This is a genomic window from Streptomyces sp. NBC_01314, from assembly GCF_041435215.1.
In the GTDB taxonomy this organism is placed as follows: Bacteria; Actinomycetota; Actinomycetes; order Streptomycetales; family Streptomycetaceae; genus Streptomyces.
This window is the reverse complement of record NZ_CP108394.1, coordinates 6,719,845-6,835,187: the sequence shown is the minus strand read 5'-3', so window position 1 is coordinate 6,835,187 and position 115,343 is coordinate 6,719,845. Positions and strand designations below refer to the sequence as shown.

Annotated in this window: 96 protein-coding genes, 1 tRNA gene, 1 pseudogene and 1 riboswitch (2 of these 99 only partly in view); of the genes and pseudogenes, 44 read left to right on the top strand and 54 right to left on the bottom strand. The window is 70.3% G+C overall.

What is annotated here, in order from left to right; all coding sequences use genetic code 11:
- A protein-coding gene (locus tag OG622_RS30305) for a sugar phosphate nucleotidyltransferase (RefSeq protein ID WP_371579792.1) crosses the window boundary here: on the bottom strand, positions 1–873 show its 5' portion. 210 nt of this gene lie to the left of the window's left edge; only the first 873 of its 1,083 coding nucleotides appear in the window; its start codon is at positions 871–873; its stop codon lies beyond the left edge, outside the window.
- A 263-nt stretch (positions 874–1,136) separates the two neighbouring features.
- On the bottom strand, positions 1,137–2,597 hold the full coding sequence (locus OG622_RS30300; protein ID WP_371584269.1) for a peptidoglycan recognition protein: 1,461 nt from the start codon (positions 2,595–2,597) through the stop codon (positions 1,137–1,139).
- 120 nt (positions 2,598–2,717) lie between these two features.
- Here OG622_RS30300 and OG622_RS30295 point away from each other — a divergent pair, with 120 nt between their 5' ends.
- From OG622_RS30295 to OG622_RS30280, 4 genes are all read left to right on the top strand, one after another.
- A complete protein-coding gene (locus tag OG622_RS30295; protein ID WP_371579791.1) occupies positions 2,718–3,473 on the top strand; it encodes a TIGR03089 family protein in 756 nt (251 codons plus the stop codon).
- 268 nt (positions 3,474–3,741) lie between these two features.
- Positions 3,742–4,938 carry an LCP family protein gene (locus tag OG622_RS30290; RefSeq protein ID WP_371579790.1) on the top strand — a complete coding sequence of 399 codons (1,197 nt, stop codon included), beginning with the start codon at positions 3,742–3,744 and terminating at the stop codon, positions 4,936–4,938.
- A gap of 244 nt (positions 4,939–5,182) precedes the next feature.
- A complete protein-coding gene (locus tag OG622_RS30285) occupies positions 5,183–6,934 on the top strand; it encodes an LCP family protein (RefSeq protein ID WP_371579789.1) in 1,752 nt (583 codons plus the stop codon).
- 274 nt (positions 6,935–7,208) lie between these two features.
- Positions 7,209–8,900 (top strand): LCP family protein, encoded by a 1,692-nt coding sequence (locus tag OG622_RS30280; protein ID WP_371579788.1) that lies wholly within the window; start codon positions 7,209–7,211, stop codon positions 8,898–8,900.
- A gap of 111 nt (positions 8,901–9,011) precedes the next feature.
- Here the strand turns inward: OG622_RS30280 and OG622_RS30275 are convergent, their stop codons facing one another.
- Complete coding sequence (locus OG622_RS30275; protein WP_371579787.1) at positions 9,012–10,040, bottom strand: glycosyltransferase family 2 protein; 1,029 nt, start codon at positions 10,038–10,040, stop codon at positions 9,012–9,014.
- 214 nt (positions 10,041–10,254) lie between these two features.
- Here OG622_RS30275 and OG622_RS30270 point away from each other — a divergent pair, with 214 nt between their 5' ends.
- Together OG622_RS30270 and OG622_RS30265 are read left to right on the top strand one after the other, a co-directional pair.
- Positions 10,255–11,616, top strand: coding sequence for an LCP family protein (locus OG622_RS30270; RefSeq protein WP_371579786.1), 1,362 nt, complete (start codon positions 10,255–10,257; stop codon positions 11,614–11,616).
- Positions 11,617–11,745: 129 nt separating this feature from the next.
- Positions 11,746–13,053, top strand: a complete 1,308-nt coding sequence (locus OG622_RS30265; RefSeq protein WP_371579785.1) for an LCP family protein — start codon at positions 11,746–11,748, stop codon at positions 13,051–13,053.
- A 69-nt stretch (positions 13,054–13,122) separates the two neighbouring features.
- On the opposite strand, the gene OG622_RS30260 is transcribed toward OG622_RS30265, so the two are convergent.
- Positions 13,123–13,488 carry a four-helix bundle copper-binding protein gene (locus tag OG622_RS30260; RefSeq protein WP_371579784.1) on the bottom strand — a complete coding sequence of 122 codons (366 nt, stop codon included), beginning with the start codon at positions 13,486–13,488 and terminating at the stop codon, positions 13,123–13,125.
- A gap of 173 nt (positions 13,489–13,661) precedes the next feature.
- On the bottom strand, positions 13,662–14,819 hold the full coding sequence (locus OG622_RS30255; RefSeq protein WP_371579783.1) for an acyl-CoA dehydrogenase: 1,158 nt from the start codon (positions 14,817–14,819) through the stop codon (positions 13,662–13,664).
- A gap of 208 nt (positions 14,820–15,027) precedes the next feature.
- On the opposite strand from OG622_RS30255, the gene OG622_RS30250 reads away from it, so the two are divergent.
- Positions 15,028–16,371 carry a UDP-glucose/GDP-mannose dehydrogenase family protein gene (locus tag OG622_RS30250; RefSeq protein ID WP_371579782.1) on the top strand — a complete coding sequence of 448 codons (1,344 nt, stop codon included), beginning with the start codon at positions 15,028–15,030 and terminating at the stop codon, positions 16,369–16,371.
- A gap of 187 nt (positions 16,372–16,558) precedes the next feature.
- Here the strand turns inward: OG622_RS30250 and OG622_RS30245 are convergent, their stop codons facing one another.
- Positions 16,559–17,065, bottom strand: coding sequence for a CGNR zinc finger domain-containing protein (locus OG622_RS30245; RefSeq protein WP_371579781.1), 507 nt, complete (start codon positions 17,063–17,065; stop codon positions 16,559–16,561).
- Between the two features lie 106 nt (positions 17,066–17,171).
- On the opposite strand from OG622_RS30245, the gene OG622_RS30240 reads away from it, so the two are divergent.
- The gene (locus OG622_RS30240; protein ID WP_371579780.1) at positions 17,172–17,534 is read left to right on the top strand and encodes a VOC family protein; all 363 of its coding nucleotides are present in this window, start codon (positions 17,172–17,174) and stop codon (positions 17,532–17,534) included.
- A gap of 107 nt (positions 17,535–17,641) precedes the next feature.
- On the opposite strand, the gene OG622_RS30235 is transcribed toward OG622_RS30240, so the two are convergent.
- The 4 genes from OG622_RS30235 to OG622_RS30220 form a co-directional block, all read right to left on the bottom strand.
- Positions 17,642–18,862 carry a dipeptidase gene (locus tag OG622_RS30235; protein WP_371579779.1) on the bottom strand — a complete coding sequence of 407 codons (1,221 nt, stop codon included), beginning with the start codon at positions 18,860–18,862 and terminating at the stop codon, positions 17,642–17,644.
- Between the two features lie 156 nt (positions 18,863–19,018).
- Entirely contained in the window at positions 19,019–20,206 is a 1,188-nt protein-coding gene (locus OG622_RS30230) for a dipeptidase (RefSeq protein WP_371584268.1), read from the bottom strand.
- Between the two features lie 46 nt (positions 20,207–20,252).
- Positions 20,253–20,777 (bottom strand): 5-(carboxyamino)imidazole ribonucleotide mutase, encoded by a 525-nt coding sequence (gene purE, locus OG622_RS30225; protein ID WP_078935645.1) that lies wholly within the window; start codon positions 20,775–20,777, stop codon positions 20,253–20,255.
- Positions 20,774–21,925: a 5-(carboxyamino)imidazole ribonucleotide synthase gene (locus OG622_RS30220; protein ID WP_371579778.1), complete on the bottom strand. Its 1,152-nt coding sequence runs from the start codon at positions 21,923–21,925 to the stop codon at positions 20,774–20,776. The genes purE and OG622_RS30220 overlap by 4 nt, the downstream gene beginning before the upstream one ends.
- Positions 21,926–22,187: 262 nt before the next feature.
- Between OG622_RS30220 and OG622_RS30215 the strand changes: the two genes are divergently transcribed.
- Positions 22,188–22,730, top strand: a complete 543-nt coding sequence (locus OG622_RS30215) for a GtrA family protein (RefSeq protein WP_371579777.1) — start codon at positions 22,188–22,190, stop codon at positions 22,728–22,730.
- 156 nt (positions 22,731–22,886) lie between these two features.
- Here OG622_RS30215 and OG622_RS30210 read toward each other — a convergent pair whose 3' ends face one another.
- The 6 genes from OG622_RS30210 to OG622_RS30185 all read right to left on the bottom strand — a co-directional run bounded on the left by OG622_RS30210 (position 22,887) and on the right by OG622_RS30185 (position 29,021).
- Positions 22,887–24,155, bottom strand: a complete 1,269-nt coding sequence (locus OG622_RS30210; protein WP_371579776.1) for an ATP-binding protein — start codon at positions 24,153–24,155, stop codon at positions 22,887–22,889.
- Between the two features lie 240 nt (positions 24,156–24,395).
- A complete protein-coding gene (locus OG622_RS30205) occupies positions 24,396–25,073 on the bottom strand; it encodes a response regulator transcription factor (protein ID WP_037693067.1) in 678 nt (225 codons plus the stop codon).
- A 449-nt stretch (positions 25,074–25,522) separates the two neighbouring features.
- Positions 25,523–26,596, bottom strand: coding sequence for a hypothetical protein (locus tag OG622_RS30200; protein ID WP_371579775.1), 1,074 nt, complete (start codon positions 26,594–26,596; stop codon positions 25,523–25,525).
- A gap of 166 nt (positions 26,597–26,762) precedes the next feature.
- A complete protein-coding gene (locus OG622_RS30195; protein ID WP_371579774.1) occupies positions 26,763–27,503 on the bottom strand; it encodes an LPXTG cell wall anchor domain-containing protein in 741 nt (246 codons plus the stop codon).
- Positions 27,504–27,711: 208 nt separating this feature from the next.
- Positions 27,712–28,227, bottom strand: coding sequence for an ATP-binding protein (locus OG622_RS30190; protein WP_371579773.1), 516 nt, complete (start codon positions 28,225–28,227; stop codon positions 27,712–27,714).
- 425 nt (positions 28,228–28,652) lie between these two features.
- Positions 28,653–29,021 carry an STAS domain-containing protein gene (locus OG622_RS30185; RefSeq protein WP_371579772.1) on the bottom strand — a complete coding sequence of 123 codons (369 nt, stop codon included), beginning with the start codon at positions 29,019–29,021 and terminating at the stop codon, positions 28,653–28,655.
- 235 nt (positions 29,022–29,256) lie between these two features.
- Here OG622_RS30185 and OG622_RS30180 point away from each other — a divergent pair, with 235 nt between their 5' ends.
- Positions 29,257–30,171, top strand: a complete 915-nt coding sequence (locus tag OG622_RS30180) for an RNA polymerase sigma factor SigF (RefSeq protein ID WP_371579771.1) — start codon at positions 29,257–29,259, stop codon at positions 30,169–30,171.
- A 247-nt stretch (positions 30,172–30,418) separates the two neighbouring features.
- Positions 30,419–32,554, top strand: coding sequence for a ricin-type beta-trefoil lectin domain protein (locus tag OG622_RS30175; RefSeq protein ID WP_371579770.1), 2,136 nt, complete (start codon positions 30,419–30,421; stop codon positions 32,552–32,554).
- A 6-nt stretch (positions 32,555–32,560) separates the two neighbouring features.
- On the opposite strand, the gene hutI is transcribed toward OG622_RS30175, so the two are convergent.
- The 4 genes from hutI to hutU form a co-directional block, all read right to left on the bottom strand.
- A complete protein-coding gene (hutI, locus tag OG622_RS30170; protein WP_371579769.1) occupies positions 32,561–33,868 on the bottom strand; it encodes an imidazolonepropionase in 1,308 nt (435 codons plus the stop codon).
- A complete protein-coding gene (locus OG622_RS30165; RefSeq protein ID WP_371579768.1) occupies positions 33,865–35,220 on the bottom strand; it encodes a formimidoylglutamate deiminase in 1,356 nt (451 codons plus the stop codon). The genes hutI and OG622_RS30165 overlap by 4 nt, the downstream gene beginning before the upstream one ends.
- The gene (locus tag OG622_RS30160) at positions 35,217–36,422 is read right to left on the bottom strand and encodes an allantoate amidohydrolase (RefSeq protein WP_371584267.1); all 1,206 of its coding nucleotides are present in this window, start codon (positions 36,420–36,422) and stop codon (positions 35,217–35,219) included. The genes OG622_RS30165 and OG622_RS30160 overlap by 4 nt, the downstream gene beginning before the upstream one ends.
- A gap of 68 nt (positions 36,423–36,490) precedes the next feature.
- On the bottom strand, positions 36,491–38,155 hold the full coding sequence (gene hutU / locus OG622_RS30155; RefSeq protein WP_371579767.1) for a urocanate hydratase: 1,665 nt from the start codon (positions 38,153–38,155) through the stop codon (positions 36,491–36,493).
- A gap of 242 nt (positions 38,156–38,397) precedes the next feature.
- Between hutU and OG622_RS30150 the strand changes: the two genes are divergently transcribed.
- From OG622_RS30150 to OG622_RS30125, 6 genes are all read left to right on the top strand, one after another.
- Positions 38,398–39,744, top strand: coding sequence for a diaminopimelate decarboxylase (locus OG622_RS30150; RefSeq protein ID WP_371584266.1), 1,347 nt, complete (start codon positions 38,398–38,400; stop codon positions 39,742–39,744).
- A 384-nt stretch (positions 39,745–40,128) separates the two neighbouring features.
- Positions 40,129–40,527 (top strand): hypothetical protein, encoded by a 399-nt coding sequence (locus OG622_RS30145; RefSeq protein WP_037692967.1) that lies wholly within the window; start codon positions 40,129–40,131, stop codon positions 40,525–40,527.
- Positions 40,524–41,507, top strand: a complete 984-nt coding sequence (locus OG622_RS30140) for a hypothetical protein (RefSeq protein WP_371579766.1) — start codon at positions 40,524–40,526, stop codon at positions 41,505–41,507. The genes OG622_RS30145 and OG622_RS30140 overlap by 4 nt, the downstream gene beginning before the upstream one ends.
- A gap of 37 nt (positions 41,508–41,544) precedes the next feature.
- Positions 41,545–42,147: a roadblock/LC7 domain-containing protein gene (locus OG622_RS30135; RefSeq protein ID WP_371579765.1), complete on the top strand. Its 603-nt coding sequence runs from the start codon at positions 41,545–41,547 to the stop codon at positions 42,145–42,147.
- A 16-nt stretch (positions 42,148–42,163) separates the two neighbouring features.
- Positions 42,164–42,538: a hypothetical protein gene (locus tag OG622_RS30130; RefSeq protein ID WP_046709337.1), complete on the top strand. Its 375-nt coding sequence runs from the start codon at positions 42,164–42,166 to the stop codon at positions 42,536–42,538.
- A 177-nt stretch (positions 42,539–42,715) separates the two neighbouring features.
- Positions 42,716–43,435 (top strand): lipoprotein, encoded by a 720-nt coding sequence (locus tag OG622_RS30125; RefSeq protein WP_371579764.1) that lies wholly within the window; start codon positions 42,716–42,718, stop codon positions 43,433–43,435.
- A 61-nt stretch (positions 43,436–43,496) separates the two neighbouring features.
- Here the strand turns inward: OG622_RS30125 and OG622_RS30120 are convergent, their stop codons facing one another.
- The 5 genes from OG622_RS30120 to OG622_RS30100 all read right to left on the bottom strand — a co-directional run bounded on the left by OG622_RS30120 (position 43,497) and on the right by OG622_RS30100 (position 49,096).
- The gene (locus OG622_RS30120) at positions 43,497–44,066 is read right to left on the bottom strand and encodes a hypothetical protein (protein WP_371579763.1); all 570 of its coding nucleotides are present in this window, start codon (positions 44,064–44,066) and stop codon (positions 43,497–43,499) included.
- Positions 44,067–44,190: 124 nt separating this feature from the next.
- Positions 44,191–45,051, bottom strand: coding sequence for a MurR/RpiR family transcriptional regulator (locus OG622_RS30115; protein ID WP_371579762.1), 861 nt, complete (start codon positions 45,049–45,051; stop codon positions 44,191–44,193).
- On the bottom strand, positions 45,048–46,667 hold the full coding sequence (locus tag OG622_RS30110; protein WP_371579761.1) for an aromatic amino acid ammonia-lyase: 1,620 nt from the start codon (positions 46,665–46,667) through the stop codon (positions 45,048–45,050). The genes OG622_RS30115 and OG622_RS30110 overlap by 4 nt, the downstream gene beginning before the upstream one ends.
- 419 nt (positions 46,668–47,086) lie before the next feature.
- The gene (locus OG622_RS30105; protein ID WP_371579760.1) at positions 47,087–47,437 is read right to left on the bottom strand and encodes a DoxX family protein; all 351 of its coding nucleotides are present in this window, start codon (positions 47,435–47,437) and stop codon (positions 47,087–47,089) included.
- A gap of 141 nt (positions 47,438–47,578) precedes the next feature.
- Positions 47,579–49,096: a carboxylesterase/lipase family protein gene (locus tag OG622_RS30100; protein WP_371579759.1), complete on the bottom strand. Its 1,518-nt coding sequence runs from the start codon at positions 49,094–49,096 to the stop codon at positions 47,579–47,581.
- On the opposite strand from OG622_RS30100, the gene OG622_RS30095 reads away from it, so the two are divergent.
- Positions 49,095–49,226, top strand: a complete 132-nt coding sequence (locus OG622_RS30095; protein WP_371579758.1) for a hypothetical protein — start codon at positions 49,095–49,097, stop codon at positions 49,224–49,226. The two genes, OG622_RS30100 and OG622_RS30095, sit on opposite strands and share 2 nt — an antisense overlap.
- Positions 49,227–49,422: 196 nt before the next feature.
- On the opposite strand, the gene OG622_RS30090 is transcribed toward OG622_RS30095, so the two are convergent.
- The 3 genes from OG622_RS30090 to OG622_RS30080 all read right to left on the bottom strand — a co-directional run bounded on the left by OG622_RS30090 (position 49,423) and on the right by OG622_RS30080 (position 52,161).
- Positions 49,423–50,010: a TetR/AcrR family transcriptional regulator gene (locus OG622_RS30090; protein ID WP_371579757.1), complete on the bottom strand. Its 588-nt coding sequence runs from the start codon at positions 50,008–50,010 to the stop codon at positions 49,423–49,425.
- Between the two features lie 61 nt (positions 50,011–50,071).
- A complete protein-coding gene (locus OG622_RS30085) occupies positions 50,072–51,157 on the bottom strand; it encodes an SMP-30/gluconolactonase/LRE family protein (RefSeq protein ID WP_371579756.1) in 1,086 nt (361 codons plus the stop codon).
- A gap of 188 nt (positions 51,158–51,345) precedes the next feature.
- Positions 51,346–52,161, bottom strand: a complete 816-nt coding sequence (locus OG622_RS30080) for an oxidoreductase (protein ID WP_371579755.1) — start codon at positions 52,159–52,161, stop codon at positions 51,346–51,348.
- A gap of 576 nt (positions 52,162–52,737) precedes the next feature.
- Between OG622_RS30080 and OG622_RS30075 the strand changes: the two genes are divergently transcribed.
- Positions 52,738–55,509: a helix-turn-helix transcriptional regulator gene (locus tag OG622_RS30075; RefSeq protein WP_371579754.1), complete on the top strand. Its 2,772-nt coding sequence runs from the start codon at positions 52,738–52,740 to the stop codon at positions 55,507–55,509.
- A gap of 295 nt (positions 55,510–55,804) precedes the next feature.
- On the opposite strand, the gene OG622_RS30070 is transcribed toward OG622_RS30075, so the two are convergent.
- The 4 genes from OG622_RS30070 to OG622_RS30055 all read right to left on the bottom strand — a co-directional run bounded on the left by OG622_RS30070 (position 55,805) and on the right by OG622_RS30055 (position 61,045).
- Positions 55,805–56,725 (bottom strand): alpha/beta hydrolase, encoded by a 921-nt coding sequence (locus OG622_RS30070; RefSeq protein ID WP_371579753.1) that lies wholly within the window; start codon positions 56,723–56,725, stop codon positions 55,805–55,807.
- Positions 56,726–57,155: 430 nt separating this feature from the next.
- Positions 57,156–58,112 (bottom strand): alpha/beta hydrolase, encoded by a 957-nt coding sequence (locus OG622_RS30065; protein WP_371579752.1) that lies wholly within the window; start codon positions 58,110–58,112, stop codon positions 57,156–57,158.
- Positions 58,113–58,211: 99 nt separating this feature from the next.
- Positions 58,212–59,198: an NADPH:quinone reductase gene (locus OG622_RS30060; RefSeq protein WP_371579751.1), complete on the bottom strand. Its 987-nt coding sequence runs from the start codon at positions 59,196–59,198 to the stop codon at positions 58,212–58,214.
- Positions 59,199–59,242: 44 nt separating this feature from the next.
- Positions 59,243–61,045 (bottom strand): CocE/NonD family hydrolase, encoded by a 1,803-nt coding sequence (locus OG622_RS30055; protein WP_371579750.1) that lies wholly within the window; start codon positions 61,043–61,045, stop codon positions 59,243–59,245.
- Between the two features lie 722 nt (positions 61,046–61,767).
- Between OG622_RS30055 and OG622_RS30050 the strand changes: the two genes are divergently transcribed.
- The 3 genes from OG622_RS30050 (at position 61,768) to OG622_RS30040 (ending at position 65,278) form a co-directional block, all read left to right on the top strand.
- The gene (locus OG622_RS30050) at positions 61,768–62,949 is read left to right on the top strand and encodes an FAD-dependent monooxygenase (RefSeq protein WP_371579749.1); all 1,182 of its coding nucleotides are present in this window, start codon (positions 61,768–61,770) and stop codon (positions 62,947–62,949) included.
- A 58-nt stretch (positions 62,950–63,007) separates the two neighbouring features.
- Entirely contained in the window at positions 63,008–63,436 is a 429-nt protein-coding gene (locus tag OG622_RS30045) for a hypothetical protein (RefSeq protein WP_371579748.1), read from the top strand.
- 93 nt (positions 63,437–63,529) lie between these two features.
- A complete protein-coding gene (locus tag OG622_RS30040) occupies positions 63,530–65,278 on the top strand; it encodes a helix-turn-helix domain-containing protein (RefSeq protein ID WP_371579747.1) in 1,749 nt (582 codons plus the stop codon).
- 267 nt (positions 65,279–65,545) lie between these two features.
- Here OG622_RS30040 and OG622_RS30035 read toward each other — a convergent pair whose 3' ends face one another.
- Entirely contained in the window at positions 65,546–66,091 is a 546-nt protein-coding gene (locus OG622_RS30035) for a MarR family winged helix-turn-helix transcriptional regulator (protein WP_371579746.1), read from the bottom strand.
- A 322-nt stretch (positions 66,092–66,413) separates the two neighbouring features.
- On the opposite strand from OG622_RS30035, the gene OG622_RS30030 reads away from it, so the two are divergent.
- From OG622_RS30030 to OG622_RS29965, 14 genes are all read left to right on the top strand, one after another.
- Positions 66,414–66,917: a flavin reductase family protein gene (locus OG622_RS30030; RefSeq protein ID WP_371579745.1), complete on the top strand. Its 504-nt coding sequence runs from the start codon at positions 66,414–66,416 to the stop codon at positions 66,915–66,917.
- Between the two features lie 62 nt (positions 66,918–66,979).
- On the top strand, positions 66,980–68,446 hold the full coding sequence (hpaB, locus tag OG622_RS30025; RefSeq protein WP_371579744.1) for a 4-hydroxyphenylacetate 3-monooxygenase, oxygenase component: 1,467 nt from the start codon (positions 66,980–66,982) through the stop codon (positions 68,444–68,446).
- A complete protein-coding gene (locus tag OG622_RS30020) occupies positions 68,446–69,891 on the top strand; it encodes a fumarylacetoacetate hydrolase family protein (protein WP_371579743.1) in 1,446 nt (481 codons plus the stop codon). The genes hpaB and OG622_RS30020 overlap by 1 nt, the downstream gene beginning before the upstream one ends.
- Positions 69,888–70,820 (top strand): 4-hydroxy-tetrahydrodipicolinate synthase, encoded by a 933-nt coding sequence (dapA, locus tag OG622_RS30015; protein ID WP_371579742.1) that lies wholly within the window; start codon positions 69,888–69,890, stop codon positions 70,818–70,820. The genes OG622_RS30020 and dapA overlap by 4 nt, the downstream gene beginning before the upstream one ends.
- Positions 70,817–72,325: a 5-carboxymethyl-2-hydroxymuconate semialdehyde dehydrogenase gene (gene hpaE / locus OG622_RS30010; RefSeq protein WP_371579741.1), complete on the top strand. Its 1,509-nt coding sequence runs from the start codon at positions 70,817–70,819 to the stop codon at positions 72,323–72,325. The genes dapA and hpaE overlap by 4 nt, the downstream gene beginning before the upstream one ends.
- Positions 72,322–73,326 carry a 3,4-dihydroxyphenylacetate 2,3-dioxygenase gene (gene hpaD / locus OG622_RS30005; RefSeq protein ID WP_371579740.1) on the top strand — a complete coding sequence of 335 codons (1,005 nt, stop codon included), beginning with the start codon at positions 72,322–72,324 and terminating at the stop codon, positions 73,324–73,326. Before hpaE ends, hpaD begins: the two co-directional genes overlap by 4 nt.
- A gap of 194 nt (positions 73,327–73,520) precedes the next feature.
- Positions 73,521–74,477, top strand: coding sequence for a helix-turn-helix domain-containing protein (locus OG622_RS30000; RefSeq protein WP_371579739.1), 957 nt, complete (start codon positions 73,521–73,523; stop codon positions 74,475–74,477).
- A gap of 515 nt (positions 74,478–74,992) precedes the next feature.
- The gene (locus OG622_RS29995; protein WP_371579738.1) at positions 74,993–76,525 is read left to right on the top strand and encodes a GMC family oxidoreductase; all 1,533 of its coding nucleotides are present in this window, start codon (positions 74,993–74,995) and stop codon (positions 76,523–76,525) included.
- Entirely contained in the window at positions 76,522–77,958 is a 1,437-nt protein-coding gene (locus tag OG622_RS29990) for an aldehyde dehydrogenase (RefSeq protein ID WP_371579737.1), read from the top strand. Before OG622_RS29995 ends, OG622_RS29990 begins: the two co-directional genes overlap by 4 nt.
- A gap of 350 nt (positions 77,959–78,308) precedes the next feature.
- Positions 78,309–79,265: an NADP-dependent oxidoreductase gene (locus OG622_RS29985; protein ID WP_371584265.1), complete on the top strand. Its 957-nt coding sequence runs from the start codon at positions 78,309–78,311 to the stop codon at positions 79,263–79,265.
- A 296-nt stretch (positions 79,266–79,561) separates the two neighbouring features.
- Positions 79,562–79,861, top strand: a complete 300-nt coding sequence (locus OG622_RS29980) for a hypothetical protein (protein WP_371579736.1) — start codon at positions 79,562–79,564, stop codon at positions 79,859–79,861.
- Between the two features lie 157 nt (positions 79,862–80,018).
- Positions 80,019–80,276 carry a hypothetical protein gene (locus OG622_RS29975; RefSeq protein ID WP_371579734.1) on the top strand — a complete coding sequence of 86 codons (258 nt, stop codon included), beginning with the start codon at positions 80,019–80,021 and terminating at the stop codon, positions 80,274–80,276.
- 419 nt (positions 80,277–80,695) lie between these two features.
- A complete protein-coding gene (locus tag OG622_RS29970; RefSeq protein ID WP_371579733.1) occupies positions 80,696–81,511 on the top strand; it encodes an oxidoreductase in 816 nt (271 codons plus the stop codon).
- 524 nt (positions 81,512–82,035) lie between these two features.
- Positions 82,036–82,485: a hypothetical protein gene (locus OG622_RS29965; RefSeq protein WP_371579732.1), complete on the top strand. Its 450-nt coding sequence runs from the start codon at positions 82,036–82,038 to the stop codon at positions 82,483–82,485.
- 499 nt (positions 82,486–82,984) lie between these two features.
- On the opposite strand, the gene OG622_RS29960 is transcribed toward OG622_RS29965, so the two are convergent.
- A complete protein-coding gene (locus tag OG622_RS29960) occupies positions 82,985–84,379 on the bottom strand; it encodes a cystathionine beta-synthase (RefSeq protein ID WP_371579731.1) in 1,395 nt (464 codons plus the stop codon).
- Between the two features lie 159 nt (positions 84,380–84,538).
- On the opposite strand from OG622_RS29960, the gene OG622_RS29955 reads away from it, so the two are divergent.
- The 3 genes from OG622_RS29955 (at position 84,539) to OG622_RS29945 (ending at position 88,259) form a co-directional block, all read left to right on the top strand.
- The gene (locus tag OG622_RS29955) at positions 84,539–85,627 is read left to right on the top strand and encodes an SGNH/GDSL hydrolase family protein (protein WP_371579730.1); all 1,089 of its coding nucleotides are present in this window, start codon (positions 84,539–84,541) and stop codon (positions 85,625–85,627) included.
- 328 nt (positions 85,628–85,955) lie between these two features.
- Positions 85,956–87,173 (top strand): acetyl-CoA C-acetyltransferase, encoded by a 1,218-nt coding sequence (locus OG622_RS29950; protein ID WP_371579729.1) that lies wholly within the window; start codon positions 85,956–85,958, stop codon positions 87,171–87,173.
- Between the two features lie 303 nt (positions 87,174–87,476).
- Positions 87,477–88,259: a hypothetical protein gene (locus OG622_RS29945; protein WP_371584264.1), complete on the top strand. Its 783-nt coding sequence runs from the start codon at positions 87,477–87,479 to the stop codon at positions 88,257–88,259.
- Positions 88,260–88,389: 130 nt separating this feature from the next.
- Here the strand turns inward: OG622_RS29945 and OG622_RS29940 are convergent, their stop codons facing one another.
- Positions 88,390–88,701, bottom strand: a complete 312-nt coding sequence (locus OG622_RS29940; protein WP_371579728.1) for a hypothetical protein — start codon at positions 88,699–88,701, stop codon at positions 88,390–88,392.
- A gap of 104 nt (positions 88,702–88,805) precedes the next feature.
- On the opposite strand from OG622_RS29940, the gene OG622_RS29935 reads away from it, so the two are divergent.
- Positions 88,806–89,036, top strand: coding sequence for a DUF4287 domain-containing protein (locus OG622_RS29935; protein ID WP_371579727.1), 231 nt, complete (start codon positions 88,806–88,808; stop codon positions 89,034–89,036).
- 94 nt (positions 89,037–89,130) lie between these two features.
- On the opposite strand, the gene OG622_RS29930 is transcribed toward OG622_RS29935, so the two are convergent.
- Positions 89,131–90,012, bottom strand: a complete 882-nt coding sequence (locus OG622_RS29930) for a Bax inhibitor-1/YccA family protein (protein ID WP_371579726.1) — start codon at positions 90,010–90,012, stop codon at positions 89,131–89,133.
- 381 nt (positions 90,013–90,393) lie between these two features.
- Positions 90,394–90,476, bottom strand: a tRNA-Leu gene (locus OG622_RS29925).
- A 489-nt stretch (positions 90,477–90,965) separates the two neighbouring features.
- On the opposite strand from OG622_RS29925, the gene OG622_RS29920 reads away from it, so the two are divergent.
- Together OG622_RS29920 and OG622_RS29915 are read left to right on the top strand one after the other, a co-directional pair.
- A complete protein-coding gene (locus OG622_RS29920) occupies positions 90,966–91,736 on the top strand; it encodes an ABC transporter ATP-binding protein (RefSeq protein WP_371579725.1) in 771 nt (256 codons plus the stop codon).
- Positions 91,737–91,846: 110 nt separating this feature from the next.
- Positions 91,847–94,387: an ABC transporter permease gene (locus OG622_RS29915; RefSeq protein ID WP_371579724.1), complete on the top strand. Its 2,541-nt coding sequence runs from the start codon at positions 91,847–91,849 to the stop codon at positions 94,385–94,387.
- 107 nt (positions 94,388–94,494) lie between these two features.
- On the opposite strand, the gene OG622_RS29910 is transcribed toward OG622_RS29915, so the two are convergent.
- The 15 genes from OG622_RS29910 to OG622_RS29840 all read right to left on the bottom strand — a co-directional run bounded on the left by OG622_RS29910 (position 94,495) and on the right by OG622_RS29840 (position 113,335).
- A complete protein-coding gene (locus tag OG622_RS29910; protein WP_371579723.1) occupies positions 94,495–95,796 on the bottom strand; it encodes a class I SAM-dependent methyltransferase in 1,302 nt (433 codons plus the stop codon).
- A 389-nt stretch (positions 95,797–96,185) separates the two neighbouring features.
- Complete coding sequence (locus tag OG622_RS29905) at positions 96,186–97,571, bottom strand: NAD(P)/FAD-dependent oxidoreductase (RefSeq protein WP_371579722.1); 1,386 nt, start codon at positions 97,569–97,571, stop codon at positions 96,186–96,188.
- Between the two features lie 493 nt (positions 97,572–98,064).
- The gene (locus OG622_RS29900) at positions 98,065–99,030 is read right to left on the bottom strand and encodes an exopolyphosphatase (protein WP_371579721.1); all 966 of its coding nucleotides are present in this window, start codon (positions 99,028–99,030) and stop codon (positions 98,065–98,067) included.
- Complete coding sequence (locus tag OG622_RS29895; RefSeq protein WP_371579720.1) at positions 99,027–99,569, bottom strand: DUF501 domain-containing protein; 543 nt, start codon at positions 99,567–99,569, stop codon at positions 99,027–99,029. The genes OG622_RS29900 and OG622_RS29895 overlap by 4 nt, the downstream gene beginning before the upstream one ends.
- 57 nt (positions 99,570–99,626) lie before the next feature.
- Positions 99,627–100,109, bottom strand: a complete 483-nt coding sequence (locus tag OG622_RS29890) for a septum formation initiator family protein (RefSeq protein ID WP_371579719.1) — start codon at positions 100,107–100,109, stop codon at positions 99,627–99,629.
- 121 nt (positions 100,110–100,230) lie between these two features.
- A complete protein-coding gene (gene eno, locus OG622_RS29885; protein WP_371584263.1) occupies positions 100,231–101,511 on the bottom strand; it encodes a phosphopyruvate hydratase in 1,281 nt (426 codons plus the stop codon).
- A 436-nt stretch (positions 101,512–101,947) separates the two neighbouring features.
- On the bottom strand, positions 101,948–102,655 hold the full coding sequence (locus tag OG622_RS29880; protein WP_371579718.1) for a transglycosylase family protein: 708 nt from the start codon (positions 102,653–102,655) through the stop codon (positions 101,948–101,950).
- A 4-nt stretch (positions 102,656–102,659) separates the two neighbouring features.
- Positions 102,660–102,859: riboswitch (cyclic di-AMP (ydaO/yuaA leader) on the bottom strand.
- Positions 102,860–103,041: 182 nt separating this feature from the next.
- The gene (locus OG622_RS29875; protein WP_371584262.1) at positions 103,042–104,091 is read right to left on the bottom strand and encodes a transglycosylase family protein; all 1,050 of its coding nucleotides are present in this window, start codon (positions 104,089–104,091) and stop codon (positions 103,042–103,044) included.
- Between the two features lie 194 nt (positions 104,092–104,285).
- Entirely contained in the window at positions 104,286–105,593 is a 1,308-nt protein-coding gene (locus OG622_RS29870) for a cytochrome P450 (RefSeq protein ID WP_371579717.1), read from the bottom strand.
- Positions 105,594–105,679: 86 nt separating this feature from the next.
- Entirely contained in the window at positions 105,680–106,795 is a 1,116-nt protein-coding gene (locus OG622_RS29865; protein ID WP_371579716.1) for a nucleoside triphosphate pyrophosphohydrolase, read from the bottom strand.
- 227 nt (positions 106,796–107,022) lie between these two features.
- Positions 107,023–107,694, bottom strand: coding sequence for a SurA N-terminal domain-containing protein (locus OG622_RS29860; protein WP_371579715.1), 672 nt, complete (start codon positions 107,692–107,694; stop codon positions 107,023–107,025).
- Between the two features lie 198 nt (positions 107,695–107,892).
- Positions 107,893–108,783 (bottom strand): glycoside hydrolase domain-containing protein, encoded by an 891-nt coding sequence (locus OG622_RS29855; RefSeq protein ID WP_371579714.1) that lies wholly within the window; start codon positions 108,781–108,783, stop codon positions 107,893–107,895.
- A 144-nt stretch (positions 108,784–108,927) separates the two neighbouring features.
- Positions 108,928–110,421 (bottom strand): protein kinase, encoded by a 1,494-nt coding sequence (locus tag OG622_RS29850; RefSeq protein ID WP_371584261.1) that lies wholly within the window; start codon positions 110,419–110,421, stop codon positions 108,928–108,930.
- Positions 110,422–110,465: 44 nt separating this feature from the next.
- Entirely contained in the window at positions 110,466–111,074 is a 609-nt protein-coding gene (locus tag OG622_RS29845; protein WP_371579713.1) for a hypothetical protein, read from the bottom strand.
- A gap of 233 nt (positions 111,075–111,307) precedes the next feature.
- Positions 111,308–113,335: an N-6 DNA methylase gene (locus tag OG622_RS29840; RefSeq protein WP_371579712.1), complete on the bottom strand. Its 2,028-nt coding sequence runs from the start codon at positions 113,333–113,335 to the stop codon at positions 111,308–111,310.
- Positions 113,336–113,546: 211 nt separating this feature from the next.
- Between OG622_RS29840 and OG622_RS29835 the strand changes: the two genes are divergently transcribed.
- Positions 113,547–113,933, top strand: a complete 387-nt coding sequence (locus tag OG622_RS29835) for a hypothetical protein (RefSeq protein ID WP_371579710.1) — start codon at positions 113,547–113,549, stop codon at positions 113,931–113,933.
- A 76-nt stretch (positions 113,934–114,009) separates the two neighbouring features.
- Entirely contained in the window at positions 114,010–114,747 is a 738-nt protein-coding gene (locus tag OG622_RS29830; RefSeq protein ID WP_371579709.1) for a hypothetical protein, read from the top strand.
- Positions 114,748–114,780: 33 nt separating this feature from the next.
- On the opposite strand, the pseudogene OG622_RS29825 reads toward OG622_RS29830, so the two are convergent.
- Both OG622_RS29825 and OG622_RS29820 read right to left on the bottom strand, forming a co-directional pair.
- Positions 114,781–115,041 (bottom strand): annotated as a pseudogene (locus OG622_RS29825) (DUF1524 domain-containing protein); the annotation flags it as partial.
- A 97-nt stretch (positions 115,042–115,138) separates the two neighbouring features.
- Positions 115,139–115,343: the final stretch of a DUF6183 family protein gene (locus OG622_RS29820; RefSeq protein ID WP_371579708.1), read on the bottom strand. The gene runs 860 nt beyond the window's last position; 205 of the gene's 1,065 nt are visible here — the last part of the coding sequence; its start codon lies beyond the right edge, outside the window; it ends in the stop codon at positions 115,139–115,141.

The window sequence follows — 115,343 nt, the reverse complement described above, 5'->3', positions numbered from 1 at the left end:
GACCGTGCTGCCGAAGACGCGGGCGCCCTCGCCGACGAACGCGCCCTCGCCCACCACCGTGCCGCCGGTCAGCTTGGCGTCGCCCGCGACCCGGGCGGTGGGCAGGACGAGGCGGTCGCCGCAGCGGCCGGGGACGGCGGGGGACGGGGCACGGCCCAGGACGAGGTCCGCCGAGCCGCGGACGAAGGCCGCGGGGGTGCCGAGGTCCAGCCAGTACGTCGAGTCGACCATCCCTTGCAGATGGGCGCCCGCGGACAGCAGGTCCGGGAACGTCTCCCGTTCCACCGAGACCGGGCGGCCCGCCGGGATCGTGTCGATGACCGAGCGGCGGAAGACGTACGCCCCCGCGTTGATCTGGTCGGTGACGATCTCCTCGGGCGTCTGGGGCTTCTCCAGGAAGGCCAGGACGCGGCCCGTCTCGTCGGTGGGGACGAGGCCGTAGGCGCGCGGGTCGGTCACCTGGGTCAGATGGAGGGAGACATCCGCGCCGGTCGTCCCGTGGGTGGCGACCAGGCGGCGGATGTCCAGGCCGGTGAGGATGTCGCCGTTGAAGACGAGGACCGGGTCCTCGGGGCCGCAGTGGAGGTGCGAGGCGGCGTTGCGGATCGCGCCGCCCGTGCCCAGGGGCTCCTCCTCCGTGACGTACTCGAGGTGCAGGCCGAGGGCGGAGCCGTCGCCGAAGTGGGGTTCGAAGACCTCGGCCAGATAGGAGGTGGCGAGAACTATGTGGTCGACCCCCGCCGCTCTGGCTCTCGCCAACTGGTGTGTGAGGAAGGGGACTCCGGCCGCCGGGACCATGGGCTTCGGAGTGTGCACCGTGAGCGGACGCAGCCGGGTGCCTCTGCCGCCGACCAGGAGGATCGCTTCTGTCACCTGTCGTCTCTGCTTCCTGCCGGGACCGGCCGAACTGTCATTCGACCGGCCAGTGTATGCAGACCGTTCCATGGCGCCTTGGCGGCCGTGCGGATGACCGTCCACGTGCGGTGAGGCACGTCGACGGTGGAGTCGGCCGAGGGTGCGGCGGGCGCGCCCTCGGCCTGTGTTGTCTGTGCTGTGCTGCCTGGCGTGACCTCCGGCCGGTCACTGGTTCTGGCCGGGTCTCGTACCCCGGTTCCCCCCGTCACCCTGTCGCCGCGCTATCGGCCTTGATAGCGGGCGGACTGCGTGCGGGTCGTGCCGAGCTTTCCGTAAAGGCGCCCCCCCGGGCACTCGGTCGCGAACCCGTCCCGGTGACCGGAGATCACATGCAGTCGCACCTTCTTACCTTTTGCGTAGAGATTGCCACCACCCGAAGTGAGGTACGTCTTCCCCTTGGGGTTCGCCCCGTAAAGACCGAGTTTCCAGGCTGTTAGTTGCGCGATGCCCGCGACCGCGACCGCGGGCGGCTTGGTGGTGCCGAAGCTGCCGATCACCGCGATGCCCATGCTGTTGGTGTTGAAACCGAGGGTGTGGGCGCCCATGACGGCCTTCGCGACACCACCCGCGCGGCCTTCGTAGATGTTTCCGCACTTGTCGACGAGGAAGTTGTAGCCGATGTCCCGCCAGCCGCTGCTCACGACGTGGTAGCGGTAGATACTGCGGATGACGGAAGGGGCTTGCGCGCACTTGTAGTTGTTGCCCGACGCCGTGTGGTGGACGAAGGCCGCGCTGACCCGGTTGGTGTAGCGGAAGTCGCGCTCGCGCAGCTTCTCGTCGGCGCCCCAGCCCGCCCGCGTGACGATGCGCGGACGCGGTCCGATGTACGGCTTCACCCCGGGCATCACATTCGCCAGCCGCTCTTCCGTCTTCTTGCGCGACAGCGCGGGGATCGCGGTGGCGCCGAGCGGCGCGAGGTCGGCGTTGACGGCGGAGGCGGCGGCGGACTCGGCGGTCAGCGTGCCCAGCCGCGGGGCGTCCACGGGGGTGCCGACGGGCGGGCGGTCGGCCGCGTGCACGGCGCCCGTCCCGACGCCCGGTCCCGACGCGCCCTCCGGTACGCCCAGGCCGGGGTCGACCAGCTCCAGACGTAGACCGTCCGGAAGCATCTGGACGCCCCGAGCGGTCGTACGGCCCTGGGTCTCGGCGCGTACGCGCACCTCGACGCCGTCCGAGTCTCCGACCCACAACGGGGCCGTGGAGCCGCGCACACGGCCCGAGGAGCGCTCGGCGGTGTCCGGGTCGGCGGCGTGCTCGTGGTTGTGCGTCTCGACGTCCTGCCAGCCGGACCAGCGGGCGGTGTCCCTCGCACGGGCACGGACCTGGACGCGGCCCTGGAGTTCGGTGTCCGGGTTGTCCCAGACGACACCGACCAGGGAGAAGGACCGTACGTCCCGCTTCCCGAGGCCCTGCGCGGCGGCGGCCGGACCGAGGTTCCGGTCGGCCCCCAGGGGGACGAGGGGGAGTGACTGGGTGCTGCCGGGCGCGGGCGCGAGCGCGAGCGGAGCGGTCAGGGCCGGGGTTCGCGCCCGGGCCAGGGTTGTCGTGGAGGACGAGTCCGTCGGGGTCGCCGTGGATGCCGTCGCCGGGAGTGCCGCCGGGAGGGCGAGTGCCGCCGCGCAGGTGACGCCGATCGAGGACGCGAGGAATCGTGATCTACGCATGCGTCCGATCCTGGACATACTCATACATATCTGTCCATCGCGGAATTGACGGACTGTCGGCTCCGTTCCGCCGAACCGGTGGCGATTCCGGTCCGCCCCAGGACCGCGGGCGAGCGGTCCCCGCGTACGCTTACGCGGGTGAACGCCACCGACCGCACCCCTGCCGACCTGCTGCGATCCGCGCTGGCCGCGGATCCCGCGCGCCCCCTGGTGACCTTCTACGACGATGCCACGGGCGAGCGGGTCGAATTGTCCGTGGCCACCTTCGCCAATTGGGTGGCAAAGACCGCGAACCTCCTTCAGGGCGAGTTGTCGGCGGAGCCCGGTGACCGGGTCGCGCTGCTGCTGCCGGCGCACTGGCAGACGGCGGTGTGGCTGCTGGCGTGTTCGTCGGTGGGGGTCGTCGCCGACGTCGCCGGGGATCCGGGGGCGGCCGACATCGTGGTGAGCGGGCCGGACACGCTGGACGCGGCTCGGGCCTGCTCCGGGGAGCGGATCGCTCTCGCGTTGCGGCCGCTCGGGGGGCGCTTCCCTCAGGCCCCTCCGGGATTCGCCGACTACGCCGTCGAGGTGCCGTCGCAGGGGGATCGGTTCGTGGCGTACGCGCCGGTGGATCCCGAGGAGGCGGCGCTGGTCGTGGCCGGGCGGGAGTTCAGCGGGGCGGAGGTCGTGGAGCGGGCCCGGGCGGAGGCGGGTGACCTCGGGCTGACGGGTCCTGGGTCCCGCTTGTTGTCGGGGTTGCCCTACGGCACGTGGGAGGGGTTGGCCGCGGGGTTGTACGGGCCGCTCGCCACCGGAGGGTCCGTGGTGCTGTGTCGGCATCTTGGGCAGCTGGGTGAGGACGCGCTCGCGAAGCGGATCGAGAGTGAGCGGGTTACCTCGACCGCGCGGTGACGCCGTGGGGGTGAAGTCGTACGGGTGAGGTCGTAGAGCGGCTGCGGGTGCGTCGTGGTTGCTCGCGCCCACGCGGCGGAGCCGCATGTGCCACAGCCCCGCGCCCCTGGAAAGAAGCAGGTCGGCCGCCCCTGAGCCCCGTGGAACAGCGCCCACAGGGCAGCACCCCACCCCCCGTTCGGCCTAGCCCCGGCCGCCCCCGCACCCCCTCCCGCGCCATCGTCGTAAGAGCAACGACTCGCTCGTACGCCGTGAGGGGTGGCCGGAAGTGGACGACGTCGGAGGCAGGGCGCCTGGGCTGGGGCCCGGTGTGGGTGGTTCACCCACCGGGCTCGGGCCCAGACGTCGGCGTCGGCGGCGGTGGGTGCGATGGGTGGGGGGCGGGGCGGTGCTGATGGTCGTGGGGGCCCTGGGGGTGGGGTGGGCGGCGTACCAGAAGCTGGACGGGAACATCACGTCGGACCGGACGGCCGCGGACGAGCTGGCACGGTTCGAGAAGGAGCGGCCGACGGCGCTGGTGCGGGGCGCGCAGAACATCCTCGTGATCGGGTCGGACTCGCGGTCGGGGGACGACAACGGCGAGTACGGGCGGGATTCGGGCACGGAGCGGTCGGACACGACGATCCTGCTGCATCTCGCGGCGGACCGGCGGAGCGCGACCGCGGTGTCGCTGCCACGGGATCTGATGGTGGATGTGCCGAGCTGCCGGCGGGCGGACGGACGTCGCACCAAACCGGTGTTCACCATGTTCAACTACGCGTTCCAGAGCGGCGGTTCGGCCTGCACCATTCGGACGGTCGAGCGGATGACCGATATCCGGATCGACCACCACGTCGTCGTGGACTTCAGCGGCTTCAAGGAGATGGTCGACGCCGTCGACGGGGTAGAGGTCTGTCTCACCGAGCCCATTCACGACAAGCAGGCCAGACTGCGGCTGCCCGCGGGCAAGGTGAGGCTCGACGGCGAGCAGGCGCTGGGGTACGTGCGGGCCCGTAAGTCGCTGGGGGACGGCAGCGACACGGAACGGATGGACCGGCAGCAGCGATTCCTCGCGGCGCTGGCCACCAAGGTGCGCAGCAATGACGTACTGCTGAATCCGGTGAAGCTGTATCCGGTACTGGACGCGGCCACGTCATCACTCACCACGGATCCGGGACTGGCGAGTCTGCGCGGGCTCTACGACCTTGTGCGCGGTCTGCGCACGCTTCCCATGGAAAAGGTGCAATTCCTGACCGTTCCCCGGAAGTCATATGCGTATGACACCAATCGTGATGAGCTCGTCGAACCGGCAGCACGGAGCCTTTTCGCCCGACTGCGCACCGACGCACCCCTGGCGGTCGCGCGGGAACTGCCCGACGGGGCGCGGGAAGGGCATGCGGAAGGGCTTTCGGGAAGCCTCTCCGGGACACCGGATCCGATGCCGACTTTTCGCGGCAGTACGGCCGCGGAGGAGGGCTGCGAGTGACCTCGAAGGGGTTCCGCAGGTAAAGCGTGCGTCAACACAAGGAACAAATGCTTTAGGAAATGGGCAGATTGCCCAGTTGTAGGGACGTGCAATTTGTCACCGCCGTCGCTTCGCGCCTGATCGGGCGGCTAGTGTGAGCGATCCGGTGCGTCAGACCTTCTCGGTCGCGCACCACTTGCATCGAGACCCGAGCGTCCTTTGAGGGGGAAGGCGCCGCGTGGCCCCGACGGAGGAATCAGAAACCGTGGACGCGCAAGGCCGTGGGCGGGCGGACGACATCGACCCCGCAGACCAGTGGGTACTCAACCCGAGCACCGGTGAATACGAACTGCGACTGGGTCCTTCCGCACCGCAGTCAGCGGTGCCGAGGCCGCGTCGGGCCGCGCCCGCCGCGGCGGGGGCCAGGGCGACGGCGAGCGCGTCCGCGCGTTCCGCCTCGGCGGCCACGGACACCCGGGAGATCCCCGACACGCTGCCGGGACCCCGGCGTCGGCGGGGCACACCCGAGGAGGACCCGCTGCCGGGCCGCCGGAGCGGCCGGGGCAGGACCAAGCAGAAGAAGAAGTCCACGGGCAAGCGGATCCTGGTGTGGACGGGCGGCACGCTGGCCTTCCTGCTGGTCGGGATAAGCGCCGCGGGCTACCTCTACGTGCAGCACCTCAACGACAACATCCAGAAGATCTCGGACGACGGCGCGGGCACCGGCGGCTTCAGCAAGGACCGGGCGATCAACCTGCTGGTGATCGGCACGGACAAGCGCACCGGCGCGGGCAACGAGAGTTACGGCGACAAGGAAAGCGTCGGCCACGCCGACACCACGATCCTGCTGCACGTCTCCAAGGACCGCACGAACGCGACCGCGATGAGCATCCCCCGCGACATGATCGTGGACGTCCCGGACTGCCTGACGACGCAGGAAGACGGCTCCAAGGAGAACATCCGGGGTACGCAGAACGTTCGGTTCAACACAAGCCTCGGTCAGGACGGTCGTACCCCGAGCTGCACGATGCGTACCGTGGAAGAACTGACCGGGATCAAGCCCGACCATTTCATGGTGGCCGACTTCAACGCGGTGAAGACGCTCTCCACGGCCATCGGCGGTGTCGAGGTCTGTCTGGCGAAGGACATCAAGGACTCCAAGTCCAAGCTGGACCTCAGCGCGGGCAAGCACACCATCGAGGGCGAGGAGGCGCTGGCATTCCTGCGCACCCGCTACAGCGTGGGCCTCGGCAGCGACCTGAGCCGCATCGAGCTGCAGCAGCAGTTCCTCAGCTCGATGATCCGCCAGATGAAGTCCAAGGACACGCTCACCGACCCGACGAAGGTGTTGTCGCTTGCTGAGGCGGCCACTGACGCCCTGTCCGTCGACTCCCACATCACCGACATCAAGAAGCTGGCCTCGCTCGGCCAGGAGGTCGGCAAGGTCAAGACGAAGAACATCACCTTCACCACCGTCCCGGTCGTCGACAACACCGACGGCGCGACCGTGCTGCCCATGCCGCAGAAGGCGGAGCAGCTGTTCTCGACGATCCGGAACGACATCTCGCTCACCGAGGTGAAGAAGCAGAAGAAGGAGAAGGAGGCCGCGAAGCTCAAGGGCACGCGCGCCGACGCCTCCGAGGTCCGGGTCAGCGTCTACAACGGCGGTGCCGAGTCCGGCAGCGCACAGGCCACTCTTAACTGGCTGCAGAATGATGTCGGCGTGACCAAGTCGAGCCAGCTCGGCAACGCCGACAAGACGTTGTCGAAGACCACCCTCGCGTACGACCCCGGCCAGGCGGACCAGGCGCGCAAGCTGGCCGACCTCATGGGTCTGTCCGCGTCCGCGCTGAAACCCGGCAAGGGCAACAGCGAGACCAACGCGCAGGGACTGCCCTCGATGGTGCTGACCCTCGGCAAGGACTTCGAGGGAGCCGGGGTGCCGCTGAGCGCGACGTCGGCGGCGGACCTGGACGTCGAGAAGAACACCGCGGACAAGGAAAAGTGCGCCAGTTGATGACCTGACGGGGTCGTGGCGCGTCTTACCGGACGCGAGTACAGCTGAACGGTGATCACCGGGCGGGCGCGGGGACGCGCCCGCCCGGTCGGTTCTGAATGTCGTCGAAATGCCGTAGGGCGGCGGTGCCGCCGTACCGACCCGTGTCCGCATGTCATCCGGTCGGAACCTATGACGCGTTCAACAGAACATGAGTACATCCGAGTTGGGGTCTCGACAGTCCAACAGGAGGCGGGGACGGTCCCGCCACGGCAGGGTGGGGAGGGGCAGGGAGATGGTACGCAGTGACGTGCGCGGGGACGGGGGGCGGCCGCGCGTGGAGGAACCCGGCGCGCAGGACGGGGACCTGGCAGCGCAGGACGGCTCGGACGGCTCGGACGGCAAGGACGACGACGCGGATGTCAAAGTCCCCGAGCAGCGCCGAGGGAGCCGCCGGAACGGTGGCGGCAGCGGCGGCGGGCGGGGGCGCGCGAAAACCGCCGCGAGACCCCGGCGCAGACGGGTGCTGCGCTGGTCCGCGACGGTCCTGGCGGTCGTGATACTCGGCACCGCGGGTGCCGGTTATCTCTACTACCAGCACCTCAACGGCAACATCAAGAAGGAGAAGCTGAACCTCGGCGACACGAAGGTCGCCGAGCCGACGCCGAACGCGGCCGGGCAGACCCCGCTGAACATCCTGATCATCGGCTCGGACGCGCGGGACAGCGCGGAGAACCAGAAGCTCGGCGGCGCCAAGGAGAACTTCAACGGCCCGCCGCTGGCCGATGTCCAGATGCTGCTGCACCTGTCCGCCGACCGCAGCAACATGTCGGTCGTCAGCATGCCCCGCGACACCCTGCTCGACATCCCCAAGTGCACCGACCCGGACAGCGGCGAGGTGTACCGGGCGCTCACCTACACGATGACCAACCAGTCGCTGGAGCGCGGCGGCCCCGGCTGCACGGTCGCCACCTGGGAGAAGCTGACCGGGATCAGCATCGACCACTTCATGATGGTCGACTTCTCCGGTGTGGTGTCGATGGCCGACGCGATCGGCGGTGTGCCGGTGTGCGTGGACGCCAACATCTACTCGCACACCAGCGAGGGCAAGGGCTCGGGGCTGAAGCTGGAAAAGGGCACCACGTTCATCAAGGGCAAGCAGGCCCTGCAGTGGCTGCGCACCCGGTACGGCTTCGAGGACGGCAGCGACATCGCACGGGCCAAGGCGCAGCACCAGTACATGAACGCGATGGTCCGCGAGCTGCGCGAGAACGCCACGATCACCAACCCGAACAAGCTGCGCAAGCTCGCCGAGGAGGCCACGGACGCGCTCACCGTCGACGAGGGCCTCGGCGATGTGGCGAAACTCCTCGACCTCGGCACGGAGTTGCGCAAGGTCGAGCCGGCCCGGATCACGATGGCGACGATGCCGTTCACCTACGTCGGCGCGCGCGTCGTGCCCAAGGAGGGCGACGCGGAGAAGCTGTTCCGGCTGGTGCGCGACGACATCGCGCTGGACGGCAAGGACAAGAAGAAGACCACCACCGAGGACGCGACCACCGAGGACCCGGCGGCGGCGAAGGACGAGATCGGCGTGCTGGTGAAGAACGGCACCATGACCTCCACCCTCGCCCCCGTCGGCGGCCGTGCGCACACGGTGTCCCAGCTGCTCGTCGAGGAGGGCTTCGCCAAGGCCACGTCCGACGCGACCACCGCGGTCGTCCAGGAGAAGACGGTCGTGCGCTACCCGAGCGCCGAACTGGAGGGCGACGCCCAGGCGGTCGCCAAGGCCCTCGGAATCCCGCTCGGCCAGGTCGAGAAGTCCACCGACGTCAGCGGCGTCACACTCGTCGTCGGCGCCGACTGGCGTGAGGGCAGCACGTACAAGGCCGAGAAGGAGGACGACACGACTCCGGAGTCGGCGGACACCCTGAACGGCGCGAAGACGGACGCCTGCATGGAGGTCAACCCCGGCTTCACCTGGTAGCCGTCGTGCACCAGTCGTCGTAGACCGGTCGTCTCGTCGTGGACCGGTCGTCGTACACGCCTCGGGCCCCTCTCGCGATCGAGAGGGGCCCGAGGCGTACGTCCTTGGCGCTCAGCTCTCGGTGAGCACCGCCGGGCGGCGGGAGGCGATGACCTTCTTGGCCAGCGACCTGGGGCTGGTGAGGAAGCCGAAGCCCCAGGACATGTGCATGGTGGCGAGGGCGACGGGGATCTGGAGGCGGGCCTTGAGCGGCAGCCCCTTGCCCGCCGGCAGCGAGCCCGCGACGATCGCCGCGAGATAGCCGCCGGGGATCACGTAGCCCAGCGGGGTGAGCAGGCCGCCCACCAGGACGCCGGCCACGATCGCGCACACCGCGGCGGGCGGGGCGAGATAGCGCAGGTTGATGGAGCCCTCGTGGTAGCGGGCGACGACGTGCCGCCAGCGCCCGTAGTCCTTGTACTGCTTGGCGAGCGCCCGCACGCTGGGCCGCGGCCGGTAGGACACCCGCAGCTCGGGCGAGAACCAGATGAGGCCGCCCGCCTCACGGATCCGGAAGTTCAGCTCCCAGTCCTGGGCGCGGATGAACTCCACGTTGTAACCGTCCTGCCGCTCCAGCGCCTCGCGCCGGAAGACGCCCAGGTAGACCGTCTCGGCCGGACCGGCCTGCCCGCCCGTGTGGAAGGCGGCGTTGCCGACGCCGATCTTCGAGGTCATGGCGGCGGCGACCGCGTGCTCCCAGTCGTTCTCGCCCTCGGCGTGCATGATGCCGCCGACGTTCTGCGCGCCGGTCTCCTCCAGGAGCCGTACGGCGGTGGCGATGTAGTCGGGCGAAAGGATGCCGTGGCCGTCGACGCGGACCACGATCGGGTGGCGGGAGGCCTTGATCGCGGCGTTGAGCGCGGCGGGCGTACGACCGGTGGGGTTCGGGACGGTATGGACGCGCGGGTCTTCGGCCACGAGCGCGGCGGCGATCTCGTCCGTGCGGTCCGTGGACGGACCGAGGGAGATCACGACCTCCATCTCGCCGGCGTACTCCTGCGCGAGGATCGCTTGGACGGCTCCGCGCAGATGCCGCTCCTCGTCGAGGACGGGCATGATCACAGACACGGCGGGGAGCTGCACGTCGGGCTTGGCGTTCATAGAGGGCTCACGTTACCGCGAACGGGGGACACGAACGCGCGCCGCCCGGTCGCGCGGACGGGCCACGGATCCCGGGGCCCTACGGTGCTCACGGTTCCCTGACTTCCCCTGACCGGTCTCGCGGAGGTGTCCCCCCGTGTCCACACCGCCCCGCCACCCAGCCCACCCGCAGCGGCCCCGCCCTCCCGTACCTCCCCGGCGTCGGAGCTGGCCCATGCGGGTGGTGACCACGCTCTCCGTGGTGGTGCTGGCCGCCGCGGGCATCGGGCACGCGGTGGTGACCCGCCTGGACAACGAGATCGCCCGGGTCGACGCCTTCAAGGACATGAAGAACCGCCCCGAGGCGGGCCACGGCATGAACGTCCTGCTGGTCGGCACCGACGGCCGCGACCGGATCAGCGAGCAGGAGCGGCGGAAGTACCGGCTGGGCGGTGCCCCCTGCCACTGCACGGACACGATGATGATCGTGCACATCTCGGAGGACCGCGAGCGCGCGAGCATCGTGAGCCTGCCGCGCGACTCGTACGCCGAGACGCCCGGGCACACCGACCGCGCCACCGGCAGGACGCACAAGGGCCACCCCCTCAAGCTGAACGCGGCCTACGCGGAGGGCGGACCGCAGCTCACGGTGCGCACGGTCGAGCACATGACCAGGGTGAAGATCGACCACTACGTCGAGGTCGACTTCACCAGCTTCATGCGGACCGTGGACGTCCTCGGCGGCGTCAAGATCTGCACCACCCGCCCCCTCAAGGACTCCTACACCGGCCTCGACCTCACCACCGGCACCCACGAGCTGGACGGCGGCCAGGCCCTCCAGTACGTGCGCTCCCGGCACGCCGACGGCTCCTCCGACCTCGGCCGCATGAAACGCCAGCAGCGCTTCATGGCGTCCCTGATGTCCCAGGCCACATCCTCGGGTGTGCTGCTCAACCCGATGAAGTTCCGCGACATCACACAGGCCGTCCTCGGGTCCGTACGCGCCGACAAGGAGTTCGGCACCGGCGAGCTGATCGACCTCGGACGCGCGATGCGGAACCTCACCCCCGCCTCCTCCGAGTTCACCACCGTGCCCATCGGACGCATGGGGTACGCCGTGAAGGGCATCGGCTCGACCCTCAAGTGGGACGACGCCAAGTCCGCCCGCCTCTTCGAGGCCCTGCGCGACGACCGCCCCCTCGCCCCCTACAAGACGCGCGGTAGGTACGCCCCCGTCGACGTCGCCCCCCAGCAGATCCGCGTCCAGGTCGAGAACGGCACGGCCGTGCCCGGCCTCGGCAAGAAGGTGGACCGCCAGCTGGCCGCCACCGGATTCCGCACCACGAAGACCCCGGTGAACGCCCCGCGGCAGGACGTCCACCGCACGGTCGTCGTCTACGACCCCCGCTGGGACCGTTCCGCCCGCTCCCTGTCGACCGCCCTCCCGGGCTCGGAACTACGCCCGGTCCGCGCCCAGGGCCCCACGCTCAGGGTGATCGCCGGCACGGACTTCGATCAGGTCCGCAGGGTACGCGCGGAGAACCCCGAGCAGGGCGAGTCGGGAGTGGTGAGGGGCGACCAGGTCTCGTGCTCATGAGATCAGCGTTCGTCCGAGGCGCCCGGTCCCCTACAAAACCGTGTAATTTGTGTCGGCTTCGCAACAGCCCTGCCTTTGTTTTTCATCGACCCTTGTAAAGGGCACAGCCCTACCCGGCACACTGGGCGCATGAACGATTGGCCCGAGGGATGGTCCGGCAACAACCGCGGCGGCGGCTACGGCCACGGCGACGCGAGCGCACAGCCCGACGGGGCGCGCGTGATGCGCCCGGTCCGTCGCGGCCAGTCGGCACCCCCTCAGGGAGGCGTGCCCCAGCAGCCGTCGTACGGCGACTCGTACGCCGACGGCTACGGCAACAGCAACAGCAACAGCAACGGACCCGACCAGTACGGCGGCGGGTACAACAATGACTACAACACCGGCCAGGTCTACGGCTCCGGTGGCACCGGCGGTCCGGGCGGCCACGGCGGCGGCCGTGGTGAGCGCCCCGCGCCGAACTGGCGGCGCCGTATCAAGGTGACGGCGATCACGGTCACCGTGGTGGTTCTCGCGACGACGATCGGCACGTACTTCTGGGCCGACTCCAAGCTGAACCGCGAGGTCGACCTCTCGAAGGTCATCGACCGGCCGGACACGGGCGAGGGCACCAACTACCTGATCGTCGGCTCCGACAGCCGTGAGGGCCTTTCCGACGACCAGAAGAAGGAGCTCCACACCGGGTCCGCCGACGGCAAGCGCACGGACTCGATGATGATCCTGCACACCGGATCGAACGGCCCGACGCTGGTCTCGCTGCCCCGTGACTCGAACGTCGAGATACCGACGTTCGTCGGCTCCGAGTCCGGCAAGACCTTCAAGGGCACCGGCCGTCAGGTGAAGCTGAACGCGGCGTACGCGGAGGACGGGCCCGAGCTGCTGGTCCGCACCGTCGAGGCCAACACGGGTCTGCACATCGACCACTACGTGGAGATCGGCTTCGCGGGCTTCGCGAACATCGTCGACGCGGTCGGCGGCGTGGAGATCGACATCCCCAAGGGCGGCCTGAAGGACACCAAGTCCGGCGCGAACTTCGAGGCGGGCAAGCAGACTCTGAACGGCGAGCAGTCCCTCGCCTTCGTCCGCACCCGCTACGCCCTCGCGCGCAGCGACCTGGACCGTACGAAGAACCAGCAGAAGTTCCTCGCGGCCCTGGCCAGCCAGACGGCGACGCCGAGCACGGTGCTGAACCCGTTCAAGCTGTACCCGACGATGAGCGCGGGTCTGGACACCCTGATCGTCGACGAGGACATGAGCCTGTTCGACCTGGCCGACATGTTCTGGGCGATGAAGGGCGTGACGGGCGGCGACGGCAAGTCCATGAACATGCCGATCTCGGGCAACGCCGACAACGGCAACCTCCAGTGGGACACCACGAAGGTGAAGCAGCTGGTGGAGCAGTTGAAGAACGACGAGACGGTGACGGTGTCGGGCAACTGACCCCGTCGGACCAGGAGACCGAGGGGCATCCCGTGACGGGGTGTCCCTCGGTCTTTTGGTCGTGCGGGATCAGGCGGTCGCGCCCGCCATCGTCCGGCACATCTCCGAGCAGCGGCGACACGCCTCGGCACAGCGCGTCATCTGCTGATCGTCCGGCATGGACATACACGCCTCGGCGCACATGTCACAGGCGCGGGCGCACATCGCGCACATCTCGGCGGACAGCGGCGAGCGGCGCATCATCATGTCCGCGCATATACGGGTCATCTCGGCGCAGTCCATCAGGGCGCGCATGATCTGCATCTGGGCCTGGCCGCCGGCCTGCATGCAGGAGCTCATGGTCTCCTCGCACATGCTGTGGCACGTCATGCAGGCATTGACGCAGTCCTGCATCTCCTTGCTCATCGCGGTCATGGATCCGGCGTGCTGAGTCATGGCTCCTCCTGGGGGGGTGAAGCGGGGTCCGGGGCGAACCCCGTGCACTTCCGTCCTACGCCTCCCCGCACCCGCCCGCCATCGGGCGGACGGAAACAATCCGCCCCATACGTCCCGTACGGCAACAGCCCCCGACGGGTGCCGGGGGCTGTGTACGGATTGCGCCGAAGAGGTTACGGCAGGTTGCGGGCCATGACGATGCGCTGGACCTGGTTCGTGCCTTCGTATATCTGTGTGATCTTCGCGTCGCGCATCATGCGCTCGACCGGGTAGTCGCGGGTGTAGCCGTAGCCGCCGAGGAGCTGGACGGCGTCCGTGGTGACCTCCATGGCGACGTCGGAGGCGAAGCACTTGGCGGCGGCGCCCTGGAAGGTGAGGTCCTTGTCGCCGCGCTCGGACTTCGCCGCCGCCTGGTACGTCAGCGCGCGGGCGGCCTCGATCTTCATGGCCATGTCGGCGAGCATGAACTGGATGCCCTGGAAGTCGGCGATCGGCTTGCCGAACTGCTTGCGCTCCTGGACATAGCCCTTGGCGTAGTCGAGGGCGCCCTGGGCGACGCCGAGGGCCTGGGCGGCGATGGTGATACGGGTGTGGTCCAGGGTCGCCATCGCCGTGGCGAAGCCGGTGCCCTCCTCGCCGATCATGCGGTCGGCGGGGATGCGGACGTTGTCGAGGTAGACCTCGCGGGTCGGGGAGCCCTTGATGCCGAGCTTCTTCTCCGGGGCGCCGAAGGAGACGCCCTCGTCGGACTTCTCGACGACGAAGGCGGAGATGCCCTTGGAGCGCTTCTCCGGGTCCGTGACGGCCATGACCGTGTAGTAGTCGGAGACGCCCGCGTTGGTGATCCAGCGCTTCACGCCGTTGAGGATGAAGTGGTCGCCGTCGCGGACCGCGCGGGTCTTCATGCCTGCCGCGTCGGAGCCGGCGTCCGGCTCGGAGAGGCAGTACGAGAACATCGCGTCGCCCTTGGCGAGCGGGCCCAGGTACTTCTTCTTCAGCTCCTCGGAGCCGGAGAGGATCACGGGCAGCGAGCCGAGCTTGTTGACGGCCGGGATCAGGGAGGACGACACGCAGGCGCGGGCCACCTCCTCGATCACGATGACCGTGGCGAGCGCGTCGGCGCCGGCGCCGCCGTACTCCTCGGGGACGTGCACGGCGTGCAGGTCGTTGGCGACCAGCGCGTCCAGCGCCTCCTGCGGGAAACGGGCCTCCTCGTCCACGACGGCGGCGAAGGGCGCGATCTTCGCCTCGGAGAGGGAACGGATCGCGTCACGGAGCATGTCGTGCTCCTCGGACGGGCGGTACAGGTCGAAATCAGCCGATCCGGCCAAGGTCTCTCACGCTCCTGACGCTAACTACCGTTAAGTAACTCAAATTTTAGAGGTCCGCCCACGCGAGTGATACGTGAGTTTGACGACAGGCCGCCCGTCCCCGTCGGAATCTGCCCGGTGAAGGGCCCGGACACGCCCCGACTATGCTCGTGCAGCGCACAGGACCAGAGCGCGTGTGACACCCCACGGCCGGACATCAGGAGCACCCATGGCCCTCAAGATCACCGTGATCGGCACCGGCTATCTCGGCGCGACACACGCCGCGGCCATGGCCGAACTGGGGTTCGAGGTGCTCGGGCTCGACGTCGTCGAAGAGAAGATCGACATGCTCCGGCGGGGCGAGGTCCCGATGTACGAGCCGGGCCTGGAGGAGCTGCTGCGCAAGCACGTCGCCGGGATCGAGGGGTCCAGCGGGCGGCTGCGCTTCACGACCGACTACGCCGAGGTCGCGGCCTTCGGCGACATCCACTTCATCTGTGTGAACACCCCGCAGCGGCACGGCGAGTACGCCTGCGACATGTCGTACGTCGACGCGGCCTTCGCCTCGCTCGCCCCGCATCTGACGGGCCCCGCCCTCGTCGTCGGCAAATCGACCGTGCCGGTCGGGTCCGCCGACCGGCTCGCCGCCTATCTCGCCGAGCACGCGCCCGCAGGGGCGGACGCCGAGCTGGCCTGGAACCCGGAGTTCCTGCGCGAGGGCTTCGCCGTGAACGACACGCTCCACCCGGACCGGATCGTGGTGGGCGTACGGAGCGAGAAGGCCGAGAAGCTGCTGCGCGAGGTGTACCTGACGCCGATGACCGAGGGCTCCCCGTTGGTCGTCACCGACTTCCCCACCGCCGAGCTGGTGAAGACCGCCGCGAACTCCTTCCTCGCCACCAAGATCTCCTTCATCAACGCCATGGCCGAGGTGTGCGAGGCCGCCGGGGGCGATGTCGCCAAGCTGGCGGAGGCCATCGGGCACGACGACCGGATCGGCAGGAAGTTCCTGCGCGCCGGCATCGGGTTCGGTGGCGGCTGTCTGCCGAAGGACATCCGGGCGTTCATGGCCCGCGCCGGCGAGCTGGGCGCCGACCAGGCGCTGACGTTCCTGCGCGAGATCGACTCCATCAACATGCGCCAGCGCGGTCAGATGGTGGAGCTGGCCCGGCAGGCGCTGGGCGGCGGCTCCTTCCTGGGCAAGCGGGTCGCCGTGCTCGGCGCCACCTTCAAGCCCGACTCCGACGACGTACGCGACTCCCCCGCCCTCAACGTGGCCGGGCAGATCCACCTCCAGGGCGGCCAGGTCACCGTCTACGACCCCAAGGGCATGGACAACGCCCGGCGGGTCTTCCCGACGCTCGGATACGCCGACTCCGCGATCGCGGCCGTGCGGAACGCCGACATAGTGCTGCACCTGACGGAGTGGCGCGAGTTCCGCGAGCTGGACCCGGCGGCGCTGGGCGAGGTCGCCTCGACCCGGCTCGTGCTGGACGGCCGCAACGCGCTGGACCCCGAGCTGTGGCGACGGGCGGGGTGGACGTACCGGGCCATGGGACGGCCGACGGCGTAGGGCCGACACCGGCCGGCGCCATGAGGCGGCGGAGGGCGCGTAGAACCAAGGCCGGGGCGTGGCTCCAGGTCCCCGTCGAGCCGGACGCGGGGCGAACGGGTGACGCCGTTCCGGCCGAGGCTCAGTCGGCCGGAACGGCGTCTTCCCACATTCTCCACCGTTCGGGCGGTCGGCGGGAGCGAAGCGCCTACTTCGCTCGGTAGCGGCGCATCTTCGCGCGGGCTCCGCACACCTGCATCGAGCACCAGCGGCCCCGTCCGGCCGGGCTGCGGTCGTAGTACGCCCAGTGGCAGTCGGGGGCCTCGCAGGCCTTGAGGCGTTGCCAGGTGCCCGCCGCGAGGGCCTCGGCGACGGCCGCGGCCACGCGGGAGACGAGGGGGGCCGGGTCGGCGGCGGGGCGCAGGGTCGCGGAGCCGTCCCCGGCGGAGATCTCGACGATCAGGGGTGCGGCGGCCAGGAACTCGCCGAGCGGGGTCACCGCGCGGTGCGGTGCGTGGCCGGCGTGGGCCAGCAGGGTCACCCGGAGGGACTCCCGCAGGTCGCGTACGGCCGTGATGTCCTCCTCGGCCGTCAGGTCCAGTCGGGCACGGCCTTCCGGAGTGTCCAGGGCGTCGGCACCCGTCTCCAGGTCCAGCGTGTTCACCAGGCTCTCGACGAGGGCCAGGCCGCCGGGGGCGGACGCTCTCTCACTCATGCCGCCGACGTTACCTCTTATGGGGATGCATGAGGTAACCGTTACTGGTTACTCTGCTTTATAGGTAACCGAAGTCACGCGAGCAGGAACGAGCAAGGAGAAGGCCATGGCCATCGCCAAGCTGGATGTCGTCGTTCTGGACTGTCCCGACCCGGCCGCGCTCGCCGGGTTCTACGCCGAGGTGATCGGCGGGAAGGTCAGCGGGGAGGGGGACTGGGTGGACCTGGAGGTACCGGGCGGGGGCGCGCGGCTGGCCTTCCAGGAGGCGCCGGGGTTCGTGGCGCCTCAGTGGCCCTCGGCGGAGCGGTCGCAGCAGTTCCATCTCGATCTGAACGTGGCGGACATGGACGCCGCGGAGAAGGCGGTGCTGGCGCTCGGGGCGACGGTGCTGGACGCGGCGGATCGTGAGCGCGGTTTCCGGGTGTACGCGGATCCCGCGGGGCATCCGTTCTGTCTGTGCCGGAGCTGAGTGCCCCGTAGGGGGTGGGGGCGTGAGTGTGTTCGACGGCTGCGGGTCCGTCGTGGTTCCTCGCGCAGTTCCCCGCGCCCCTGAAAACAGGGGCACGGGGCGGCGGGCTATCCGTCCAGCTCCGCGATCCTCGCCGTCGAGGCCTCTCGGCGGTCCCGCGCCGCCCGCGCCGTGAAGTCGGCCGTGCGGAGGACTCGTTGGACGTTGCCCCAGGTGAGGAGGGCGAGGTCGGGTTCGGACCAGCCTCGGTGCATGAGTTCGGCGACGAGGTGGGGGTAACAGGAGGCGTCGTTGAGGTCCTGGGGGTGGGCGGCACCGGAGTCGTAGGTGCCGGAGAGGCCGACACACTCGGGGCCGGCGATCGCGCGGACGTGGTCGAGGTGGTCGGCGACGTCGCGGACGGACGGGCCGGTCTGCTCGGCGGTGAGCGGCACCATGCACAGGCCCCGGGCCTCGCCCAGCGCGGCGAGGAGGTCGTCGGGGAGGTTGGCGGGGTGGGACCGTAGGGCGCCGGCCGCCGAGCGGGTGCACACGACCGGGGCGCGGGAGAGGGCGAGCGCCCGGCGGACGGTCGGCTCGGAGGCGCCGGAGAGGTCGGCGAGGACGCCGATGCGGTTCATCTCGCGGACCACCTCCTCGCCGAACCTGCTCAGCCCGGACTCGCCCGCCCAGGACGCGCCGGCGAGGGTGAGGGCCTTCAGGCCGAGCGCGTGCAGGGCGCGCAGGATGCCGAGGGAGTCGCCGATCGCCGGGGCTCCGGCGGGGCCGAGCAGCACGGCGACGCGGCCGCAGTTGCGGGCGTCGGTGGTCTCTCCCGCGCTGTGCACGAGCCGCAGGCCCTCGGGGTGGGCGTGGACGGCCGTCCGGACCAGGTCCAGCTGCTCCAGGGTGGCGTCGACGGCCCGCTCGCCCGCCGGGCCCTCCGGGAGGTGCAGCGACCAGAACAGCGCGCCGATGTGACCCTTGCGCATCCGCGGCACATCGGTGTCCATCCCGCCCTCGCCCAGCTCCAGGTCGTACCGGGGCAGCTGACGCAGCACCCAGGGCAGCCCGCTGTAGCCGTCGGCGACGGGGTGCGCCTCAAGGAAGGCATGCGCCTCCGCCAACTCCGAAGAGGGCTCAGCGGTCCCGGCCGCCGTCGCGACCGCCCCGGAGGCGTCGGCGGTGTTCGCTGTGTCGGCGTGGGCGTGGGCGTCGGCGGCTATCGGCTCCGCCACCGGGGGCTGGTGGCCGCGTTTCGGTTCGGGCCGGGTGCGGGTGGTGGGGGGAGGCGTGTCGAGTTCGCCGGCCTCCCCGGCGGCTTGCAGTTCGTCCTGCAGATCTGCCATGGCAAACCTCCGTAGCCGTTGGGTGATCGCAGTACTCGTCACCGTGGCACGGGGGCCGCCCACCTTCCTGGTGGGTGGGGCGTTCGGGTTGTACGGCCGGGGGAGCCGCCGTACGCCACCCGGGTGATGCCCGGGGGCGTCCGGCAGCGGCCCGTGTCACCCGTCCAGCTGCTCCAGCCTGGCGTTGGACGGGCCCGTACGGGCCCGGAGGTCCCGGGCGACGTCCTCCGCCGCGCCGAGCACCCGGACCGCGTTCCGCCAGGTCAGCTTGGCGAGGTCGGGCCGGGACCAGCCACGGTCGAGGAGCTCGGCGATCAGGTTCGGGTAGCAGGAGACGTCACCCAGACCGTCCGGGGTGAAGGCCGTGCCGTCGTAGTCGCCGCCGATGCCGAGGTGGTCGATGCCGGCGACCTCGCGCATGTGGTCGAGGTGGTCCGCGACCGTGGACACCGTGGCGACCGGACGGGGGCTGCGCTCCTCGAAGGCGCGGTGGACCGTCATCCCCTCGGGGGTGGTGTCGAGGTGGTGCAGGCCGTGGGCCCGCATGTTCTCGTCGGCGGCGGCCGTCCAGTCCACGGCCGCCTGGAGCACGAACTTCGGCACGAACGTCACCATCGCCACTCCCCCGTTGGCCGGGAGCCGCTCCAGGACGTCGTCCGGGATGTTGCGAGGGTGGTCGCAGACGGCCCGCGACGACGAGTGGGAGAAGATCACCGGGGCCGTCGACGTGTCGAGCGCGTCGCGCATCGTCGTCGCCGCCACGTGCGAGAGGTCGACGAGCATGCCCTCGCGGTTCATCTCCCGCACGACCGCCCGGCCGAAGGCCGACAGACCTCCGGCCGCCGCCTTGTCCGTCGCGGAGTCCGCCCAGGCGATGTTGTCGTTGTGGGTGAGCGTCATGTAGCGGACGCCGAGCGCGTACAGCGCCCGCAGGGTGGCGAGGCTGTTGTCGATGGAGTGGCCGCCCTCGGCCCCCATCAGGGAGGCGACACGGCCCTCGGCGCGGGCCGCCTCCATGTCGGCGGCGGTCAGCGCGGCCCGCAGCTCGGCGGGGTAACGGTCGATCAACTGCCGTACGCAGTCGATCTGTTCGAGGGTCGCGGGGACGGCCCCCGGCAGTGCCTCGGCGTGCGAGGGGACGTACACCGACCAGAACTGCGCCCCGACTCCGCCCGCGCGCAGCCGCGCCAGGTCGGTGTGGAGAAAGGCGCTCTGGTCGGTGGCGATGTCCCGCGCGTCGAGGTCGTAGCGGACCTGCTCGCGCAGTGCCCAGGGCAGGTCGTTGTGCCCGTCCGCGACCGGGAACTCCCGCAGCAGTTCCCGGGCCGTCTCCAGCGATGCCATACCCATGTCCCCCGTGTCCCCCGTGATCCCCGTCATCGCGTCGCGTCTACTTCCCGAAGCCGAAGCCGTTGCCGGCTCCCTCGACCTTGGTGCGCAGGCGCTTGCCCTTCTCGGTGGCCTGGTCGTTCAGCTCCTGCTGGAACTCCCGCATACGGCCGAGGAGTTCCTCGTCCTGCGTGGCCAGGATGCGCGCGGCCAGCAGACCGGCGTTGCGGGCCCCGGCGACGGAGACCGTCGCGACGGGCACACCGGCCGGCATCTGCACGATCGACAGCAGGGAGTCCATCCCGTCGAGGTACTTCAGCGGCACGGGCACGCCGATGACCGGCAGCGGGGTCACGGACGCGAGCATGCCGGGCAGATGGGCGGCGCCGCCCGCGCCCGCGATGATCACCTTGAGACCCCGGCCCGCGGCCTCCTCGCCGTACGCGATCATCTCGCGCGGCATCCGGTGCGCGGAGACGACGTCGACCTCGTACGCGATCTCGAACTCGTCGAGTGCCTGCGCGGCGGCCTCCATGACGGGCCAGTCGGAGTCCGACCCCATGACAATGCCTACGACGGGGCTCATTCGGTGATCGTGCCTCTCAGGTAACCGGCGGCGTGACGGGCGCGCTCCAGCACGTCGTCGAGGTCGTCGCCGTAGGTGTTGACGTGACCGACCTTACGGCCGGGCTTGACGTCCTTGCCGTACATGTGGATCTTGAGCTGCGGGTCGCGGGCCATGCAGTGCAGGTACGCGGAGTACATGTCGGGGTAGTCGCCGCCGAGGACGTTGACCATGACGGTCCACCTGGCGCGCGGGCGCGGGTCGCCCAGCGGCAGGTCGAGGACGGCCCGTACGTGGTTGGCGAACTGCGAGGTGATCGCGCCGTCCTGGCTCCAGTGGCCGGAGTTGTGGGGGCGCATCGCCAGCTCGTTGACGAGGACACCAGAAGACCCGTCGTCATTGAGGGTCTGGAAGAGCTCGACGGCCAGGTGGCCGGTCACGTCCAGTTCCTTGGCGATGGTGAGGGCCAGTTCCTCGGCCTTGAGGGCGAGGGCCGCGTCGAGGTCGGGGGCGGGCGCGATGACGGTGTCGCAGACGCCGTTCACCTGCCGCGACTCCACGACCGGGTACGCGACGGCCTGGCCGTGCGGCGACCGCACGACGTTGGCGGCCAGCTCCCGTACGAAGTCGACCTTCTCCTCCGCGAGGACCGGGACACCGGCGCGGAAGGGCTCGGCGGCGTCCTCGACCGACCGGACGACCCACACGCCCTTGCCGTCGTAGCCGCCGCGGACCGTCTTGAGGATGACCGGAAACCCCTCGCCCTCGGCGGCGAAAGCGGCCACGTCGTCGGGGTCCACGACGATGCGGTGCCGTGGACAGGGCACACCGATCGCGTCGAGCCTCGCGCGCATCACACCCTTGTCCTGGGCGTGCTGGAGCGCGTCCGGCCCCGGGCGCACGGGGATGCCGTCCGCCTCCAGGGCCCGTAGGTGCTCGGTGGGTACGTGTTCGTGATCGAAGGTGATCACGTCGCAGCCCTGCGCGAACGCACGCAGCGTGTCGAGGTCGCGGTAGTCGCCGATGACGACATCGCCGACGACCTGCGCCGCGGAATCCTGAGGGGTGTCACTGAGGAGCTTGAACCTGATGCCGAGCGGGATGCCCGCCTCGTGTGTCATACGAGCGAGCTGGCCCCCGCCGACCATGCCGACTACCGGGAACGTCACGCCCCCAGGGTATCGGCCATGGAATCGGCCACTCCCGGGTGCCCGATTTCCCCGCCCTTTTCCCCACCGGACCGCCCCAGGACCTCCCCCGTGTCCCTGCTGTGAGCTTCCGCACAGGCATTGCCAAGGGGCGCTGGTTAGCATGGCTGAACCAGGGAATTTCGACCGAAGATCAACTCATTACAGATCATTTCGGACGGGGCAGCAACCGGCTGACCACCGGCACGACACCGACCGGACCGAGCGACGGGGGCCGCACACCATGAGAAGTACCACCTCGGGGCCTGATACGAAGCCCCACGGCGCCCTGCGCCGCCGGATCGACCTGCTCGTACGGGAGGTCGCCAAGTTCGGCGCGGTGGGCGGTGTGGGGCTGTTGGTGAACCTCGCGGTGTTCAACCTCGTGCGGCACACCACCGACCTGCAGGTCGTCCGGGCCAGCGTCATAGCCACGGTCGTCGCCATCGCGTTCAACTACGTCGGCTTCCGCTACTTCACGTACCGGGACCGTGACAAGAGCGGCCGTACGAAGGAGCTGTCGCTCTTCCTGCTGTTCAGCGCCGTCGGACTGGTGATCGAGAACGGCGTCCTCTACGTGGCCACGTACGGCTTCGACTGGGACAGCCCTCTGCAGTCCAACATCTTCAAGTTCCTCGGCATCGGCATCGCGACGCTCTTCCGGTTCTGGTCGTACCGCACGTGGGTGTTCCGGGCCCTCCCGGCCCGCGAGGCGGTGGCGAGCGCGGAATCGTTCCTCGAAGCGGGGCCCGCCCAGCCGCCGGCGGTGACGGGCAAGCGCCGCTGAGGGGCAGCGCCCCTCAAGGGGCGCGGGGCTGCATCAATGTGCGGCTCCGCCGCGTGGGCGCGAGCAACCGCGAACCACCCGCAGTCGCCGCCCTGCGCCCCGGAGCTACGGCGCGCCCGCGAACGCCACCCGTACCCGAGCCGCCGAACCGCCGAGCTACCGAACAGGCCGGTCATCGCCGGACGGCGTCCGTACGGGCGTGCGGGACAGGAACAGCCCGAAGACCGGCGGCTGCGCCTGGAGCATCTCCAGGCGCCCCCCGTCGGCCTCCGCGAGGTCGCGCGCCACGGCCAGCCCGATGCCCGTGGAGTTGCGCCCGCTGATCGCCCGCTCGAAGATCCGCGCCCCGAGGTCGGCGGGGACGCCCGGCCCCTCGTCGGTGACCTCGATCACCGCCTGGTTCCCGGTGACGCGCGTGCGCAACGCCACCGTGCCGCCGCCGTGCATGAGCGAGTTCTCGATCAGCGCGGCCAGCACCTGCGCGACCGCGCCCGGCGTGCCCACGGCCTGGAGATGGCGCTTGCCCGAGCTGACGACGGCCCGGCCCTCGCCTCGGTAGGCCGGCCGCCACTCCTCCAGCTGCTGCTTGATGACCTCGTCGAGCTCGAAGGAGACGGCGGAGCCGTTGCGGGGGTCGCGGGAGTTGGTGAGGAGTCGTTCCACGACGTCCGTGAGGCGCTCGACCTGGGTGAGCGCGATGTGCGCCTCCTCCTTCACCGTGGCGAGGTCGTCGGTGAGGGTGATCTCCTCCAGCCGCATGGACAGCGCGGTCAGCGGCGTACGCAGCTGGTGGGACGCGTCCGCGGCGAGGCGCCGCTCGGCGGTCAGCATGCGGCCGATGCGCTCGGCGGAGGCGTCCAGCACGTCCGCGACGCGGTCCAGCTCCGGGACTCCGTACCTCTTGTGGCGCGGGCGCGGGTCGCCGGAGCCGAGCCGCTCGGCGGTCTCGGCGAGGTCGGTGAGGGGGGAGGCGAGGCGGTTGGCCTGGCGTACGGCGAGGAGGACGGCGGCGATGACCGCGAGCAGGGCGACGGCCGCGATGATCAGCAGCGTGCGGCCGACCTCGCGGCTCACCGCCGAGCGGGACTCCTCGACCGTGACGACCTCGTCCTTCTCGCCCTTGGCCTTGTGACGGATGACATCGCCGACGGGCTTGTCACCGATCTCGATCGCGGTCTGGCCGGGGATCTCGATACGGGCGTAGCGCTCGTCGCCGACCTGGTCCCTGAGGACCTCCGCGGTGATCCGCTCGTCGCCGATGATGCGGCTGTCCACGATGCTCGTCAGCTGGACCGCCTCGGACTCCACACGTTCCTGGGCGCTGTTGCTGATCGTGCGGGTCTCGACGATGACGAGGGAGACGCCGAAGACGGCGATGACGACGAGGACGACGGCGAGGGTGGACTGGATGAGACGGCGACGCACGGTTGCCCTCCGGGAGGGGCGGGGTTGTTCGGGAACCTTCGATTGTGCGGCACCCGGCGCCCGCGGTCGGGCCGGGGTCGCGGACGCTCATCGGCGCATGCGGGGGGGGGCACCGCGCCAGGTAAGGAGCGTGGGGAACTGCGCCCGGAGGGGCGCGGGGAACCGTGCGATCGGCCCCCACCACCCGCAGCCGCCACACAGCACGCGCCCCGAGCTACCGGGCGCCCCCCGCCCACCCGCTCAGTTCTTCTCGAACCGGAACCCAACACCCCGCACCGTCGCGATGTACCGCGGGTTCGCCGCGTCGTCGCCGAGCTTCTTCCGCAGCCAGGAGATGTGCATGTCGAGGGTCTTGGTCGACGACCACCACGTCGTGTCCCAGACCTCGCGCATCAGCTGGTCACGGGTGACGACCCGGCCGGCGTCGCGGACGAGCACCCGCAGCAGGTCGAACTCCTTCGCCGTGAGCTGGAGTTCCTCGTCCCCCATCCACGCCCGGTGCGACTCGACGTCGATCCGCACCCCATGGGTGGCGGGCGGCTGCGCCGGTTCCGCGGCGCCGCGCCGGAGCAGGGCCCGCACACGGGCGAGCAACTCGGCGAGCCGGAAGGGCTTGGTGACGTAGTCGTCGGCGCCCGCGTCGAGACCGACGACGGTGTCCACCTCGTCGGCGCGCGCGGTCAGGATGAGGATCGGCACGGTGAGGCCCTCGGCGCGCAGCCGGCGGGCCACCTCCAGGCCGTCCATGCCGGGCAGCCCCAGGTCCAGGACGACCAGGTCGACGCCACCCTGCATTCCGGCGTCCAGCGCGGTGGGGCCGTCCTCACGGACCTCCACCTCGTATCCTTCCCGGCGCAGTGCGCGAGCCAACGGCTCCGAGATGGACGCGTCGTCCTCGGCGAGCAGTACACGGGTCATGGGGTGATGGTAGTCCGCCGAGAACCGCAGGTGGAGGGTGATCGGCAAGCACGATTCACACCTTTGCCCATCGGTTCTCTTACTTCCCGGGGGCATGATCCACTGCGGCGGGCGTTTCGTCCCCCGCCGGGGAAGATCCGTGGCGTCGCATGACGCCGTACGGAGACGGTGCCCGGGTCCGGTGCCGATCGTGCGCCGATCCCGTGAACATGGCGTCGCCGTACCACGACGCCCGCGCCCACTCCCTGCGTCCACACGGTGCGAACCTATGAATGACCTTCGATTGCGCGATCAAGATTCCATTCTTACCTGTGATTCACCTCTCAAGGCATTCCGTTTCCCGCAGTCTTCTGTCGCATGGTGACGTAACGCCTGTAGTGGCACGCGGGGACCGTACCTCCTGGTACGCCGGCCCCTACTCGTCTCCCGCGCGGCGCTGCGCTCCCGCCTCATGGGGACGTGTCCTCCTGAGCCGAGGCGAGCCGTGCTGCCCGCGTCTCCCCCGGACCGGTGTCCGGTGCGAACCACGGCAGGGCCGGGGGCGTACGCGAGGGGGACGGCGTACGGGGTTGCGCGTGTGCGGCGGTCGAGGCGCTCGGCCTGGGCACCCACACGGGAAGTCCGGGCATCCGCGGCCTCCGTCCCCTCCGTTCGGGGGTCTTGCGCCCCGGCCGCACCCGGTCCACCACGGCCATCCCCATCCGGAACAGCGCCGCCGGTACGACGAGGCAGAGCATCAGCCAGAAGAGGGTGACGCCCCAGGGGCGGCCCACGTTCCACGGTTGTTCGGCGAGGACCTTGCCGCCGTAGGTGAGGGAGACGGTGTAGTCGCCGTGGGCTCCGGCCGCGAGGTCCACGGGCAGGGTGATCCGGGCCTCACGGCCCGGCTGGATCGTGCCGCGCCACCGCTGCTCCTCCCACCGTGGCGCGAACACGCCGTGGGAGGTACCGACCTGGAAGACCGGGTTCTTGACCGGGGAGGTACCGACGTTGCCGACGGTGAAGACCAGTTCGCGGGCGGGCGGCGACCCGAACCAGGTCAACAGCCCGTCGCCGCCCTCCAGTCGACTGTCCGTCAGGAGCGAGAGCCGTCCACCCGTCGCCTCCCGCGGCAACGGCTCGACCGAGTGCCCGGCGACCTGGAAGACCGCGTCGGCCGCCGTCTTCGGGCCCGTGATGGTGGAGACGTGCACGACGCACGGACACGGCACCGGCGGCTCGGCCACCGGCAACTCCCGGCGGAAGTAGCCCTTTTCGTCGGCGGTGACGGCCCGTCCGTCGGCGTTGGCACAGGAGTCGGTGCCACCGGGCACGCCCCGCGACGGCGTGGACCGACCGCAGATCAGCACCATCAGAATCGCCTTCGGCCGCCAGCCACCACCGGTCACGGTGACCGAACCACCGGTCCCGGCCTGCGACTTCGACAACTTCACGGTCGGCTTGTCCGCGGCTTGCGCGTACCCGCCGCCGAAGGCCGCCCCGAGCACCACGAGGAGGGCGAGCACCACCGTGAACACCCTCATCGCCGAATACGCGGACGGGGCCGAGTGCGAAGTCGAAGTCGAAGGTGAGGCCAACGCCAACGCCGAGGCCGAGTGCAACGTTGAGGTCGAAGTCGAAGTCGAAGTCGAGTACGAAGTCGCGTACGACGCCGGGATCCGCCGCCTTCTGATCACGTTCCGGCTCCCGTCAGCGACGTACCGCCTGATTCCTGCGTGTCACCCACAGCACCCCCGCCGTTCCCGCGAGCAGCACCGTGCCGCCGAGCGTGCCGAGCGCGACCGCCGAATCCAGTGGCCCGGTCTGCGGCAGCTCACCGCCCGAGCCGCCCGTACCGCCCGTACCGCCCGAGCCGCCGGTGCCGGAACCCCCCGTACCGCCCGAGGCGCCCCCGCCCGCGGCGGTGACGTCGAGGGTCAGCGACGGGCCGGGGTCGTTCCCCGGTGTACAGGTCGTCACCGTGCCGAGGGCCTTGATGGTGAGCACACCCGCGGTGAAGTCGACCTTGCCGGTCTTCTTCGGGGTGTACGTGCCGCTCAGGTCATTGATCTTGATCGGCGTGTTGGCCGGAAGGGCCTCCTGGTTCGCCGGCCCGGTCACCGTGAGCGTCCCGTTGTCGGCCCCGCCCAGCTCGATCGTGGCGCTCGGCGTCATCGCGCCCTTGCCCAGTTCGACCGGGCTGGACGACACACCCTTCTGCCACGACATCGTGATCTTGTAGCCGTCGCCGCTCTCGACCCCCTTGATGTCGATCGGCGACACCGCGGACTTGTCCCCGATCGGCGTCTTGCAGTTGTACTCCACGTCCACGACCTCGGCATGGGCCACCGGGGCGGCCATCAGCACCGCCGAGCCGGCCAGGGCCGCGAGGGAGGCGAGCGCGGCGGCTCGTTTCTGGTATGTCCGGTACGGCACCTCGGCACCCCACATTCTGACGGAACATCAGATCGGCGGCTCAAGGTACGCCGGGGCCCGTGGAGAGGGAAGACACGCGCAGGTGTCGGATGGATGACGGCAGGGCGCGCCCCGGCTTTTCGCTGTGCGGGACGCGGGGAACCGCGAGATCGGCCACGACCGCCCCGCGACCCGGAAACGGCCGACCGCGCTACGGCTGTTCTCAACTCACCCGGTGGGGCGCCTACGCAGGTGCCCCCAACTCGGCCCACACCGTCTTCCCGGCCGCCCCGGGAGCCCGCACGACCCCCCAGTCCAGACAGAGCCGCTGCACGATGAACATCCCGTGCCCACCCGGCCGCCCGGCCCGGTGCGGCGTCCGCGGCGCCGGATTTCCCGCCCCCCGGTCGGAGACCTCGATCCGCAGCACCTTGTTGTCGCACCCGATCCGCAACTCGGCCGGGCCCTCCGCATGGAGACACGCGTTGGTGACCAGCTCGGACACGACCAGCAGCACGTCCTCCGCCGCCGCCCGCTGATCCGCGGTCGCGGACGGCAGCCACCCCCACGCGTACAGCGCCTGGCGGGTGAAGTCACGGGCGAGCGGCACCACCCCGCTCTCGCCCTCGAAGCTGAGCCGACGGGACTGACGACTCTCGGCGGGGACCGGGGGCGGGTCCCCGCCGGACGTCCCGGAAGCGCCGCCGGCACCCGGTTCCGGGCCGCGGTCGCCCGGCGAGAAAGGCCGGGTGGTGCTCATCAGCGCTTCACCTCACCGATTCACCGGTTCACGATTCAGGACTCGTCTGGGGTGCGGGACGAACGCCCGCGGTACATGCCGTCTTCTGCTGTCATCCGTTGCGCCATCCGTCTTTCCGTCGCACTTCGTCGTACTGCCGGGCCACCGCCGAACCACCGCCGTACGCGCCGCCGCCCGTCCACGCCCCGTCACCGAGCCGTTTCCGAACCCGCCGCCGACCCGTTCGCCGACACGTTCAGGATGTCTCCTGCCCGAGCGAACCGTCAGAACACCCGCGTTTTCGGCACAGAACCTGTGACGCGAACAACCCGCCGGTCGGGATGGGGCACCCGGGGTCGGCCTCGAAGGCGGAGGCGATCGGTCCGACGGCTCCGACCGGGCCGACGGCACCCCTCGGCGGGGGCCACGGCCGGGCGGGTCCGGGCCTAGTCGCCCAGGGCCGCGTCGAGGCTGTCGTGGACGGTGAACACCGCGTCCGCCCCGGTGATCTCGAAGACCCGCGCCACCGCCGGGAGCATGCCCGCCAGATGGACGCCGCCGCCCGCCGACTCCGCCCCGAGCCGGACGCCCAGCAGGACGTTCAGCCCGGTGGAGTCACAGAACTCCAGACGGGAACAGTCCACCACCAGACGTGAGAACCCCTTTTCCAGGCAGCTCTCGAGTGGCTCACGCAACAGATCGGCGGTGTGGTGATCGAGCTCACCCGCCGGGGTCACCACGGCGCTGGAGCCCTCTTCCCGCACCTCGACCCGTAGTCGGCCCGACTGTGCGCTGCCGACCGTCCCACGGTCCATGCCGTCTCTCTCCCGACCGTCGTGACTGCTGACTCGCCCTCGAACACTACGCCTTCTCCACAATCCCCGACACCTGAACAATCCCTCGAAAAGGGATATTTCGGCACAGGACGCACTTGCGACGACGTCGCGAAACCGGGTAGGGCTAGTAGTGACACCAATCGACACGGCCGGCTTTGGAGGCGCCGCACACCGCAGTGCACGTATTGGCATCGGCGGCCATATGCCGAGAACGATGGAGGACATCATGTCACCCCGGCTCGACGCATCGCATACCCAGAGGGCGACGTCGGCATCCGCCCCGGAAGAGACGCAGGACGAAGTCGCCCACGATCCGGGCGACGGACTCGCCGACCTGCCGGAGATCCCCCCGTTCGACGAGGTGGGGCCGGTGGACGCACGGGCGCTGTCCAAGACCCTCTTCGAGCGGCTGGAGTCCCTCGAGGAAGGCACGTACGAGTACTCGTACGTCCGCAACACCCTGGTCGAACTCAATCTGGCTCTGGTGAAGTTCGCCGCCTCCCGGTTCCGCTCGCGCAGCGAACCCATGGAGGACATCATCCAGGTCGGCACGATCGGGCTGATCAAGGCGATCGACCGCTTCGAACTGAGCCGGGGCGTCGAGTTCCCCACTTTCGCCATGCCGACCATCGTCGGCGAGATCAAGCGTTTCTTCCGCGACACGAGCTGGTCCGTGCGTGTACCGCGCAGACTTCAGGAACTCCGGCTCGACCTGGCCAAGGCCGGTGACGAGCTGGCCCAGAGGCTCGATCGCGCTCCTACGGTGGGAGAGCTGGCGGAGCGCCTCGGGCTGACGAACGACGAGGTCGTCGAGGGCATGGCGGCGTCGAACGCGTACACCGCGTCGTCGCTGGACGCCCAGCCCGAGGAGGACGACTCCGAGGGCGCGCTGGCGGACCGGATCGGCTATGAGGACCATGGGCTCGAAGGCATCGAGTACGTCGAGTCCCTGAAGCCGCTGATCGCCGGGCTGCCGCCGCGCGACCGGCAGATCCTGTCCCTGCGGTTCGTGGCCAATATGACGCAGTCCGAGATCGGGGACGAACTGGGCATCTCCCAGATGCACGTCTCCCGGCTGCTGTCCCGCACGCTGGTGCGGCTGCGCAAGGGGCTGACGCTGGAGGAGTGAGTGCGGGCCGGCGCCGAGCCATCGGTGACGGCGCCGTCGACCGTGACAGAAGGCGGCCGGGTGCGGCAGGAGTTGCGACACTCCTCCCGTACCCGGCCGAACTGTTCCCGGCCTGCTCTTTGTCACACCCCCTTACCGCAAGAAACCCCTTCCCTCCGGTTCACCTTCCGTCACTATGGTCACGCGCCAGACTGTTCGGTGTCCCAGAAGCCGACTGGCGGACACGGGGGTGCGAGGAGGCACGAGGATGACTCGGGCTCGGGACGAGCGCCCCGGCGACGAAGACAGCCATGAGAACCAGCAGGACACCGACGCGCCGGGCGCACGCCCCGACGACGGGTCCGAGCACCGGCACGCGGCCGCGTCCGACGCGCGGCTCACCGCGCTGTTGCGCACCGACTCGCCGACCGCGTACACGGCCCTGCGCGAGCTGCGCGATCGCCACCACCTGCCGGTCCTCGCCTACGCCCGGCTGTGCGCCGCGAGCGAGTCCTCGGCACGGGAGCTGGCGACGCAGGCGTTCACGATCGCCACCCGGGAGACCGCGCGCGGCACCGAGCCGGCCGTCCCCTGGCGCCACCAACTGCTCCTGCTGACCGTCCGGGTGGCCGCCACCTGGACCACGGACGAACACACGACCGGCCTCGCCCCCGCCCTGCGCCCCGTGCTGGACGCGGCGGGCCCCGACGGCCCCGTCCCACCGCTGCTCGCGGCGTTCCAGCTCCTGCCGCCCCGCCCCCAGGGCCTCATCTGGTACGGCGTCGTGGAGCGGGAACCGGACGACCGTACGGCTGTACTGCTCGGCCTCACCCCCGACGACGTGACGTACAAGCGGGAGTCCGCACTCCAAGCCCTGCGCCAGGCCTGTCTCCAAGTGCGCCTCGCCGCCTCCGACGACCCGCGCTGCCAGGACTTCCGCCGGCTGATCGAGGAGTCCGTACGGCCGGACACCCCCCGCCACAGCCCCGACCTGCACGCTCACATGGAGTACTGCGCGTACTGCGCCGGCGCGTACGAGGAGCTGTGCGCCCTGCGCGACAGCCCGCGCGCGACGCTCGCGGAGGGGCTGCTGCCTTGGGGTGGTACGGCGTATACGCGGAGCGGGGTGCGGGGTGGTGCGGGCGCGCGGAGCGGTGCGGGCGCGCGTGGCGAGGGTTGGCCGGGCGCCGGAGTGGAGGCCGCGGAGGATTTCGCGGAGCCGGAGGCCGGGACGGGAACGGGGAACAGGACGGGAACGGGGGCCGGGGCAGGCTCCGGAGCGGGCGGTCGGGCGGGAGCGGCGGCTGCGGCCGCCGCTGCGGCGGAGGTGTGGCCGGAATCCGGCCTCGGCGTCGGCTCGGGCACCGGATCCGGTCCGGGCTTCGGCTTCGGTTCCGACGCCGGCATCGGCTTCGGTTCCGACGCCGGTGGCGGGGATCGCGCGGTGGACGGGGTGGGGGCGGAGGCCCAGAGCGGTGCGTGGGCCGGGGCAGAGGCGTGGGCAGGGACCGGCGCCGCCGCACAGGCCGGTGCGGCGACCGGTACTGAGGCCGACATGGCAGCCGCGGCCGGGAACACGGACGGAGCAGGGACAGCGGCCGGAGCCTGGGCGGCAGGGGCTGACAGCGGTGCCGGGGCTGAGGCAGGGGCCGAGGCGGGGGCGGCGAAGGGCGGTTGGTCGTCGTCCCGTCGGATCGTGCTGACCTCGATGGCCCTCGGAGTGGCGCTGGCGCCGCTGCTGGCGTTCCTGGTGTTCTCGGGCACGGTCGGCTCGTCGTCCGACGACGCGGCGGATTCCGTCGCTACGCCCGCGACTCCACCTGCGGGCGCTGTGACCCCGACGGTCCCGGCGAGCCCGACGCCGTCCCCGACCCCTTCGGCCACCGCGAGACCCTCGAAGCCCCCGGAGAAGGAGAAGCCGACGACGAGCCCGAATCCGAGTCCGTCGAAGTCCGGCCCGCCGACGCCGTCGTTGCCGTACGGGCCGCCGCTGAACGGTGCCTACGCCCAGGTCGTGAACATCGCCTCGGGGTTGTGCCTGGACATCCGGGGTGAGCTGGCGAAGGGCACCGACGTCGTCACGGCCACCTGCTCCTCCCGCTCCACCCAGCGCTGGCGCCTCGACTCCGAGCGGAACGCCCTCCAGTCGTTCGCCGACCCCGACCTGTGCCTCGACAGCAGGGGCGCGACCGACCACGGTGTGGGCGTCTGGGAGTGCGACTCGCTCGACGGGGACAAAGGCGACAACCTCAGGTTCGAGGTCGACTCCCGGGGAGTGATCCGTCCGGCGATCGCGCCGGGGCACGCCGTGACCCCGGACGCGCTCGGCTCCGTCGCCCTCACCGAGGTGTCGGGGCGCGACGGCCAACGATGGCGGGCGGGGGCCGGACCCGCCCACACCTGAGGCCGGTCAGACCACCCGAACGCCCCTGCGCCACACGCCCGTGACCAGGGGTACTCCCGGCCGGTAGGCGAGGTGGACGTGGCTGGGCGCGTCCAGCAGCGCGAGATCGGCGTACGCGCCCGGCGTGAGCCGGCCGACGTCGTCGCGGCGAAGCGCCCGCGCGCCCCCCGCCGTGGCCGACCAGACCGCCTCGTCCGGCGTCATCCCCATGTCCCGTACGGCGAGCGCGACGCAGAAGGGAACGGACGACGTGAACGACGACCCCGGGTTGCAGTCCGTCGAGAGGGCCACGGTGACGCCCGCGTCCAGGAGACGGCGGGCGTCCGGCCACTGGGCGCGGGTGGAGAACTCGGCGCCGGGAAGCAGGGTGGCGACCGTCCGGCTGTTCGCGAGGGCGTCCACGTCGGCGTCGGTGAGGTGCGTGCAGTGGTCCGCGCTCGCCGCGTCCAGTTCCACGGCCAGCCGGACGCCGGGGCCGTACGAGAGCTGGTTGGCGTGGATGCGCGGGTGCAGGCCCTTGGCCCTGCCCGCCGTGAGGATCGCGCGGGCCTGGTCGCCGTCGAAGGCGCCCTTCTCGCAGAAGACGTCGATCCAACGGGCGTACGGGGCGCAGGCGTCGAGCATCTCGCCGGTGACGAGGGCGACGTAGGCGGCGGGGTCCTCGGCGTGGTCGGGGGACACGATGTGGGCGCCGAGGTAGGTGACCTCGTCGGTGTGGGCGGCGGCGATGCGCAGCGCCCGCGCCTCGTCCTCGACGGTCAGGCCGTAGCCGGACTTCGTCTCGAAGGTGGTGGTGCCCTGGCGGAGTGCCTCGCGGAGGTAACGGGTGAGGTTGGCCTCCAGTTCTCCGTCGGTGGCGGCGCGGGTGGCGGCGACGGTCGTGCGGATGCCGCCCGCGCTGTAGGCCCGGCCGGACATGCGGGCGTTGAACTCGGCGGTCCGGTCGCCTGCGAAGACGAGGTGGGAGTGGGAGTCCACGAAGCCCGGGATCACCGCCCGCCCACCGGCGTCGACCCGATTGTCAGTGGCGGGTGCTTTTCTTTGATCACCGGTCCACGCGATGCGTTCACCGTCGATGACGACGGCCGCGTCCTGGATCAGTCCGAGGGGGGATCTGTCGCCGAGGGAGGGGTCGTTGGTGACCAGGGCAGCGATGTTGGTGATGAGTGTGCTCGCGGTGCTCGCTGAGTCGGCGGGGCTGACGGTCGTCGGGCTGCTCATGGCGTCCTTGGTGGCCTGGTCGGCGGTGGGGTCGGGGTCGGGGGATGCTGCCGGATCGGGGGCCGGCGGTGTGGGCGGGCGGACGGGGGTCATCCGCGCAGTGCTTCGACGGCGTCCGCGAGGGCTTTCGGCACATCCGGTACGAGCGCGTGCGCCCCGTCCCGTACGACGTGCCGACCTCCCACGACCGTGTGCGACACGTCCGCTGCCGACGCGGCGAATACCGCCGTCTCCGCGCCGAGCCGTGGAAGCGGCCCCGCTGTCCTGACCGAGTCGAGCGCGATCGTGGTGAAGTCGGCGAGCGCGCCCGTCTCCAGGGCACCGGCGTCGTCCCAGCCGATCGCCGCGTGGCCGTCGGCCGAGGCCGCCCGCAGGAGGGCCACCGCCGTCCAGTGACCGCGCGTACGGGTGCGCAGCCGCTCGTTCAGCTCCATCGCGCGCGCCTCTTCGAGCAGGTCGATGACGGCGTGGCTGTCGGAGCCGAGGGAGAGCGGGGAGCCCGCCCGTTGCAGGGCGACAGCCGGTCCGATGCCGTCCGCGAGGTCCCGTTCGGTCGTGGGGCACATGCAGGTGCCGGTGCCGCTGCCGCCGATCAGGGCGATGTCCTCGTCGGTGAGGTGGGTGTTGTGGACGCCGGTCGTGCGGGGGCCCAGGACACCGTGGTCGGCGAGGAGCCGGGCGGGGGTGCGGCCGTGTGCCTCGTGGCAGGCGTCGTTCTCCGCCGTCTGCTCCGACAGGTGCACATGCAGCGGGGCCCGCCGCTCCTCGGCCCACCTCGCCACGGTCGCCAACTGTCCGGCCGGCACGGCCCGTACGGAGTGGACGGCCGCACCGATCCGCGCGTGATCCCGGTCCTTGAGAACTGAACAGCGTTCCGCCCAGGCCTCCGCCGTGTCGTCGGAGAAGCGGAGCTGGTGGTGGTCGGGCGCCTTGCCGAAGCCGGCGGAGAGGTAGACCGTGTCGAGGAGGGTGATCCGGATGCCTGCCTCGGCGGCGGCCTCGATGAGCGCCTCCCCCATGGCGTTCGGATCGGCGTAGGGGGTGCCGCCGGGGGCATGGTGCACGTAGTGGAACTCGCCCACCGCCGTGATCCCGGCCAGTGCCATCTCCGCGTACACGGCCCGCGCGAGGGCGTGGTACGTGTCCGGGGTCAGCCGGTCCGCCACCCGGTACATGACCTCGCGCCAGGTCCAGAAGGTGCCCGAGCCGACCTGGACGGTGCCGCGCAGGGCGCGGTGGAAGGCGTGGCTGTGGGCGTTGGCGAGGCCGGGCAGGGTGAGGCCGCGCAGGACGACCGCGCCCGGGGGTGGGGTGGGCGTCTCGATGCGCACGGCGGTGATGCGGCCCGCTCGGGGGGTGCCCTCCGCGGCCACGGTCAGGGTCACACCCGGCTCCACATGGGTGCCGAACCAGGCGTGTTCGAGCCAGTAGGTCGTCTCCGTCACCTGCGGGCCAGCCCTTCCAGTACGTCGGCGAGCGCGGTCACCCCGGCCAGGCAGTCGTCCTCGGCGGCGTGCTCGGCCGGGGAGTGCGAGACGCCTGTCGGGTTGCGCACGAACAGCATGGCGGTCGGGACGGTCCCGGAGAGGATGCCGGCGTCGTGTCCGGCGCCGGTCCCGAGCACCGGCACCTTCAGACCCGCCGTGTCCCGGCCCAGGATGCGGGCGATCTCGTCCCGCAGCGCGTGCTCGAACTCGACGACGGGGGTGAAGGACTCCCGGACGACGTCGAGTGCGATGCCGTGCTCCTGGGCGAAGTCACGGGCCGCCTCCTCGATCGCGCCGACGACCGTGTCCAGGGTCGCCTGGTCCTCGGCTCGGGAGTCGAGCCAGCCGCGCACGAGGGAGGGGATGGCGTTGACGCCGTTCGGCTCGACGGAGATCTTGCCGAAGGTGGCCACCGCTCCGGCGAGCCGCGCCTCGCGCCGGGCCGCCAGCACGGTCTCCGCGTAGGACAGCATGGGGTCACGGCGGTCGACGAGCCGGGTCGTCCCGGCGTGGTTCGCCTCGCCCCGGAAGTCGAACCGCCACCGCCCGTGCGGCCAGATGGCGCTGGCGATCCCGACGGCGTTCCGGGACAGGTCCAGGGCCCGTCCCTGCTCGACATGCAGCTCGACGAACGCCCCGATCCGCGCGAGCCGTTCCGGATCGGGCCCGATGCCCTCCGGGTCGTACCCGGCGGCCTCCATCGCCCGGGGCAACGTGACCCCGTCGCCGTCGGTCAGCCGACCCGCCTGCTCGACTGTCAGCTGCCCGGCGGCCAGCCGTGACCCCACGCAGGCCAGCCCGAACCGCGCGCCTTCCTCATCACCGAAGTTCACGATCCCCAACGGCTTGTCGAACCGCGCTTCCCGGGCCCGCAGTTCGTCGAGCGCGGCGAAGGACGACACGACACCGAGGGGCCCGTCGAAGGCGCCGCCGTCGGGCACGGAGTCGAGATGCGATCCGGTGACCACGGCGTCCCCGGCGGCCGGATTCCCGAGCCAGGCCCACTGGTTGCCGTTCCGGTCGACCTCGTAGCCCAGCCCCCGGTCCCTGGCCTGCTCCTCGAACCAGGCCCGGCAGTCCGCGTCGGCGGCGGTCCAGGCGAACCGGCGGTATCCACCGGAGTCGGGGTGCCGCCCGATGGGCTCGAGCTCCCGCCACATCTCGTGGAAGGAGGCACCGCCGGAGACGGGCCCCGCGCCGCCACCACCCACCACGGGCCGGGTCCGGGTCACGCGTCGCCGCCCTCGCGCATCGGCACCCGTACGCCCCGGTCGTCGGCGACGGACTCCGCGATGTCGTAGCCGGCGTCGACGTGCCGGATCACACCCATCCCGGGGTCGTTGGTCAGTACACGCCGGAGCTTCTCCCCGCCGAGCTTCGTGCCGTCCGCCACGGTCACCTGACCGGCGTGGATCGACCGGCCCATGCCCACGCCACCACCGTGGTGCAGGGACACCCAGGACGCCCCGGACGCCACGTTGACCATCGCGTTCAGCAGCGGCCAGTCGGCGATCGCGTCGGAGCCGTCGAGCATGGCCTCGGTCTCACGGTAGGGGGAGGCGACGGAACCGGCGTCCAGGTGGTCGCGGCCGATCACCAACGGGGCCGCCAGCTCCCCGCTCGCCACCATGTCGTTGAACCGCTCGCCGGCCTTGTCCCGCTCGCCGTAGCCGAGCCAGCAGATGCGCGCGGGCAGGCCCTGGAAGTGGACGCGTTCCCCGGCCATCTTGATCCAGCGGTGGAGGGACTCGTTCTCGGGGAAGAGGTCGAGGATCGCCTTGTCGGTCTTGGCGATGTCGGCGGGATCGCCGGAGAGGGCCGCCCACCGGAAGGGGCCCTTGCCCTCGCAGAACAGCGGCCGGATGTAGGCGGGGACGAAGCCGGGGAAGGCGAACGCCCGCTCGTACCCGGCGAGCTGGGCCTCGCCGCGGATGGAGTTGCCGTAGTCGAAGACCTCGGTACCGGCGTCCAGGAACCCGACCATGGCCTCGACGTGCCGGGCCATCGACTCACGCGCGCGGGTGGTGAACCCGGCCGGGTCCTTCGCCGCGTACGACGCCATGTCGTCGAAGTCCACGCCCACCGGCAGATACGCCAGCGGATCGTGGGCGGAGGTCTGGTCGGTGACGATGTCGATGGGGGCGCCCATCGCGAGGAGCTGGGGGACGAGGTCGGCCGCGTTGCCGAGGACCCCGATGGAGAGGGGGCGGCGGGCGTCGCGCGCCTCCACAGCCAGCTGGAGGGCGTGGTCGAGCGAGTCGGCCTTCACGTCGAGGTAGCGGTGTTCGATACGACGCTCGATCGCGCGCGGGTCGCAGTCGATGCAGATCGCGACGCCGTCGTTCATGGTCACGGCGAGGGGCTGGGCGCCGCCCATGCCGCCGAGACCGGCGGTGAGGGTGATCGTCCCGGCGAGGGTGCCGTCGAACTTCTTGGCGGCCACGGCGGCGAAGGTCTCGTAGGTGCCCTGGAGGATGCCCTGGGTGCCGATGTAGATCCAGGAGCCGGCGGTCATCTGGCCGTACATGGTCAGCCCGAGCTGTTCCAGCCGGCGGAACTCCTCCCAGTTGGCCCAGTCGCCGACGAGGTTGGAGTTGGCGATGAGGACGCGGGGTGCCCACTCGTGGGTCTGCATGACACCGACGGGGCGGCCCGACTGGACGAGCATGGTCTCGTCCTGCTTGAGGGTCCGCAGGGTGCGGACCATGGCGTCGAAGGAGCGCCAGTCACGGGCGGCCTTGCCCGTGCCGCCGTAGACGACGAGCTTGTCGGGGTGCTCGGCGACCTCGGGGTCGAGGTTGTTCTGCAGCATGCGCAGGGCGGCTTCCTGCTGCCAGCCCAGGGTGCTGAGTTCCGTACCGCGCGGCGCTCGAACGGGGCGGGGTCCTGACACGGTCTGCCTCCTCGTTTTACAGCAACTATTCACATCCTGACTTGATGAATAGAACTAGTCAATACGGCGGTAGGGCCAGCGACCGCACGCCGTGGATGTTTGGCTGGACACAGTGGCCCCATGGGCTCGGACGACTGCGCGACAGCGGGGGAAGAGAGGGAGACGTGACGAACGGGACCGTGGGAGACGGTCCGGCCGGGGGCCGGGCCCACCCGCAGGACGAGGAGGACAGCGAGCGCACGCTGCGGCTGTTCGACACCGACGGTGAGCGGGCCACCCGGCGGGACGAGGCCGTGCGGGCGGCGGTGGAGCAGGGACTGCTCGGCCCCGGCACCCCGGTCGTCGCGCTCCTCGACGTGACCGGGATCCGGGCCTCGGCGGGGGCGCTGCGAAGGGCGTTCGACGCGGTGACGGCGCCCGGGACACCCGTGCTGCACGCGTTCGCGGTGAAGGCGACGCCGCTCGTGCCCGTCCTGCGGCTGCTGCGCGAGGCGGGGATCGGCGCGGAGGTGGCGAGCGCCGGGGAGCTGGCCCTGGCGCGGGCGGCCGGGGTGTCGCCGAAGCACACCGTGCTGGACTCTCCCGCCAAGACCTTGGCCGAGCTGCGGGAGGCGCTGGCGCTGGGCATCGCGGTCAACGCGGACAATCCGCAGGAGCTGGACCGCGTCGACGCGCTCGTCCGGTCGGCCACCACCCGCTCCCCTCTCGGCATCCGGGTGAACCCGCAGGTCGGCGCCGGCGCGATCGACGCGCTGTCCACGGCGACGGCCACGTCGAAGTTCGGGGTGGCGCTCCGCGACGAGGGCGCCCGGGAGTGGGTCGTACGGGCGTATCTGGACCGCCCCTGGCTGAGCCGGCTGCACGCGCACACCGGGTCGCAGGGGATGCCGCTGTCGCTGATGACACGGGGGATCACCGAGACGTACGAGCTGGCGGAGGAGATCAACCGGCGGATCGGGCGGCGGCAGATCGACACGATCGACATCGGTGGCGGGCTGCCGGTGAACTTCGCCTCGGAGGCGGCGACACCGACGTACGAGCAGTACGCACGGCTGCTGGCGGAGGCGGTGCCGGGGCTGTTCGACGGGCGGTACGGGCTGGTGACCGAGTTCGGGAGGTCGCTGCTCGCGAAGCACGGGACGATCGTCGCCCGCGTGGAGTACACGAAGAGCGCGGGCGGGCGGGCCATCGCGGTCACCCATGCCGGGGTGCAGGTGGCGACGCGGACGGTGTACGTGCCGGGGGCGTGGCCGTTGCGGATCGCGGCGTACGACGGGAAGGGCCGGGTGAAGAGCGGGCCCGTGGTGGTGCAGGACGTGGCGGGGCCCGCCTGTTTCGCGGGGGACCTGCTGGCGCAGGGGCGGGCGCTGCCGCTTCTGGAGCCGGGTGATCATGCCGCCGCGCTGGACACCGGGGCGTACTACTTCGCGCACCACTACGCGTACAACTCCCTGCCGCGGCCCGGGATCTACGGGTACGCGCCCGGGGAGCGGGGAACGCGGTTCGCGGTGGTGCGGCGGGCGCAGAGCGTGGAGGAGATCGTGGCCGAGGCGGGGGGAGTGGAGAGGTCGGGGCTGCTGGGGCTCTGACCGTCGCCTTCGAGTTCGGGCGGGAACCGTGGTGGGGCTGCTGCGGGTTGGCTGCCGCTGATCGCGCGGTTCCCCACGCCCCCGAAGGACTTGGCGGCGCCCGGCAGGAGCAACCGCTCCCCAACCTGCGCCCCTCACGCCCCCCAGAATGATTGACGCCCGGCGCCTCGCCCGCGCCCGGTATGCGGTTCGGCCGCATAGGCCCACCTCAGCGCACCGGCGTGCCTCCCGGGTCTCAACAGCGGTGAAAACCAGGCAAGTCGACCTACCTTAGTCGCCTGTCCGCATGTTCCGCTGGAAAATGCCAGATCGCTCACCCCTCGCGCACACGTTGCGTAGCGTCTGCGTCACTCAGCCGAACCGCAGGCAGGAGGGGGAGCCACGGTGCCCGGAATCGACGAGTGTCTGGTGGAGGCCATGAGGCTGCCCGGTGCCCTGGGCGCCGCGGTGGTCGACTGGACCAGCGGACTGGCGCTGGGCACGGTCGGGGAGGCCCCCGGCGGTGACCACGAGACGACCGCGGCGGAGGCGGCGGAACTGGCGCGGCTCGCGGCGGAACACCGGGCGTTCGCGCCGGAGGAGGGTTCCGACTGGTCCGGGGCGGATCTGCCGGTCGAGGACCTGATCGTCAGCAACCGGGACACGTACCACGTGCTGCGGTTCGTGCGGACGACGTTCGACAGCAGTGTGTTCCTGCATCTGTGGCTGGCCCGTTCGGACGGCAACCTCGCGCTGGCCCGGATCCGGCTCGGAGAGATGGCGGGACGGCTGGTGCTGGCATGAGCGTGATCACCACACCGGCGCCTCCGCTGCCCGTGCGCGGTGAGCACTTCCGGCAGGCCGTCTCCCCGATGCTGAGCCGGCTCGCCGCCGAGCGGGCCACCGGCGTACTGCTGCGCGAGAGCGGTTCGCTGTATCTGTCCGAGGGCGAGGTCGTGCACGCCGAGAGCCCCCGGTCACCGGGCCTGGACGTGCTGCTCACCACCGGCGGCATGCTGGACGCCGACGGCTGGCGGGAAGCGGTCGACACGGCCGGGGCCGGGCTGCGGGTCGGGCGGTTCCTCGTGGACAGCGGCCGGGTCGCCCGGGGCGCGCTGGAGCTGTGCCACGCGGGGGCGCTCTTCGACGCGGCGTACTTCGTCCTCGGCCCGAGCAGCGCGCCGGCCAGCTTCCGTTACGGGGCCGCGCACTGGCTGGGACCGATCCGCCCGGTGCCGGTGGCCACGGTGGAGCGTGAGGCCCGGCGCCGCCGCGACCTGCTGCACCGCATCTGGCCCGACCCGGCGACGGACGACGCCCCCCTGGTCAGGGCCCGCGGCCTGGACGGCCCGCCGGTCCCGGCCCGCCAGGGAGCCGTACTCGGCCAGGTGGACGGCGTCCGCACGGCCGCCGAGATCTCCCTGACCCTGGGGCGCCCGGCTTTCCACACCCTCGTGGACGTACGGCGGCTGACGGCCGCGGGCCTCATATCCGCGACCCGGCGCAGCCCGGCGAGAACACCACCGATTCCGACCGGCCCGGCCCCTGTCCCACCCGCACGCCAGGGGCCCGCCCCTGTCACCCACCCGGGCCACGACCCGTCGGCCGATCCGCCCCACCCCCCGTCGGCCCACCCCCCGTCGGCCGACCCGGACCGCGACGCGGCTGCCGGACCCGCGGCGGGCGGCGAGGTGACACCCCCCGCCCCACCTTGGCCACTCATCACCACAGACCCCGACGTGGCTCTACTGCAAAGGCTCAGGGATGCGCTGGAGGCCCTTTGAGCGGCAGCGGGAGCGTCCCGCCGAGAGGAGACTGCTCATGGCCGCGGAGGCCGAAGTCCTCGACGAACTGCACCGGTTGAGGGCCCGTGTACCCCAGTTGACCGGCGTGCTCGCGGCCAGTGTGGACGGGCTGGTCCTCGCCCACGACACCCCCGGCGTGGAACCGGAGGGCCTGGCGGCACTCACCGCCGCCGCGCTCGGCGTCGCCGTACGGATGGCGGACACCGCCGGCCGGGGCGAACTCCGCGAACTGCTGCTGCGCGGCGACCACGGCTATGTGGCGACGTACGCGGCGGGCTCCTCCGCCGTGCTGACGCTGCTGGCCCAGGACCGGGTCAACGTGGGCCGGCTGCACCTGGAGGGCCGCCGCGCCGGCGGCCGGATCGGTGAGCTGATGGACGCCCTGCCCCGGCCGGACGACACGGCCGCGGCCAACGCCCGGTCGGCCGCCAGGAGCCCGGCCCGGTCGGTGGCGAAGACCGCGAGCGCGGCCACGACCGCCGCCTCGGCCCAGACACCGGCCAAGGCCACGGTCAGGTCGACCATGCCCCGCCGGACCCCCCGCGCCACCACCCCACGCCCCACCCCCCGAACCGCTCCTCGAACCACTCCCAACGCACCTACCACCAATGAGAGTTGAAAGGACACCGCACATCATGGCCAACACCGAGACCGCGCTGAAAGAGGCCCTCGCGTCCATCGAGGGCGCGACCGGCGTCGCCCTGGTCGACTACACCAGCGGCATGGCACTGGGCACGATCGGCGGCAGCAAGGGGTTCGACCTCACCGTCGCCGCCGCCGGGAACACCGACGTCGTCCGCGCCAAGCTGCGCACCATGGAACACCTCGGCCTCAAGGGCGAGATCGAGGACATCCTGATCACCCTGTCCGACGCGTACCACCTGATCCGCCTGCTCACCGGCCGCGGCGGCAACGGCCTCTTCCTCTACCTGGTCCTCGACGCCAAGCGGGCCAACCTGGCCATGGCCAGGCACCAGTTGAAGCGGATCGAGGCGGAGTTGGAGGTCTGACCCACCTGACACCGCGGCTCCGGCGGCGCACCCCACCCGGGGAGCGCCGCCGAGCACATTCCCCGGCGGGGGCCCGTGCCCGGCCAGGCACCGACACGGACACCGCACACCGCACACCCGTGCGAACACCACCCCTCCCCCTCCGCTACCGTGTCCGCCCTGAACCAGGAGAAGAGGATGGCTGTGGGAAGAGCGGTACGGGGGACGGTGCTGGCGCAGATGGCGCTGCTGGCCGGGGTGCTGACCGGGTGCGCGGAGTCGGCGGAGGACGGCGACGCGAAACCCTCGGCGAGCGCCACCAAGTCGGCGAAGGCGGAGGCCGAACCGGAGTCGGAATCGTCAGAGGACGCCGCCACGAGCGGTGGCAGCGTCGGCGCGGCCGGGTCCGCCTGCGAACTGCCGGTCACCTTCGACACCGCCGAGAAATGGGAGCCGGAGGCCGTCGAGACCGGGGCACCCGACGGCGGGAGCGGATCCGAGGAGGACGAGCTCGCGGCGGAGCTGGCCGAGGGGCTGCTCCACCAGGGCCCGTTCACCGCCGCGTGCGAGATCGACGCCAAGCCGGCCGGGAACATCGGGTTCCTCCGCGTCTGGACGGGCGCGGCGGGCGCGGAGGACGGCGACGCGGAGGCGCTCCTCAAGGAGTTCGTGGCGGCCGAGGGGAACACCAGCAAGGCCGAGTACAGCGCGTTCTCCTCGGACTCCGACGTCTCCGGCACCGAGGTCCAGTACCTCTACACCAGCGAGGCCCTGGAGGAGACCAAGAAGGAGCGTGCCTTCGTGACGGTCACCCCGGACGGGCCCGTCGTCGTCCACCTCGGCGGCCTCGACACCCAGGAACACGAGGAGATGCTCCCGGCGTACGAACTGGCCAAGCGGACCTTGAGTACCGCCTGAAAAGCCTTTGAGCTCTGAGAATCGGTCGCGAGCCCACACCGCAGAGGACCGCCGAGCGGCCCTACTTCCGCGGACCGCCTCCGGGCGCCGCGTCGCCCGCGCCGAGACCGGTGACCCGGTACCCGGCCACCCGCTTCCCCGTCGGCCGGCCGCCCCGCCCGGACAGCCAGTCCACACGGGCCCACAGGAGCCGGCCGGTGGTGAGTTCCTGGCGGCCGAGCCAGGCCGCCTTGAGGCGGAGGCCGGTGCCGAGTCCGGCGAGGAGCATGCCGCCCGCCGCGGGAAGCGCGAAGGACGAGCCCAGGGCGGCCGCGAAACCGAGCAGCAGCCACCATCGGTGGCCCCGGCGCCAGTTGCGGAGGGTCACGGCACGGTCCTGGAGGGCATCGTGCTTCCCGGCGCGCACGGCTGCGCGCGCCGGTACGAGATACCGGCCGCGCCGCGCCCACGCCACCGCGCCGGCGGCGACGATGAACAGCACCGCCCCGGCCAGCACCCCGATCCGCCGCCCGGTCAGCCCCGGCGGCAGTACGCCGACCCCGGCCGCGACCACTCCCAGCCACCACAACGGCGCCGCCCCGGCCCGCACCACGACGGCCACCCGAGCAAGCCCCTGCCCTCCGCGCGCCACGCTTCCCCGCCTCCCGTAATCCCCAGGTGTACGACAGTCGCGGGCACGATAGCCAGCGAACGTGAAACGCGCCTGAGAAATCGGGAACCGGGCACCGGGAACCCCACCCGGTCAAAAGGGCCGCCTACTCCACGAACAGGCTCCGCTGCGCGGCCTTCGCGTCGAACTCCTCCAGCCGGGCCTGTGCCTCCGGCAGGTCGTCGCACATGGCCTCCAGGAGCACCCGGCCCAGGAGCATCGGGGCGCAGGCGGTGTCGAAGGCGAGCCCGGTGCCGACGGCGGCGGGCAGCAGCAGGTCGGAGACCTTGGCGACGGGAGCGAACGCGGAGTCGGCCACGGTGACGACGAAGAGCCCCGCCTCCTTCGCGTACGCCAGGGTCTCGACGACCTCACGCGGATGCCGGGGCAGCGCGAAGCAGAGCAGGGCGGTCGCGCCGGCCCGTACGGCCGCGTCGACGCGGTCGTGGAGCATGCTGCCGCCCTCGTGCAGCAGGCGTACGTCGGGGTGGACCTTGGCGGCGAAGTAGGCGAAGCCGTAGGCCTGGGAGGCCGCGGCCCGCAGTCCGAGCACCGGCAGCGGGCGGGAGGCGGCGAGCAGTCGCCCGGCCCGTGCCACCGGGCCGGGGTCGGCGAGCACCTCGGCCAGATGCCGCAGGTTCTCGATCTCGGCCTCGACGGCCTGCTGGTACTCGTTGTACGCGGTGGTGTCCAGGGCCGGCTCGGCGGGCGCGACGTCCCGCAGATGCCTGCGCAGCGCCGGGTAGCCGTCGAAGCCCAGCGCCACCGCGAAGCGCGTCACGGACGGCTGGCTGACCCCGGCCAGTTCCGCCAGCTCCACGCTCGACAGGAACGCCACGTCGGCCGCCCGCCGCACCATGCTGTGGGCGATGCGCCGCTGCGTGGGTGTCAGCCGGTGGCCCTCGAAGAGCGCCTGCAGCCGCGCGGCGGGACTGTCCGTCACACCCGTGCCCTTGTCCGCGCTCATGACGCGCTCCCCCTCCGCGGGTCCGCCTGGACGTCCGTCCAGATCTCGGTGAACCGATCGAGCAGTACGGCCGCCGCGTTCACGTCCGCCGTCAGCGGCCGGTCGGCCGGGTCCGTGTCGAGCACGGTCTCGGCCAGTTCCAGCGCCCGCCCGACGGGCAGTTCCGGATCCGGCCGCAGGTCCCGCTGGCGCAAGGCCCTTACCGCGGCGACGAGTTCGCAGCCGACGACGAGCCGGTACGCGTTGCACGCCCGCAAAGTCTGCCGTGCGGCGAGTGAGGCGAAGCTGGCCTGTTCCTCGACGCCCCGGGAGAGTACAGCGTGGCCGAGCGACGCGGGCGCGGAGAAGGCCCGCAGGTCACCGAGGGCGGCCCCGGCGGCGTACTCCAGGATCATCACGCCGGACGAGGCGGGCTCCTGATCGGCCAGGAAGGGGCGCAGCCGGGTGTACGCGGGCTCGTTGAGCGAGGAGAGCCGGGAGGTCGACAGCCGGGCCACCTGTGTCACGGCGAGTCTGAAGTGGTCCAGGGCGAGGGCGAGTTGTGCCTGGTAGAAGCCGCCGTGGTGGTAGGCGGCCATGTCCTCGGGGCAGATCAGCGGATTCTCCGCCGCCGCGTTGATCTCGACCTCCAGGACGCCCTGCAGCGCGTCCGCCGCGTCCAGCGCGGGCCCGTGGATCTGCGGCAGACACCGGAAGCCGTACGGGTCCTGGATCCGGCCCAGCGGGGGCGTGGGCCGGTCGGACGCCCCGATCAACTCCCGCATGCGCCGGGCCACTTCGCTCGACCCCCGGTGGGGGCGCGCGAGGTGCACGGGCGCCGCGTACGGCTCGTGCGAGCCGTCCACGGCGAGCAGCGACAGCGCGGCGACGACCTGGGTGGCGGCGATCAGCCCCCGCAGCTCGTGCAGCGCGAGTGCGGCCTGTCCGAGCGTGAGCGCGTTGCTGCTGATCAGTGCGAGGGCGTCGTTGTTGTCGAGCGGCTGCGCCTCGGGAGCACCGAGGCCGGACTCGACCCGCACCCCGGCCTCGTCTCCCGACCCCGACCCCGCCCCTGTCCCCGCTCCCGGCCCCCGCCACGGGTGCTCGCCCGCCAACGCCAGCCCCATCTGGGCCAGCGCCGCGATGTCGCCCGTGCCGACCGACCCGAACTCGTTCACCACGGGGTACGCCCCGCTCGCCAGCGCCTCGCAGAGCGCCGTGACCACGCTCGGCCGGAGTCCGGCGCCGCCGGCGAGCAGTTGGTTGGCGCGTACGGCGAGCATGGCCCGTACCTGGCGGGCGGGCAGTTCCTCCCCGATGGCTCCGGCGTGGCTGCGCAGCAGCCGCAGACCGTGCTCGGCGGCGGCTTCGGTGGGTACGTCCTCACTGCGGTTGGCGCCGACACCGGTGGAGCGGCCGTACACACGTCCGGTCGCCGCGATCTGCCGGGCCGCGTCCCAGGACTCCTCGACCCGCCGCATCGCCTCACTGCCGGGCACTGGCCGCGCGGTTCCGTCGGCGAGCCGTACGACGTCGGCGACACCGACGGCGTACCCGTCGAGGACGACGAGACCGGCCGGAGCCGCCGCCACGGCCACGGCGGGGGCGTTCGACTCGCCCACGATCCGAGAGGACATCACCCGCAGCCTCCAGCCCCGACCAGACACCGAATATTCAGACACCGAGAACTCTGCATGAGCCTATACAGGCCGGGCAAGAGATCCCGGTCGGGAGAATGGGCGATGAGAACGGACGCTGGAAATGGGAGCGCGGAGCCCAACAATAGTGATGTAGATCACTTTCTAGCCGAGGTCGCCGATCTGATGGGGCTTCGTCTGCGGGGTGCTTCCGGGCAGTCCGCCCTCCCGTGTTCGGGGTGCGGTCCGACGAGGCTGTCCGGCAGACCGGCCGCTGGCGCGTCTCTCGATGCCGGGATGGCGGGCCTGGCAGTGGCTGCGCCGTGTGATCGTGAGCCGGTCTGGTCTGGTCCGGTCTGGTCTGGTCCGGTCCGGTCCGGTCCGGTCCGGTCCGGTCCGGTCGCGAGCGTGGAGCACGATCAGACCGTCGCGAACCCCAGTACCAGCGGCGCCACGGCAAAGAGCATGATGGCGGCCGGGGTGGCGCTTCCCTTCTTGTCGCCTCCACGGAGGTGCGTGATCACGGCGCCCAGGAAGTACAGGACGACACCGATCGCCGCCGCGATGCCCAACGGTCGGAAGACGATGCCGGCCAGCAGCCCCAGAGCGCCCGCGATCTTGACCAGGCCGAGCGGCAGGAACCAGTTGTCGGGCACCCCGAGTGCCTTGAGCCCCTCTGTGATCTTCGGGTCCCGGGTGAAGTCGGGAACGGCGGAGAAGACCAGCAGCAGGGACAGCACGACAGCGAGGACGACATAGGCGATGAACACGGAGAGCTCCGTAGGGAGAAGGGGACCGTCGATCGGTCCGGGAATTCAGGGCGACAAGGATGAGCCGCGGTCATGTGAACTGCCTCATGTCCGGGGCATTGTGTGGAGGCGGCCAGGCCTCGCTCTCGCGTCGGCGGATGGTCAGGCCGGGCGTAGCGGAAGGGCGTTGAAGGTGTGGTCCGCCCAGATACGGCGGGTGGTTTCGGCCGGGTAGGGCGTGACGCGGCCTTCGGTGTCGATGAGCTGGGTGAGGCGCTGTTCGGTGTCGTACTCGGGCCAGCCGGGGGTGCCGGTGGTGGCGAAGGCCGTCCACGCGGAGCGCATCCACTGGGAAAGGGCCACCGCGTCGGCGGGTGGCTGCTCACCGATCAAGAGGGTGCTCAGTCCTGCGCTCAGGTTGCCGAAAACCAGTCCGATGTCCAGCGCGTGGCAGGCTCCGAACGCGCCGCCGAAGGCCGGGGCCGACCAGTTCAGCCGGTAGAGGTAGGACCGGCCGCCGGCGGTGGCGTGCGCTTCGGCCAGGTGCAGGCTGGGCATGTCGAACAGCCAGTCGGAGTAGATCCGCTCGTACAGCTCACCGGCCGCGTAGCCGCGGGCCCGGTATGCCGCCTCCACCTCGGGTCGCGGTGCAAGACCCCGCAGGACAGCCGTCGCCTGTTCGTCGGTGATCCGGCCGAGCTGTCCGGCCTGGGCGATGAACAGCCGGTACTCCTCGCGGTTGTGACCGACGACCAGGTCGATGTCGCGCGCCGAGCCGGCGGCGATCGCCTGCCACGGGTCGGTCGGCAGGATCTCCCCGTCGACGACCGGAGAGAAGGGAGTCACGGTGTGCGCCACCGGCCCCCAGCGGTCCTCGTACTGGGCCATCTTCGCGGCCACCGCGTCGCCCGCCGCGGCCAGCGCGGTCGGATCGACGGAGGAGAGATCGGCCAGTGTCGGCCGCAGCCCGAGTTCGGCGGCGCACGCGACGGCGATGTCGTCGGCCAGTTCCGGGGAGAAGAAGGTGCTCGACGCGCTCTGCGTGATCGCCCGCCGGAACAGTCCGGCGGCCCGGGGCATGGCCAGCAGCGCGGCGATCGAGGCGGCCCCGGCGGACTCGCCGAAGACGGCCACCCGGTCCGGGTCGCCGCCGAACGCGGCGATGTTGTCCCGCACCCATTCCAGCGCGGCGACCTGGTCGAGCAGCCCCCGGTTGGCCGACGCACCCTCGATCTGCGCGAAACCCTCCATGCCCAAGCGGTAGTTCAGTGTCACGACGACCACGCCCTGCGCGGCCAGCGTAGCCCCGTCGTAGTCGGGCTGACCCGCATGCCCGGCCAGGAAGGCACCGCCGTAGATCCACACCATGACCGGCAGGGCCGCCGCGGGTGCACTGCCGTAGGCGGGGGACCATACGTTCACCGTCAGCCACTCGTGATCCTCGCCGCCCTCCCAGGGCGGGATGAGCCCGAATGCGGAGGACTGTGGCGGCGGGGGCCCGTAGGCAGCGGCCTCACGCACCCCGTCCCACGGCAGCACGGGCTGGGGCGCCGCGAAACGCTGTTCGCCGACTGGTGGCTGGGCGAAGGGTATGCCGCGGAAAACGACGAGGCCGTCCTCACTGCGGCCACGCACGGTCCCGCCACCGACCTGGGCCTCGGGGCGGCTGGTGATGCTCATGGAGGACTCCTCTGGGGCGGTGGGTCGGCGGTACTGCCGCGAGCGTGCTGATCCGCTGCCGTCGACGATGTACGGCAACGGCCAGGTGCTGCTCCGGTCGGTGCGGGTCACGGCAATGGGCGGCGCTTGAGCAGGCCCGGCTCCTCTGTGGATGGAGGAAGAGCCCGAGTCTTGACGTGGGCGGGGGAAGGGAAGGTCGCCTCGGCGGGCCGGTCCATCGGTGTGGCAGACCCCGCCGGGGTGATCTTCATCGGAATCCCGTCGGGCCGGGATCACCGATGTCCCGATGTCCCGGTCATGGAACACAGGTCACCGGCTGAAGCCGATCAGTCGTGCTGTTCGGCATCCAGCAGTGCGAGGGCATTGCGGATGCCCTGTTCGAGGAGTCTGTCCGCGAGTTGGCGGTCGGTCAGGGCGCGGGAGAGCTGCAGCGTCCCGGCCATCATGCCGAGGAGGCTGAGTGACTTCAGACGTGCCGATGGCGGATCGTGGGGTGCCAGGCGGGCGGCGAAGCCGTCGATGAGGACCAGTGCGCCGTCGGTGTATGCCTGTCTGGTGGGGTCCGTGGAGCGTGCGATCTCGTCGAGCAGGGCGGCGTTGGGGCAGCCGTCCTCGACGCTGTCGCGCTGTTCGGGGGAGAAGTACCAGCGAATGATCTGTTCGAGGCCGGCGCGGCCGGGTGCCGCCTGCGCGACGATGTTCGCGTGCTGTGCGCGCATCTGGTCGGCGACCGCGGTGGCGATGAGTTCGTCCTTGGAGTCGAAGTAGGCGTAGAAGGTGCCGTTGGTCAGCCCCGCGTCCTTCATGAGCGTGGCGACTCCGGAGCCGTCGATGCCGTTGCGCTTGAGCCGGCGGCCGGCCGTCGTGATGATCCGCTGCCGTGTCTCGTGCTTGTGTTCTTTCGTGTACCGCACTGGGTGTTCCTCCGTCGCGGCGGCAGCCGGGGCGTGCGCCCCGGCTGCCGCCCTGGTCGGGTCAGTGTGCCGCGCCCGCGAGGAGAGCGGGGAAGTTGATCCTGGCGGTCTGCAGTTTCGCGTCGTGGGGCTCGGGGACCCCGCCGTCGGTGATGTACAGCCGGTCGCCGCGGACCGCGGTGGCGGAGGGCGAGGCGAGTCCGTCCGCGCTGGTCAGGACGGGCTTGTAGGTGCCGTTCGGGTAGATCACCACGACCCTGTCCGGACCGTTGTTCGAGGAGGAGCCGTTCTGCGCCGCGAACACCACATCGGAGCGGGGGGTCAGGAAGCTGATGTCGTCGATGTTGGGCAGGCCGCCGGTGACCTGGCGGATGGGACCGGCCGCGCCGGCGCCGGTGACCGGGATCCGCAGCAGGGTGCCCTTGTTGAAGTTGGTGGCCCACAGGGCGCCGTTGTGGAACCGGAGTCCGTTGGCGCCGATCGGCAGGGCTTCGGTCGGCACCGGCGCGAGAGCGGCATCGGTCAGCCAAGGGGTCACCGATCCGCCCGAGACGGGAACGGACCAGATGGTGCCCTTCAGGCTGTCCGCGATGTAGAGGGTGCGTCCGGCCGCGTCGACGGCCAGCCCGTTGGGGCCCGAGTCGGGGGCCAGAGCGGCGATGCGCTCAGGGGTACCGTCCGGAAGCAGCTTGTACACGCCGTTCCTGGCCGCGTTGCCCGGGGCCCACACGCTGTAGTAGACGGTGCCGTCACTGCCACGGGTGTTGCCGCTGATCGCTTCACCCACCTGCCCGGTGGCCAGCACCGTGCGCTGTCCGGACGCGGAGATACGCATCAGCTGCGGCCCGTGGGTGCGCTCGCACACCGCGCAGCTGCCGAGCATGGACAGGGTCACCGAACCGTCGGGGTTGGCGGTGATGTTCTCGGGGATCTCGCCGGCGGCGAAGTCGAACTTCGCCACGGTCGTCACGTCGGTGACAACAGATCCGCCACGATACGAGTGTCCCGTTCCCGCGGATGCGGACGGCGCCGAGACCAGGACGGCCGCCGTCGCGGTGACCGCCAACGCGATCCCGACGTTCTTCCTCAGAAAACGCCTTGCGCTCGACGCACTGCGCCGGGCCGTCTGCTGACGTTGCTGCTGCATGACTCTCCTCGGTAAAGCAATGAGTTACTGATCAGTGGACATTCGGGAAGATCGGAGCTGCCGGTGATGTCGGGTACATCAGAGACACTCGGGGGGAAGCCACGCCCTTGAGGCCGGACGGGGGTGTCGTCGGCGCCCTTGAGGCCGGACAGGGATGTCGTCGGCGCCCCGTGCGGCCCGCCGGGATGTCAGCCGGGCAGGCGGTTGCTCTTGCGGATCTGCTTGTCGAACGCTCCGGCGGGGACGAGGCGGCGCGCGGTGGTGACGCGTGAGGCCAGCGGGCCGGCGGCGTAGCGCAGCTTCGGCTTCTTGTCGGTGGCCGCGGTGACGATCACCTTGGCGACGACGGCGGGGTCGTCGCCGGCCTCCATCGCCTCCGCCATGACCTCGTCGAAGATGCGCCGCCGCTCCGCGTACAGCGGCAGCGGGGTGTCGGGCTGCGCGGCGTTGGTGTCGAAGCTGGTCTTGGTGTAGGCGGGCTGGACGAGGAGGACCCGGACGCCGTGCTCGCGGACCTCGTGGTCCAGCGACTCGGAGTAGCCCTCGATGGCGTGCTTCGCCGCGACGTAGAGGGCCATGAAGGGCTGGGGGGCGACCCCGAGGACGGACGAGATGTTGATGACGCGTCCGCCTCCCTGAGCGCGCATGTGCGGCAGGACGGCCTTGGTCATGCGGATGACACCGACGACGTTGATGTTCAGGACGTTCTGGGCCTGGGCGACGGAGTTCTCCTCGACGGCGCCCGCCGAGCCGAGGCCCGCGTTGTTGACCAGGACGTCGATGCGTCCGAACCGGTCGATCACCTCTGCGACCGCGGCGGTGGCCGAGTCGTCGTTGCCCACGTCGAGATCGAGGTACGTGACACCGGCGGGCGGGGTGAGCCCGGAGGCCTTCCGGCCGGTGCCGACCACCTCGTAACCCGCGGCGGCGAAGGCGTGGGCCGTCTCCTTGCCGATCCCCGATGTGGCCCCTGTCACGAGTGCTACCGGCCGGGTTGACGCCATCACGTACTCCTTGGTTTGCATTACGTTCGTATGCCTTACGTTCGTACGACCATATGATGGTCGTCGGTCGATGGCAAGTGGTCACGTCCGGCGATCTGGCAAAGATCCGGGAAACCCGGGGTGCGGAACGGGAAAGACCACGAGCGGACGACGAGCGGGGACCGACCGCGACGGCGTCGTCGTGGGGGGACCGCCACCGCCAGTCCTCACATCACCCGCCGCACGCGTCGACGGCGGCCTCGGTCGGCATAACCTGCTGACGCGGCCGACGGTCGGGACGGCGGTGGAGCGCAGCCTCGGTTTCGGGTCTGTGGCCGCTGCGGCGATCGCGCGCCCGGCACAACGGGCTGGGCCACTCGCCTGCCGACGCTCCCGACCTCGGATCGCCGTCGCCATGTCTTTCTCCTGCGGTGGGGCGCGAGTGCGTTGATCGCGCCCGACGCTACGGAGGAAGCGAGGAAAACGGATCCGTCACCGTGTCCGTCACCGTGTCCGTCAAGATTTGGTCTGGTGTCGTTGAACTCGGGTGGCCGGTAGTGGCTTTGTGCAATCGCAGCCCTTTAAGCTTTCAAGCAAATGGACCTGTACGGACGGCGCCAGGAGCAGGCAGCCCTCGACCGGATCCTTGACGGTGCCCGTCAGGGATCCGGAGCGACCATGATGTTGTGGGGTGAACCCGGCATCGGTAAGACCGCCCTCCTCGAATACGTGGCCGAGTCAGCCGCCGTGGACTTCACCGTCTTGCGGTGCGGGGGCACTCGCCTGGAGTCGGGGCTGACGTTCGCCGCGCTGCACGAATTGCTGTGGCCGGTGACGGAGCGGATCAGCGCACTCCCGGAGCCGCAGGCCAAGGCCCTGAACGGGGCGCTCGGGATGAGCGGCGACGTGGCGGACCGGTTTCTGATCGGTGTGGCCGTGCTGACGCTCGTCGGGGAGCTGGCCCGGGAACGGCCGGTGCTCATCGTCGCCGACGACGCTCAGTGGCTCGATGAGCCGTCCGCACGGTGCCTGGCCTTCGTCGCGCGTCGGCTGCGCAGCGAGCCCGTGGTCATGCTCCTCACCGGACACGACGATCCTGTCGAGGGTCACTGGGAGAAGCTGGCGGCCATGGAGGTGCGGGAGCTGGACGACAGCAACGCCCGGCTCCTCGCCCGTGCCGTCGCTCCCCACGCGGACGAGGCGGTGATCCGCCGTACGATCCGCGCGGCGGCCGGAAATCCCCTCGCGCTCCAGGAGTTGACCACGTCCGTGGTGGCCGGCGACCTCTCGACGCGCCCTCTGGCCGATGAGCGGATCGCCCTCGGGCCACGCCTGCGCCGTGCCTTCCGCACCCGGATCGAGAGGCTGTCCGCGCCTGCCCGCACCGCGCTCCTTCTCACCGCCGCCGAGGACCGAGGCGATGGCAACAGCGTGCGCCAGGCCGGTGGCGTCCTCGGCCTCGACGCACGCGCGTGGGACGAGGCGCTGCACTCGGACCTGCTCACCACGCGCTCGGACGGGCGGATCCGCTTCCGCCACCAGCTGATGGAGGCGGTGGTCTACGAGGAGGCGCCGCCCGCGGACCGTCAGGCCGTTCATCATGCGCTCGCCCGCGCACTGACCGGTGAGAACGCCGACGAGCTGCGCCCCTGGCACCTCGCCGCAGCCGTGGAAGCCGCGGGCCGACCCGACGAGGAGGTGGCCCGGCTGCTGGAAGAGTCGGCCCACCGGTCCTGGGCGCGCGGTGGCTGCGCCACGGCGGCCCGTGCCCTGCGGCGTGCGGCGAAGCTGTCCCCCTCCACGGACGACGCGGCCAGACGACTGGCTCACGGGGCTCAGGCGGCCTGGGAGGCAGGCCACGTCGACGTGGCGCGGGCAATGCTGGAGCGGGCCGAAGGGTTTTCCTCCCCGTCCACGGTCGCGGACCTCAGCAAGGGGCTGCGCGGGCTGATCGAGTTCGCGCACGGCAATCTGGAAACCGCCTGCCGGCAACTGACCCGGGACATGGAACGGGTGGCCGATCCCGGACAGGCGTTCAAACTCGGCAGCATGGCACTGCGGGCGGCATGGGCGGCCGGGCACGGCGCACTGCAGCGCGAGGCACTCCAGCGGCTCGAACGGCGCCTCCCGCAAGAGAACTTCCCCAACGCCGATCTGCTGCCGCTGCTGCGCGCCTGGTGGACGGAGGACCGGGGCGGCGGCGCCGATGACCACGACCGGATCGTGGCCCCCGGCGCTGACATCCTCACCCGGCTCAGCGGCAGTTCCTGGCTCCTGATGCCACCGGCACCGCTGGCGGTGGCCTGGGGCATCGAGTCCGCCCTGCAGGAGGCGCTCCGCCGCGAGACCGACATGCTGCGCCACACGGACCAGGTCACCGCCCTGACCCAGGCGCTGGCCCAGACCGTGGCGCTCGACATCGCGCAAGGCTCCTGGACCTCGGCCACGGCGAACGCCCTTGAAGGGATCCAAGTGGCCGAGGGGACCGGCGACGACCTCCTGGCGGCGCAGTGCCGCTCCAGTCTCGGATGGCTCGCGGCCGCGCGAGGCGATGAGCAGACCGCCGCAGACATCGCCGCCCGGTTCTTCGAGGTATGGGTGCCGCGTGGGATGCGCGCCTTCAGCGCCGGCGCGGAGTGGAACCTCGGCATGTCGGCGCTCTTCGCCGGCCGGGCCGAGGATGCGCTGGACCGCCTGGTCCGGCTGAGCGAGCACGGGCACCACGCGGCGAACGCCACCGTCGCCGTGCTCGCCGCGCCGGACACCGCCGAGGCCGCCCTCCAGGCCGGACAGCGGGAGACGGCCGAGGAACAGGCGCGGCTGCTGCGGCGGTGGGCCGAACGGACCGAGGCGGCGTGGGCGATCTCCGCGACGCACCTGGTCCATGCCCTGCTGGCGTCGGGGACGGATGCGGAGAAGCAGTTCCGGCTTGCGCTGGAGGTCCCCGGAGCCGCGTCTCGGCCCTTCAACTACGCCCGCACGCGCATGCTGTACGGCGAGTGGCTGCGTCGGGCCGGCCGCCGTACCGACGCCCGGGTGCAGCTGGCCGAAGCCGCGGAGATCTTCCGGCGCCTGGGCGCGGCGCCCCTGCTCGCCCGCACCCGGGCCGAACAGGAGCTGACCGGGCAGCAACCGCGCCGCGACTCCGCATCGGCCGGGGACACCGCAGCCATCCTCACGTCGCAGGAGTTGAGAGTCGCACGGCTGGCCGCGCAGGGGCTCACCAACCGGGAGATCGGGGCACAGCTGCTGATCAGTCCTCGTACGGTGGGTCATCACCTGGCCAACGTGTTCCCCAAGCTCGGGATCGTCTCCCGCGCCGACCTCGCGCGCATCGACTTCGGGGACGGGCTGCATCTGACGGGGTGACCGGCCGCCTTCGGGGATGGACCGGGCGGCCCGCTGACGCCCGGCGCCGGGTAGTGCTCGTCGTCATTCACACCCGGGGTGCCCCACGATGCCGTGACACCCCGACGACGCGGTGATGCCCCGGCCGGTGGCGGCCGCACCTTCTTGGGCACCACCGCCAAATGCCTGCTGGGCCCGCGTCAGGCCAGAAGTGGCACCACGGTTGAGCGTCATGGCACCGTACCGACGGCCTCGCGATGGTGCGCGATCTGTATGTCGATTGGCCTTCACTCTCGGTCATGGATGTGGGGCGGTCTCACAGTGCGCCCTCCAGCGCCCGTGCCTGTCGGCGCCAGAAATCCCGCGAGACCTCGGCCTTGGGGAACACCGCGTCGAAGCCGTGGAAAGCGCCGGGGACGATGTCGAGGTCGCAGGGGACGCCGCTGTCACGCAGCCGGCGCGCGTACTCGACGTCTTCGTCGTGGAAGAGATCGAGGGTGCCGACGCCGATCCAGGCCGGAGGAAGACCGGTGAGATCCTCGCGGCGGGCCGCGGCCGCGTACGGGGAGACATCCGGGCCCGCGACGGCGTCGCCGAGGTAGGACGACCAGCCGTACCGGTTGCTCTTGGGCGTCCAGACGCGCACCTTGCGGGAGTCCAGGTCGGTTCTCGTCGTCGTGCGGTCGTCCAGCATGGGGTAGAGGAGCAGTTGGAACGCCGGCCGGATCTCGCCCCGGTCATGGGCGAGCAGGGCGAGGGCCGCGGCGAGTCCGCCGCCTGCGCTGGCACCGCCGATCGCGATGCGGTCGATGTCGATGTGCAGGTCACCCGCGCGCTCGACCAGGCCACGCAGCCCGGCATAGGCGTCCTCGACCGCGGCCGGCGCGGGATGGTCCGGCCCCAGTCGATAACGAACCGCGGCGACGGTGATGCCGAGCTCGCGGACGAAGGCGATGTTCGTACGGTCGTCCTGCTCGGGAGCGCCGAAGATCAGCCCGCCTCCGTGTACCCAGAGCAACGCCGGAGCCGCTGCCTTCAGGCCGGTGGGCTGGAAGACGCGCAGCGAGACGGGCGGCGCGCCCTTCGGCCCGGGCACGGTCATCTCCTGGACCGTGACGTCCGGCCCTGGATCGGTCGAGCGCCACTTCACGCTCCGCAGGATGCGCGACGACAGACGCCCGAAGGACACCTTGGGGATGAAGCGACCTCGCTTGAGATCGGGGTGGAAGGCACTCATCGGATCCTCGCTCTTTCCCCTCATCGAGGGTGTACAGAATCGTCTGGCCACCCGGCGGATGGTCGGCGACGAGAGCGGGGACGGTCATACAGCCAGTGCGACGGAGCCGATGGGGTAAGGCCGACGCGCAGCTGCGTGGGACTCTCGCGGATCAGATCGGGCAGCGAGACGTCAGTATCACCCGTCGCCCACATCCCGACGGCCATCCGCAGCGCGACGGATTCCGCGTCGGGCCGCAGACGCGAAGCCGTGTCGCGTTCGGCGTTCGGCGTTCGGGGTCTGTGCCGGTGCCGGTGCGCTCGGCGACGAGCTCGTGAGCTGCCGCGTCACGCACCGAGCTCCGGCGTCGCCTTCCGACCCCGATGGTGCCGGCGAGGCCGCCCCCGAACCTCCGGGCGACTTCGCCGGCCGGTCTCCGCCGCACCATCAATCAATGCGTGCCCTTGCCCAGATGGGTCTCGAACCAACGGGCTGCGGCGTCGGTGACAAGATCCCGGGAAAGGTGAGGCCAGTACACGCCGTAGTGTCCCCCGGAGATCATCATGAGCTCCTTGGGCTCAAGCGCAGCGTCGTAGGCTTCCAGAGCGAGCGAGGGCGGAGTGGTCTGGTCGTCGCCGGCGACGACCATCATCAGAGGGGTCGGGCTGATGCGGCGCATGAACGGACGCACGTCGTATGCCAGCGCCCGTCCGGTCGAGCGGATGGTCACGCTGTTGATCCATCCCTCGGCGGGGCCCTGGGGACCACCCACGAGGTACTCGTAGTCCGCCTGGTCCTCGAAGAGGACGGCTTGGTCAGCCGGATCGGTCGGCATCCGCACCAGCTGGATACGGCCGGGCTCCTCGCCCTTGAGCCTTCCCTGCCTGTCCTTGTCCATGTTGTCGTCGATCGCGGCGAGCGCGCCCTGGCCGTTTCCCAGTACGAATTGGTCGTACCCGGAGATGAAGGGCACCTGGCTGACGACGGCTTTCACCCGGCGGTCCATGGCGGCCACGACGAGCACGTTCGCCCCGCTGTAGCTGGAGCCCCACAGGCCGATGCGGTCGCTGTCGAGCGCCGGGTGTTGCTCCACGAAGGACAGGGCCATCTGCATGTCCCGGTCCTGGGCGACAGGATCGACGTCCTGGCGCGGCTCCCCATCGCTGCTGCCGCACGTCCGCTGGTCGTACAGCAGGACTCCGAACCCCCGAGCGACGAAGGCGTCAGCGACAGTTTCGAGGCGGGTGATCGACGAGGAGAATCCAGGGGTCATCACGATGGTGGGATGCGGCCCCTCGGAGTCCGGGGTCATCACCCAGCCACGCAGTATGACCCCGCTGTCGGCGCGAAACTCGATGTCTTCCTTCACCGACGTCGCCGCGGCCACATCCTGGTTCTTCAGACTCATTTCCTCATACCTCCGGTATCGCGATTGACGGCCGCTCGTGCGAGCGCCGATGTGTTGATGTGTTGGGCGGGCGGTCCCAGCCGGTTTCGGGTAGGGACGTCATGCGGACAGGTCAAGGAGAACTTTTCCGACGGTTCCGGACTCCACCGCCCTGTGGGCATCCGCGATTCGCTCCAGCGGATAGTGGTGAACGGGCAACCCTCTGTCTTCACCCACGCCGATCACCCCGGCTGCCAGGGCCCTGTCGATGGACGCGACGGCGTTGTCGAGAACGGCGTCGGTCATCTTGTACAGCAGCACGAAATGCCAGGTGACGCTCAGAGTCATCTGGGATCGGACCGGCATGGTGACGTCGTCGCCGCCGTTGTTGGCGTAGACGACGATCAGCCCGTGCGGCGCGAGGACAGCGAGGTCCAGGCCGACGTTGGTGGACGGCGAGACCTCAACGACGATGTCCACCCCGCCCGGCGCGAGTCGCCGTATCTCGGCGGCGGCGTCCTGCGTGCGGTAGTTCACCACCATCGCGGCGCCGGCGGCCTTCGCGAGGCGGGCCTTGGCTTCGCTGCTGACAGTCGTGATCACGGTCGCACCGGCCCACGTCGCCAGCTGGATCGCGGCATTGCCGACGGCGCCGGCTCCTCCCGCGACCAGCACGGTGACCCCTGCGAGCACCCCCGGCGCGAGCTGGGCCGGACCTCCGGCACGGAGCGTCAGCGCGTGATGAGCGGTGATGAAAGGGACCCCGAGGCTGGCGCCCAACTCCAGAGAGGCCGTGTCGGGCAGCGGGCGGACCAGTCGGACCGGAACGGTGGCGTACTCCTGCGCGGTCCCCTCCAAGCGCTTGAAGGCGACGAGCCACAACCACACCCTGTCCCCCGGCACGAGGCCCTCGACCCCCGGGCCGACGGCGTCCACGATCCCGGAGCCGTCGAGGTGCGGAACCTGAACCTGCCCGTCGGGGATCGGCATGTGGATGCCGCCGATGCGGGTCTTCCAGTCGGTCGGGTTGACGCCTGAGTACTGGATTTTCACCCGAACCTCGCCCGCGCCCGGATCGCGCATGGGGAGGTCGACAATGCGGAGCACGTCGTGACCTCCTGTGGCTGCGTAACCTGCGGCTCTGATCTTCATCACTCCTTCTCTCGTCGACCTTCAGAGGCAGAACCGGCCGACGGTACGGTCCTGGTCCTGGTCCTGGTCCTGGTTGCCGGGACTGTCGGGAGGCGTAGAAAGGATTTGTGTTCGCCCCCCAGATGAATCGAAGTGCGTCCGCTGAAGACGGACGCCGGACGATCCGACGGATCGTCGTGCAGGAACGGTCCCGAACCCTGCATCGCGTTCTTGAAGTTCGAGAGTCGAGTCTCCGGCGCCGAGTCGTACACCCAGTCGGAGCCCCGCAGGGTCAGGCTGAGGCGCCAGCCCGGCGGTAGGACCACACTGGTGGGCCACAGTTCGACATCGAGTTGGTAGATCTCGTAGGGAATGACCTCGGATGCCCGCTCATGCGAATGGAACGGCCGGTACGGCGTACTGAGACGCTCATCGATCTCCCGGTGCGACATTCGCAACCAACCCTTCGTCACTGCACTGAAGGGATCAATAGCACCTTGAAACACATGCTCATTCCCAGCCGGGTCAAAAGCGCGCAGCACCGCGAAGATGTCCGCGTCCGTAGAGGTAGTGGATACGAAGAGCCGGCAGGTGACCGGTCCCGTGATCTCGGTGGTCTCCTCCATCGGTTCGGTGGTCCAGGAGACGCCCTCGCCACTGACGTCGAAGGAAACGACCGATTCAGTGGCGGCACCAGGGTGCATTCGGTCGATGTCCAGTTGCAGATCGGTCCAGGTCGTCCCGGGAAGTGGCCATGCGTCTTCGTGTCGCACCTCCGTCGTTCCATCGACGTGCCGCACCTTCATCTGAATGCGGGGCTGTTCATCCCAGCCGTTGTCTTCACCCTTGAGGAAGTGATCGAAGAACCGGCGCTGGAGGTCTACGCCATAATCGGTGTAGAACTCGACCCAGTGTTCACCGTCATGGATCTCAAGCCATTTCTCCGTCGAAGATGCCCTGCAAAAGCCTTCGATGTTGCCGCGAAGGTGCAGTCCCTGCCCGCCCCAGTTGCCGGCGGACAACAGCGGCACATCGACTTGGGACAGATCAGCCTGGCGTCGCTCACGGTAGGCGTCGATGAACTCGTTGTCGCGGTGAAACGTCGACAGGTCAGCCCGGTTCGCAGCGAGTTCGGATTCACTCAGCGTTCGATCGCCGCAGACCAGTTCACCGGTCGCGGCGCTCCGCGGTCCCGCCTCCCCTCGTCCGTGCTGGACCGACAGCACCTGCATCTCGTACCAGTTCAGCAGCATCATGCTCAGAACGCCGCCATGGCGTGCAGCCTCTCTGTAGAAGTCGGAGGCGCCCTCCCATACGCAGATCGCCGCGAGAGGCCCTGGCTTCAGCGCGGCCACCCGCCACTGGTTCATCCCGTAATACGAGATTCCGTTCAGGCCGACCTTGCCGTTGCTCCACGCCTGCCGGCCCGCCCATTCGATGCATTCGCGAAAGTCCTCGGTCTCTCGCGCGGAAAATGGATCCAGAAATCCGGGCGACCGGCCGGCACCACGAGAGTCCACGCGAATGATGACGTAGCCATGGGGGACCCACTTCTCCGGGTCCGCCACCTCCCAGCACTGGTGGACGTTGGTCGACCCACTCACCGTGTCCGGATGTTCCTCAGCCATCTTGTTCCATGCCGTCGGGTACCCGTCGGCGAACGCCAGACCTTTCCCGTAGGGCCCGTAGGTCATGAGCGTGGGATGTGCCGAGCCGTCATTCGGACGGAAGACGTCAGCTCGCAGAACGATGCCATCGTCCATCTCGATCGGCACGTCTCTTTCGATAAGCATCGTCTTCGCCACTTCTTCCTGAGTATCCACTTCAGCCTCCAGTCTTTCGCCTGCCGCTGGGAACTCGCCCACATCGTCGGCTCTGGCTCGCGGACACGGGCGATGCGGACTCGACGAATTCAACCGTCGACACACTTGAAACATCTCCGCGGGTAAATCGCGTCGTAGACCGCTGCGGTCTGCCGGCGTGAAGCACGGCCCCGATCAACGCTGCGGAGGCGGAGGCGCCGGCCCCGGCGACTGCCGGGCCAAGGCGGATTTAGCCGTAGTGGACCGCCGAGTTGACAACTTCGCGGCTGATTGCGACATAGGCGACCGTGAAGACAGAGAGAACAATCGGCGCCACTGACATCACGCCGCTGTGCCGATTCCACCGCCGAAGGCGACACCGAGAGCGAGGTTTGGCGCTAAGGCAGTCAGCGGTGCGGTGACTGCGATCACCATGAACATCGGTCCGCTGATCCCCAGCGAGTCGGTTGCCGGGTGAGTGTTCGGCGTTGAGCTCGTGAGTCTGCTCATCTTCCCTGACCTTCTGAACGGGTCCCTGAGGACATCCGCTCGATTGGCCGCGCCACATCGAGGTCAAACCAGAATGCCCCGGTGGAACGGCCCGGCGACATGTGCTCACTCACACTGTCAATCGCCTGCGATGTGGCCCCGAACATAGTATCGCTCGCACCACCCTCCGAGACTGAATGCCCGAGGCATCGAGCAGGCGCGCCGATGTCTCCCGCAACCGGGGAGGTCGACGCATGCGCGAACCCAAGTCCCGTCAGGCTGTCGTCGTCGGAGGGTCGATCGGCGGTCTCACCACCGCACTGCTGCTGCGCGACCTCGGCTGGGACGTCGACGTCTTCGAGCGATCGACCCGCGACGACGCCCGCGGCGGCGGCATCGTGCTGCAGCCGGACACGATCCGCTGGTTCACCGAACGCAGTACGCAGGCGCTGGAGAGCCTCACCACCTCGACAAATCTCGTCCAGTACCTGGGCAGCGACAATCGCGTGGCCCACCGCGAGAACGCGCAGTGGTCCTACAGCTCCTGGGCGACCCTCCACTCGGCGCTGCTGCGGGACTTCGGGGCCGAACGTTTCAGGCGCGGACACCGCGCCGTGGCGGTCGCTCAGGACGCGTCGACCGCGACCGTCGAGTTCGACAATGGCAGCTTTGCAACCGGCGACCTCGTGGTATTCGCCGACGGGGTGAACTCGGTGGGCCGGCAGTACGTCTCACCGAACACACCCGTCCGGTACTCCGGCTACATCGGTTGGCGCGGCCTCGTGCCAGAGCGTCTGCTGAGCAGCGAAACCTGTGCGGTTCTTGAGGACTCCGTGACCTACGCGCTCATGCCGGACTCACACATCGTGATGTATCCCGTGCCCAGCCCGATGGAAGACGGCATCACCGAAAGGCTTATGAACTTCGTCTGGTATCGCAACGTTCCGGCAGGACCCCAACTCGATCAGTTCGTCGGGGGCGCATCCGCCGGGGTCCTGTCATTGCCTCCGGACCAGGTTCCGCACACCGAGGTCGAACGAATGCGGGCCGATGCGGCTCGCGACCTACCGCCCGCGGCGGCCGAGGTCGTTTCGCGCTGCGACGCCCCCTACGTCCAGGTCGTCAGTGACATTCGCGCCGCACAGATGGTCCGAGGCCGGGTCGCGATACTCGGTGACGCCGCATGCGCCGCTCGCCCACACGCGGCGGCCGGCACCGCCAAGGCCGCTGCCGACGCGTGGAATCTGGCCGCGGCAATCGAAAAGTCAGACGACGGCCTGGACCGAGCCCTTCAGGTCTGGGAGCCCGTTCAACTCGCCCTGAGCGCCCAGCTCGAGTCGCGTGTCCAGGCCATGGGTGAGCGTTCACAGTTCGACAACTCCTGGCGCCCATCGGATCCCGAACTCCGGTTCGGTCTCTATGGGCCCGGCATCTAACAGAGACAGAGGAATCATCATGAGTGAGAGGTCCCGGGCTGATCGAAACACGCCCCTCGTGAGCAGCCTTGATCTGCCTCTGGCAGGCGAACTGATCGCCAGCGACTTTTCCGGCTGGACCGATGAGCTGACAGAAGAGTTCCGCGTTCACGCGCAGGATGGACATGTGGGTTCGCGTCTGCTCAGCGAAAATCCCCGTGTCCGGGTCTGGGAGATTCGACTGGCGCCGGGCGAACGATGGCACGCTCATCGTCACGTGCTCGATTACTTCTGGACAGCGATCACGTCTGGCCGCAGCATTCAGCACACACACGACGGAACGACTCGCGCCGTGGAGTACGAAGCAGGCGAAACGCGCCATTTCGGATTCGCGCGCGGCGAGTTTCTGCTCCATGACATCGAAAACGCGGGTGAAGCCGATCTCGTATTCACGACTGTCGAACATCTCGACAGCGAGAACTCACCTCTGCCGATCGAGCGTGGATGAGCACGCCACACCCTCCGGGCCGGCTCCTGTCATACCCTTGAGCCAGATCACGGGCGACAGTCACATGCGAGCCCTCGGGTTGGAGGGCACCTCTTGAGCAGGACGATGCCTCACGAAGTGACGCCAACCGCTGTGTGGATCGCGGCGCTCGAGTTGCTGGCCCGTCAGGCCGGGGCAGGGAGTTCGTCCGAGGACTTGCATCAGCGACTGGTCGCGGTCGGGCGCCAGCTCACCGGCTTCGACTTCTGCGCGGTTCTTCTCCCCGACGAGTCGGGGACCCAGCTGCTCATCCGTGCTTGGGCGGGTCTGGACACCTTCTACGTCGAGCAGATCAACACCCGGAACCCGTTGACGCTTGGTAGCACCGCGAGAGAGTCGCCCTCCAGCAGGGCCTATACCTCCGGCGTTTCCGTTTGGGTATCCGACATCACGCAGCATGCCGACTTCACCCAGTGGTCCGGGCCGGCGAGGGCGCAGGGTTACAGGACGCTGCTGGCTGTGCCGCTGCGAGCGGGCGACCAGATCGTCGGGACCTTCAACTGTTACAACAGAGAGGTCATCGCCCCGGATCCCCAGCTTCGCCACCTGGTCGAGGCCCTGACGGATTTCGCGAGCGCGGCTCTCGAAATCACGCGGCTCCGCCAGGCGGAGACCGGCCGGATGAACCAGCTCGAGGCTCTCAACGAGGAACTGCGCGACCGGCAGGCGCGGGACGAGCGATCTCAGGAGTTGCATCGTCGCCTTACCGACGTGGCGCTCACCGACTCGGATCTCGCCCACCTCGCAAATGAGTCCGCGCAGATGGTGGGCGCCGGCTTCCTGAAGATCGTCGACGATTCGGGTTTCGTGCTCGCACAGGCGGGCTCCGACTCGGTCGAAGACCTGACGCCGGAGGTCTCGAACTCGGCGGTGGTTCTCCTGCACGGGGAGGTAGCCGCACGAATCGAAGCTTTCGGCGCGACCCTCGACCCCGACATGGCCGCTCGCGCACTGGAGCACGCCGCGACCGTCTGCGCGCTCCTGCTTCTGCGCGACCGGACCGCGGCCGAGGCCGAAGCCCGATTCAGAGACGATCTGATCGGGGATCTCTGTTCCGGCGACCCTGAGCGGCGCGCTGCGGCCCGGCAGCGTGCACTACGAGCAAACCTGCTCGTCGATGAGGTTCAGGTAGTCGTGATGAAGGACCAAAGCGAAGGAAGTGCCACGAAGGTCGACAACTCGCCGCTCGGACGCCGGATGCGATCCATTTCGAGCCGACGACCCCGCCTTGTGTGCGGTCGGCTCGGCGACTACTGGGTCGCTCTCTGGCCGACCAGTGAAGGCGCGGAGGACATCGCTGCCACCCTCACGCACGGCGCGATCGGCTCTCAGGTACACGCGGTGGTGGCCCCGGCCGGCGGTTCGGAAGACCTGGCCAGAGCGTTCCGGATGGCACGGGGCGCGCTTGAACTCGGCGGCTCCCAGGCTCCTCTGGTTCGCACCATCGAAGACCTGGGGGTGGTGGGCCTGTTGCTCCAGCTGGAGGACCACAGGGTCGTCGCGAGCTTCAGTGATCGCGTGCTGGGTGCACTGCGCCAGAGCGATCTCGAGCGCTCGACAGACCTGATCCTCACCTTGAGGACCTACCTGGCCAATGACTGCCGCGCCGATGTGTCCGCTCAGAAGCTCTTCGTTCACAAGAACACGGTCTCCCAGCGGCTTCGGCGCATCGAGAAGCTGACGGGACTCTCTCTCGCAAGTCCTTCGGACGTCTTGCAGTTCAGTGCCGCCTTGGCAGCTGACGACATCCGGGCAGCGTCGGACCCTTCGGCAACCGAGCGCTGGTCCGCCCCTCGCCCTTGAGCGCTTTGCGCCCGCAGCGAGCCGCCGCACGCCCGGCCACGAGGCGCCGAACCGATGCGCCGCGGGAGGACCGGTCGACACCGACTGCCTTCCGCACATCGTGGCCGCCGACCTCGCCGGCCGACGGTTTCGGGTGCCCGTGCCGCACGTGCGGTCGGCCCGGGTAGCGGCGGCTCGGGTAGGTCGGGTAGGCGGCTCGGGCGGCGAAGCAGTCGCCGTCCGCCAGGTAGGACGCCTGCCATCGGCTCGTTGCCCTGGGAGAACCCCTCAGGTCCGATGCCGGACGTCGCTGTGCGCGGAGTGCGCGGTCAGCTTGCCGAGCAACTCGATGAGGGTCTGCTGCTCGTCCTCACTGAGGGCGCCCGCCCACTCCTGTTCACGTGCGTTGTGTGCCTGGAAGGCGGTGGTGATCGCATGCACGCCGGCCTCGGTGAGGCCGAGCTGGACCGCGCGCCCGTCGTAGGAGGCGCGCTCCTTGCTCACCAGGCCGTCCCGGTCCAGCGTGTTCACCAGCGCCGACACGGCGGCTCGGCTCATGCCGGACAGCTCCGCGACCTTCTTCGCCTCTACCGGGCCCGACAGCCAGATGGCGAACAGCACTCGGAAGCCGGGCCATGACCAGCCGCGAGGCCGGTGTACGGCGGATTCGAGGTCGTAGACGAGCATGTTGGCCGCGCGGTGGAGGGTGAGCACCAGCCGCATGGCGAGCGGGTCGATGCCGGGGAGTTCCCGCGACGCCCGGTCGACGGCGTGGTCGATGAACGACCAGAAGTGCAGGTGGTCGGCGTCCAGCGGTTCCGGTTCCTGGGTCACAGTCGGAGTGTAGGTCGGGCGGCGTCACGGACCGCACTCGGGAATGCGGGCACACGTCGGCACCCCGTCCAGGTTTCCGGACCGTAAAAAACCTTCACCCGAGGGCTTCCCCAGAGATGCCGACGGGGGTACCGTCCCCAATTAATCAAAGCATTGATTACATGCTCTGAGCATTAGTCGTACCGTTTTGTCCCCTGGGTCCGTCAGGGGACAGGTCTCCTCCCGGCCGTGCGTCCCGATGCGCGGCCGGGTAGCCCCGGCCGTTCCCCCTCCTCCGTCAAGGGGGACGGTGTGGCGGGCGATCGATCCCAAGGAGCCTCGTATGCCCGAAGCACTCGCTCCCCCCAGTCCCGGCGCGCTGCGTGCCTGCATGTCCCGTTTCGCCACCGGCGTCACGGTGGTGTCGTACGCCACCGACGACGGTCCGCGGGGCGCCACCATGAACTCCTTCACGTCCGTGTCCGCCGAACCGCCGCTCGTCCTGATCAGCGTCGCCCGCCGGGCCCGCTGCCACGACCAGCTGGCCGACGGGCCCTTCTGCGTGAACATCCTCGGTGCCGAGCAGGAGCAGCTGGCCCGGCTGTTCGCGGGGGCCCCGAGCACCGTGGAGCCCCGCTGGGCGGAGGGCGCGCGCGTTCCGCGGCTGGCCGACCCGCTCGCCTGGGTGGAGTGCGAGCCCTGGCGCGCGTACGACGGTGGCGACCACACCCTGGTCCTCGGCCGCGTCACCGACCTCGGTCACCGCGACGGCGACGCCCTGACCTACGCCTGGAGCCGTTTCGCGTCCACGACCGAGTCGACCGACGGCATCGAGCACCTCTTCTAAAGCCTTTCCGCCCGGCCCGCCCCCCTCTCTCGAACCCCACCGCACTCCCCAGGAGAACCACCATGGCCGCACGCACCGGCAAGGAATTCCTCGAACGCCTCTCCCAGTCCCGCCCCACCGTGCACATCCAGGGCGAGACGCTCACCGGGGGAATCCAGGAACACCCCGCCTTCCGCAACGTGGTGCGGACCTACGCCGAGCTGTACGACCTCCAGCACAGCGACGAACACAAGGACGTCCTCACCTACGCCTCCCCCACCTCCGGTGAGCCGGTCGGCACGTCCTTCCTCACTCCGCGCACACCCGACGATCTCGTCAAGCGCCGTAAGTCGTTCAAGGTGTGGGCCGACCACAGCAACGGCATGCTGGGCCGCACCGGCGACTACATGAACAGCTCCCTGATGGCGCTCGCCTCGGCCGCCGACTGGTTCGCCCAGTCCAACCCCGCCTTCGGCGAGAACATCCGCCGCTACTACGAGAAGGCCCGCGAAGAGGATCTGCTGTGCACCCACACGCTGATCCCGCCGCAGGTCAACCGGGCCGTGGCGGGCACCCAGCAGGCGGGCGGCAAGCTCGCGGCACGCATCGTGAAGGAGGACGACAACGGCGTGGTGATCCGCGGGGCGCGCATGCTCGCCACCATCGCCCCCTTCGCCGACGAGATGCTCGTCTTCCCCTCGACCGTGCTCCGCGGCACGCCCGAGGACAAGCCGTACTCGTACGCCTTCGCCATCCCCAACGACACCCCCGGCCTGCGCTACATCGCCCGCGAGCCCCTCGACTACGACCGCCCGCGCCACGACCACCCCCTCGCCTCCCGCTTCGAGGAATCGGACTGCGTCGTCGTCTTCGACGACGTGCACGTGCCCTTCGAGCGCTGCTTCGCCCTCGGTGACGCCGAGCTGTGCAACGGCTTCTATTCCCAGACCGCCTCCGTGGTGCACATGACCCACCAGGTCGTCACCCGCACCACCGCCAAGACCGAGTACATCCTCGGACTGGTGACACTGCTCACGGAGGCCATCGGCATCGAGCAGTTCCAGCACGTCCAGGAGGACATCGCCGAGATCATCACCACCCTGGAGACGCTGCGCGCCTTCCTGCGCGCGGCGGAAGCCGACGCCGAGATCAACGAGTACGGGGTGCTGACCCCGGCCTGGGCCCCCCTCAACGCCGCCCGCAACCTCTACCCCAAGCTCTACCAGCGCTTCCCGCAGATCCTGCGCAAGCTCGGCGCCTCCGGCCTGATGGCCACCCCGACCGAACTCGACATCACCGGCCCGGCGGCCATCGACATCGAGGCCTACCTCCAGTCGGCCACCCTCACCGGCGCCGAGCGCGTGAAGCTGTTCCGTCTCGTCTGGGACACCTGCATCTCCGCCTTCTCCAGCCGCCAGGCCCTGTACGAGTACTACTTCTTCGGCGACCCCGTCCGCATGGCCGGCGCGTACGTGAAGTCGTACGACCGCGAGCCGTACAAGGCGAAGGTCCAGAACTTCCTGGATCAGAGCAGCCTGGAGCGCTCCTGATGACGCACCCCCTGGGGAATCCTCCTTCGAAGATCATCGCTGTCCATCTCAACTACCCCAGCCGGGCCAAGGAGCGCGGCCGGATCCCGGCCCAGCCCTCCTACTTCCTCAAGCCCCCCTCGTCGCTGGCGGGCACCCAGGAGGCCATCGTCCGCCCGGAGGGGTGTGAACTTCTCGGGTTCGAAGGCGAGATCGCCCTGGTCGTAGGCAGCCGGGCCCAGCGGGTGCGGCCGGAGGACGGCTGGTCCCACGTGCGGTGGGTGACCGCCGCGAACGACGCCGGGGTCTACGACCTGCGGTATGCCGACCGCGGCTCCAACCTCCGCTCCAAGGGCGCCGACGGCTTCACCCCGATCGGGCCGCGGCTGCTGGACGCCCGCCAACTCGACCCGACCGCACTCCAGCTGCGTACCTGGGTCAACGGCGAACTCGTGCAGGACGACACCACCGACACGCTCCTCTTCCCCTTCGGACAGCTCGTCGCCGACCTGTCGAGACTGGTCACGCTGGAGCCCGGGGACGTCATCCTTACCGGGACTCCGGCCGGCGCGTCCGTCGTCTCCCCCGGCGACACGGTCGAGGTCGAGGTCACCGGCAGCGGGCAGTCCACCGGGCGGCTGCGCAACCCCATCGCCTCCGGGCCCGCCCTGGAGACGTACGGAGCGATGCCGAGGACGGACGAGGCCGAACGCGAGGCCGCCCACGGAGCCGCGTACACACCCGAGCCCCAGCTCGACGAACGCATCGAGCAAGGCCTGCGTTCGGTCGCGGTCGCCACACTCAGCGCGCAGTTGCGGGGGCGCGGACTGCCGCACATGTCCATCGACGGCGTACGTCCCACACAGCCGGACACGAAGATGGTCGGCGTCGCCCACACACTGCGCTACCTGCCGCTGCGCGAGGACCTGTTCAAGCGATACGGCAACGGCATGAACGCCCAGAAGCGGGCCATCGAGCAGCTGCGACCCGGTCATGTGCTGGTCATGGACGCCCGCCGGGACACCTCCGCCGGCACGCTCGGCGACATCCTCGCCCTGCGCGCCCAGCAGCGCGGCGCGGCCGGGGTCGTCACCGACGGAGGTCTGCGCGACAGCGTCGCCGTCACCGAACTGGGGCTGCCCGTCTACCACGGCGGAGCCCACCCCTCCGTCCTCGGCCGCCGCCATGTGCCGTGGGACACGGGAGTGCCGATCGCCTGCGGCGGAGCCCTCGTGCAGCCCGGCGACCTGCTGGTGGGAGACGCGGACGGCGTGGTCGTCGTGCCGCCAGACCTGGCCGAGGACCTGATCACCGACTGCCGGGAGCAGGAACAGCGGGAGCAATTCATCACCGAGCAGGTGCGCGCCGGGCACGGCATCGACGGCCTGTATCCCCTCGGCCCCGACTGGCACGAGATGTACGAGCGGTGGCGCAAGCAGCACAGCACGCAAGGAGAGCCCACATGAAATTCCGCAGCGACCCGTCCGCCATCCGCGGCTCCATCGCTCCCGCCATCACCCCCTTCACCTCGGACGGAGCCGTCGACCACGACAGCCTGCGCGCGCTGATCCGCTTCCAGCTGGAGTCCGGTTCGCACGGCATCTCGCTGGGCGGCTCCACCGGCGAGCCCAGCTCGCAGAGCGTCGGCGAGCGGATCGCGGGGATGCGGACGGCGGTCGAGGAGATCGGCGACCGCGTCCCGTTCCTGCCCGGGACCGGATCCCACAAGCTCGACGAGACCCTCGAACTCACCGCCGCCGCAGCCGAGTTGGGCGCCGACGCCGCGCTCGTCATCACGCCGTACTACGCGCGCCCCACGCAGGAGGGGCTGTACCAGTGGTACGCGACCGTCGCACGGGAGTTCCCGGACCTGCCGATCGTCGCCTACAACGTGCCCTCGCGCACGGCCGTCGACATCGCGCCCGAGACGGTGAAGCGGCTGTTCACCGACTTCGAGAACTTCGTGGGCGTCAAGGAGACCACCAAGGACTTCGAGCACTTCTCGCGCGTGCTGCACGCCTGCGGGCGCTCACTGCTGGTGTGGTCCGGCATCGAGCTGCTCTGTCTGCCGCTGCTCGCGCTCGGCGGTGCGGGGTTCGTCTCGGCCGTCGCCAACCTCGCGCCCGGCGCGGTGGCTCGGATGTACGAGCTGTGGGAGGCGGGCGATTTCGACGGTGCCCGCGATCTCCACTACCGCCTGCACCCGCTCGTCGACCTCTTGTTCGTCGAGACGAACCCGGCGCCGGCGAAGTGGGTGCTGCACCAGCAGGGACGTATCGCGTCGCCCCATGTCCGCCCGCCGCTCGCCTCCCCCACCGACGCGGGCCTGTCGAAGATCCGCGCGCTCCTCGCCGAGGGCGGCGACCTCACCCAGCAGATCGGAGCCGCGCAGTGAGCGCCACCCCGGAGCACCTTCCCCCCACCCCCGAGCACCTGCCCTCCGTGATCCGGCACTGGATCGGCGGTGACCTCGTCGACGCCGCCGACGGATGCACCTTCGACGTCGCCGACCCGGTCTCCAACACGGCCTACGCACAGGCCGCGCGTGGCTCCGCGGCCGACGTGGACCGGGCGGTGACGGCCGCCCGGGTCGCGTTCCCGGAGTGGGCCGGGCTGTCCAACCGGGCACGCGCGGGTGTCCTGTACCGGATTGCCGACGCCGTCGAGGCCCGTCATGACCGGCTCGCCGCCTTCGAGTCGTACGACTCCGGGCTGCCGATCACGCAGGCCCGCGGCCAGGCGCGGCGTGCCGCCGAGAACTTCCGCTACTTCGCGGATGTCATCGTGGCCCTCGGCGAGGAGGCGTTCCGGCAGGGCGACGACCAGTTCAGCTATGTGGTGCGCACACCGGTGGGGGTCGCCGGGCTGATCACTCCCTGGAACACCCCGTTCATGCTGGAGAGCTGGAAGCTGGCACCCGCGCTGGCGTCCGGCTGCACGCTGATCCTCAAGCCGGCCGAGTGGACCCCGCTGTCCGCGTCGCTGTGGCCGGAGATCTTCGAAGAGGCAGGCGTGCCCGCCGGAGTGGTGAACATCGTCCACGGCATCGGCGAGGAGGCCGGCCAGGCCCTCGTCGACCACCCGGACGTGCCGCTGATCTCCTTCACCGGCTCCTCCGACACGGGCCGGCACATCATCCGCTCCTCCGCCGAGCACCTGAAGACGGTGTCGATGGAGCTGGGCGGCAAGTCCCCGGTCGTCGTCTTCGCCGACGCCGACCTGGAAGCCGCCCTGGACTCGGTCGTGTTCGGCGTGTTCTCCCTCAACGGGGAGCGCTGCACGGCAGGTTCACGCGTACTCGTCGAGCGCCCGCTGTACGAGGAGTTCACCCGGCGACTGGCGGAGCGGGCCGCGAACGTACGCGTCGGGCTGCCTTCCGACCCGGCCACCGAGGTCGGCGCACTGGTACACCCCGAACACTACGAGCGCGTCCTGAACTACGTGGAGATCGGCCGGAAGGAGGCCCGGCTGGTCGCCGGTGGCAGCCGCCCCGAGCACCTCGCGGACGGCAACTACCTCCAGCCCACCGTCTTCGCCGACGTCGAACGCGACGCCCGTATCTTCCAGGAGGAGATCTTCGGCCCGGTCGTGGCCGTCGCTCCCTTCGACGACGAGACCGAGGCCGTGGAACTCGCGAACGCCACGCAGTTCGGTCTGGCCGCCTATGTCTGGACCTCGGACCTCAAGCGCGGCCACCGCATCGCGCACGCGGTCGAGTCCGGCATGGTCTGGATCAACTCCCACAACGTCCGTGACCTGCGCACTCCGTTCGGTGGGGTCAAGGCCTCCGGCGTCGGCCGCGAGGGCGGCGCCCACAGCATCGACTTCTACACCGAATCGAAGATCGTCCACGTCGCCCTCACCGAGGTGCACACCCCTCGCTTCGGAGCCACCTCATGACCGCCTCGAACGCACCCGACGTCGTCCGGTCCGCCTACGCCCAGTTGGCCGTCACCGACCTCGGTGCCGCCCGCTGGTTCTGGGTCGACATGCTCGGCTTCCACATCCAGTACGAGGACGCCGGGTCGCTGTATCTGCGCGGCACGGACGAACTCACCCACCACTCGCTGGTGCTGCGCAAGGGCGATCTGGCGGCCCTCGACCACATCTCCTATCGCGTCCGCACCCCGGAGGACGTCGACAAGGCGGAGAAGTTCTTCGCCGGACTCGGCTGCCCGGTCAAGCGGTTGAAGAAGGGCGAGGGAACGCACGGAATCGGCGACGCGGTCCGGGTCATCGACCCGCTCGGCTTCCCCGTGGAGTTCTTCCACGAGATCGAGCGCGCCGAGCGCCTCATCCAGCGCTACGACATCCGCCACGGCGCCGAGATCGCCCGCCTGGACCACTTCAACATCTGCACCCCCGACATCCCGGCCGCCTACGCCCACTACAAGTCCCTCGGCTTCGGCTGCTCGGAAACGATCGAGGGTGACGAGCACGAGCTGTACGCGGCCTGGATGTACCGCAAGCAGACCGTCCATGACGTCGCCTTCACGGGGGGTGCCGGACCGCGCCTGCACCACGTCGGGGTGGCCACCCACGAGTCCCACCAGGTACTGCGCGCGGCCGACATCTTCGGCTCGCTGCACAAGGAGCACCACATCGAGCGTGGCCCCGGCCGGCACGGTGTCTCCAACGCCTTCTACCTCTACCTGCGGGACCCCGACGGCCACCGCGTGGAGATCTACACCTCGGACTACTACACCGGTGACCCGGACCACGAGACGTACCGTTGGAACGTGCGCGACGACCGCCGCCGCGACTTCTGGGGCAACGCCGTCATCGAGTCCTGGTACAAGGAGGCCGTCCCCGTCCTCGACCTGGACGGACGTCCGCGGCCCGTGACCGACACCGTCCTCGACGAGTCCGCGGTTCAGGTGGGTGCGGACGGCCTCGGCTGATGCTCCGGGCGGTGGGGGACCCGGAGGTGCTTCGCGCCCTTCCGGGGCCCCTCACCGCCCCCTCAACAGACACGGGATCTTCTCATTCACCCCATTCGTCGCACTTTGTGAAAACCGGATAATACAGTTAGTATCCGGCGGCATGCCTACCTGCCGGCCTGCCGAAGGGCCCTCAGAGGAGACCCATGCCCTCGATGACGACTCCGTTGGAAGACACCTCCGCAGGACGCTTCGAGTTCTGGCGGGACGTGGTCGGCCAGAGTTTCGTGCCGCTGGAAGCGCTGCCGCGCGAGGTTCCCGACTTCCGCGCCTCCTTGGACACCGCCCAGCTCGGCGCGGTGCAGGTGTCCGTGGTGGCCGCGGATCCGCACGGCGTCGCCCACACCCGTAGGCACATCGCCTCCGACCCGGCCGATTTCGTCAAGGTGAGTCTTCAGCTGGCAGGGCAGTGCATGCTGACCCAGGCGGACCGCCAGGCCCTGCTCAAGCCGGGCGAGCTGGCCATCTACGACACCCGGCACCCGTACACACTCGACTTCGACCAGCCGTACCGCACACTCGTGCTGATGTTCCCGCGGGTCCTGCTCCGGCTGCCCGAGCGCGACCTGACCCGCATGATCGCCACCACCGTGTCGTGCGACGACGGACTGGGGCCCGTGGTGCACCCGTTCCTGCGCGGACTGGCCGGGCAGGTGCGGCAACTGGACGCACTTAGCACGCCGCGGCTCGCGGACAGCGTGATCGACCTGGTCGGCGCGCTGCTCTCGGAGCGGTGCGCCGCGCACGTGACACAGCAGGACGACGGGCGGGAACTGCTGGCCCGGCGGATCCTCACGTACATGGAGCAGCGGCTCTCCGACCCGGGGCTCGGCCCCGACCGGATCGCGGCCGCCCACCACATCTCGCGGCGCTTCCTCTACAAGCTGCTGGCCGAGCGGGGATACACGGTCTCGGGCTGGCTCCGGGAGCGTCGCCTCGCCGAGTGCCTGCGCGACCTCGCGAACCCCGCGCTCGCCCCCATGCCCGTCGCCACCGTCGGAAGCCGCTGGGGCTTTCCGGACCCCGCCCACTTCAGCCACGCCTTCAAGAGCGCCTACGGCATGAGTCCGTCCGAGGCACGCGGGGCCGGGCGCACGGCGCTGGGCGCCTAAGCGCTCCGCTGGAAGGACGGTGATGAACCCGCGGGCCGGTGGGGGCTGGTCGCGCAGTTCCCCGCGCCCCTTACGGGGCGCGGTGCCGCACCAGACTTCACCAAGGCCGCTTAGCGAGCGCTCAGCGGCGGTCACGCGGTTTTGCCGCCCTTTCGCCGCCTGTCGTAGTACATCCCGAAAACGGCGGATCTGCCGATCGTGCCCGCCCCGGCAAGGGCCGGTGCACCATCACGCAAGCCGGAGTGGGTGGCCAGGGTGCATGCGACTCACGCGAAGAGCCAGGACCACCTCGGTGGTCCTGGCTCTTCGCGTGCTGCCGCGAACCAGCCGTCCGCCCCGCGCGGTCCGGCTGGTCACCCGCCGCAGCTGCCGCGTCGCCCATGGGCCGGCAGGGCAACGTGCGCCCGGCCACAGGGCCGGCCGTCCGCCCGTGCACAGCCGTTCGTGCCCGCCTCCGCAACAGCCCGTGCACGACGGCACAAGCGGGCGGCCCGTCCGTCTGTGACCCTCCCGTCATGCGAGCAACACACACCGTTTACGACCACATCGTGGTGGGCGCCGGGTCCGCGGGCTGTGCGCTCGCGCGCAGACTCGTGGACGCCGGCCGGACCGTCCTGCTGATCGAGATGGGCGACCGGGACGACAACCCGGCCATCCACGACCCCGGGCGCCTGTGGGAGCTGTGGAACTCCCCGCAGGACCACGCGTACACCACCGAACCCCAGCGGCACGCCTCCGGCACCCAGGTGTTCTGGCCGCGCGGCAAGGTCCTCGGCGGCTCCAGCGCCCTCAACGGCATGATCTACGTCCGCGGCAACCGGGCCGACTACGACAGCTGGGCCTACCAGGGAGCCGCGGGCTGGTCGTACGACGAGGTGCTGCCGTACTTCAAACGCTCGGAGGACTTCGAGGACGGCGCGTCGGACTACCACGGGGCCGGCGGCCCGCTGCCCGTCAGCCGGAACCACTCCCCCAACCCGGTCACCACCGCCTTCATCGAGGCCTGCCAGGACTACGGGATCGCGTACAACGACGACTGCAACGGCCAGGACCAGCTCGGCGTGAACCTGATCCACCGCAACATCCGCGACGGCAAGCGGGTCAGCGCGTGGACCGCCTTCATGGAGCCGGTGCTCGACAGCGCGCAGCTCACGGTGATGACCGGCACGGCGGTCACGCGCGTCCTGGTGGCCGACGGCCGGGCGCAGGGCGTCGAGCTGCTGCGCGAAGGCCGTACGACGGAGGTCCGCTGCGAAGGGGACGTGATCCTGTCCGGCGGCGCCATCGGATCGGCCCAGCTGCTCCTGCTCAGCGGTGTCGGGCCGGCGGACGAGCTGCGGGCCCTCGGGATCGAGTCGACCGCGGACCTGCCGGGAGTGGGCGCGAACCTGCACGACCACACCCTCGCTCCGGTGGTGTGGGAGTCGGCACGGCCGGTGCCGCAGGGTACGGCCAACAAACTGGAGGCCCACTACTTCGCCAAGTCCGACCCGGCGCTGGCCGTGCCGGACCTGCAGCCGCTGATGTCCCACCTGCCACTGCCGGTGCCCGACATGGACGTTCCGGAAGAGGGCCACGGCTTCTCGGTCCTCGCCGGGACGATCCGTCCGCTCAGCCGGGGCCGCCTGTGGCTGCGCTCGGCCGACCCCACCCAGGCTCCCGCCCTGGACCCCGCTTACTTCTCCGAGCCGTCGGACCTCGCGTCCATGGTGCGGGCCGTGCGGCAGGTGCGGGAGATCGGCGAGGAGAAGTCGCTGGGCGACTGGCGGGCCCGCGAGGTCGCACCCGGACCGTACGTGCGTACGGACGCGGAGATCGCCGCGTACATCAAGCGGACCCTCCTCAGCTATCACCACCAGGTGGGCACCTGCCGTATGGGCATCGACCGTATGGCGGTCGTCGATCCTCAGCTGCGCGTACACGGCGTGGCCGGCCTGCGCGTCGCGGACGCCTCCGTCATGCCCTCCGTCACCTCCGGCAACACCCACGCACCTGCCGTCATGATCGGCGAGCGCTGCGCCGACTTCATCCTGGGAGCACAGCTGTGACCAACACCCTTTTCATCGGTGGCGAGTGGCAAGCCGCGGCCTCCGGAGCGGAGTTCGAGACCCTGGACCCGGCGACGGGGCAACCCCACGCCCAGGTGTCCCTGGCCGGGGCCGCGGACGCCGACGCGGCCGTACGGGCCGCCCGCGCCGCCCTCGAGAACCCGGACTGGGCGGGACTCACCCCGGCCCGGCGCGCCCGGATCCTGTGGCGCATCGGCGACCTCATCGAGGAAAACGCCGAGGAACTGGCCGCGTTGGAGACCCGCGACCAGGGCCAGCCGCTCGGCATCTCCATGGCGGTCAGCGTCGCCGCGGCTGCCGAGCACTTCCGCTACTACGCCGGCTGGGTCACCAAGATCTACGGCGAGACGGCGCCGCTGTCCTTCCCCGGCGTGCTGCAGTACACCAAGCGCGAGCCGGTGGGAGTGTGCGCGCTGATCACCCCGTGGAACTTCCCGCTCATGATCGCGAGTTGGAAGATCGCACCGGCCCTCGCCTGCGGGAACACCGTGATCGTCAAACCCGCGGAACAGACCCCGATGACCACGGTGCGGCTCGTCGAGTTGTGCCGGGCGGCCGGTGTGCCGGACGGCGCCATCAACCTGCTGACCGGTGGTCCCGAGGCCGGCCGGGCCCTCGTCGAGCATCCCGGCGTGGACAAGGTCTCCTTCACCGGTTCGACCGAGACCGGCAGGGACATCGTCCGGGCCTCCGCGGGCAACCTCAAGCGTGTCACGCTCGAACTCGGCGGGAAGGCACCGAGCCTCGTACTGCCCGGCGCCGACCTGGACGCGGCCGTGGCGGGCTGTCTTCAGGGCGCGCTCCTCAACAGCGGCCAGGTGTGCGCGGCCTACACCCGGTTCCTCGTCCACCGCTCCCTCGCCGACGAGTTCGCCGAGCGCTGTGCCAAGGCCGTCAGCGGGATGCGGCTCGGCGCGGGCAGCGCGCCCGACACCGAGCTCGGCCCCCTGGTCACCGGCGAACACCGTGACCACGTCCACGCGCTCGTGCGCAGCGGGGTCCAGGAAGGCGCCCAGCTGCTCGCCGGCGGCGCCCCGGTCGACGACCTGCCGGGCTTCTTCTTCCAGCCGACCGTGTTCACGGGTGTACGGGACGACATGCGCATCGCCCGCGAGGAGATCTTCGGCCCGGTGCTGTCCATCCTGCCGTACGACGACGAGGACGAGGCCGTCGCCCGCGCCAACGACACCGAGTACGGCCTGGCAGCGGCCGTATGGACCCGCGACGTGGGCGCGGCGCACCGCGTGGCCGGCTCCATCCGCGCGGGCACGGTGTTCATCAATATGCCCAACCCCGTGGACGCCTCCGCCCCCTGGGGCGGGTTCAAGGCCAGCGGCTGGGGCCGGGAGATGGGCAGCGCAGCCATCGACGCGTACACGGAGGTCAAGAGCGTGTGGACCTCGCTCGCCTGAGGTGCCCGCCCGTCACGGACAGGCAGCCCCCGCGGGTTCGGACCGCACGATCCTGCGCCCTGGTGGGGAGCTTGCCGCGCTTCGCCGCGCCGCGGCGGTGCGACCGGAGGACAGGAGGACCGGCTCACCATCGATGTCCGGACACCGGATCCGGACCCGGCGACGAGGCGCCCGGTGATGGTGTGGATCTACGGTAGGGCCCGCCGCCTTGTCAGGCGGCGGGCCCGTAGATCGCCGGCCTCCGCCCTGGCGCCATGGCATGATCCCGTCGAAAGTTGGCATTCATGCCATGGCGCCCAGGAGTGGCAGGCAGCGACGCTGGACGCATGACGAATCCCAGTACCGCCACCATGCGCGCAATCCGCCAGGACGCCCACGGTTCCCCCGAGGTGCTCAAGGAAGTCGAACTGCCCCGCCCCGAGCCGGGGTTGAGTGAGATCCTGATCGCCGTCCGCGCGGCCGGCGTCAACCCGACCGACTGGTGGAACCGCGCCCAGCCCATGACCGCCAACGGCCTGCCCCTCATCCTGGGCTGGGACGTCTCCGGAGTCGTCGAGGCCGTCGGCACCGGCGTCACCATCTTCAAGCCGGGCGACGAGGTCTTCGGCATGCTGCCCTACCCCCACGGGGTCGGCGCCCACGCCGAGTACGTGACCGCTCCCGCCCGCGCCTTCGTCCACAAGCCCGCCGGTATCGACCACGTCCAGGCCGGCGCCCTCCCCCTCGCCGCCCTGACCGCCTACCAGGCACTCGTCGACACCGCCGACATCCAGCCCGGGCAGCGCGTCTTCATCCACGCGGCCGCCGGCGGCGTCGGCCATCTCGCCGTCCAGATCGCCAAGTCCCGCGGCGCGTACGTCATCGGCACCGCCAGTGCCGCCAAGCACGACTTCCTGCGGTCGATCGGAGTGGACGAGGCCATCGACTACCAGACGGTCGACTTCACCGAGGCCGCCAAGGACATCGACGTGCTCCTCGACCCGATCTCGCGGGACACCGCCGCCCGCGCCCGCTCCCTCGCCGTCCTGCGCCCGGGCGGCACCCTCGTCTCGATCCTTCCGTTCCCCATCGACCCCGCCGAACTGGCCGACATCGCCGCGCGGGGCATCCGCTACGAGTCCCTCCTCGTCGAGGCCGACCGCGCCGGCATGCAGGCCATCGCCGACCTCGTCGAAACCGGCGCCCTGCGCGCCCACATCGAGGCCACCTTCCCGCTCGCCGAGGCCGCCAAGGCCCACACCCTGGGCGAGACCGGCCGCACCACCGGCAAGATCGTGCTGACCGTGGAGGGGGCTGGGCAGGCGTAGAGGAGGCTCGACCATGTCCCACCCACCTGTGCCGGGCGTCGAGTTGGTCTACGGACAGGTGCGGAGCTGGGGCCTGGACCCGGCCGGAGCCTGGGGCCGCGTCCCCGGAGCCTCGGACCGGCCGGAGCCTGGGTCGAGTCGGCCGACTGCTTCGGTTGGCGCTTCGTAAGCAGTGTCACTGAGATCGATCGTCCCGACGGCGAGCTCTCCCGCAGGTAGGCCACTTGCGAACTACCGGGGCTGGGCAGCATGTTCGGCGCGCTGCGTGGCAGCCAGGCCAGAGCGAGTCGGGCCGGGTGACGTTGTGCTCTCTGGCAGCTGCCGCCAAGGGGCCGCCGGGCTTCGCGAGTCTCTGGTTGCCGGTGGTGGAGGAGATCATCGGGCCCGGTGCCCTCTGCGTCCGGCACCCGCCCAGTGGCCGGACGCGGACGACAGGTTGGTGCTTCCTGATGGCGGGCGAGCGCAAGACGAACGAGGCGGGATCGTCGAACGGCCTGCGCGGCGACGTGCTGTGCGTGCTCGGGGTACTCAAGATCGCGAGCGCCGACCAGATCCAGCGGCCGACCCCCCGCACCTGCCCTACAGGCACACGCTGAAGAAGACGGCGCCGAGCGGGAAGGAAGCACGCGCGCCGCCTCCCACCCCGGGCCGCGGCGAACAATCCGCGCAGGCACGGCCTGTTCATCGACGGCGGCCGCACCCGGGGCGGGGAAGAGGCGGAAGAAGAAGGACACCGACGGCATCGAGAAGCCGATGTGGCGCACCCGCCGGCCCGCACTCGCCCGGGAGGGATACGAGCGGGTGCACCCGCCTGCCCTGCTCGTCTTCCACCAGGCCGGCAAGCGCTCCGCCAAGAGCCGTAGGGCGAAGGTCGCCGACCTCACCCGTCCGCACTGGCAAGCCAGCCGGGACCGCGAGGACGGCTTCCACTCCCCCAACGGCCGCATCCCGATCGCGGCGACCGCGCTGGAGCGGCTGCGGGAGCACGGCCCGGCCGAGCCGGCGTTCTGACGCTTCGGCCGCGACCGCCGCGAGCGGCTGCTGGACGCGAGCGGCAATCCCGTCCTGGACACCCCTCTCGCCCACCGCCGCCAGGCCGCCAAGCCGCCGAGGAAGAGCAACGGCGCCGCGAAGAACAGGAAGCCGCGGCACGCGAAGCCGGCGCCCGTCTGCGCGGACTACGGGCACAAGATCAGCGACGACCGATTTCGCGCGGCGTCCGGATCACCCCCTCGCCTCTCCTCATGGACGGCTGGGGTGCGGTCCGGGACGAGTACGGGGTCGACGGTCATGGGTGCGGGTGCGGGTGCGCAGCGGCCAGGGGCGTACAAGGCTGAAGCAAGGTGCAGCGATGTCGGCGATCGCGAACAGGTTGTCCCGGGCCCTCCATTGAAGTATGGTCGTACTACAAAGAACTTCAGGAGGTAGTCATGACAACAAATCGGCCGGTGGCGCTCGTGACGGGCGCGTCCTCAGGTCTCGGCAAGGCGACAGCGCAGGCACTCGCCGAGGCGGGGTTCGACGTGGTCGGGACGAGCCGGAAGACGTCGGGGAGCACTTCCAGCGGCGGTGTGACGTTCCTCGCCCTCGACGTGACCAGCGACGACTCGGTGAACAGCGTCGTTCAGCAGGTGATCGAGCGGTTCGGGCGGATCGACGTCCTGGTCAACAACGCCGGGCTCGGCATCGACGGCGCCGCCGAGGAAATCTCCGTCGCCCAGGCGCAGCGCGTGTTCGATGTGAACGTTTTCGGCCTCATGCGCATGACCAGGGCCGTCCTGCCGCACATGCGCGGCCGAGGCCGGGGACGCATCATCAACATCTCCTCCCTGGGCGGGTTCGTCGGCAACCCCTTCATGTCCGTCTACATCGCGACGAAGCACGCGGTCGAGGGCTATACCGAGTCCCTGGACCACGAGATCCGCGAGCACGGCATTCGGGTCCTGCGCGTCCAGCCCGGCCCCCTCAACACCCCGTTCGACGTGAATTCGGTGCAGGCCGACACCCCTCTGCCGGTATACGCCCACCAACGGGCCATCTACGACGAGGTACTACAGGAGGGGCTGAGGAACGGCGACGATCCCGCCGCCATCGCCAAGGTGGTCGTCGCGGCAGCGACCGACCGGAAGCCGAAACTGAGCTATCCCGCCGGCTCGCTCGCCCCACGCCTCAAAGTGCTGCGCCGCATCCTCCCCGCCCGGATCTTCGACAAGTCCGTGCGCAAGTTCAACCGACTGACCCCCTGACGGCCATCGGCCGGACATCAGCGTGCGACTCGATCGGCTCGCGCCTGAGAATGATCATGCTGCACGTCGACCGTCGCGCGCCCTCGGCGCGGGGTCGTTGTCAGTGCCCAGGTGCATGCCGAAACGGATGAGTGCTCGCGTCCGGGACCAGGACGGGCCGATGTGGCGGGGCATCCCCATGCCCCGCCGGCGCCGGAAGGGCGTCACCGATCATGCGAACGCGCGGACGACGGGCGTCCGATCGCGCACGTCGCCGCCGAGGCCTGGACATCCCGCCGCTGCCTGGCGAAGTAATACGCCCGCCGGCAAGCGCACGGCGAAGACGGTCCGCCGGATCACTCCTCCCGGCCGGCCGACAGCCCCACCCCCAAGCCCAGAGGACATCGCGGACCTGGCAGAAGCGCCACGGCGGCAGAACTCCCATTCTCAACGGCGGCTGTCAGGCAAGCGCTCGGGAGAACCAGCGGGCGACAGGGGGGCTAACCCCAGTGCCAAGCGGCCCGCCGCTCCCTACCGTGAACAGCATGACCGGTATGGATGCCCGTGACGCACAGCTCGGAGACCCCGAGCTGAAGAAGGAACTCGCCGCCACCCTGCACGCCCGCAGAGAGCTGGGCGACGACTACGAGTCGGCGCTCGTCGACTCGTTCCTGGAGAAGGTCGACCAGCGCATCGACGGCGCGGTGGACCGCCGGGTCCGGCGTCAGGTCGCCGAGCAGCAGATGGTGGTGGCCCGTGGCAGCCGCTCCCCCGACAAGTCCACCGACACCTGGGGCGAACGCTACGGCTTCGGCGTCGTCTCCCTCGTCGTCGCCATCCCCCTCTCCGGCATCGGCGGCGGCGTGGCCGATCTCCCCGGCCTCTTCGTCACCTGGGCGGGCATCGTGGGCGTGAACATGGCGTGGGCACTGCACGGTTCATCGCTCCTGCGCCGACGCGGGGGCAAGAGCGGGGAACCAGGTTGGGAAGAGTGACCCCGACGAGGTTGCCGGACAAGAGGGAAGATCCGGAACAGACGCCGGAAAAGAATATGCGCGGGGACCGCCGCACCCCCGTTTGACGGGGGGCGGGACGACGGCGGTCCCCGCGAGGGACGCGTAAGCCGGGTCAGGACCGGGCTTACGCGTCCTAGGCGTCCATGGAGGTCCGGGAGCCGCTCCGGAGGTCCTTGGCGCCGTTTCGGTCGTCGGCCTGGGCGGGGAGCCGCTCCCGCCCTGCCGACACCCACCAATGTGCCGGACCCGTGTTAAGCGAGTGCTGCGCGGACGTGACGCGCTCGTACCACTTCTGCGAACTCAAACGCCCGCCCCAGGCAAATTTTCGACGCAGCGGGCCCTTTACGAGCATTTCGCCCCCCACACCGGCCTCTCCGCATCCGACTTCCCCATACCCGGTGCCCCGTACCCAGTGCCCCCGTAGACCCGGTGCCCCCGCATACGGCGTCCCGCGTACGGCGTCCCGAATCCTGCGCTCCTACTGCCTCACCCCGCCCTTGGCGAGGAACGCGAGCAGGTCCTGTCGGCTGATGACACCCGTCGGCTTGCCCTCGACCAGCACGATCGCCGCGTCCGCCGTGCCGAGCACGGACATCAGGTCACCGAGCGGCTCACCGGAACCGACCTGCGGCAACGGCGCCGACATGTGCTTCTCCAGCGGGTCGCCGAGCGAGGCACGCTGGGTGAACAGGGCGTCCAGCAGCTCCCGTTCGACGACGGACCCGACCACCTCGGCGGCCATGACGTCCGGGTGCCCGGCGCCCGGCTTCACGATCGGCATCTGCGAGACGCCGTACTCCCGCAGCACCTCGATCGCCTCGCCGACCGTCTCGTCCGGGTGCATGTGGACGAGGGAGGGGATGGCGCCGTGCTCCTTGTCGTTGAGGACGTCGGCGACGCGCGCGCTCGGCCCGTCGTCCTCCAGGAAGCCGTAGTCGGCCATCCACTCGTCGTTGAAGATCTTACTGAGGTAGCCGCGTCCGCTGTCGGGCAGCAGGACGACGACCACGTCGTCCGGGCCGAGCGGCTCGGCGACCTTCAGCGCGGCGACGACGGCCATGCCGCAGGAGCCGCCCACGAGCAGGCCCTCCTCCTTGGCGAGGCGCCGGGTCATCTGGAAGGAGTCCTTGTCGGACACGGCGACGATCTCGTCCGCGACGGTGCGGTCGTAGGCCGTCGGCCAGAAGTCCTCACCGACGCCCTCGACGAGGTACGGCCGCCCGGAGCCGCCGGAGTACACGGACCCCTCGGGGTCGGCGCCGACGACCTGGACCCGGCCGTCACTGGCGTCCTTCAGGTAGCGGCCGGTGCCGGAGATGGTCCCGCCGGTCCCCACGCCCGCCACGAAGTGAGTGATCCGCCCCTCCGTCTGCTCCCACAGCTCAGGGCCGGTCGAGTGGTAGTGGGAGAGCGGGTTGTGGGGGTTGGAGTACTGGTCGGGCTTCCAGGCACCGGGCGTCTCGCGGACCAGCCGGTCGGAGACGTTGTAGTACGAGTCGGGGTGCTCGGGGGCGACGGCTGTGGGGCAGACGACGACCTCGGCCCCGTAGGCCCGGAGCACGTTGATCTTGTCGGTGCTCACCTTGTCGGGGCACACGAAGATGCACTTGTACCCCTTCTGCTGCGCCACGATGGCGAGCCCCACGCCCGTGTTTCCGCTGGTGGGCTCGACGATCGTGCCGCCGGGCAGCAGCTCGCCGCTCTTCTCCGCCGCCTCGATCATGCGTAGCGCGATGCGGTCCTTCACGGAGCCGCCGGGATTGAAGTATTCGACCTTGGCCAGGACGGTCGCCTGGATGCCCTCGGTCACGCTGTTGAGCCTCAGCAGCGGGGTGTTGCCGACGAGGCTGATCATCGAGTCGTGGAATTGCACCGTTGTCTCCGGAGCCGCAAAAGGGATGGTCGTAATGTTCCGCCAGCCTAAGCCCCACCCTCACGCTTCTCCTCCCTGTTCACCCCCCGTCGGGATTGGCCGAGGGCCGGTACGGGGCAATGAGTGGGTGTATGCGTAGGGAGGAGGTGGCGTCGACGTATGTCGAGCATGTCTAGGGCGAGGGTGGCCCGGCGCATCGCGGCGGGCGCGGCTTATGGCGGTGGCGGCATCGGACTGGTGGGTGCGGCCGCCGTCGGTGTGCTGCTGGCCGAGGTACGGATGGCCAAGCGGGTGGTGGGCAACGGACACAGCCCGCGCCCGCCGAGCGCGGAGGGCCTGTACGGCCGCGGGTACGGCAGCCGGTACGGCGGCCGTGCGCACAGCTCGTACGGCCCCACGTACGACGCCCCTGACGATCCCCCGCTCCGGCTCGTCATGCTCGGCGACTCCACGGCCGCCGGCCAGGGCGTCCACCGGGCCCGGCAGACGCCTGGCGCTCTCATCGCCTCGGGGCTCGCGGCGGTGGCCGAGCGCCCGGTGCGGCTGCGGAACGTCGCGCTGCCGGGCGCCCAGTCGGACGACCTCGACCGGCAGGTCGCGCTGATCCTGGAGGACCCGGCACAGGTCCCCGACGTCTGCGTGATCATGATCGGCGCGAACGACGTGACCCACCGGATGCCCCCGACCCGCTCGGTCCGCCACCTCTCGGCGGCCGTACGGCGCCTGCGGACCGCCGGGGCCGAGGTGGTGGTCGGCACCTGTCCCGACCTCGGCACGATCGAGCCCGTGCAGCAGCCGTTGCGCTGGCTCGCCCGCCGGGCCTCTCGGCAACTGGCGGCCGCCCAGACGATCGGAACGGTCGAACAGGGCGGCCGCACCGTGTCACTGGGCGACCTCCTCGGCCCCGAGTTCGAACAGAACCCCCGCGAGTTGTTCGGCCCCGACAACTACCACCCCTCCGCGGAGGGGTACGCGACCGCGGCGATGGCCCTGCTGCCGACGGTCTGCGCGACGCTGGGGCTCTGGCCGGCGGAGGAGGAGCGGCCGGATGTCAGCCGCCGCGAGGGTTTCCTGCCGGTGGCCCGCGCGGCCGCCGAGGCCGCGTCGGAGGCGGGCACGGAGGTGACGGCCGCGATGCCTACGGGGCCGCGTGGGCCCTGGGCTCTGCTCAAGCGTCGGCGCCGGCGGAGGGTGCCGGTGTCGGACCCGGCGCCGAACACTGCCGCTGAGGCGCAGCCGGGTGCCTAGTGGCTCGGGAGTGCCTGTGCATGGGCGGCAGCCGCAGCGCAGCAGCCGCCGCAGCTGGAGCTTCTCGCGCAGTTCCCCGCGCCCCGTGGGACGAAAAGCAGGGGGCGCAGCCCCTGCTTTTCAGGGGTGCGGGGAACTGCGCGACCAGCCCCACCGGACCCTCGGTCGCCCGCCCACCCGCACCCGCGAGCCATAAGGCGCCCAGCCAAAAAGCAAGCGCTTAGAAAAGTGCGGTCGGAGTCACACCCGTCCACCCGTGACCGAGCCCATACGTACGGGTAACTTCCCCCACAGCCCTGCTTTCCGTTCGCATGCCAATGGAGCCGTGATGCCCGAAGCCGTGATCGTCTCAGCCGCCCGCTCCCCCATCGGCCGCGCTTTCAAGGGCTCGCTGAAGGACCTGCGCCCCGACGACCTGACCGCCACGATCGTCGCGGCCGCCCTCGCGAAGGTCCCGGAGCTGGACCCGAAGGACATCGACGACCTGATGCTCGGCTGCGGCCTCCCCGGCGGCGAGCAGGGCCACAACCTGGGCCGTATCGTCGCCGTACAGCTGGGCATGGACCACCTGCCGGGCTGTACGGTCACCCGCTACTGCTCCTCCTCGCTCCAGACGTCCCGCATGGCCCTGCACGCCATCAAGGCCGGCGAGGGCGACGTCTTCATCTCGGCGGGTGTCGAGGTCGTCAGCAGCACCGCGCGCGGCACGAGTGACATCCCCACCGCCCGCAATCCCCTGTTCGCCGAGGCCCAGGCCCGCACGGAGACCGTCTCCAAGTCGGTGGGCGCCTCCTGGCACGACCCGCGCGAGGACGGCCTGCTCCCCGACCCGTACATCGCGATGGGCCAGACCGCCGAGAACCTGGCCCGCCAGTGGGGCGTGACCCGGCAGGACATGGACGAGTTCGGGGTCCGCTCGCAGAACCTCGCCGAGGAAGCCATCAAGAAGGGCTTCTGGGAGCGCGAGATCACCCCGGTGACCCTGCCCGACGGCACGGTCGTCAGCAAGGACGACGGCCCGCGCGCGGGTGTCACCCTGGAGGCCGTGCAGGGCCTGAAGCCGGTCTTCCGCGAGGACGGTCTGGTCACCGCAGGCAACTGCTGCCCGCTGAACGACGGCGCCGCCGCCCTCGTGATCATGTCGGACACGAAGGCCCGCGAACTGGGTCTGACCCCGCTCGCCCGGATCGTCTCGACGGGCGTCTCCGGCCTCTCCCCCGAGATCATGGGCTACGGCCCGGTGGCGGCGTCGAAGCAGGCCCTGTCCCGCGCGGGCCTCACCGTCGACGACATCGACCTGTTCGAGATCAACGAGGCCTTCGCCGCCCAGGTGATCCCCTCCTACCGCGACCTGGACATCCCGCTGGACAAGCTGAACGTGAACGGCGGCGCGATCGCCGTCGGCCACCCCTTCGGTATGACCGGCGCCCGCATCACGGGCACGCTCATCAACTCCCTCCAGTTCCACGACAAGCAGTTCGGCCTGGAGACGATGTGCGTCGGCGGCGGCCAGGGCATGGCGATGGTCATCGAGCGCCTCAGCTGACCGACCGGCCGACCGGCCGACCGCGGAGCCGTGACCGTTCGGATGCGCACCGCGATGCTGTGGCCCGGAGTCCCCGAATCTGGGGGGCTCCGGGCCGTTTTGTGATCCAATCTCCCCCAGGATGTGACCTATCTCCCTCCGGAGAGAGATTTACGCAGGTCAGAGCCGTTTCACCACCAAACATCGGGACGAAGTTCCTGCCCGTTTCGTGACGTTACGCACTGACAGCTGGTTAGTCCGCCCTTCAAGCTGATGTAGGAAGTCGGGGGTCGACTTTGAACCGGGAGTACGTCAGTGAGCGCTATGCCGATCGCCTTGCTGCTCACCACGGCAGCCACCGCGGCCGTGGGCGTCGCCGTCCTGCGCACCCTCACAGGGCTGCGCCGACAGGTGGCCGCCTTGCGCACCGAGCTGGCCGAGAGCCGGGTGACCGGGGTGCGAGCCCCGGTACCGGCGGCCCGTGCCGCCACCGACACGGAGGAGATACGCGCCGCCGTCGCCGAGGCGCTCGCCGAGGAGCGGGAGCGTGAGCTGGCCGAGGCGCGGGCTTTCTGGGCCGCCCAGGAGTCCCGTGACGTCTCCGACGCGCCCTCCCTGCTGGGTCTGCCCGACAGCGACCTGTTCCTGCCCCGGCAGTCCGATTTCGCGGGCCTGGAGCACCTGGAGCCGGTGATCGAGCAGAGCCTCGAGGGCGACGAGTACGCCGCGGATTCCGCGGAGCTGGCCGCGGCCCGCCGCAGGCACCCCTCGCACCCCGATTTCGTGCCGGTACAGTCGCCTGTCGCCAACGACGACGAGCGCACGGTCGCCTGCCTGGAGGACCTCGCCGCGTCCCGCACCGAGCTGGCCGACGTCCGGCCGGGCCCTCTCGGCACCCTCGACGTCTACGTCTTCGCCGACGGCACCACGCTCTGCATGACCCCCGGCCACCGCGAAACCGCCGAACGCCTCGCCACGGCCCTCCACGCCGGCGAGACCCCGGTCCTCCTGGGCGGCTCGGGCATCTCGGGCGCGTACACCCTCACGTTCGAGTGCGGCGACGACATGGTCTACATCCTGGCGGACCGGGTCATCGCGTCGCTGTGACCTCGTTGCTGTGACCTCGCGGCTGTGATCTCGCGGCTGTGATCTCGTGACCGTCAGGGCGATGCGGCGGAGACGCTTCAGGACGCTTCAGTGGCGCCCTTTCCGGGGGCCCGCTCAAGTCACACGCAAGTCACACGCCGGCCCGCCGCTGAGCCTCCTCCACGAGCGCCACAGCCTCCGCCAGGGCCTCCTCGTCACCCAGAACCAGTGCGAGATCGTTTCCGGCGACCGTGACCTGATCAGCCGCCGCGAACATCCCCACATCCGGCATCTCGCGAAGAGGCCCCTCGGGTGCCTCCAACCGCTGGGCACGCAGTGCCATCTCCCTGGCCAGCGCCAGTGCCTCCGTGGCAGCGCCCCTCTGCAGCCGGCTCTGCGGTGCGGCCCGCAGCCGGTCGGCGAAATGGTCCACGGCACGGGTCAACGGCGTCGTATCAAGCACGCCGCGAGAGTACGCGCCTCAGCCGGACTGTTGCCAACAGGCCGCCACTCAGGCAACGTGACCTGAAGGACCGGCTTACATTTCCCTTTCGTCCGGAGGCGCCGATGTCCCAAGTCTTCTCTGAGGAGACCCATCGCAACCTGCTCGCCCGTATCCCCCATTGCACCGGTCGTGAAATCTCCGACTGGCTCCGCAAAGTCGACGAAGGCCCCGCTCTCTTCAACTTCGAGGAGAAGGTCAGCTGGCTCCGGCACGAGTACGACCTCGCGTACGGCCACGCCAAAGCGATCGTTCACGAGTACGACCTGAGGAGGGCCGCGCGGAAGCTCCGCTGAAGCCGCCGAGCAACTACGAAGGGCCCCCGAACCTCGCGGTTCGGGGGCCCTTCAGCAGTGGTGCGGGGTCAGCCCGTGTTCCTAGTCGTCGTTCCTAGTCGTCGCCGCTGAAGATGGCGACCAGGCGGAGCATCTCGACGTAGATCCACACGAGGGTCATGGTCAGGCCGAAGGCGGCCAGCCAGGCCTCGTCGCGCGGGGCGCCGTAGGCGATGCCGTCCTCGATCTGCTTGAAGTCGAGGGTCAGGAAGAACGCGCCGAGCAGGATCGCGAGGATGCCGACGACCGCGCCGAGCGGGCCCATGCTGCGCAGTCCGCCGTCCGGGGCGAGCCCGAAGACGACGAGGAGCAGGTTCACCGCCATGACGAGGATGAAGGCGATCGCGATGGTCATACCGATACGGGCGTACCGCGCGGTGACCCGGATCCAGCCCGCCTTGTAGACCAGGAGGGTGGCGCCGGAGACGGCCATGGTGCCGAGCACCGCCTGGAAGGGCGCGCCGCTCCACTGAGAGTTGAACATCTCGCTGAGTACGCCGAGGAAGACGCCCTCGAAGGCCGCGTACGCCAGGATCAGCGCGGGCGAGGCCTTGCGCTTGAAGGACTGCACCATCGCCAGGACGAAGGCGATGAGCGCGGCGCCGATGGCCAGGCCGAAGCTGGTGGGCGTCACCGGTAGGAGGGCCCACGCGAGGATCGCGCCGACGACGACCGTGCCGAGCGTCATGGCCGAACGCATGACGACGTCGTCCATGGTCATGGCGCCCGTGCGGGCCGGGGCCTGCGGCGGGACGCCGTGCTGCACGTCCGGCTGGGCATACGGGTTCGTCGCGTACGGGTTGCCGGCCTGCTGGGCGTAGGGGCTGCCCTGAGTGCCGACAGCTGCTCCCCCGGCCTGCGGCGCGGTGTTGAAGCCCGCGTGGCCGTTGTCGCGGCTGAACCCCCGTCGCGAGAAGACCGGGTTGCTGCTCCTCATTTCACTCCTCCATGGCCACCCTGCGTGGCCTTGGCTCAAGAGTAATAGGTAGGCAAAAGATTGACCCTACTGCTTGGGGAGGATCTTTCCCTGCCATGTCACCGAACACGCTACGCGTCTCCGTGATTCCCCCGTCCCACACCCCCCAACCCATGACCAACCCGGTACAAGCCCGCGATCGTCCGGAGATCAACGTGAGCCGGGCGGCGTGGTGGCAAGAAGTCCACTGCGGCCCTCGGGGGTCGTGCGGTGGGCCTCCCGGGGGTCCCGAAGGGGCGCCGGGGGGTCCTGGGGACAGCGTGCGCCCTGAGAGTGTGGGGCGCATGTCACCCGGGGTGATACGTGGCGGTATGGGGGGAAATGTTCGGGGTTGGTCGGAGGTGCCCGGAACCGGACTTGAACCGGTACGCCCGCGAGGGGCAGCGAGGTTTAAGCTCGCCGTGTCTGCATTCCACCATCCGGGCAGGCCATGGGCTCCGCGCTGAGCTTCCGAGCCTATCGGGACGCTTCCCCCGAACAGACGGCGAGCGGACCGATGTTGTCTTATTTTATTGACGTCTGAGGGTGCATCAGCACACGGAACACGCCATCCGCACTTGCCAGTAGCCTTTCGGACGGCATGGCGGGGTGCACGCGGAATGACGGAATTTCACCGCCCGAACGAGCGCACCACCGAGGACACACCCGGTGACGCGACGACTCGCGTCGGTCATGGCGGCCCCGCCCCGGCGGAGCCTGCCGTCATCCCCAGGTATGACGCGCCGCCCGTCCGTCCGTCCGAAGTCTGCCCCCGGAACCAGGACAACGGCTGACTACACGGCGCCCCTCGGTCGGGACGATGGAGGCCTCCACGAAACGAACGGCCTCCGGCATGCCGCACGGCACGTCCCGGCGCGCACCCGGCCGTTGGTGGAACACCCTCAACCGCCGTCGCCCGCAAGGAGTTCCCACCCGTGACCATCACTCCCCTCGCCGACCGGGCCACCGCCGTGGCCGCCCGCGCCACGGAACTGTCGAAGGTCTACGGACAGGGCGAGACCCGGGTGGTCGCGCTGGACCAGGTCTCCATCGACTTCCGGCAGGCTCAGTTCACCGCGATCATGGGCCCCTCGGGGTCCGGCAAGTCCACGCTGATGCACTGCGTGGCGGGCCTGGACAGCTTCTCGGCGGGCTCCGTCCGGATCGGCGAGACCGAGCTGGGCTCACTGAAGGACAAGCAGCTCACCAAGCTCCGCCGGGACAAGATCGGCTTCATCTTCCAGGCGTTCAACCTGCTGCCGACGCTGACGGCGCTGGAGAACATCACCCTGCCGATGGACATCGCGGGCCGCAAGCCGGACAAGCAGTGGCTGGACACCGTGATCCGGATGATCGGCCTGGCCGACCGGTTGAGCCACCGGCCCGCCCAGCTCTCCGGCGGCCAGCAGCAGCGCGTGGCCGTGGCGCGGGCGCTCGCCTCCCGGCCGGACATCATCTTCGGGGACGAGCCGACCGGAAACCTCGACTCGCGGGCCGGCGCCGAGGTGCTGGGCTTCCTGCGCAACTCCGTACGGGAGTTGGGGCAGACCGTGGTGATGGTGACGCACGACCCGGTGGCCGCGGCGTACGCGGACCGGGTCGTCTTCCTCGCCGACGGACGCCTCGTGGACGAGATCCACGAGCCGACGGCGGACTCCGTCCTGGACCGCATGAAGCAGTTCGACACCAAGGGCCGTACGAGCTAGGGGAGTTCGGGCTCGGCCAGGCGGACAGCGCTCGGCCATCCGCCCCCACCCGTCATCGTCACAGTCACCCACCGCCGCCACCCCTTCGACCCCTGACAGGGATCCCACTCATGTTCCGTACCGCCCTGCGCAACGTGCTCTCGCACAAGGCCAGGCTTCTCATGACCGTGCTCGCGGTGATGCTCGGCGTCGCCTTCGTGTCGGGCACGCTGGTCTTCACGAACACCGTCTCGGACGCGCTCCAGAGGAGTTCGGCCAAGGGCTTCGACCACGTGGACGTCTCGATCGGGGCGGGGTACCGCCCGGACGAGGGCGACAGCGTCACGGAGCAGCCGAAGCTGACGCCGGAGCTGCTGAAGAAGGTCGAGCGGGCGCCCGGCGCCGCGTCGGCGATCGGTGTGGTGAGCGGGTTCACCGCCCTCGCCGACAAGGACGGCAAGCTGATCGGCGGCGGCTTCCAGTCGCAGGGCGGGAACCTCTGGGGGACGGACGACCCCCGGTATCCGGTCCAGGACGGCGGCCGTGCGCCCAAGGGCGCGAACGAGGTCGCCATCGACTCGCGGACCGCCGAGCGCGCCGGGTACGAGGTGGGCGACACCATCCGCCTGTCCGTCGACGGGCCGGTCCTCACACCCACCGTCACCGGGATCTTCACGACGGACGACGGCAATGTCGCGGCCGGCGGCAGCCTCGCCCTGTTCGACACGGCGACCGCGCAGAAGCTCTTCCACATGGAGGGCGAGTACGACGAGATCGCCGTGACGGCGGCGGCCGGCACCAGCCAGGCCCGGCTCAAGACGGCCATCGACAAGATGCTCCCCGAGGACTCCGCCTACACCACCACCGGTGAGCAGCTCGCCGACGAGCAGGCCACACAGATCGCCGCCGAGATGAGCGGCCTGAAGAACGCGCTGCTGGTCTTCGCCGGGATCGCCCTGTTCGTGGGCATCTTCATCATCGCCAACACCTTCACGATGCTGGTGGCCCAGCGCACCAGGGAGCTGGCGCTGCTGCGCGCGGTCGGCGCCTCCCGCCGCCAGGTGACACGGTCCGTGCTCATCGAGGCGTTCGTGGTGGGCATGGTCGCCGCGGTCACCGGTCTCGCGGCCGGTGTCGGCATCGGCGCCGGGATGCGGGCCCTGATCGGTGCCCTCGGCGAGACCGTCCCCGACGGCCCGCTGGTGGTCTCCCCCGGCACGGTCGCCACCGCCCTGCTCGTCGGCGTGCTGATCACGATGGTGGCCGCCTGGCTGCCGGGCCGACGCGCGGCGAAGATCCCGCCTGTCGCCGCGATGAGCAGCGTCCACGCGAAGGCGACGGCCAAGTCGCTCGTCGTACGGAACACGATCGGCGCGCTGCTCGCGGGCGCGGGCGTGGCCACCGTCCTGTACGCCACCACCATGGACGGCTCGGACGGCCAGGCCCCGATGGGCGTCGGCGCGGTCCTCCTGATCATCGGCGTCTTCGTCCTCACACCCCTCCTCTCCCGTCCCCTGATCGCGGCCGCGGCGCCCCTCCTGCGCGTCTTCGGGATCTCCGGCAAGCTCGCGCGGCAGAACTCCGTACGCAATCCGCGCCGCACCGCCGCGACCGCCTCGGCGTTGATGATCGGTCTGACGCTGATCACCGGTATGACGGTGATGGCGGGCAGCCTGCAGCAGTCCATCGCCAGGATGGCCGCCGACGCGATCAAGGCGGACTACGTCGTCTCGATGGCCAACGGCAACTTCCTCTCCCCCGACGTGGAGAAGAAGCTCTCCGCCACCGAGGGCGTCACCGCCGTCTCGCCGCTGCGCAACACGGAGTCCCGCATCGGGGGCGAGACCGAGTACCTGACCGGGGTCAACGGCTCGGCGATCGGGAAGCTGACCGACCTCCCCGTCGACAACGGGACGTTCAAGGTGGGCGGCGCGGACGTCGTCGTGGACGCGGAGACCGCGGAGCGGCGCGGCTGGAAGGCCGGTTCGGAGTTCACCGCCGGGTTCCAGGGCGGCGAGAAGCGGAAGCTGACGGTCGCCGGGGTCTACGAGAGCAACGAACTGATCCGGGGCATCCTCCTGGACAACGCGACTCTGGCCGAGCACCGGGCGGCCTCCGCCGACCCGGCCGACATGATGGTCATGGTCAAGACCTCGGCCGGTGCCTCCGACGCCGCCAAGGACCGGCTGGAGAAGGCCCTCGGCGAGAACCCGGCGATCAAGGTCCAGAGCGGGCAGGACCTCTCCGACGACATCGCGAAGATGTTCACGCTGATGCTGAACATGCTGTACGGCCTGTTGGCCATGGCCGTGATCGTCGCCGTCCTCGGGGTCATCAACACCCTCGCCATGTCGGTCTTCGAGCGTTCGCAGGAGATCGGCATGCTCCGCGCGATCGGTCTCGACCGGCGGGGCATCAAGCGGATGGTCCGTCTGGAGTCCCTCGTCATCTCCCTGTTCGGCGGTGTCCTCGGCATCGGCCTCGGCGTCTTCTTCGGCTGGGCCGCCGGCGAACTCATCGCCAGCAGGATGCCGACGTACGAACTGGTCATCCCCTGGGCCCGGATGGCCGTCTTCATCCTCCTCGCCGCCACGGTCGGCATCCTGGCCGCGCTGTGGCCTGCCCGCCGTGCGGCGAAGCTCAACATGCTGACGGCGATCAAGTCGGAGTAGCCGCGCGGGCGACGTGACGGCAGACGCGGCGGGCCCCCGTTCCGGTACGGAACGGGGGCCCGCCCACGTGCGCCCGTACATGGCCGCCCACACCCCTGGACGGACGTTCAGGCCCCCCAGGTCCGGGCCCTGAGCGGAAGCCCCGACGCACCCCCTTCCGGGGGCCGCACGGCCAGTACCTGGTTGACGCCGAGGCGGTTGCGTTCGAAGCCCAGGGCGGAGGCGGCCATGTAGAGGCGCCAGACGCGCGCGCGGCCGGGGCCGACGAGGGCGACCGCGTGGGCCCAGCGGGCTTCGAGACGGGTGACCCAGGCGCGCAGGGTGAGGGCGTAGTGCTCGCGGAGGGACTCCACGTCACGGACCTCGAACCCGGCCCGTTCGAGCTGGGTGACGGTGGTGCCGACGGGGGTGAGTTCGCCGTCCGGGAAGACGTACGCGTCGATGAAGCCGTCGACGGAGTACGTGTTCTCGTCGCGCTGCGGCCGCCGTGCGATCTGGTGGTTGAGCAGCCGTCCGCCGGGGGCGAGGAGCCGGTACAGGTCCTCGGCGTACGCCAGATACCCGTCGGCGCCGACGTGTTCGGCCATGCCGACGGACGAGATCGCGTCGTAGGGCCGGTCGGTGACGTCGCGGTAGTCCTGGACGCGGATCTCGACCCGGTCGGTGAGGCCCTCCTCGGCGACGCGTTTGCGGGCGTACGCGGCCTGCTCCAGGGAGAGGGTGACGCCGACGACGTGCACGCCGTACTCGCGGGCGGCGTGCACGGCCATGGAGCCCCAGCCGCAGCCGACGTCGAGGAGCCGCGTGCCCGGGGTCAGGCCGAGTTTGCGGCAGATGAGGTCGAGCTTGTCGTGCTGTGCGGCTTCGAGGGTGGTGGTGGAGTCGGGGGCCGCCCAGTAGGCGCAGGAGTACACCATCGACGGGCCGAGGACGATCTCGTAGAAGTCGTTGCCCACGTCGTAGTGGTGGCTGACGGCTCGTCTGTCGGTGTGCCTGGTGTGCCGGTGGAGGGAGCGGACCTCCTCGCGGGGCGGTTCGGGCGGGACGAGGACGGCGGGGCCGGCCAGCTTCAGCAGACCCCTGGCCGCCGCGCGGAACCCGGGGTCGCGCAGGGCCTGGGTGAGGCTCCGGGCGTCCTCGTCCCGCTCCCACACATGTTCGGCCACCAGGTCCAGTACGGCGTACAGGTCCCCGTCGATGCCGAGGTCACCGGCGACCCAGGCGCGGGCCAGGCCCAGTTCTCCCGGCTTCCACAGCAGCCGGCGCAGGGCCCTGCGGTTCCGTACCACCAGCTCGGGGGCGTCCGGCGGGCCCGCCGTCGAATCGTCCCAGGCCCGCAGCCGGACCGGGAGCGGGGCTCCCGACACCTGCTCGAACAGGTTCTTCAGCCGCGACGCGGCGTCCTGCATGGCGTACACCTCCGTGACAGGACATCCCGGAATGTCCAACGCCACGGTAAACACGGGTGGGGGTCTGCCGTAGTCCCGCTGTGAGGTGTGTTGTTCGGCTGCGGGTCCGGTGGGGCTTCTCGCGCAGTTCCCCGCGCCCCTCAAGGATCAGGCCCCTGCGGGCCTGAAAGACCACGGCCCTGCGGGCCGAAAAGCACGGGGCGCAGCCCCTGCTTTTCAGGGGCGCGGGGAACTGCGCGAGCAACCACGACGCACCCGCACCCGCCGACGCACCCGGGCCCCCGAGCTCTCCCGCGTCACGGACCGAAGAGTCTCGGGAACGCCGAAGGACCTCCCGCACCACGGATGGCGGGAGGTCCTTCGGGTCGTTCGGAGGGTGACCGGGAGGGTCAGGAGGCCTTGGCCTTCTCCTCGGTCTTGGCCGGGGCGGCAGCGACCGGCGCCGGCTTGGCCGCCTCGTAGAACTCCTCGCGGGGAGTCTCGATGGCGCCGAGGGAGACGACCTCGCGCTTGAGGAACATCGCGAGGGTCCAGTCGGCGAAGACACGGATCTTGCGGTTCCAGGTCGGCATCGCGAGGCCGTGGTAGCCACGGTGCATGTACCAGGCGAGACGGCCCTTGAGCTTGATCTTCACCTTGCCCATGACGATCATCGCGACGCCCTTGTGGAGGCCGAGGCCCGCCACCGCACCCTTGTTGGAGTGCGCGTACTCCTTCTGCGGGAAGCCCCGCATGCCGGAGACCACGTTGTCGCCGAGGACCTTCGCCTGACGCAGCGCGTGCTGCGCGTTCGGCGGGCACCAGGCGTTCTCGACGCCGGCCTTGCGGGCGGCGACGTCCGGGACCTGGGCGTTGTCGCCGCCGGCCCAGATGTAGTCGGTGCCGGTGACCTGGAGGGTCGGCTGGGCGTCCACGTGGCCACGGGGGCCGAGCGGCAGGCCGTAGCGCGAGAGGACCGGGTTCGGCTTGACGCCGGCGGTCCAGACGATCGTGTTGGAGTCGACCTCCAGGCCGTTCTTCAGCACGACGTGGCCGTCGACGCAGGAGTTCATGGAGGTGTTGAGGTAGACCTCGACCCCACGGCCCTCCAGGTGCTCCTTGCCGTACAGGCCGAGCTTCGGGCCGACCTCGGGGAGGATCTTGTCGGCGGCGTCGACGAGCACGAAGCGCATGTCCTCGCGGGACACGTTCTTGTAGTACTTCGCGGCGTCGCGGGCCATGTCCTCGACCTCGCCGATGGTCTCGGCGCCGGCGAAGCCACCGCCCACGAAGACGAAGGTCAACGCCTTGCGGCGGACGTCCTCGTCGGTCGTGGAGTCGGCCTTGTCGAGCTGCTCAAGCACGTGGTTGCGCAGGCCGATGGCCTCCTCGATGCCCTTCATACCGATGCCCTGCTCGGCGAGGCCGGGGATCGGGAAGGTGCGGGAGACCGCGCCGAGCGCGATCACCAGGTAGTCGAAAGGCAGCTCGTACGCCTCGCCGACCAGCGGGGCGATCGTGGCGACCTTGCGGTCCTGGTCGATGGTGGTGACCCGGCCGGTGAGGACCTCCGCCTTGGGCAGCACGCGTCGCAGCGGGACGACGACATGCCGCGGGGAGATGCTGCCGGCGGCGGCTTCGGGGAGGAAGGGCTGGTAGGTCATGTACGACCGGGGGTCGACGACCGTGACGGTCGCCTCGCCGTAGCGCATCTTCTTGAGGATGCGCCGAGCTGCGTACAGGCCTACGTACCCACCGCCTACTACGAGGATCCTGGGACGCTCCGTGGTGCTCATGCCATCGAGTATGTACCCGCCATACGGGGGTCGCTCGTGCGCCCCTTCACAAGCTTCTTCACACCCTCTGCTACACTGCGCGGCCCTCGTGTCGCGGGTCCTGGCGATCAGGGGAACCGACCTGCATGAATGACCGATGTCAAGGCCGCGTGAACTGCTGTTCCGGGCCCGCGAACCCCCCGAGCCACCCTCCGGTTTCACACGGACGAGACCCCCGCGAAAGCCCCTCGGGGAAGCCCCGTTGACCCCCCGGAGCCCTCGAAGGCTCTGTGGAGCCTCAAAACATCGCTCAACAGGGCAGATTCTCTTGTGAAGAACTTCACGAAGTTCCTCGAAGGCGGATCGACGAGGGGTGCCGAAGCACCCCTCGGGCGCGCTCATACGTTATCCGAACAGCTCAAGCGAGACTGCCGGCGAGTAGTAAACACTCGCTCACGAGCGTCGCCGAGCGGCTGGGAGAGCCACGAAACCCATTCCGGGGCTCACGCCTCACTCAAGCGACGGACCAGGCGATTCCGTCCAGAATGTCGTGTTCGCTCACCACGACCTCCGCCGCGCCGATCCGCTCCATGATCGAGAGGAGGACCAGGGCGCCCGCGGCGATCACGTCCACGCGCCCGGGATGCATCGACGGCACCGCCTCCCGCTCGGCGTGCGTCGACCGCAGCAGCCACTCGGTGATCTCGCGGACGCGCTCGTACGGGATCCGGGAGTGGTGGATGGCCACCGAGTCGTACGCCGGCAGATCCTGGGCGATCGCGGACAGGGTCGTCACCGAACCGGCGAGCCCGACCAGGGTCCGCGCCTCCCGCAGGGGGACGTCCCGCTCGGCGAGGTCCAGCGCGGCCTCGATGTCGGCGCGGATCGCGGCGATCTGCTCCGGCCGCGGCGGGTCGACGACGGCCCCGTCCCGCAGGAGGTGCCGCTCGGTCAGCCGTACGCAGCCGATGTCCACGGAACGGGCGCCACGTACGTGGTCGTCCCCGACCACGAACTCGGTGGAGCCGCCGCCGATGTCCACGACCAGGTACGGCTCGGCGAGGTCGGCGCGCCCCTTCAGCTCCCTGGTCGCGCCGGTGAAGGAGAACTCGGCCTCCCGGTCGCCGGAGATCACCTCGGGCTCGACACCGAGGATGTCGAACACCCCGCGGACGAACTCGTCCCGGTTCTCGGCGTCGCGGGAGGCGGAGGTGGCCACGAAGCGGACCCGCTCGGCGCCGAGTTCCTTGATGACCGCCGCGTACTCCCGGCAGGCCGCGAAGGTCCGCTCCAGCGCCTCCGGGGCCAGCCGGCCCGTACGGTCGACGCCCTGGCCGAGCCGGACGATGGTCATCCGCCGGTCCAGCTCGACGAGTTCACCGGTGGCCCCCGCGCCGAAGGCGCCGTCGGACACGGTGATGTCGGCGACGAGGAGCCGGATGGAGTTCGTACCGCAGTCGACGGCGGCGACACGGGTCACTGGTCGTCCCCCTTCGAGGGCTCCGGCGCGGGCACCACGCACGGGCCCTTCGCCCACCACTCCGGCAGCATCGCGATCGCCTCGTCGCCCAGCGGGTTGACGCCGGGACCGGCGGCCAGCGAGTGCCCGACGAGGACGTGCAGGCACTTCACACGGTCCGGCATGCCGCCCGCGCTCGGGAAGCCCTCCAGGACCTCGATCTCGTCGCGGCGGGCGATGTAGTCCTCGTGCGCGGCCCGGTAGGCGGCGGCCAGTTCGGGGTCCGTCGCCAGACGCTCCGTCATCTCCTTCATCACGCCGTTCGCCTCCAGCGTGCCGATCGCGGAGGCGGCACGCGGGCACGTCAGGTAGTACGTCGTGGGGAAGGGCGTCCCGTCCGGCAGCCGCGGCGCCGTCTCGACGACGTCCGGCTGTCCGCACGGGCAGCGGTGCGCGATCGCGCGCAGCCCGCGCGGCGGGCGCCCGAGCTGCTGCTGGAAGGCCTCGACGTCGGCGTCGGTCGGCTCGGTGCGCGGGGTGGGCGGCGGAGGGGTCTGCATAACCTGCTACTCAAGTCCTCGGTGTGGCTCATCGGTTCACGGTCACGGGGTGGCCGTTCAGCTGTCGGCGGCGTCGGCCTTGTCGACCCCGTCCCAGACATTGGTGTACCAGGGACGGTCGGCCGCTCCCTGCGTCGTACGGGACTGCTTCGTCGCGTCCGGGTCGATCATGGTGTAGCCGGTCTCGCCCGGCATCACATAGTGCAGCCGCTCCCGGATGCGCTGCTCGGCGTACGCGTCGTCCTGCCAGCGCGCCTTGAGGTCGCGCAACTCCTCGACCCGCTCGCGCGCCTCTTGGCGCTGCCGCTGCATATCGGCGATGTCCGCGCGCTGGGAGACGTACTGCCTTATGGGGTAGGCGAGCGCCACGATCATCGAGCAGAGGACGAGGGCGAGCAGCGCGGCCCGGCCGGTCAGCCGGGAGCGGCGGGCCTGGCGCTTGGTCTGGGAGCGGTAGACACGGGCCGCCGTCTGCTCACCGAGCACCTTCAGCCGGGTCGCGGTGGAGAAACGGTCCCGGTCCCGGTCCTTCACGGCCATGTCCCGCTTCCCCTTCTTCTTCTGCCTTCTCCTGCGTGCACGTGCGTACGTCCCCGCACACGGTACGGGACCGAGTACGGGGACGTACGTACGACGCTTCCTACCTGCCGACCTGCTGCCGTCAGCCCTTGAAGCGGGGGAAGGCGGAGCGGCCGGCGTAGACCGCGGCGTCGTCGAGGATCTCCTCGATGCGCAGCAGCTGGTTGTACTTGGCGACGCGGTCCGAGCGGGCCGGGGCGCCGGTCTTGATCTGACCGCAGTTCACGGCGACGGCGAGGTCGGCGATGGTGACGTCCTCGGTCTCGCCGGAGCGGTGGGACATCATGCACTTGAAGCCGTTGCGCTGGGCCATCTCGACGGCGTCCAGGGTCTCGGTCAGCGAGCCGATCTGGTTGACCTTGACGAGCAGGGCGTTGGCGGAGCCCTCCTCGATGCCGCGGGCGAGACGCTCCGGGTTGGTGACGAACAGGTCGTCGCCGACGATCTGGACCTTGTCGCCCAGCTTCTCGGTGATGGCGTTCCAGCCGGCCCAGTCGTCCTCGTACAGCGGGTCCTCGATGGAGACGAGCGGGTACGCCTCGACGAGCTCGGCGTAGTACTCGGTCATGTCGGCGGCGGAGCGCTCCTTGCCCTCGAAGGTGTAGACGCCGTCCTTGTAGAACTCGGAGGCGGCGACGTCCAGCGCGAGGGCGATCTGCTCGCCGGGGGTGTAACCGGCCTCCTTGATGGCCTCGAGGATGAGGTCGAGGGCGGCGCGGTTGGACTCCAGGTTCGGGGCGAAGCCGCCCTCGTCGCCGAGACCGGTGGACAGGCCCTTGGTCTTCAGCACCTTCTTGAGGGTGTGGTAGACCTCGGCGCCCCAGCGCAGGGCCTCGGAGAAGGACTCCGCGCCGATGGGGGCGATCATGAACTCCTGGATGTCCACGTTGGAGTCGGCGTGCGAGCCGCCGTTCAGGATGTTCATCATCGGAACGGGCAGCAGGTGCGCGTTCGGGCCGCCCAGGTAGCGGAAGAGCGGCAGGTCGCTGGCCTCGGAGGCGGCGTGCGCGACGGCGAGGGAGACGCCGAGGATGGCGTTGGCGCCGAGGGAGGCCTTGTTGTCGGTGGCGTCCAGGTCGAACATCGCCTGGTCGATCAGGCGCTGCTCGGTGGCGTCGTAGCCGACGAGCTCCGGGCCGATCTGCTCGATCACGGCGAGGACGGCCTTCTCGACGCCCTTGCCGAGGTAGCGGTTGGGGTCGCCGTCACGGAGCTCGATGGCTTCGAAGGCACCCGTGGATGCGCCGGACGGAACGGCGGCACGACCCGTGCTGCCGTCGTCGAGGCCGACCTCGACCTCGACGGTGGGGTTGCCTCGCGAGTCGAGGATTTCCCGGGCTACGACGACGTCGATGGACGGCACGAGCATCTCCTTCATGGGATGTGACGCTGGTTGCGCGGGGCCGCTGGGGCCCTGCGACTAGAGCCTAACCGCCCCCGGGCCGTCGGCAGCCGACCGACCGTCCCGTGGACAGACAGACGGTACCCATTGTTCCAGCTCGGAACAAAGGGGGGTGGGCGAGAAAGTGAACAGAAGGAGGGAGCCGCGCGGGAAAACGCGCGAAAAAAGCCCCGCCTCGGTGCGTACGGGGGAATGCGCACCGGGGCGGGGGACCCGTGGGGACGGGGGGACGGCCCTCACGAGGTCTTCACTATGGAGGACACGGATGTGAGTGGGCTGTGGTTCAGCCGGGGAGCGGCCTTGTTTCCTCGGCCCGGCTGAACCCGCCCCGCCTGCCCGGCTGTGGGGGCGGCCGTGGGGATGGCAGGCGTCTGGCGGCCGTCGCGATCGCCGCGGGTCAGCTCAGGTGGAGCTGCTGACCGGGGTAGATGACGTCGGCGTCGTCGATGATGTCCTTGTTCAGCTCGAAGAGCTTCTCCCAGCCACCCTTGACGTTCTTCTCCGCGGCGATGCCGCTGAGGGTGTCGCCGCTGACGACCTTGTACTCGCCGTCACCCTTCTTGACCTTCTTGCCGGTCGGGGTCTTGACGGTGGCGCGCTCGGAGGAGCGGGAGGAGCGGGTGTCCTCGGTGCTCTTCTTGGTGCTCTCCTGCGTGCTCTCCTGCGTGCTCTCCTGCGAGGAGGAGCCGGAGTTCGAGTTGCCGCTGGAGGCGGCGGCGCCGTCGTAGGAGGCGCCGGACAGGCCGGTGCCGCAGACCGGCCAGGCACCCTTGCCCTGGCCCGCGAGGACCTTCTCGGCGATCGCGATCTGCTGGGCCTTGCTCGCCTGGTTGGCGGTGGAGGCGTACTGCGTACCGCCGTAGGCGGCCCAGGTGGAGGCCGAGAACTGCAGACCGCCGTAGTAGCCGTTGCCGGTGTTGATGGACCAGTTGCCGCCGGACTCGCACTGGGCGACGGCGTCCCACTCGGAGGCGGTGGCGGCGGAGGCGGTGCCGGCGACCATCAGCGGGGCGGCGATGGCGGCGGCGCCGGTGACACCGGCGACGGCGATGGCGCGAGCAGCCTTGGACGGGCGACGGTGCTTGCCCTTGCTGGAAAACAGCATGGAGTGATCCCCTCACCGACGCCTACGAGGTGAGCTGTCGGGTTCGGGCCGGTTGAGTTGCCCGGCCGCGCACGCTCGCCTTTCGGCTCACGTCGCGCGGCTTCACCCCAAGCCGGTTCCGGACGTACGACCCCGAAGGGCCGCAACCGCCGGACCCGGCACTTACCTTGGGTCCCCCGCTCCTGCCTACGGCGCTTGACGCGTCGACTGTTCCTCGCGGTCGCTGGCAGGATTCGGCGTGCCGACCGCAAAGGCCCGCTGTGGCGAGCGGTCACGACCGTAAACAGGTGATTGCCCGAATTTCAAAGACGATCAGGGGGTCTGTGATTCATCTCCCACATAGATCAAAACGGGCATTCAGGTACGAACCATGACCCGAACTGTCGCTACTTTTCGCCCGTTTCGGCACCGACTTCGAGGGTCTGACCGGGAAGGATAAGGTCCGGGTCAGTTCCGACCGTGCCCTCGTTCTCGGCGTACAGCTCCCGCCACCCGCCGCCCAGGTCGAGCGAGTTCACGATGCCCGTCAGACTGTCGCCCACACGGACCGTGTACGCGCCGTCCACGACCTCGCGCGCCGCGTCGCCGCCACGGGAGGCGTGACGGCCGGGGGGCACGGAGTCGATGCCTGAGCCATCGCCCGCGCCCGTGTCGGCCTCGACATCCGAGTCGACGTTCTCGTCGGCACTGGCGCCGCGGTGACGGCCGGTGCCGCTGTCGCTGTCATCGGCAGCCGAAGGGCTGTCCTTCTGGCTGGAATTGTCCTGGTTTCCGCTGCCGGAGTCTGCGGCGTCGCCCTCGTCGGCGCCGTCCTTCGCCTTGAGGGAATCTTCGAAGACATCCTCGGACGCGTCCGTGGATTCAGCCGATTCGGGCGATTCGGGCGATTCGACGGAGTCGTCCGTGCCGGTCGATCCGGTCGATCCGGTGGAATCCGACGACTTGGCCGAGTCGGTCGAGTCGGATGAATCCGGTGAACCAGATGAATCGGAAGAACCGGAGGAGCTGTCGGAGTTCGACGAGTCGTCCGCGAGGCCCGTGTCAACGTCGGCGGAACCGGAGTCGCCGCCGAGGTTGTGGAGCAGTCCGCAGGTGGCCCAGACACCGACGCCCTGGTCGGCGAGAACCTTCTCGGCGACCGCTATCTGCTGCGAACGGCTGGCCAGGTCGGCGGCCGTCGCGTAGTCGAGGCCTCCGTACTTCTCCCAGTTCGCCTGGGTCAGCTGGAGGCCGCCGTAGCGTCCGTTCCCGGTGTCCGCGCTCCAGGAGCTGCCACTCTCGCACTCCGCCACCTGGTCCCAGGTGGTTCCACTGGCCGCGCTCGCGCCGGTGGCGCCGAGGAGTGGGATCGCGATGGCCGAGCCGGTCACTCCGGCTGCGACGAGGAGGGCGGGAGCCTGACGGGGGCGACGGTGACGACCGTTCCCGGAGAGCATGCGGTTGCCTTTCACACGACAGCGGTGGCCTGTGCGACGAGCGCACTACGCCCTTCGCACTGACGTGTGAACGTATCGGCAGTCGATCAGTTGTCACAAGTTAATGCAGCACAGATCACGTGAAGATCACAGAGTTGAGGGAGCGTCATCTTCTGATGCGGAATGGGGTATTGCTACGGGCCGCCCGGTTACCGCTACGGACCGCTTACGGGCCGCTCCCGCGGGGTGAATTCCACCGGAAGCGTGCGCAACCCGCGCATGATGAGACCCCCTCGCCACCTCAAATCGGCTGAATCCACTGCGAGTCGCAGATCGGGGAGGCGGGTGAGGAGCGTCGCCAGCGCGGTCTGGCCTTCGAGGCGGGCGAGGGGGGCGCCGAGGCAGTAGTGGATTCCGTGGCCGTACCCGAGGTGCTGGTTGTCACGGCGGGAGAGGTCGAGGGTGTCGGGGTCGTCGAAGCGGGCCGGGTCGCGGTCGGCCGCCGCGAGCACGACGAGGACGGGATCGCCGGGGGCGATGTCCTGGCCGCCGATGGTGAGGGGTTGGGTCGCGAAGCGCCAGGTGGCGAGTTCGACGGGGCCGTCGTAGCGGAGGAGTTCCTCGACGCCGGTTTCGAGCAGCGCGCTCTCCCCGGCGGCGAGGGAGGCCTGGAGGCGGGCCCGCTGGTCGGGGTGGGTGAGGAGGGCGTACGTGCCGTTCCCGATCAGGTTGACGGTCGTCTCGAACCCGGCGAACAGCAGGATGAACGCCATCGCCGCGGCCTCGTTCTCGGTGAGGTGCTCACCGTGGTCGGAGGCGCGGATGAGCGCGGAGATGAGGTCCTCGCCGGGCGTGGGGTGCTCGGTGAGCGCTTCCCGCTTGCGGTGGATGAGGTCGGCGAGATAGCCGCGCATCTTCTTCACCGACCGCGCGACGCCGCCACGCGGGCCACCGCCGTGCCGGATCATCATCCCCGCCCAGTCCCTGAAGTCGTCCTGGTCCTCCCGGGGGACGCCGAGCATGTCGCAGATCGCGTAGATGGGGAGGGGGAAGGCGAACTCGTGGATGAGGTCGGCTTCGCCCTTCTCCGCGAACCCGTCGATGAGCTGATCGGTCAGCTCCTGGACCCGGGAGGCGAACTCGGCGACCCGGCGGGGCGTGAACGCCTTCGAGACGAGGCGGCGGAGCCTGGTGTGGTCCGGCGGATCGATGTTCAGCAGATGCGTCATCAACTCGGCCTTGCGCTCACCGGGGATACCCGTCTTCCCCTTGGCATGCGCGGGCTCGTCGTGATGCGCCGGGTTCTTCGAGAGACGCCCGTCGGCGAGCGCCTGCTTCGCGTCGCTGTGGCGGGTGACCAGCCAGGCCTCCACGCCACTGGGGAGGCGCGTCCTGTGCACGGGGGCGTTTTCTCGGAGCCAGGCGTACGCCGGGTAGGGGTCGGTGGCGAACTCCCAGGTGAAGAGATCGGGCGCGCCGGTTCCCGTGAGGGTGGCGGAGGTGGGTGCGGGCTGGTTGGTCACTCGCCGACGGTATCCGGCCTCTCGGGGCGCCCGGAGGTCCCGTCGCGTTCCTCGTCGCCTTCCACCTCGTCCTCCTTCACGTTTTCCTACTCGTCTCCCTCTTCGCCTTCCTCGTAGCTGTTCTCGTAGCTGTCCTCGTCGGTCTCCTCGGGCATCTTCTTCTTCGTCCCTCCGCCGACGCCTTCCGCGACGCGGATCGCGTCCCGGTACGCGCGGGCCGCCGCTCGTAGGGCCGTCTCCGGGTCGATGCCCTTGGACTCGGCGTGGGCGGCGAGGGCGAGGAGTTCGTAGCCGATGTCGTCGCCGGGGGGTATCGGGACGGCGAGGCCTGCGGTGCGGGCGCGGAAGGAGAGCTTGGCGGCGAGGGCGAGGCCGGGCTGACCGAGGGGTACGCCGTCGGTGACCGACTCGCGCTGCTTCTCCACGGCCTTGGTGCGGAGCCAGTGCGCCTTGACGTCCTCCGGGGTCGTGGCCGTCGCGTCGCCGAAGACGTGGGGGTGGCGGTGGATGAGCTTGGTGATGATGCCGGCGGCCACGTCGTCGATGGAGAAGGGGGTGTCGGGGTCGTCCTCGGCGATGCGGGCGTGGAAGACGACCTGCAGGAGGACGTCGCCCAGTTCCTCGCGTAGTTCGTCGCGGTCGCCCTCCTCGATGGCCTCGACGAGTTCGTACGCTTCCTCGATGCCGTACTTGGCGAGGCCCTTGTGGGTCTGCTGGGAGGACCAGGGGCATTCGGCGCGGATCCGGTCCATGACCTGGACGAGATCGAGGAGGCGGGCGCCGGGGAGGTCGTAGGAGGCGGGGAGGAGCTCCAGGGACGGCATCCGGACACCGCCGGAACCGGCGAGGCGGGCGAGGCCGTCGGTGAGGCGGGGTTCGCCCTCGGCGGCGGCCACCACGACCACCGTGCGGTCGCCGGTGCAGAGGTCGACCAGTTCCTCGGCCTTCGGGGTCGCCTGCTCCACCGTGATGCCGGCCTCACGGAGATAGGGGAGCTGGGGGTGCGCCTCGTCCGCGCAGAGGACGCGGTCCGCCCCGTGCAGCGCCTGCCAGGCCGGCCAGGAGAGCAGACCGGGAGCGACACGGTGGCTGGTGGTGAGCAGGACCACTCGGCCGGGGCCAGGAGTGGCGGCCGTGGTCTCCGGAGCCGTGGTGGCGGGGGTCGTGGTGGCGGGGGCGTCGTCGGGGCGGTGTGCGTTCACCCCACGAACGTAACCCACGTCACCGACGACCCCCGAAGTTATCCACAGGCCGGGTGGACGGGTTCGCCCGCGCCCGCGTGCCCTGGCATGGGGCCGGTGTCCGGGGCGCCCGCAGAGGGCACCTGCCGTAGACACCGGCCGCTGTAGGTACCTGCCGTAGACACCCGCTGCGGGTACCTACCGCAGGCACCCGCTGCAGGTACCCGCCGTAGATACCGGCCCGCCCGCTACGCCGACTCCGGCGTCCCCGTCCCGGTGACTTCCTTCAGCCATGGTGTCTTGGCGTCCACCAGGCCGACCCGGCCGGACGTCGGGTCGACGCCCCAGCTGCCGTAGCGGGGGTTGAGGTCCACGTCGAGCTTCTTCGAGGCCTCGGAGAGGGCCTTCCAGAAGACGGCGCCGCCCTCCTGGGTGTTGAGGTCGGCGCCCACGGAGGCGGCGAGTTTCTGGACCTCGACGTCGCTGCGAAGGCTTTCCTCCAGCTGCTCCGGGGCGACGCTGTAGCGCTGCAGATAGGCCGTTTCCAGAGCCTCGGCCCCGCCGGCCTCCGTTTCCAGGCCGGAACGGTACTGCTGGACTTCCTTGCGGGTGACGGTCACCCCGGCGTCCTTGAGTGCCTGGTCGAGGACCTTCTCCAGGACCATGCCGTTCAGGGTGTTGCGGGTGAGGGCGCTGCTCTGGGCGACGACCTGCTGGTACTGGCTCTGATCGGTGCTGGCGGCGCGCTGGGCGGTGCGCACCGCGTTCACCCGGTTCTCCAGTTGCGCGACCGTGATCCGGTCCGCGCCGACGACGGCCGCCGCGCCGGGATGCGCATCGCCTCCGCAGGCAGTGAGGAGCGGGGACGCGGCGGCGATCGCTGCGGAGAGGAGGAGCGCGGTGCGACGGCGGCGGTGCAAGTTGGCCTCCCGAGGAGATTGTGCGGCGGTGCACAAAGTCTTGCGGTGATCGATGTTAGGCAGTGGCCCTGCTCTCGGCCAGCCATTCGACCAACGATTCACGCCGACTTCGGGCACCGTCGCCCCGGGACCGTGCCACTACCGGCCCTCAGGCGCGGTCGGTCCGCCCCCGGCGCGACCCACGTGCCCGCCCGGCGCTCACCCCACGATCGCCACCGGGGCGTCCCAGGCGTCGCGGTCCACGGTGATCGTGTGACCGCCGCGGGTCTCCTTGCTGTTGACCATGTACTGGTGGGCACGGTGGTGCCCGGTGTACAGCTTCGGGTCGAACGGCCAGTCGGTGGTCGTCGTGTTGACCTTGTCCCACTTGGCGTACCAGAGGTTGCCCGGCAGGTTCGTGCGGTCGGTGGCGGTGGCGACGGACTTGGCGCTGGAGCTGCTGAAGCCGTAGAAGCCGGAGCGGTACTTCTTGGCGCCGAGTGCCTCGTGCCAGGCGCGGATGTAGGTGAGGACGGCGTTGTCGCAGGCCGTGTTCGTGGTGTCGTACGCCTCCATGTCGAGGTAGAGCGCGCTGCCGGGCTTCATGCCCAGGGCGGCGGCCCTGGCGACGGCGTCCGCTCCGTCGGCGGCGCCCTGGGAGGCGGCGGTCGACGCGGTGATCTTCTCGGGGCTCGAACCGGTCTGGCAGGGCGGCTGGGCACCGACGTAGAGCGGGACGAGCTTCCAGCCGAGGGTGTTGACGGACTTCACCCAGGAGGCGGTGAGGTTGGGCTGGGAGCAGCCGCGGTTCCTGCCGCCGACGTAGACCGCCGCCGCGCCGTAGAAGCCGGTCTTCCAGGCCTTCATCGCGGACAGGGAGGGGGCCGTGCAGGTGTCGAAGGCGCGGCCCGTGTAGACCTTGGCGGCGGGCCAGGCCGTGGTCGTGGCCAGGGAGTTCTGCGCGGCGAGCCCGGCTCCGGCGAGGACGGCGGCGCCGGCGGCGGTCCAGGCGATGTATCTGCGCTTCCTGGACTGCCGGTGGCCGGACCTGCCGGGGTGCCGACCGCTCGACCCGCCGGATCGGCGGTGGCTGGACTGGTTGTCGGACATACGTGGCCCCACCCCTTGATCGCTCCCCTTGATCGCTGTGTGCTCACAGCTAAGCGGTGCCGTCTCCGTGTTCGGGAAACCCCGACTCTCGACCATGGCAAACTTCGGCCAAGGTGGCGCAAAACATGCGGCCCGCCGTCCGCGTCAGCCGCGCACCTGCCCAAGCCACTGCAGCGTGCGCCGGACCTCGCCCGCCAGTGGATGGCCCGGCCCGCGCAGCCGTTCCACGTCCACCAGCAGGCGGCCCAGGGTCTCGTGGGCGGCGCCGCGGTCACCGAGGGCGAGAAGCAAATGACCTATGCGGCGGCGGACGTCGAGGGAGAGTTCCGGGTCGCCGCCGACGTACTGGTTCTCGTAGTACGGCAGCAGGGAGCGGTACTCGGCGAGGGCCGCGGCCGGTTCGCCGAGTTGTTCGAGGCACTGGGCGGAGTCGTAGCGGAAGCGCAGTGCCTGGGTGTCGGCCTGGCCGGCCTCGGCGGCGCGCTCGTCGCCGAGGCGGCGCAGCTCGGGCAGGGCTCGGCGGTACTGGCCGTCGTCCATGAGGGTGGCCGCGTACTGCTTGCGCAGGGTGCGGACGACGGGTGAGTGCTCGCCGTGCTGGGCGGCGGCGGCCGGGAGGATCGCGCCGAGGATGTCGACGGCCTGGGTGATGCGGCCCTCGCCGAGGAGCCGCTTGACATCGTCGACGGCACCCGCCACGTCGGGCTTGTCGGCCGCGGGCGCCACGTCGGACGCGGCGGACGGCTGCGGCGCGGGGATACGGGCGCGGTCCGGCCAGGGTGCGTGCGGGCGCAGGAAGGGCCGCGTGGGGTCGAGCGGGGAGCCGGTGGGCATACCGCGCGCGGGCAGCAGCGGCAGGAGTTGCTCGTACGTCTCCTGCGCGGAGGACGGGCGGTGCTGCGGGTCCTTGGAGAGCAGCCGGAGAACCAGTGTCTCCAGGCTCTCGGGCACCTCGGGGCGCAGGCGGCGGACGGGGACCGGCGGCTCGTAGAGGTGGCGGTGGAGGACGCCGAGGGCGGTGGAGCCCGTGAACGGGACGTTCCCGCTGAGCAGTTCGTGTATCAGCACCCCGAGGGCGTACAGGTCGGTGTACGGGCCGACCGCGCCGCCCATGGCCTGTTCGGGGGCCATGTACGCGGGGCTGCCGATCGGCGAACCGGTGTGGGTCAGGCGGGTGGTGTCGGTGTCCATCACGGAGGCGACGCCGAGGTCGAGGACCGTGACCGTGCCGTCCTGCTTGACCATGACGTTCCGCGGCTTGAGGTCGCGGTGGATGATCGGCACCGCGTGCACGGCGGACAGCACGGCGCACAGCTGGGCGGCGACCGAGACGGTCCACTGCCACGGGTACGGGTCGTGCTCGGCGAGGTGGTCGGCGAGGTCGGCCCCGTCGACGTACTGCATGACGAGGAACAGCTCCTCGCCCTCGCTGCCCGCGTCGTGCACGGTCACCAGGCCGGGGTGGTCGACCTGGGCGGTGACACGGCACTCGCGCACGAAGCGGCGACGCAGCTCGTCGGCCTCCTGGCCCGCGACCTTGTCCGGGCGCAGCAACTTCACCGCCACGCGCCGGTCAAGGCGCTGGTCGTATGCCGTCCACACCTGGCCCATGCCGCCCTGTCCGATGATCGTGGACAGTTCGTAGCGGCCGGTGATCAGGCGTCCGGCCCCCCGTCCCTGGGTCACCGGTCTCCTTCGTGCTTGCGGAGATAGTCACTGAGCTCGTCGAGCTCGGCGCGCACCTGGTCTATGCGTGCGGGCCCGGGGCGCTGCGGCTCCGGGCCGGGCTGGGGCTGCGCCTGCTGCGGGAGGTGCTGCGGCTGGACGGGCGGCTGGACCGGCGGGGCGGGCGTGTAGGGCTGCGGGACCTGGACCGGCGGGTAGCTGTACCCGGTCTGCTGCGAGTACGCCGTGGTCTGGGCGTACGGCGACTGCGGGATCATCCGGGAGCGGCTGGAGTGGCGTATGTCCGCGGCCAGGTAGTACGCGACGATCGCGAGCAGGCCGCCGAACAGCATCGACATGCCGACGTCGCCGCGCCAGGTGGTGAACTCCTCCTCGCCCGGGTCGGTGCCGATGATGTACAGCGTCGCGATGATGTGGACGATCGCGAGGGCGAACAGCCACCAGTCCCGGGTCCTGCGGGTCACCGAGGCGAGCCGCAGCAGGCAGGCCCAGGCGAGCAGGCCACAGCTCATGACCGCGACCACCACGAAGATCACACGGAGTGTGACCTGGCCCCCTTGATCGGGGCCGGGGGGCGGTGTCGGCGCGTAGCCGTGGCCTTGCATGGCTGCTCCTGATGGCCTGGTGAGAGCGGACTTGCGATGTCCTCCCGAGGGTATCGGTCGACCACGACATGAGGTCCAGGGTTGTGGACAACCGTTGTAGTACCGCAGTGCTGGTCACGCCGCCCGAGGCGGAGCGGTTCCGTCCGGTAGGCGTGATCGGCGTTCCGTCCGGTAGGCGTGATCGTAGGGGGAGTTCGCGGTGTCGGGCCGCCGCGACCACCCTGTCCGCGGGCTCAGTCCGGGGGGACCGTGCCGTCCGTCAGTCCGTCGTACATGCCGCGCACGAGGCGTTCGCCGAGGCGGCCGGCCTGGCGGAGGGCGTCCTCGAAGGCGGCCAGGGCACGGAACCGTTCGCCGTAGCGGCGCTGCTGGTCCAGGGGGAGCCTGGGCAGTTGGAGACGGCGTACGTCGAGGCGGGTCGCGGTGGAGGCGTAGCTGCTGGCCTGGCGGCTGTTGGCGGTGCCGCGCAGGAAACCGGCGACGAACCACGCGTCGAGCGCGGCCCGGTCGGGGCGCAGCAGCGTGAGGTTGCGGCCGAGGGCGGCGCCCGCGGTCTCCTCGTCGATCACCCGCGCGACCCCGCCACCGCCGAGGACGGGGACGACGACGTCACCGGGCTCCACCAGCACCGGATTCTCGCCGGTCTCCGGCAGGGTTCCCGAGGGTGCCGTGCCGGCCAGGACGTCGTGATCGGTGAGCACGCGCGCGTGGGTGCCGGTTCCGCCCGTGCACAGCACCAGGGCTCCCCCGCGCGCGAGTTCGCCGACCGTGGTGAGCGGCCAGCGCGCGGGCTGCGCGTCCCCGGCGAGCGGGAGTGTCAGGTCGGTGGTCAGGCGGAGGGTCTCGGCGAGGCGTTCGCGTACGACGGTCAACTGCTCGGCGCCGCCGCCCGCGGCCGGGGGCGGCAGATGCCGGGCAGGGGCCAGGTCCACGTCGTCGTCGAGCAGTTCGATGACCGGCACCGAACGGCTGAGCCCCGGCCGCTCCGTCACCCCGCCCGCCCGCTCGAAGGGCCGCCAGGCGTCGAGCACGGCGGCACGCACCGCCGTCCAGTCGAACCCGCTCCGCCCCTCGGGGACGAGCCGCCCGGTGTCGACGAGCAGCAACCCGGGCGGCACGGGCGCCTTGCCGGGCCTGCGCAGCACCCACAGGTGCAACGGGATGTTGTACGGAGGTGCCGCGCCGACCGGCAGGGCGATCACGGCACGCAGGGCGCCCCGGCGCAGCAGGTCGGCGCGGATACGGCGTCCCGAACGGCGGCTCGCGGCGGCCGGCGGCATCAGCAGGACGGCGCTGCCGCCGTCCTCCAGACGGGCCAGCGCGTGCTGCACCCAGGCGAGTTCGGATTCCGTACGGGCCGGGAAGCCGTACTCCCAGCGCGGGTCGTAGGCGAGTTCGTCGTGGCCCCAGTTGCGCTCGTTGAACGGCGGGTGACACAGGACGGCCTCGGCCTTGAGGTGCTCGTGGGCGTCCGCGCGGAGGCTGTCCCCCGGCGCGGTGCGAATGGTGCTCTCGGTGCGCAGGGCGAGGCGGAGCGCGGTGAGGGCGGCCAGTTCGCGGGAGCTGTCCTGGCCGTACAGCTCCTGTCCGGGGCGGGCGGCGACGGCGCGCAGAAGGGCGCCGGTGCCGCAGGCCGGGTCGAGCACCGAGCGGGCGGGCCCGGCGAGTTCGGCCATCAGCTCGGCGAGCTCGCCCGGAGTGAGCGTGTACTGACGTGGGTTGGCGTCGAGGTGCCGGGCGAGCAGGAACTCGAAGGTCTGCCGCGCTCCCAGGTCGGCCGCGAGCTCGGTGGCGCCGCGCAGCAGCGGGATCGAGGGCAGGAGTTCGGCGGGCGTCGGCTGGGGCACTGCGGGCTCGCGGGCCGGGCCGAAGCGCGGAGTGAGGACGTCCCGGAGCGACTCGGAGAGGATCCGGGCCAGCTGCTCGTCGTCGGGGCAGGCGCTCAACTCCAGCCAGGCCAGGGGCCGGTCGTGAAGGTGGAGCAGGGCACAGCCCGCGTGCACCAGGGCGGCGACGGGGCCCTCCGGGTGGCCGGTGACCTGCTGCCAGACGCGCTCCTTCAGGGGCACCTCGGCGAGCTTGCCCTGATCGCGCAGCCATTCCTCGACCTCGCTGAGCGCGAAGGCCGGGCTGGTCTCGGTGCCGCCGACCGGTTTGGGGAAGTCGGCGTGCCGTCGGCGCCAGTTGCTGACGGCGGCGCGACCCACGCCTGCGAGCCGCGCGATGTCCGCGGCGGTGACCTCTGTCCCGTTCCCCTGCACGCGCCCGGCTCCCCTCGTACCTGGTGGTGTGACGTCGAGCATACCGACGCACGCAAGATCTACCCATTCACGCCGTGTACACACTCGACTTTGTGAATCGTGTTGACTCGGTTCACAAGCTCTGCTGTCATTGACCCATCGAACAGCGGGCCGCCCGATCCAGGTGGTCACACGTTGGCTGTGCTGTCACACACTGGGGAAGGAGCACGCCATGGGGATGAAAACCCAGCTCGCGCTGAACGCGACGGTCGGTCTCCTGCTCATCGGTGTGGTCTCGGCGAACGCCGGAAGCGGTGACACCACCGTGAACGGCAGCGGTTCGGCCGACCGCTTCAAAGCCTTTGTGAACACGCACGGCACCTCCGCCGAGAGAGCTGCCGTCTCCCATGTCACCGAGGTTCACAGGCCGTCTGCCCCACCCGGGGGAGGCACCGATGCCACCGACCTCCGCACCGACTTCAGCGGCGGACCACCGGGAGGCGGCACCGGCCCCGCCCGGCTCATCGCCGCAGCCTTCGCCGACTGGAAGTACGGCGGGCGAGGCCGCGTCACGGTCTACGACTCCGCGGGCGAAGTACTCGACACCCGCACGTACTGACGTCACCGCTCGACGAACAGCGCGACACCACCGCTCGTTTCACGCACCTCACACCGATTCCCAGGGGGGAACTCCCATGCGTCGCACCGCACTCGCCGCTCTCTGCATCGCCGCCACGGCCACCTTCACGCTCACCGGCTGTCTCTCCGGCGAGGACAAGGCCGACGGCCCGTTCGCCGGACTGACCGGCGGCGAGATCGCCGACAAGGCCGTGAAGGCCACCTCGGACGCCGACTCGCTCCGGATGAAGGGTGAGATCAAGGACGAGTCCGCCGGCGGCACGATCCAGATGGACATGGCCATGAACAAGAAGGGCGACTGCGCCGGCACGATGACCATGGGCGGCGAGGGCGAGGCCGAGCTGATCAAGGTCGGCGACACCCTCTACATGAAGTACGACGAGGCCTTCGTGCGCGCCCAGTCGAAGGACTCCTCCAAGGAGGAGACCGACATGGTCGTCGACATGCTCGCCGACAAGTGGACCAAGACGTCCGCGACCGCCGAGGACTCCAAGGACATGGCGAGCTTCTGCGACCTCGACACCGTCCTCGCCGACTTCGAGGACGTCGACTCCGACGCCACCCGCGGCAAGACCGCCGAGGTCGAAGGCACCCCCGCGATCCTCCTCAACGAGAAGGACGGCAAGGACAGTTACACCCTGTACGTCGCCACCGAGGGCGAGCCGTACCTCCTGCGGGTCGTCAGCAAGTCCGCCAAGGAGCCCGGCGACCTCGTCTTCACCGACTACGACAAGCCGGTTCCGGCCAAGGCCCCCAAGGGCAAGGTCATCGACATGGACAAGGACTTCGGCTGACGCCCCTCCCCGCGCGGCGGCACCGCGACGGCCTCAGCCCGCGTGAAAGCGGGCCGGGGCCTTCGTCGGGTTGCCCCCGGTGGGGAGCTTCTGCTCGGGGCAGGTGGTCAGGACGCGCTTCATCACGGTCTGTTCGGCGGAGGTGACCCAGAGGCCGTACTTCGTCTTCACGGCGACCTGGGCGGCCACATACGTGCAGCGGTACGCCTTGTCGGGCGGGAGCCAGGTGGCCGCGTCACCGTCACCCTTGCCGCGGTTGGTGCCCGAGTCGACCGCGAGGAGGTTGAGCGGGTCGCCCCCTGCTGTCCGGCTTGTACGTCGCCTGCCAGACGGCATCGGGGGATATCGGCGAGGTGGTCAGGCCTACGCTGATGTGCCGTCCCGGTCGTGTTCAGTCGGTGTCCGTCGCGGCCAGCATCGCCAGCCGTCGGCGTTCTGGAGAGACCACCGCGAGGCCGATGTCCCAGGCCACGCGCTCGAACCACTTGGTGTCGGCATCGAAGCCGTACCAGGTGCACTCTCGTACACGTGCCTCAACCTCCTCCGCAAGGCCGCCATCTGCAGCCCCAGCCAGGGCGGCCAGGGATTGCCAAGCG

What these genes read in the sequence shown, in the direction of transcription:
- OG622_RS30240 (WP_371579780.1), top strand. Translation starts at nt 17,172, where the DNA reads ATGGCCATCGCCAAGCTGGATGTCGTCGTTCTGGACTGTCCCGACCCG.
- OG622_RS30205 (WP_037693067.1), bottom strand. Translation starts at nt 25,073, where the DNA reads ATGACCCGTGTACTGCTCGCCGAGGACGACGCGTCCATCTCGGAGCCG.
- OG622_RS30020 (WP_371579743.1), top strand. Translation starts at nt 68,446, where the DNA reads ATGACGCACCCCCTGGGGAATCCTCCTTCGAAGATCATCGCTGTCCAT.
- OG622_RS29855 (WP_371579714.1), bottom strand. Translation starts at nt 108,783, where the DNA reads ATGTCCGACAACCAGTCCAGCCACCGCCGATCCGGCGGGTCGAGCGGT.
- OG622_RS30070 (WP_371579753.1), bottom strand. Translation starts at nt 56,725, where the DNA reads ATGAGTGCCTTCCACCCCGATCTCAAGCGAGGTCGCTTCATCCCCAAG.
- OG622_RS29845 (WP_371579713.1), bottom strand. Translation starts at nt 111,074, where the DNA reads ATGCAAGGCCACGGCTACGCGCCGACACCGCCCCCCGGCCCCGATCAA.
- OG622_RS30275 (WP_371579787.1), bottom strand. Translation starts at nt 10,040, where the DNA reads ATGAACGCCAAGCCCGACGTGCAGCTCCCCGCCGTGTCTGTGATCATG.
- OG622_RS29915 (WP_371579724.1), top strand. Translation starts at nt 91,847, where the DNA reads ATGTTCCGTACCGCCCTGCGCAACGTGCTCTCGCACAAGGCCAGGCTT.
- OG622_RS30050 (WP_371579749.1), top strand. Translation starts at nt 61,768, where the DNA reads ATGCGCGAACCCAAGTCCCGTCAGGCTGTCGTCGTCGGAGGGTCGATC.
- OG622_RS30215 (WP_371579777.1), top strand. Translation starts at nt 22,188, where the DNA reads ATGAGAAGTACCACCTCGGGGCCTGATACGAAGCCCCACGGCGCCCTG.
- OG622_RS29905 (WP_371579722.1), bottom strand. Translation starts at nt 97,571, where the DNA reads ATGAGCACCACGGAGCGTCCCAGGATCCTCGTAGTAGGCGGTGGGTAC.
- OG622_RS30080 (WP_371579755.1), bottom strand. Translation starts at nt 52,161, where the DNA reads ATGGCGTCAACCCGGCCGGTAGCACTCGTGACAGGGGCCACATCGGGG.
- OG622_RS30185 (WP_371579772.1), bottom strand. Translation starts at nt 29,021, where the DNA reads ATGGACCGTGGGACGGTCGGCAGCGCACAGTCGGGCCGACTACGGGTC.
- OG622_RS30160 (WP_371584267.1), bottom strand. Translation starts at nt 36,422, where the DNA reads ATGTGGCGGGAGCTCGAGCCCATCGGGCGGCACCCCGACTCCGGTGGA.
- OG622_RS30280 (WP_371579788.1), top strand. Translation starts at nt 7,209, where the DNA reads ATGGTACGCAGTGACGTGCGCGGGGACGGGGGGCGGCCGCGCGTGGAG.
- OG622_RS30300 (WP_371584269.1), bottom strand. Translation starts at nt 2,597, where the DNA reads ATGTCCAGGATCGGACGCATGCGTAGATCACGATTCCTCGCGTCCTCG.
- OG622_RS29895 (WP_371579720.1), bottom strand. Translation starts at nt 99,569, where the DNA reads ATGCAGACCCCTCCGCCGCCCACCCCGCGCACCGAGCCGACCGACGCC.
- OG622_RS29935 (WP_371579727.1), top strand. Translation starts at nt 88,806, where the DNA reads ATGTCCCAAGTCTTCTCTGAGGAGACCCATCGCAACCTGCTCGCCCGT.
- OG622_RS30195 (WP_371579774.1), bottom strand. Translation starts at nt 27,503, where the DNA reads ATGTGGGGTGCCGAGGTGCCGTACCGGACATACCAGAAACGAGCCGCC.
- OG622_RS29965 (WP_371579732.1), top strand. Translation starts at nt 82,036, where the DNA reads ATGACCGGTATGGATGCCCGTGACGCACAGCTCGGAGACCCCGAGCTG.
- OG622_RS30140 (WP_371579766.1), top strand. Translation starts at nt 40,524, where the DNA reads ATGAGCGTGATCACCACACCGGCGCCTCCGCTGCCCGTGCGCGGTGAG.
- OG622_RS29995 (WP_371579738.1), top strand. Translation starts at nt 74,993, where the DNA reads ATGCGAGCAACACACACCGTTTACGACCACATCGTGGTGGGCGCCGGG.
- OG622_RS30030 (WP_371579745.1), top strand. Translation starts at nt 66,414, where the DNA reads ATGCCCGAAGCACTCGCTCCCCCCAGTCCCGGCGCGCTGCGTGCCTGC.
- OG622_RS30000 (WP_371579739.1), top strand. Translation starts at nt 73,521, where the DNA reads ATGACGACTCCGTTGGAAGACACCTCCGCAGGACGCTTCGAGTTCTGG.
- OG622_RS29930 (WP_371579726.1), bottom strand. Translation starts at nt 90,012, where the DNA reads ATGAGGAGCAGCAACCCGGTCTTCTCGCGACGGGGGTTCAGCCGCGAC.
- OG622_RS30110 (WP_371579761.1), bottom strand. Translation starts at nt 46,667, where the DNA reads ATGTCCTCTCGGATCGTGGGCGAGTCGAACGCCCCCGCCGTGGCCGTG.
- OG622_RS30135 (WP_371579765.1), top strand. Translation starts at nt 41,545, where the DNA reads ATGGCCGCGGAGGCCGAAGTCCTCGACGAACTGCACCGGTTGAGGGCC.
- OG622_RS30095 (WP_371579758.1), top strand. Translation starts at nt 49,095, where the DNA reads ATGGAGGACTCCTCTGGGGCGGTGGGTCGGCGGTACTGCCGCGAGCGT.
- OG622_RS30130 (WP_046709337.1), top strand. Translation starts at nt 42,164, where the DNA reads ATGGCCAACACCGAGACCGCGCTGAAAGAGGCCCTCGCGTCCATCGAG.
- OG622_RS30235 (WP_371579779.1), bottom strand. Translation starts at nt 18,862, where the DNA reads ATGGCAGATCTGCAGGACGAACTGCAAGCCGCCGGGGAGGCCGGCGAA.
- OG622_RS29970 (WP_371579733.1), top strand. Translation starts at nt 80,696, where the DNA reads ATGACAACAAATCGGCCGGTGGCGCTCGTGACGGGCGCGTCCTCAGGT.
- OG622_RS30265 (WP_371579785.1), top strand. Translation starts at nt 11,746, where the DNA reads ATGAACGATTGGCCCGAGGGATGGTCCGGCAACAACCGCGGCGGCGGC.
- OG622_RS30175 (WP_371579770.1), top strand. Translation starts at nt 30,419, where the DNA reads ATGACTCGGGCTCGGGACGAGCGCCCCGGCGACGAAGACAGCCATGAG.
- hutI (WP_371579769.1), bottom strand. Translation starts at nt 33,868, where the DNA reads ATGACCCCCGTCCGCCCGCCCACACCGCCGGCCCCCGATCCGGCAGCA.
- OG622_RS30125 (WP_371579764.1), top strand. Translation starts at nt 42,716, where the DNA reads ATGGCTGTGGGAAGAGCGGTACGGGGGACGGTGCTGGCGCAGATGGCG.
- OG622_RS30075 (WP_371579754.1), top strand. Translation starts at nt 52,738, where the DNA reads ATGGACCTGTACGGACGGCGCCAGGAGCAGGCAGCCCTCGACCGGATC.
- OG622_RS30190 (WP_371579773.1), bottom strand. Translation starts at nt 28,227, where the DNA reads ATGAGCACCACCCGGCCTTTCTCGCCGGGCGACCGCGGCCCGGAACCG.
- OG622_RS29910 (WP_371579723.1), bottom strand. Translation starts at nt 95,796, where the DNA reads ATGCAGGACGCCGCGTCGCGGCTGAAGAACCTGTTCGAGCAGGTGTCG.
- OG622_RS29890 (WP_371579719.1), bottom strand. Translation starts at nt 100,109, where the DNA reads ATGGCCGTGAAGGACCGGGACCGGGACCGTTTCTCCACCGCGACCCGG.
- OG622_RS29975 (WP_371579734.1), top strand. Translation starts at nt 80,019, where the DNA reads ATGTGGCGCACCCGCCGGCCCGCACTCGCCCGGGAGGGATACGAGCGG.
- OG622_RS30065 (WP_371579752.1), bottom strand. Translation starts at nt 58,112, where the DNA reads ATGAGTCTGAAGAACCAGGATGTGGCCGCGGCGACGTCGGTGAAGGAA.
- OG622_RS29830 (WP_371579709.1), top strand. Translation starts at nt 114,010, where the DNA reads ATGCGTCGCACCGCACTCGCCGCTCTCTGCATCGCCGCCACGGCCACC.
- hpaB (WP_371579744.1), top strand. Translation starts at nt 66,980, where the DNA reads ATGGCCGCACGCACCGGCAAGGAATTCCTCGAACGCCTCTCCCAGTCC.
- OG622_RS30230 (WP_371584268.1), bottom strand. Translation starts at nt 20,206, where the DNA reads ATGGCATCGCTGGAGACGGCCCGGGAACTGCTGCGGGAGTTCCCGGTC.
- OG622_RS29955 (WP_371579730.1), top strand. Translation starts at nt 84,539, where the DNA reads ATGTCGAGCATGTCTAGGGCGAGGGTGGCCCGGCGCATCGCGGCGGGC.
- OG622_RS29880 (WP_371579718.1), bottom strand. Translation starts at nt 102,655, where the DNA reads ATGCTGTTTTCCAGCAAGGGCAAGCACCGTCGCCCGTCCAAGGCTGCT.
- OG622_RS30100 (WP_371579759.1), bottom strand. Translation starts at nt 49,096, where the DNA reads ATGAGCATCACCAGCCGCCCCGAGGCCCAGGTCGGTGGCGGGACCGTG.
- OG622_RS29875 (WP_371584262.1), bottom strand. Translation starts at nt 104,091, where the DNA reads ATGCTCTCCGGGAACGGTCGTCACCGTCGCCCCCGTCAGGCTCCCGCC.
- OG622_RS30270 (WP_371579786.1), top strand. Translation starts at nt 10,255, where the DNA reads ATGCGGGTGGTGACCACGCTCTCCGTGGTGGTGCTGGCCGCCGCGGGC.
- OG622_RS29835 (WP_371579710.1), top strand. Translation starts at nt 113,547, where the DNA reads ATGGGGATGAAAACCCAGCTCGCGCTGAACGCGACGGTCGGTCTCCTG.
- hpaD (WP_371579740.1), top strand. Translation starts at nt 72,322, where the DNA reads ATGACCGCCTCGAACGCACCCGACGTCGTCCGGTCCGCCTACGCCCAG.
- OG622_RS29950 (WP_371579729.1), top strand. Translation starts at nt 85,956, where the DNA reads ATGCCCGAAGCCGTGATCGTCTCAGCCGCCCGCTCCCCCATCGGCCGC.
- OG622_RS30085 (WP_371579756.1), bottom strand. Translation starts at nt 51,157, where the DNA reads ATGCAGCAGCAACGTCAGCAGACGGCCCGGCGCAGTGCGTCGAGCGCA.
- OG622_RS30200 (WP_371579775.1), bottom strand. Translation starts at nt 26,596, where the DNA reads ATGAGGGTGTTCACGGTGGTGCTCGCCCTCCTCGTGGTGCTCGGGGCG.
- OG622_RS29945 (WP_371584264.1), top strand. Translation starts at nt 87,477, where the DNA reads ATGCCGATCGCCTTGCTGCTCACCACGGCAGCCACCGCGGCCGTGGGC.
- purE (WP_078935645.1), bottom strand. Translation starts at nt 20,777, where the DNA reads ATGAGCCCCGTCGTAGGCATTGTCATGGGGTCGGACTCCGACTGGCCC.
- OG622_RS30260 (WP_371579784.1), bottom strand. Translation starts at nt 13,488, where the DNA reads ATGACTCAGCACGCCGGATCCATGACCGCGATGAGCAAGGAGATGCAG.
- dapA (WP_371579742.1), top strand. Translation starts at nt 69,888, where the DNA reads ATGAAATTCCGCAGCGACCCGTCCGCCATCCGCGGCTCCATCGCTCCC.
- OG622_RS30180 (WP_371579771.1), top strand. Translation starts at nt 29,257, where the DNA reads ATGGAGGACATCATGTCACCCCGGCTCGACGCATCGCATACCCAGAGG.
- OG622_RS29985 (WP_371584265.1), top strand. Translation starts at nt 78,309, where the DNA reads ATGCGCGCAATCCGCCAGGACGCCCACGGTTCCCCCGAGGTGCTCAAG.
- OG622_RS30115 (WP_371579762.1), bottom strand. Translation starts at nt 45,051, where the DNA reads ATGAGCGCGGACAAGGGCACGGGTGTGACGGACAGTCCCGCCGCGCGG.
- OG622_RS30250 (WP_371579782.1), top strand. Translation starts at nt 15,028, where the DNA reads ATGGCCCTCAAGATCACCGTGATCGGCACCGGCTATCTCGGCGCGACA.
- OG622_RS30245 (WP_371579781.1), bottom strand. Translation starts at nt 17,065, where the DNA reads ATGAGTGAGAGAGCGTCCGCCCCCGGCGGCCTGGCCCTCGTCGAGAGC.